The organism is Vallitalea longa, from assembly GCF_027923465.1.
In the GTDB taxonomy this organism is placed as follows: domain Bacteria; phylum Bacillota; class Clostridia; order Lachnospirales; family Vallitaleaceae; genus Vallitalea; species Vallitalea longa.
Genome location: NZ_BRLB01000002.1, coordinates 1 through 115,343 on the forward strand (window position 1 = coordinate 1; position 115,343 = coordinate 115,343).

Here is a 115,343-nt window from a genome sequence, read left to right on the forward strand (position 1 = left end):
TAGGCTATCACATGCCTCTCTCATTGTAAATGGTACGCTACGCCAAACTAGATATTAAAAAAATACAATATATCTACACTATAAAATTTTATTTGAAAATACCGGACATTTAATATTGCAATTTATATTTTATTGTTAAAACTGGAAAAATCCTTGACATTCATAGTGAATTATGGTAAAGTTTTTGAGTGGTATAGCCGCACGAAGAGGTTAAAAAGTTTCTTAGGAAACACCGTATTCGGCGAGTCTTGATAAAAGGAGGTGCCAAAATGTACGCAATTATTGAAACTGGTGGAAAACAATATAAAGTTGCTGAAGGTGATTCAATCAGAGTTGAAAAACTAGGAGCAGCAGCTGGAGAAACTGTAACATTTGACAAAGTTTTAATGGTATCTAATGACAGTGGTTTAACTGTTGGTAGCCCACTTGTAAATAACGCAACTGTAACTGCTACAGTTGAAGAAGAAGGTAAAAACAAAAAAGTTATCGTTTACAAGTACAAAGCAAAAAAAGGTTATCATAAGAAACAAGGTCATAGACAACCTTATACTCAAGTAAAAATTGATAAGATTAATGCGTAATTACGATTATGATTAATATTGATGTATTTACAAATAACAATCATATAAACGGTTTTGAATTAAGTGGTCACGCAGGTTATTCTGAGTATGGTAAAGACATAGTTTGTGCTGCAATATCAGTATTAACTATTAATACTATTAATTCAATTGAGAATTTTACTGATGATATATATGACTGTTCAAATGATGAACAAATAGGATATATTTCATTTAAGATATTAGATGAAGTAAGTAATGAATCTGATTTATTACTGAGATCAATGGTATTAGGTATAGAATCAATGATAGAAGAATATGGTAGTGATTATATTACTCTTGTTATCAAGGAGGTGTAAGTATGTTAAAAATGAACCTTCAATTCTTTGCTCATAAAAAAGGAGTTGGTTCTACTAAGAACGGTAGAGACTCTGAGTCAAAGAGATTAGGCGCTAAAAAAGCTGATGGACAAACTGTAAAAGCTGGTAATATTTTATATAGACAACGTGGAACTAAAATTCATCCAGGAGAAAATGTAGGTAGAGGTGGAGATGATACTTTATTTGCATTAGTTGATGGAGTAGTTAAGTTTGAAAGAAAAGGCAGAGACAAAAAACAAGTTTCTGTATATCCAAAAGCTCAATAATGTTAGTGAAAAGTTTCAAATGGTCTTCATTTGAAACTTTTTTTATTTAAATAAGAAAGTTCTACTTTCTATTTTCCTTGAAATCTTTTATAAAGCGTAGCCTCTTGGTTCTTACTCTTTAAACAAGTAGTTGTGTTTATTTGATTATAAGGGTATATAGATACTGTAATTAATAAATACTATAATTGTATGCTATTTAGTATTTTTAGGCTACTAATCTAAAAATGCCTTTCAAATATATTAATTTTATAATATAATACACATAGATTGAAAATATGCTAAGCTCATGATAGCTTAATAATAATCCATAAATCGTGATTATTCCTAATAGGAAGGAAGATGTAAATGATATTTGTTGACCAGGCAAAAATATATATAAAATCAGGTGACGGCGGAAACGGCTGTGTAAGTTTTAGACGTGAAAAATATGTACCTAACGGTGGTCCTGATGGAGGCGACGGTGGTAAAGGTGGAGACATTATATTCAGAGTTGATAATGATCTGAATACTTTATATGATTTTAGACATAAAAAACATTTCAAAGCTCGTAGTGGTGAACCTGGTAAAGGAAATAAAATGCATGGCAAGAACAGTGACGATCTAATAATTAATGTACCACTTGGAACCATTATTAGAGAAGCTGAGACAGGAAAAGTTATAATTGATATGGCTCATAAAGGTATGGAAGAAGTCATTTTGAAAGGTGGTCGTGGTGGTAAAGGTAACCAACATTACGCTACACCTACTATGCAGATACCCAAATATGCTCAACCAGGTAGAGCAGGTAAAGATCTTTGGATTATACTAGAATTAAAAACAATTGCAGATGTTGGTCTTGTAGGATTTCCTAATGTAGGTAAATCAACTTTCTTATCAAGAGTAACTAATGCTAGACCTAAAATAGCCAATTATCATTTTACAACACTAAACCCAAACCTAGGAGTTGTCGATATAAGTGGTGGGAAAGGTTTTGTTATTGCCGATATTCCAGGACTTATAGAAGGAGCTTCAGAAGGTGTTGGGCTGGGACATGAATTTTTGAAACATATTGAAAGAACGAAAGTTATTGTCCATATAGTAGATGTTGCTTCAACAGAAGGTCGAAATCCTGTAGAAGATATTAATAAGATAAATTATGAACTGGAAACATTTAATAAAGAATTAATTAATAGACCAATGGTAATAGCAGCTAATAAAATAGATGTAATGCAAGATGACGAGTATTTATGTGAATTGAAAGACGAATTTGAAGACAAAGGAATTAAAGTATTTCCTATATCAGCAGTAACTGGTAAGGGTGTTAAAGAATTATTATACCATATTAATGATTTATTAAGTAAATTAGATAAAGAAACCCTTATATATGAACAAGAATATTTCTTAGACGAACAAGAAGTACAGGAAGATGGTTTTACAGTTGAAATGTTAGAAGATCATACTTTCTTAGTAGAAGGTGCCAAAATAGAAAAGATGTTAGGTTATACTAACCTTGAAACTGAAAAAGGTTTTGCATTCTTTCAAAAATTCTTAAGGGAAAATGGAATAATAGAAGAGTTAGAAAGTCTTGGCATTGAAGAGGGTGATACAGTTAAAATGTATTATTTGGAATTTGACTTTTACAAATAATATTATTTTAATAATCAATAAATGGATTTATAATCAATGTTAATTAATGAAAGGAAAATATAATGGAAAAAATAACTAGTAAACAAAGAGCTTATCTGAGAAGATTGGCAAATGATTTAGACCCAATATTTCAAATAGGAAAATCTGGAGTGACTCCAGAAGTTACAAAAGCAATTTCAGATGCATTAGAAGCTAGAGAATTAATTAAGATCAATGTACTGAAGAATTGTTTATACACACCAAAAGATATTTGCTATGTCCTATCTGAAAGAACAAGGTCGGATGTTGTACAGCAGATTGGTAGAAAGATAGTACTGTATAGAGAATCTAAAGAAAATCCAAAAATCATATTACCATAATTACAGCTAACTTACGAATGATAAAAAGAAATGAGGGGTTTACATGAAAAAAATATTTAATATTATTATAATAAGCATAATGGTAATAGTAGCAATCAATTGTAATAATTTTTCTTCTATGGCTAGATCCATCTCATATAATGATGTAGATATAACTTTAGCTAAAGTTGTAGAAGTTATTAGTGGTGAAGCAATTAAAGTTATTGAAGAAAATAGTAATTCAGATAAAAGTACAAAACTAATTAAAATGATTGGTATTGATACAGATTCTTCAATGAAAGCTACTGAGTATACTTATAATCAACTTTTAGGCAAAAGAGTTATGTTACTCCCTGATTCTAATAATGATACTTTTGATAAAATAGATAGATATGAGTATAAATACGTCTATCTAGCAGCAAATAAGTCTATAAGTGAGGAGTTGCTTGAATTAGGACTAGCTAAAACTGATACCTCATTTGAAAAAGCAGAACAATATGATGATTTAGTAAAAGCTCAAAACATGGCCATAACAGAAAATAAAGGTGTTTGGGATAATTATAAAGGAAAAAAAGCATTAGTAGGTGTTAATATCAATACTGCAACTAGTGAAGAATTAATGGATATTTTAGATGATACAACTAGTGAAATGGCATATTCTATAGTTAACTATAGAAAGCATAATGAATTTAATGATATAAAGGAAATCAAATTTGTTAATTCTGATTTTACTAAAGAATGGTTTGATAAAAACCGAAACAAAATGTCAGTTGTCAGTAATATTAAAATAGCATCTTTTGAAGAATTGAGATCATTGTTTGGTAATACTAAAATTGGAAAAGAATTAGCAAACAATATTATTGACTATAGGTTGTTTAATACTCTAGACAGCATTAATGATATTAGAAAAGTTCCCAATATGTATAATAAATTTAATGATATAGAGGAATACATATCATTATACACATTAACTGATTATGAGGATAAAGATGATGTAAAAGTAATCAATCTTAATACTGCATCAGCTAGACAAATCAGGAGAACCTGTACTATCTCATCAAAGAGGTCTTATGATATAGTAAAAGAAAGAGATAAGCAAGGATATATTTTTAAGTCTTTAGGCGAATTAGAGAAAAAAGATTTATTGACTAGAGGAGAAATTTTATATTATAGTGATAACTTATCATTATTTACCAATCTAAACACTGCAAAAGAAAATGAGCTTCTATCTCTATTTGGGTGTATTGATATTAGTGATTCCAGTAAAGAAAAACTTGTTGACAAGATAATTGATAACAAACCATATGTAAGTAAAAAAGATCTTGATAAAAAAAATATAATTCCATCTAAATATTATGATATGGTAGAAACATATATATATGCTTCACAGTCTGAGTTGCCAGAGTATATTAACATTAATATTACTGACAGATATAAAGCAGCAGAATTATTCGATATAGATGGAAAAGAAGCTGATAAATATATTAAGAGTAGGAAGAAATACAAATTTAGTAAGTATATCAAATTCGATTATGAAAAATATGCTTCAGACTTTACTTTGTATACTAATATAAATACAGCATCAAAATATGAATTAGAAAATATTTATGGAAGAGTGTACAAAGACAATAAATACCAATATCTAAGACTACCAGCTGATATTATTGATGATATCATTGATTTTAGGGAAGACCAACCATTTAATTCACTAGATGAAGTATCTGAAATATTCTCTAATAATAAAAAAATGAGTTTTTATAATAATATTAAAGATTTTATAGTATTTTATTAATTATATTAAATAATGATTGAAGGGTTATTTATGAGTGAACAATTAATTGGTATAATGGGAGGTACATTTGATCCTATCCATTATGGCCATTTGATATTAGCACAATATGTCTTGGATAACATGAAATTAGATAAAATATTATTTATACCTTCTGGAGTATCTTATTTGAAATCCAATAGAAAAGTTTCAGATAAAATACATAGGCTAAATATGACTAAATTAGGAATACTAAATAACGATGAATTCGAATTATCTACTATTGAAATAGATAGAAAAGGTAACACATATACTGTCGATACAATAGATGAATTGAATGATAAATACCCTTTCAATACTTATTATTTTATAATAGGTGCGGATTCGTTATTCGACTTAGTCAAATGGAAAGATCATAAGAGATTATTCAAGATATGTAATTTTATTGTTGCTAATAGAGGTGCTACTTATACGGATATACAACTTAATGATGAAATCCATATGTTACAAACGAGATATGATGCAAATATTACATTGGTTCGTATTCCGGACATTGAAATTTCATCATCAGAAATAAGAAATAGAGTTAAAGATAAATTATCAATTAGATATTTATTACCAGAAAACGTTGAAAAATATATTGGTATTAACAAACTATATAGCAATATATAGTTTGTGTATGATAATCATGACCTTTAGAAGGGATAAGATATATGCAAAGTAATTATGATTTCACTGCAATTAGAAATGAATTGCAGAAACAATTACATAAGAATAGATATGATCATACGTTAGGAGTTGAAAAAACAGCAGTTTTATTAGCGAAGCTTCATAATGTAGATATAAATAAAGCTAGATTAGCAGCTTTACTACATGATTGCGCTAAAAATTTATCTGATAATAAAAAAATAGAAATATGTAAAAAATATAATATAGAACTAAGCTGTGAAGAATTGAATAATCTTGACTTGATTCATGCCAAAATAGGCTCTGTAGTGGCTAAATACATTTATGAAGTCAAAGATACAGATATACTTAATGCAATAACTTATCACACTACAGGGAAACCAAATATGACCAGCTTAGAAAAAATTATTTATATATCTGATTACATAGAACCTGGTAGAGATAAAGCTCCAAATCTAAAAGAAATTAGAGAAGTAGCTAATAAGGATTTAGATAAAGCTTTATTTATGATATTATCAGATACTATAGATTATTTAAGAGCTAGCAATAATTATATAGTTCCATTAACAATGGACGCTTATGAATATTATAACAATATTCTATATTATACAGGAGGCAAATAGATATGGATAAAAACACAGACAATTCTTTAGATATATTAAAAATAGCGTTGAAAGCATTAGATGACAAATTGGCAGAGGACATTAAAGTACTAGATATCAGAGATTTAACTGTTATTGCAGATTATTTTATTATAGCTCATGGTAACAATAAAAGTCATATAAAAGCTTTAATCGATAGGACAGAAGAAATATTGTCCAAAAATGGTTATGAACCTAAACAAATAGAAGGTTATAATTCTGCAAGTTGGATTCTATTAGATTATTCAAATATCATAATTCATATATTCAGCAAAGAAGATAGGTTATTCTATGATTTAGAAAGAATATGGAGTGATGGTAAAAATATAGATGTTAAGAGTTTAATTGAAGAATAAGTGTATTTTAGATAATAATTCTAAAGGCTGAGTAATATAATAATTACTCAGCTTTTTAACTTAAAATCTTCTAAAAAGTCCAACAACCTTACCAAGTACTGTAACATCCTCAACAATGATTGGATCCATTGTACTGTTTTCAGGTTGTAATCTTATATGGTCAGTTTCTTTAAAAAATCTTTTTACAGTAACTGAATCATCAATTAGTGCAACGACGATATCCTGATTTTGCGCTTGATTTTGTTGTTGTACTAATATTAAATCTCCATTAAATATCCCAGCATCAATCATACTGTTACCTTCAACATTAAGCATAAACATTTGCTTATTGGGTATAAATTCAGCTGGAATAGGAAAGTATTCTTCTATATTTTCAACAGCTAATAAAGGTTCTCCAGCAGCCACCTTACCAATTATTGGTACGCTTATAAGTTCTCTTTTGGTAGGAGCAAAGGATTCGTCAATGATTTCAATAGCTCTTGGTTTTGTTGGATCTCTTCTAATTATACCTTTTTTTTCTAGTCTTTCAAGATGCCCATGGACAGTTGATGTAGATTTCAAACCTACTGCATCACATATTTCTCTTACTGAAGGTGGATATCCTTTTGACAGTATTTCATTTTTTATAAAATTAATTATTTTAATCTGTTTTTCACTTAGATCATTACTCATAAAAATTCACCCCTATTTTTATTAATTTATCGATTATATGTATTCTTATTAATGTAGGTAGAATATCTTGTATAGATATAATTAATACATTTATTAACAATTATAGCATATAAAACTAATAATATCAAACAAATGTTCGGATTAAATAAAAATGTTTGGGAAACACATTGACACAGAACATCTGTTCGTATATAATATAATCAAACAAACGTTCGGGGTGATTAATATGAATAGAACAAGAAAAATATACGTATCAGTAGTTTGTCTATGTGCTATATTTATTTTGTCGAATTGCTTATTAGGTAAGAATTACGCTAAGGGGTTAGAAATTAAACCTAATAAGAGTTACATATCAATTATGATAGAGGAAAATGATACTTTATGGTCTATTTCAAAGAAGAATATGAGCAAAGAGTATTATACTACTAAAAATTACATAAAAGAGCTTAAAAGCATAAATAATCTAACTAGCGACATAATATACAAAGGTGAATATATAATTATACCAATAATACATGAAAATTAATCTTTCCTTAATTTTATAACCTTTGCAGCTTTCCTTCGTCGTTCATCTTCAATCTGTGCATAATGTTTTTTGGTAGTGTTTACATCTTTGTGACCCAAAACATCAGCAACTAAATAAATATCACCAGTTTCTCTATATAAATTGGTTCCATAAGTACTTCTAAGCTTATGAGGGGATATATTTTTTAAATTAGTAACAAGCTTAGAATATTTTTTAACTAGGTTCTGAACAGCTCTAACACTTAATCTTTTATTCTGTAGGGATAAGAATAAAGCATCCTCATGACCAGTGACTGGTATAACATGTTTTCTGCTATCCAAATAAGTCATCAATGCAGATTCAACTTCATCACCAAAATATATTATTACTTCATTGCCACCTTTTCTTACGATTCTAATACCATCTACATTAAAATCAATATCTGATATATTGAGTCCAACACATTCTGAAACACGGATTCCTGTACCTAGTAATAGTGTTATTAATGCTAAATCTCTATCTTTAGTTATATTATGATACTTCTTCTGTGATTCAGTTAATCTATCTCCTGATTCAACTTCATCTAGTAACTTAGCAACCTCATCAACTTCTAGTCGAGTAATATTTTTATTATGGATTTTTGGTAAATCTACTAATAGAGCGGGGTTACTGTTTATTTTCCTTTTTCTATAAAAATATGTAAAAAAAGATCTGAGGCTTGCAAGCTTCCTTGATTTTCCTCTTTCAGTATTTTTATGTTCAACAATATGACCTTTTTCATCTTCTTTTTTATAATAGCTCAAGTATTCGAGATACATTTCAATATCATCTGGTATTATATTTGTTATTTCTTCTAATTTTATTTCATTCATCTTTTTCTCTTTGAAATCTTGGTGATATTCTAAAATAAATTCAAAAAAAAGCCTAAGGTCATATGCATAAGCAATCCTAGTTTTTGATGAAGTGGTTTGTTCAATGCCCCTAAAAAATTCATAAGTAAAAGAGGGAAGTGAATACATAATTTCTCTTAAAACAATTGAATTTTTAATGTTTTGCTGTTCATGATAATCATTATTTTTTATCATTGGTTAACACCTCTTTTATTTCCAACCTTTTATATCTGAACTTTCAATAGCTCTATATAATCTCTGTATCAATCCTGGATTTTCATTATTTAGTTTGTTAAGTAGATTTTTCATATATTCACGTTTAGTATTACCATCTGCAGGACAAGGACTTTTGACTACTGGTAGATTATATTTGTTTTTGAAACCAATCAAATCTCTTTCTGATACATACATAAGTGGTCTTATTGAATATAATTTCATCCTATCAAGATATGTTACTGGAGAAAATGAATAGAATCTACCTTCGAAGAATAAAGACATCATCATTGTTTCAACAATATCTTCTTTATGATGGCCAAGAGCTATTTTGTTGCAACCTAATTCAACAGCCATTTCATTAAGTGCACCTTTGCGCATTTTTGCACATAAGGAACATGGATTTTTTTCTTTTCTCTGATTGAATATTATATCTCCGATATCTGTATCAAGAATAGTATAGTTGATTTCTAATTCATTACATAATTCTTTTACTCCAGATAAGTTAAAGTTATCAAAACCTAGGGAAACGGTAATAGCTTCAATTTCAAATTTCTTAGGATAAAATCTTTGTAGTCCTTTTAAGGCGTAGAGTAGGGCTAAACTATCTTTTCCTCCTGAGATGCCTATTGCTATTTTATCACCGTCATCTATCATATTGTAAGTATCTATAGCTTTTCTAGTATGGCTAAGTAGTTGTTGTAATTTCATTATATTAAACCTTTCTTTATTAATTTCAATGAAGTATTGAATTGTTATATTGATATATTGCAATATATTAATTCGGGAGCAAATAATATATTAATAATATTAAAATATAATTAATCATATTATAAATCTATAATCAAGTAATATCGTGATAAATTATATACTCAGTTAAATTATGATGTATTTATAAATAACATATAACTATGAATAACTTCTTTGAATTAAGTAATTAATCTAGTATTTATCATTGATAATATATTATAACATAGGTTAAATAGTAGATTCAAATATTTATATCTAAGAGGGTAGAAAACTAAATAAATGTATAGAATACTGATAGTACAGTTTATAGAAATTACTGCAATTAATTTACTAGTATCAAATCAAAAAAATATAACTAGGTACTAAATTATTCTAAATATGTGCTAAACATGTATTTGATAATATAATTATTAACAATAAATGAAATGCTATTAATGTAATAATTATTAATAAAGCAAAAGTGAAATGGACTTAAAATATCTTTAATAATTGTTAAAATTTTAACCATATATGGTTTTTTCTTGTTACTATTCGTTAAAGTTGTGTTTTGCGCATAGTTAAATTAATATAATTATATATAAATCATATTTAATTACTACTTTCATTTGAATTACCAATCACTTATTACATTCTTATATATCTATTTAATTTAATCATTAATATTTTAATATATATACTTTTATCTATATAAATACCATTATAGTTATTCAATATTAAAAATATTGATAAATGATTTTGATTTAATAGCTTATATAAATATTTACCTTAAATGTAATTATTATAAATTCACAGAAAATTATAATATTCAATACCCTACCACACAGTACATTTGACTATATAATATTAATAACTCCAACTTTTTTACTTCATTATTATATACAAAAGTAATCAAAATAAAAGGCTTTGCAAAATAAAAATAAGTTAAGTTAATATTTATAATTAAACAATGTATAATTCAACTACCATTGAGGCAATAATATTCTTATATATAATACGGAGGTCTTGCAGATGAATTTAGATTTCAATAAGAACTTAGGAAACACTGATAGAATAATTAGAGCTGCTACGGGAGTGATACTAATGACTTTAGTATTCACAAAAGTATTGAAGGGTTGGCAAGCGATATTAGCGACTATTATATCCATTTTACAATTCTTTGACGCAATATTCAGTTACTGTGTTCTATATGATATACTTGGCTGTTCTACAAGTCATCATTTCGTAAAAGAACAATAATATTTATCAAAATATAAAAACTTACTATAAACAGGTATATAATTTATAGCAAGTTTTTAATTATAATAATGAAAGATTAAAAGGCAATTAGAAAGAATTTTGTATTTCCAATTGCCTGCATATATACATAAATGGTTTTATTATCTTATTTTGCTAATTCATTCTTATATCCTTTTATCTGACGATTCAGAACTCCAAATTCACCTATAGTAAAAATACCAGCTAGACTAATGGTCAAAAAGTCACCTATTGGCAATGATAACCATACACCTGTTTCTTTCATAAATATTGGTAATATTAGTGATATTGGTATAAAAAACAATAGTTGTCTTCCCATAACCACTAATGCAGCTTTACCAGCTTTACCAAGTGCTTGGAAAAGTGTGATTGCTGTAATCATGAATCCGTATAGTACAAATACACTTAAATACATTCTGAAGCTATTGGCTCCTGATGATACCAGAGCTTTTTCTGTAATGAACCAACTTAGTATGAAATTAGGTAATAACATGAAAAGTAACCATAATACGCCTGATATTACTGTAGCGATCTTTGTAAAGGATAAAAAGGCCTCTTTTACTCTTGCAAATTGCTTAGCACCATAGTTGGCTCCAAGTACAGGCTGTAAACCTTGACCTATCCCCCACATTGGTATAAAAGCGAACATCATTATTCTTTGGGCTGAACTAAGGACAATTATACTATCATTACCCCCATATGATGACATTAACCTAAGTAATATAGCTAATTGTATAGCTGACATAAATTGCATCAACATTCCTGAAAAACCAACACTTAATATCTTAGGCATAATATCCATAGAGAGCCTAAAACTTTTTCTTCTCAATTTAATCACACTTTTTCCTGATTTGAAATAGATTATATCACCTATCAAATATAGAATTTGACTGATAACCGTAGCCATTGCAGCACCTTCTATTCCCATATTGAATACTTTGATGAAAATGGGGTCTAAGATAATATTAATGACCATACCAACAAAAACTATTGTCATGGCTGATTTCATCTTACCTTCACCACGGATAAGCATATTGAGAGCTGGTCCTACGCCAGCAACTATAAATCCTAAAGCAATTATCTTTATGTATTTTTCACCTAAAACCAAAATATCATCTCTAGCCCCAAGAAAATAAAGTATGGGGGTTGCAAAATTACAAACTACGATAGTTAGTATTACTGATAATATGGCAACACCTATAAAAACATTACCAAATAGTTTATCAATAGTTTCTTCATCTTTTTCCCCTATTGCTCTTGATAAAAGGGACATAGCTCCTGTTGCAAATAACGTAAGTATAGCTTGATTAATTAATACAACATTATAAGCCATAGTTATTGCTCCAACTCCTGACGCACTTACAAACTGACCTACAAATATTGCATCCACCATATTGTATAATCCTACGGCTAGCATTCCAATAATACCTGGTACAGCGAGTTTCATGAACAATTTGCCCATATTAAGTTCTAATAACGCTTTTCTGTTTTCACTCATAAAAACTTCCTCCTTCATTAAATAATCATCTGAGTACAAATAAAAATATTAAGTAGCAGATAAAATAATAAATATCTGCCAAATATGATGGTGACGTCAACGTCACTTATGATTTAAAATTTTTTCTAGCTAATTTTAAGCTAGTATTCTATAAATACTCATTATAAAAATCAAAAAACATTTTATGCAGATAATCTTTATTACTTTCAAAAATCCGTTTGTCTGAAAAAAGAGCATGCACTAATAACAAAGCATTTATTAGTCTACTCATAAAAAATCTATTCAATTCTTGATCTTTATCCTTGAAAAAAGATATTCTATCACCAAATAAATTTTCTAATTGTATAAAAGTCTGTTTCTCAAATTCCATATATATATCTTCCAGTTTTTTATCATATAGTATTTCATATAAAAACATGAGATATAATTTTTTCTGTGGAGATGTACTCAATACTTTATGCATAGATCTATCAGCTAATATATTACAAATATCCTCTTTACTGTGTATTTCTTCACTAATCTCTCTAAAGAATTTATTATCTACGTTATTACCATCACGCATAATAGCAATCATTATTTCTTTAGGACTAGAGAAATATCTATATACCCCACCTTTTGAAAGTGTTGTTCTAGCAATAATATCTTCCATAGTTGTATTACGATAGCCTTTTTTAATAAATACATCTAATGCAGCTTCTTTTATTTCTGTTTCTCTTTCTTCACGAGTTTTTCTTTGGAATTTTGCCATTTTCTCACTCCATGTTATACTTTTTTGATAATATTAACATATATAATTACGCTTTTCAATAAGTGAGATGCAAAACTATTAAATCATAATCATAAAACATTGTTATTAATAATGAATATCAATTTCAATTCAAAGTATATCATATATATTTATCAATGTCTATAATTTTTTTTATAATTTAATAGCACAGGATTAGTTTGCAATATTAACCCCGTGCTATCTTATTCAACTAATATATGGAATTAAATCACCGATAAATCCATTTAAATAAGTTAATATTATTTAATTGATTTATAGTATCTTTATCGATTAAAATAATCAATTAACAACTTATTGATAACATCTGCAAATTCATAATGTGCTAAATGTGATGCTTTCTCTATCTCATGATACTCTATTGCTGGAATTAACTCCTGTAATTTTTCCATGGATTCCTTAGTGTTTTTTTTGTCGTTTTCACCCCAAGTCAACAGTATAGGAATTTCATTTTCTCTTAATTTTTCATAGTATATTGTAGCATCATCTAGCGCATTACCTCTCATATTAGCTAAAATAGCTCTTTTTTTACCTTTGAAATTCATCTGTTTCTTTAGTTTATCAATAAGTTCCTGTTTTTTCTCATCTGAATATAATACATTCTTTGAAGGGTCTGTAAACATTTTATCTCCCATAACATTCATCATGTATTCGCCGATGAATCTAGTTTTTAATACATTAACCATACCTTTACCAGGGTAAGTATCAAAAAATGGTGAAAGTAAAGCTATCTTATCTACCTCTTCAGGGTGTGATGCTGCAAAATAAGTCGTTATACTGCCACCTTGAGATGTACCTATCATATAAACAGGTCCAGTTATATTTAATTTCTCTTTGAGTTCAAGAAGTTGTTTATCATATAATTCTCTGTTGTATTCGTTGAGTTTAGGTCTATCAGAATATCCATGACCATATACATCATATCTAAGGACTCTGAATCCAGCTTCGGCTAATGCATCTATATTGTAATCCCATGTAAAATATGGTGCGGCATTACCATGCACTAAGATAATGGGTTTACCATCTTCTGGTCCTTTTAATTCATAATGGATATAGCCATCTGCTAGTTCAATAAAGCTTCCCTCTAATTTTGCTCTTGTTTGTTGATTCAACGTTTCTTTTTCCAAATTACCTGTTATAAAAGGTAATATAATTACGATTAATATTATTACACTTATTATGATTAGAATCTTCTTTTTCATTTCTCTCCTCCTTTTATTAAGTACCTAAAAATACAAAAGATGGTACGTTTTTATCTTTATAATTCAAATCAATAAGTTTAGAATTAACATAAAAATATTCTTTAATTGTTTTTTCTGTCATTATGCTACTAATATCTCCATAGGTGTATTTATCCTTGCTTAATACTAAGCATTTATTTGCTATTTTCATGATATTATTAGGATAATGAGAATTAATTATAGTACTTATCCCCTTCTCTTTTGCCAATTTACTTATTGTGTGTAATACTTTAAATTGATTATAGAAATCTAAATGGGATTCTGGTTCATCTAATATCAGCAACTTCGGAAATGATGCCAAAGCCTTGGCTATAAATACCATCTGTAGCTGTCCACCACTTAGTTCATTACAATATGAATTTCTTATATGATAGATACCTAATTCATTCAAAATGCTATCTACTATATCATAATCCTCTTTTTTGGGAGATTGAAAATAATTATTGGTTCCATTTCTTCCAAATACAACTAGATCTTTTACTAAATATGAAAAGGGTAATTTCCTTGCTTGAGGTACATAACCGATATCTTTAATACGATTAGCATTAATTGTATTTTGTCCATTGAAAATACAAGTCCCACTATCCCATTTTAAAATTCCAGCAATACATTTCAATAAAGTAGTCTTACCTATTCCATTACATCCCATGATTGCAAGAATCTCTCCTTCTTTAATGGAAAAACTGATGTTTTTTAGTATTGGTTCATTTGGTTTATAAGAATAATAGCAGTTTCTTAATTTTAAAAGCATTATATTTCACCTTTCTTATATATAAATAAAAGAGCAAAGATCGGAGCACCTATTAAAGCGGTCAATATACCTATAGGAATTTCCGAGGAACTGATATTTCTTGCTAAACAATCAACAACTATCAGAAAAACCGCTCCAGCAAAACCTGATAATGGTATTAGATAACCATGATTATAGCCAATTATCTTTCTACATATATGAGGAATTACTAAGCCTATCCATCCAATAATACCTGCTACTGTAACTGTGGAAGAAACCATAACAGTACATAATATGATAATGATCCATCTAAGTCTCTTAGGATTAACCCCCATAGTAAATGCTTCATCATCACCTAAAGATAATATATTGATCTTCCATCTAAGCATAGTTAAGCCTATTAGCCCAATCAACACAGGTATTATAATAATTTTAATCTGGTCATATGAAGCATTAGAAAAGCTACCCATAAGCCAAAAAGTAATAGCTGGCAATTTTTCTTCTGTATCTGCAACGTATTTTGTTATAGATATTAAAGATGTAAATACAGAAGAAACTATTATTCCACTTAATATGATTGATAGAATCGAATGATCCTTTCTGCTTTTGGAAAATAAAAATACTAAACACATACTGACAATGCCAAAGAGAAAAGATAATAATTGTATGGTAATCAAATTGTTTGCTGTTAATATGATACCAAGTGCTGCACCAAACCCAGCACCAGATGAAACACCTAGAACATCGGGACTAACTAGTGGATTTTGTAATAATCCTTGCATACAAGTTCCTGATATAGCAATACAAGCCCCTACTAATCCAGCTAGTATGATACGTGGTATTCTTATATCCCATATTATGTAAGATGAAATTTGCAATTCATCAGGTAAATTGGTGTGATTGATTTTGGCACTGAATATCTTGATGATATCAATTACAGATACATCATATCGACCTATGAATAAAGATACAACACTTACTATTATCAATAATACAACTACTATAAAAACTACATTCTTAAAAGATACCCTATTACTATTTTTTTTTATTTTCATTGTGTCATTTTCCTTTTACTTTTTTAGGTTTCAATATATCTTCAACTATTTCATCCTTTAATTCTATTTCATATATTCTGTTATAATATCCTTTTAAGTAGGTAATGAAATCATCTCTACTCAATGAATCAGGATAAGTTTTTGAAATAAGCCATAAAGGCATTATTGGAGAATCTGCACTTGGTGCTCCCCATGAATATGTTGCTTGAGGAATGTCAAAAATAGCCTTATTCTTATATGCTTGAATCAATGACCAATCTTGATTTGTTGTTTGATTATTGATAATTGTTGTTGCAGGTATTCCTAAAAATATAAAAACAACATCAGGATTCCATTCATAAATTTGTTCCATACTTACTTCTTTGCACCCATCTATACCTTTAGCTACATTCTCTATTCCTGCTTTATTAAAAAAGTTATCTCCATATGAGTCATTCCCACTTACAGTTACTTTTCCATTGATATAACTAAAAATATAGAGCCCTTTTTTCTTAGTAAAGTTATTTTTCAATAATTCATTGGCTTTATTATTAGAGGTTTCCCACTCTTTTTCTATAGTATTTTCACTAGTGATATTAAAAGATTCTTCTAGATGTTTTTCCCATTCAATTGTCATAACTTCAGGGTCTCTATTTTTGCTAAGCATCATATCAACAGAATCTACGTCTAATTTGTCTAATTCATTCTTTTGGTTATCACCATAATAGAATATTATATCCGGTGATAATTTCAGAAGTTCTTCTGTATTAACAACAAATTCGTTATTAATAAAAGAAGTATTAATATCTTTATAACCAGGATATAATTCACTTAATACTTTCTCATTAGCTGTACTGAATGATCTTGAATTGATTCCTACTACGGTACTATTTTCTGGCGATGCACTAAGATAAATTGAAAATATAGGTGGAGAAATAATAGTGACTCTAGTATCATCTTGAACCTCTATCCCTGCTTCAACATTATCTTTATTAACTGGTGTAGATACTTTATTATCTTTATTAACCGAACACCCTGTTAATTGTATTAATACTACACTTAATATTACAATAATGGTTCTCATTCTCATTGAGCTCATAAAAAAAAACCTCCTCTATTTGTTAAAAATGATTATCTATCAAATTATTTGAGTATTTAAGAAATTTTTGAATCAATAACAATTCTTCGTTATTAAGACTATCTAGGAAGTCAAATAAAGCATTATCAAAATCATTATGATATTGCTCGTGAAATTTGTAAGCTTTTTCACCTTCTCTAGTTAAATATAATTTAGTCTTTTTCTTATTTTCTTCATCATTAACTTTTTTAATCAATGATCTTTTTTCTAATTTCAATACTGTTTTGTAGACAACAGCTCTAGTTATACCAAACCTTCTAGCCATTTCTGAGCTATAAATGCCAGGATTATCTCCAATCATTTTAATCATATGTATTTCTCCGCGATAGAATTTCATGTTTTCACTACCAAAATCCAAAACATTTGTTTTACCGTTTGCTACTTTTTCTGTCATTGAAATAAAAGATTCTAAAACTTTGTTCTTGGCATTCATTTAACTTCTCCTTTTGTTCTTTGATGCTTATTTCTGGTAAACCTTTATGCTGAGGTTTCCACTTTTGTCTTGTTTATATAATCTAAATCCCCTATCCGTCATTGAGTCTTGAATAACTTTATCAGGTAGAAGTAAGTCTAGACCATCTAAATGACTTGAAAGCCATCCTAGTACCGTTTCAGAGGGTTCTAGATAATCTTCACTGAATCCATGGGTAATTAAATATATTATACCATTTTTGTTAAGAGCATCATATAGTTTTTTAATAAAATTATCCAAATGGTCTTTAGCAAAATCTATAATACCTGAGGCAATTATTATATCATAACCATTTCCTATATCATCTTTGATGAAATCTCCTTCTTGTATGGTTATTCTTGAATTCAGGTTATTCTTAGAAACTAAATCTTCTGCGACTAATGAAACTTTAGGTCCCTCAAAAATGACACCTTTTGCATTAGGAAAGATTTTACATAATTCTATTCCCATAGCTCCTGAGCCACCACCTAGGTCTAATATCTTACTCGGTTCAGTATCTTGATATATTTTATTCATAAGAGCTATTAAGGGTTCTATTCTCCATAAATAAATTTCTGGTATACATACTTTTGCTAATTTAGCAAAATCATAGACTTTCTGTCCTTGATTATGTTCTGTAATAGTATTATCTGGTCCAAATCTTACTCTGTTTTCAATATTATCTAATGACATCATTACATTTCTAAACAGTATAGATTCACCTAAATAGGATGTACTTGCCTTAGACAAATATTTTTGTCCTTCTATTGTATTGACATATTTATCTTGGTGTTTGTCTATTAAGTGTATAGCTGCTAAAGCATTAAGTAATAATTTTAGATTTCTCATATTATAATTAGTTCTATCAGCAAGTTCTTCTATAGATATTTCTTCATCTAGATAGGAAAATATATCAAGTTGTAGAGCAGAAAAAAATAATTGAGATTCTCTATGATTACTTACCATTGTATAATATGTATTTGCTAATAAGTTTTTATTATCCATTGTTTCACTCCTTTTATGTAACCCTAGCATACATTATTATATAATTAAATACATCGTATGTCAAGCATACAATGTATTTAGTTAGTAATACATTTTTACTAATGTCTATAAAACAGATTGTTATTAAGACATCTTATTGCACTCTTCTGCACATTTCTTACATACTTGAGCACATTTTTGACAATGCTCATCTTTAAACATTTCACATTCTTTTGAACACATATCACAAATAGTGGCACATAGTTTACAATGTTCTTTTGCATGTTTTGCTTCCATAGACATATGTGCTACTGACATTTGACACATTTGAGCACATTCTATTAGCGTACTGATACAATTCTTTCTTTCTGCCACGTCAGCTTCATTTAGACATGCTTTGAAACATTCATAACAAGCTTGTGCACATTTTGAACATTCATCGATACACATTTGATATTTATCAGTGTTTGTTGTTACTATACCCATAAGCATTATACCTCCGTTTTATTTTAATACAACAATATTATTTGCAAATTTCATTACTTAATACTAATTAAATTAAATTTCATACGATTGTTTATGAACAAAAGAGGCTATGCCTCGTTCCGCAAAGCGGATTTGTCGTTAGGAAAATTTCCTTAGCGCATATGAAAATGCTTCTGGTTCATATGCTTAAAAAATAGGACTTTCGTATAAGGAAACAAAAGAGGCTATTCTTCCTTCTTCTCAAAAAAAATTCGATGAAAATAGAACTTTTTTTGTCAAAAAAATAGCCAGCCAATTAGTAAACTGGCTGGTTATCTTTGCTATTGATATATAATTATATTATCTCATTTTAGGACTATTAAATATTTTATTATATATTATTTCATATTCAAAATCTACTGTTCCTTTTTTACCTATTGGTGCAGCATACCATACTATCATGTATGTAGTACCTTTTTGGAAGAATAGATTAAGGTTAACTGAATCTTGTTCAGTTATATTGAATGGATCTATATTAAGTATGCTATATGCAGTAAGGTCGATACACTTTTGACCACCTAATGTCTTTTTATTAATAAATGTAACAGCATACTCAACTTTAATATCTAAAATTTCATCTATACTGCTAAATCCATCTAAAGAACTACAATCATTTAGATAACCTATTTCTTCAATCTCAACATTATCTATGAACCATCCTGATTCATTAGATGCTGCATCTGTCATATAACGGAATCCAACTAGGATCTCTTGTCCTGCATATGGAGTTAAATCGAATTCTTCAGTACCCCAAGCAGTATCTTGTCTTGAGAATCCAGGTAGATTATCATATATATCAGGAGCTTGAGAGTTTAATGGAAATTCATCTTGGTCTATAGTATTATCATTAGCAAGACTTGTCCAAGTTTCTCCATTATCTGTGGAAACTTGAACCATACAAGCATCCCACATTGGTTCAGCATCAACGAATGTATCAAATTTCAACATTGGATTTACTGCATCAGTTAAATCAGCACTAAATATCAATTGATTATCTATATCGTTACCATTATTTCCCCAGAGTACTTCTCCTTTATCTTCTTTTGGGTCTTCCATAGATTTCCATGGATTAGGCATGAATTCTACTCCATCAAATTTGATATTATTGATTCTTTTTGAAGTATCTAATACTTTGTAATCAGCTCCCCAAGCAGGAACTCCGTCTTTATCATATTCAAGAGCAGATTCAAAATCAACATTAATATCTATACTATCAAAATTATAGATACCATCACCAATAAAATCAGTATCGATAGCAGCCGCAATAGTGAAATTCCTAAATAAATCTTCAAAATCTATACCTGTATTAAATTCATCAAGAACATCATTAACACTTTCGATTCCATGGTTTGCATCTTTTGCTAATGATTGTGTAAAATCATGACCATATTTGTCATATATATATAATTGGAATAAATAAGCTTGACCATAATCTGCTAAAGTCTCAGGTCCAGTTGAAGCATCAACATGCTCATCCCATTCAACTAATGAATTTTCTGGATAATCCAAGAAAGCATTAACATGGCTCATAGGATGAATACCGAAACATAAATACTCAGCAAAATCAGACATACCTTCATTTAACCAAGTTTCTTCTGATGAATCATTATCATCATGAATTAAATGTTGGAATTCATGAGCTGTAGTTGGTAGCCAGTCTTCGTCTAATCTTCTATCCCAATCTTTTGCAGATATATTAATTATGTTTCTATCCATATAATCTTCATATGTAGTTGAATAAAATCCTCCCATTATTAATGGGTATGTTTGATCATAATAATTGGTATCTCTAAAATTATCTACAAGAAGGATTACTCTATCAGCTCCGTCTTCTGCAACATAATAATCTTGTGGTAGGCCTACTTGAGCTGGAAGTGTTGCATCATTTCCAGTATGAGTATCATGCATACCGAAGAAACTTGTATCAGTAGGATAAACTGTTTCGTCAAAAACGTCTCTTGCATGATCTACTTGTTGTTGATTAATGATAGGGGTTTCTCTATCATCAATATAAGATAAATCATCAGCTATCCATAGTTCAACTGTTTCTCCAAGACTTCTTAGAGTAAAAGTTTTTAGATAATATCCATTTGTTTCATCGTATGCTAAGAAATATTTAGTTCCTCCATTATAAGTGAAATTAGGATTATCAGCTTCAGCTGTTAAAGAATAAGTATTTGCAAAACGCATTTTTGATGCGAATTGTTTTAATTGCTTAGCTATTTCTAATTTATAATCATCATCTTTTTCTAGTGCTCTAATTTTAGTACCCATATCAATTATGTCTCCATATCTGTCTGTATCCCATTCATCTTGAGCAAAAACGCTGGTTGCTGTAAATGTAAATGATAAACAAAATACTAGTGATAATACTAATGATAATAATTTTTTCATAAAAAAACCTCCATTTGTTTTATTGATAATTTTCTACAATTAAACTGATAATCAGTATTGTATAAGTGTTTGTGATTAATATTTAATTTAAAATTTAATCCTTATGCATATTTATCTTTGCTTTTCTCCAACAAAATCTTTTTGAGAAATTATTTCATATTCAAAATCTACAGTTCCTTTTTTTCCTATAGGAGCCGCATACCAAACTATCATATAATTAGTTCCATGTTGGAAATATCCTTTAAGTTTAACTGAATCTTGATCAGTTATGCTAAATGGATCTATATTAAGGATTTTATATTGAACTTCATTATTGTTTCCGTGACCATGACCATGTCCATGACCATGATGACCTTTTGTTGATTCATTAATGAATGTAACAGCATATTCTACTTTAATATTTAAAATTTCATCTATACTGCTAAATCCATCTAAAGAACTACAATCATTTAGATAACCTATTTCTTCAATCTCAACATTATCTATGAACCATCCTGATTCATTAGATGCTGCATCTGTCATATAACGGAATCCAACTAAGATTTCTTGTCCTACATATGGAGTTAAATCGAATTCTTCAGTACTCCAAACAGTATCTTGTCTTGAGAATCCAGGTAGATTATCATATATATCAGGAGCTTGAGAGTTATATGGGAATTCATCTTGACCTATAGTATTGTCATTAGCAAGACTTGCCCAAGTTTCTCCATTATCTGTGGAAACTTGAACCATACAAGCATCCCACATTGGTTCAGCATCTACGAATGTATCAAATTTCAACAATGGATTTACTGCATCAGTTAAATCAGCACTAAATATCAATTGATTGTCAATACTGTTACCATTATTTCCCCAAAGTACTTCGCCTTTATCTTCTTTTGGATCTTCCATAGGTACCCATGGATTAGGCATAAACTCTACTCCATCAAATTTAATATTACAAATTCTTTCAGAATTATCTAATACTTTATAATCAGCACCCCAAGCAGGTACTCCATCTTTGTCATATGCAAGAGCTGATTCAAAATCAACATTGATATCTATACTATCAAAATTGTAGATACCATTCTCAACAATATCAGTATCTATAGCCGCTGCAATAGAAAATCTTCTAAATAATTCTTCAAAATCAATACCTGCATTAAATTCATCAAGAATATCATTAACACTTTCAATTCCATGGTTTGCATCTTTTGCTAGTGCTTGTGTAAAATCATGACCATATTTATCGTACATATATAGTTGGAATAAATAAGCTTGACCATAATCTGCTAAAGTTTCAGGTCCAGTTGGAGCATCAACGTGCTCATCCCATTCTACTAATGAATTCTCTGGATAATCCAAGAAAGCATTAACATGACTTGTTGGATGAATACCAAAACATAAATACTCTGCAAAATCAGACATACCTTCATTTAACCATGTTTCTTCTGATGAATCATTATCATCATGAATTAAATGTTGGAATTCATGAGCTGTTGTTGGTAACCAGTCTTCGTCTAATCTTCTATCCCAATCTTTAGCACATAAATTAATTATATTTCTATCCATATAATCTTCATAAGTACTTGAATAAAATCCACCTATTATTAGTGGGTATGTTTGATCATAGTAATTAGTATCTCTAAAGTTATCTACGAGAAGGATTACTCTATCAGCTCCATCTTCTGCAACATAGTAATCTTGTGGTAGACCTACTTGACCTGGAAGAGTTGCATCATTTCCAGTATGAGTATCATGCATACCAAAGAAACTTGTATCAGTAGGATAAACAGTTTCATCAAAAACGTCTCTTGCATGATCTACTTGTTGTTGATTAATGACAGGGGTTTCTCTATCATCATTATAAGATAAATCGTCAGCTATCCAAATTTCAACTGTTTCTCCAAGACTTCTTAAAGTAAAAGTTTTTAGATAATATCCATTTATTTCATCGTATGCTAGGAAATATTTAGTTCCTCCGTTATAAGTGAAATTAGGATTATCAGCTTCAGCTGTTAAAGAATAAATATTAGTAAAACTCATTTTTGAAGTGAATTGCATTAATTGATCAGCTATTTGCTGCCTATAATCTTCATCTTTCTCTAATGTTCTGAGTTTAGTACCAATGTCGATTAAGTCTCCATATCTGTCCGTATCCCACTCATCATCAGCTAAAACATTTGTCACTGGTAAAGCAAAAGATAGACAAAATACCATTGCTAACAATAAAGTTAAAACTTTTTTCATATAAAACCTCCCTGTTTTTTGTTAGATAACATATAAATTATCAATTAATATTAAATTATTAATAATATTGTTACAAGTTATCCACATCATAAGTATATAATATTTTATTAATAATTTCTACAATAATTGTCATATTCTTTTAAATTAAAACAATTATATGCTTATACTAATTATAATATTATTATAATTACAATTTAATCTTATTTTAATATTCAGAATTAAATTATTACAATATTAATTTAATTGTATAATATTACTTAAAACAATATATACTAAGTGTAATTATATACAACTCAACTTTCCTACCTTTAACTTAATTCAGATAATTAAGGTTTAAAGGTCTGGTTTACGGAATAAAAGAAAGAAGAATCACCTATATTTTAATTCTGTAAAGCCTTTCAATTAGATTACTCACATAAATTTGAAGTGGGAAAGTTGAGTAAATATCGTTTATTAATCAAAGGAGGATAAATTATGAGAAAATCAGTTCAAGAAAACAGTGAAAAAATAAAAAGAACTTTTAAGAATAATGGTAAATATGATAAGGATTTTAGCAATAACAAGAAAAGTAATGCTAACGACAAACTAGATAATAATTCTGATAGATAATAATAATATTTCTTTAACTTTAATAAGAGAATTGAATTAATTTATTATAATAAAGGGAATATATATGACAATTCAAATAAAACATCTCCTATTAAATATATAATATTTCAAATAGGAGATGTTTTGTATTTAATCTTCGCTATAACTATAGAGCTTACCATTGATTATTGTATCAGTTATGTTAGCAAAAACTTCATAACCATCATATAATGAATATCTGGCTTTTGATAAAAATTTCTTAGAATGAATTTTATATTTATCATCTATATCAACTATAACCATGTCTCCATCATATCCTTGTGCTATTCTACCCTTATTAATACTTAATATGTTAGCAGGATTAAAAGACATTTTATTTATTAATTGCTGTATTGTTAATATATTATTTTTAACTAAATAAGTATATGATAATGAAAATGCAGTTTCAAATGATGACATTCCGAAAGAAGCTACATCAAACTCTAATAACTTGGAATCGATTGTATTAGGTTTATGGTCTGAACTGATAACATCAATTGTACCATCTTTTAAACCTTCAAGTATACTATCAATATCTTCTTGAGTTCTAAGTGGAGGACTTAATTTAGCAAAAGTATTATAGTTATCGACACTTGATTCATCTAATATGAAATATCTAGGGGAGGTCTCTGCCGTAATTTTTATTCCTTTGCTTTTAGCATCCCTAATTAGTTCGACAGTTTCTTTTGATGAAACATGTGTTATATGCAGATTGATGTCATATTCTTTTGCTAATAAAATGTTTCTAGTCAAATGTAATGTCTCAGCTACTACAGGAAATCCTTTCAAACCAAGTCTAGTTGCCATATAACCTTCATTTATACCACTTTTGTTAGAAATACTAGTATCTTCACAATGTAATATTATTGGAAGCTCAAACATACTAGCATAACGAAATATTTTTTTCAATAGATTATTATCTTGTATAGGTATATCGCCATCTGATAATGCGACAATTCCAGAAAGTTGCATTTCACCATATTCTGTTAATTCTTTTCCTTCACAATTTTTGGTTAAACTACCATAAGGAAAAAGATTAGTTATAGCATCTACCTTTGATTTCGTTTTTATATACTCCACTACTGTTTTATTATCGATAACTGGTAAAGTATTAGGATTACAAGTGATACTTGTAAATCCTCCTCTAGCTGCACTTGAAGAACCAGTAATGAAACTTTCTTTATATTCATATCCTGGCTCACATATTTCACAATGCATGTCTATAAGTCCAGGAATCACGATTTTATCACTAGCATCTATCGTATAATATCCATCCATATTTATATTAGGCATTATTTCTGCAATTTTACCATCATTTATTAATATATCAGTATTCAACAATACCTCGTTGTCAGTTATTACTTTTCCATTTTTAATAAGTAAATTATACATTAAAACTCACCCCACACTTAGATAATACATGAAATAACGCCATTCTAACAGCTACTCCATTGATTTGCTGTCTATTAATTATAGAATTGTCTCCGTCAATGACTTCAGAAGATATTTCAATTCCTCTATTTATAGGCCCAGGATGCATTACTATAACATCCTTTTTAGCATACTTCAAGCGATTTACATCTAGTTTGAATAATCTCATATACTCATTTATGGAAGGTAAAAGATTATCTTCTTGCCTTTCATTCTGAATTTTTAATGTCATTATGACATCAGCATCAATAATTGCTTCGGTAATAGTGTTATGAACTTCTATATTATCACCTAAATTACTTGGAATGAGTGTTGGTGGTCCAGCTAATGTAACTTTTGCACCAAGTTTCGTAAGCCCCCAAATGTTACTTCTTGCTACTCTATTATGCATGATATCTCCAATTATAGCTACCTTCAAGCCACTGAATTTATTTTTGATTTCATATATTGATAATAGATCTACCAAAGCTTGACTAGGGTTTTCGTTTCTACCATCACCCGCATTGATTACAGACGCATTGACATATTTAGTAAGGTAATGAGGACCTCCAGAAAGTGGATGTCTTATTACTATGAAATCAGCACCTATCTGGTCAACAGATCTACCGAGGTCTTTTAATGACTCACCTCTGTAGAACTGATTTGATGTGGTAAGATTAATAACTTTAGCACTCAGATTTTGAGCAGCTAGTTCAAATGATAACTTTGAACGTGACTGCTCTTCATAATATAGCATCGCTACAGTTTTACCTTTCAATAAAGGAGTTGTTGTGAACTTATTAGACTTAATGGTATATTTCATCTTTTGTGCTGAGTTAAGTATATAATGAATCTCATCGCATGATAAGGATTTTAGATCTAAAAAATGTTTAAGATTAAGTAACATTATAATACCTCCAAGAGTGATTAATAAAATATATTGTATACCACTATAACAATTAAATCAATAGAGTTTATTAAAATTCGATTCTATGGTTGTAATAATTATCAGTTATTTCTTATAATAATCTTTTACAAATACACAGATAGATTCAAAAAACAAGTGTTTGAATTCATCTTGTTGAATTTCAGGGTCTAATTCTTGGAATTCAGGATCATCTAACATATCATATTCAAAAATCACTGGTCTCCATAGTCCTATGCCAAGTTCTTTAAAACTGTAGCTATAACCTAATTCACAATCTGTTTCATCATACTTGCCATATTCAGAAATATATTTAACCAATAACTTCGCTTCAGTCCTAAAAAGGTCTACTCCCTCAAAAAGAACGAAATGTGTATCTCTAAATGAATCAGGTACTTCAATAAAGATTACTTTATCATTGGCATATTCTATATGATACTCATCTATCCATTCTATAGATTCTTGTTTCTTGGGTGTTCCTATTATTCTATATACTTCTTGTCTATCCATTCCTATTTCTATTTCGCCTATTGATTTGCCTGGTACTACCTTTAAAATTTGCATTATGTAATCCTCCTTAATGATTAAATAATCTTCTATAGTTGATTAATGTATATATGTAGAAAATCTATTCAAAATACTAGCCATTTGAGCTCTAGTAACTTTTTCTTCTGGACGGAAAGTATTATCATTAAATCCTTTAAAGATTCCGTATCTATTCATTTTTATTATTGCTTCATATGACCAATCATCTTCGTCTATATCGGTAAAACCATTCTCTTCTGTTATTTCAGGTAAGTCTTTATCAATAATATTAGTAAGCATCTGTGCCATTTCTTGTCTGGTTATTATATTATCAGGATCAAATACATCGTTACCTTTGCCATTAATAATATTGTTATGGTATGCTGTCTCGATTTCCGTTTTTGCCCAGTGTGAATCTTTCACATCAGTAAAGTGCGATGTAGAATTTATCAAATCAATATCAAGAGCTCTTACGATAGTTACAGCAGCTTGCGCTCTTGTAAGATTATCAAATGGACCGAATTGTGTACTGGATATACCTCTCATCCAATCTTTATTATAGACTGAAAGTATATCATCCTCTGCCCAATGATTTTCTATATCATTAAAATAATCACCATTCAGCCAAGATTTATAATATTTCCAGATATCTTTATTCTCTTGTCCCAAACTCCAACTGCCAGTTCCTTTTAAATCATATTTTTCAACAAGCTTCAATTTTTCTTTTATGGTGAAGTTATCATCAAACCATATCTCATAATTTCCCTCTGTAACTGGAACACCCCAACTGTAAAGGTCTTTTTTTTCATCATCAGTTTCAACTACAAAATTTGCTTTCATGGATTTACTGGTATCATCATAGGTTACAGTTGCATCATAAAAAGCAAGTAGTAAATTAATGGTACTAGCAGGTATACCCTTGCCTATTATTCTATTCTCTTTTTCATCATTATCAATATCATTGATATTCCATATTCTTCCATAGAACGGTATACCTAACAGAATCTTATGTGATGGTATTCCTGCTTTAATAGCATATTTTATGGAATTCTCTACAAATGACATACTCGCTACTGGACCAGGGTCGCTTCCACCATAACTTTCATCATAGGTCATTATCATAAGATAATCACTATACTCGGATAATGCTTTGTAATCATACATACCCTGCCATCCTTTATCTGAGCCATATGGATTAGCTGCAACTGCTACACAGATTTCTTTATCTTCTTGAAGATTCTGTCTTAATAATTGAATGAATGCGGTAAAAGCTTCTTTACTTTCCCCATCCAAATTCTCAATGTCAACATTGATACCATCAAAATCATTATCTTCTATTATGGTAACAATCTGTTCTACAAGTTCTTCTTTCTTGTCCAGTGCTAATTCACCAGCATTTCTGTCCCAATGATTACTGAGAAATGGTGTAACTTTCATCCCTTTGTCATGAACTTCTTTTATCAATTTCCTATCAATATTATTAATTTCAAGGTCACCATTACTATTTATATCCAAATAGTTAGGTGAAACGCAATCAAGAGAATTGTCCGTGTCGTTAATATAACTTAAGTACGATTTCGGACTTCCGTAATGTAAATATGACATATTGAATCTGGAACTGGAATAAGAGGTATCTGAATTAATTAATAAAATAACTATAATTAATATTAGTTGGAATGTTGTCTTAAATGTTTTCATCGCCTGAAATAATCCTTTCTATAATTTTTAATTGAATATAAGCAGATAAAAAAATAACTCTATATGAATATTTTAACAGATTTTTAGCATATTTTGTCTATGAAATTTTATCCATATAGAAAAAATGCTAAGATTCAATTAAAATAGGCTGTTTCTTAATACATTTTATAATTACAATCTCCCAGAAGACTTCTATAGTGTTTATAACTAACACATATATCAACTAGGGTAAATATAAAATGAATTATGAAACAGCCTTATTAGAGTTTCAGATCAATAATTCTAATCTATATACCTTTTGGTAAAGCAAGATTCAATATAATACCTATTAAAGCTGCTACAGCTAATCCAGATATAGTTAATGAATCAATCAGTGGGAAACTATCAACTCCTATACCAACAACTAATACTATAGCTGATATCAATAGATTTCTACTATGAGTAAAATCAAGGTTAGAAGTAATTAGTATTCTTACCCCCACACTTGCTATCATACCGAATAATATGATACTGATACCACCCATTACCGGATCAGGTATTGTTCTGATTACTGCTCCAAATTTACCTATCATACTTAAGAAGATAGCGACTAGTGCTGCTATTCTTAATATAGCTGGATCATATACTTTAGTTACTGCTAATACTCCTGTATTTTCACTATATGTTGTATTGGCAGGTGCTCCAATGAATCCAGCGAAAACTGTTGCTACTCCATCTCCCAACATAGTTCTATGAACACCTGGATCTTCTAAGAAGTTTTTGCCTACAACAGCTCCATTAGTGGTTATATCTCCTATATGCTCAATAAATACTACTAGAGCTATAGGTGCAATTGCAATAATCCCTGTCATAGTGAACGATGGTGCTGTTAATAATTGTTCAGTTATATGAGTATCACCAATTGATAACCAATGAGCATTTCTTATTGCTTCAGTATTTAATAATCCAAAAGGAATACAAACTATATATCCAACAACTACTGATATTAATATTGGAACCATTTTGAAAAAACCTTTCGCGAATATTGAAACTACAACCATAGTAATAACAACTATACCTGCAACAATTGCATAGGTTCCATTAAATGCTCTTTCACCAGTTTCATTATTGATTATTGGAAAGAAAGCACTGTTTGTTGCTACTGAACACAATCTGAGTCCTATTACAATAATCATTGGACCTGTTACGATTGGTGGAAATAATTTTTTGATTTTATCTACTCCAATAAAATAAATTACGATAGCCATAAATATATAGATCAAACCAGCTACAATAATCCCACCCTTTACAAGAGATAGATTATGTAAATATTCGGTTCTTGGCATTTTTGAAACATCGTCAAGCTGATTTGGATTGAGAGTTATTGAAATTGCTCCAATAAATGCAATACTTGAACCTAAAAAAACGGGTACTTTACCTTTAGCACATAAATGAAATAGAAGAGTTCCGACACCAGCCGCAAATAATGCAATTGCTGGGTCAAGTCCTGTTAACATAGGTACTAAGACAGTTGCTCCAAACATTGCTAAAACATGTTGAAGACCTAAAATAAGTTTTTTACCTTTTGATATGTTCTCCATAATTAAAATTTACCTCCTATTTTGCAATCATTACAGAGTTATAAGCAATCTAGAAACCTAGATTACTATATTAATGGGTAATTATATTTTTAATATGGAAATCTTTAAATTATCTGTACAGTATCTTCACCATCACTTTCTAATAATTTAACACGAACTACTTCGTTTTTTGATGTAGGAATGTTTTTACCTATATAATCTGGTGTCAAAGGTAATTCTCTATGACCTCTGTCTATTAGTGATGCGAATTGAATCTTATTAGGTCTGCCTGCATTCATAACTGCTTCAATAGCAGATCTACACGTTCTACCGGTGTATATTACATCATCAACTAATACAACTGTTTTACCTTCTACATCAAAATCTAAAGGATTATTAATTACAGGTTGAAGACTTTTCTTTTGAAGATCATCTCTATAGAATGTTATATCTATTGTTCCGATTGGAACATCGACCTCTTCAAATAATTTGATTTTATTAGCAATCCTGTTAGCTAGAGGAATACCCCGTGTTTTGATACCTATAATAACAATATCTTCTACACCTTTGTTTTTCTCTATTATTTCATGTGAAATTCTTGTAAGTGCTCGTCCTATAGCTTTGTTGTCCATTAATACTTTCATAAGTTCACCTCAAAAATTATTTTTTATAGCTTGTAAAAAATTAAAAACCTAAATAATATTTAAATTTTTTCATTAAAAAAGGCTTCAAGATACATTCAAGAAGCCATAGTTTACATAACTATGTCACGGTCAAACCTCTTACTAGCATCTCTGTACTAATTTAAAGAAATCTTATTATTTAATTCTATAACAATCTATCACATTTTGTTACAAATGTCTACTACTTTTTTAATTGATTATTAATATACTCAAGTAAAAGTGCTTTTTCTTCTTCTGGTATGTTTTCATTTAATCGCGTTGTAGCTATGGGAAGTTCCCATTTTTCAATTTCATTTATGTCTGCTCCTGAGAAAGCAGTATAAAAATTTACATAATGTTTAAGTAGTAATGATCTTAAAACATGAAATTCTTTTATTTCATCTATAGGAATGTCCTTTTCAACTACTGAGTATTTTAATATGATTATGGTCCTTGCAACATCACATAAGCAGTTACCTTTTCTAGTAGTCATCCAATCTATTATATAATATTTATTATTATCTATTAATATATTTTCTGGATGAAAATCTCCATGACATAAATTACTACCATCTGGAAGAGATTTTGTATATGCTATTATTTTATGTTTTGTATCATTATCTATCAAATCTATATTTTTAATGCTTCTGATGAGTGATTGTTTATAATTATATAACCGTTTATTATAAGTAACTTTATGTATTGTATAATGTAGTTTTGCTAAATTTTCCCCATAAGTCTTAATACTGGACATATCATCAAAAATGTTATGTAACATGGTATTACCATTTACCTTATCATAGATTATACCAATCCTATCATTACATTTAACCATTTTATATGCTTTAGTAACTGGCAAATCATATGTAGATAAAATATTGTTAACTCGATATTCATATTTGATATATTTTTTTTTATAACCTTTTATAAATAATTTTAATATCTTATTATTATCAAGTTCATATATTTCAGCAGTACTTCCTTCACCTATTAACTTCCCTAATTCCATAGCTCCTCCCCAACTAATAACTTATTTTTTATCACTCCAATTTATTAATGCTTGAAAATATTTTATCTTAGTATCTTTATCCACACCTTCGACATAATAATTATTGGTGTTTTTGTCATATCCTTTGAACATTTCTATAGTTTGTCCATATTTACATTGTGTTAAGAAATTAATATGTAGAATTTCAGGTTGTTTATTTATGTAATAATCTTCTTTGAAACTGTCTAGAACCATTTCCACATAACGAACATTATTAACATGATGATTGAGATCAATATCACAATAACTGATATGCTTATCATATACATGCTGTTTATCTTCAATGTCAAATATCTTACTGGGAACTTCTTTTACAGCATGTTTATCTTCTAGATTTTCTATAGTACCTTTAAGGATTTTAGGTCTTTGAGGTCTCATTTTTTCCCAATCAACAATGACCCAGTTGGTTGTTACATTAGCTATTACTTTATTATCTGAATTAAATACCTGGAAATCCCTTAAGACAAATATCTTATCAAAACCTTTTGTCCATGTTGTCATTGTAACTGTATCCCCTAATTTCGGATAATCTATCATATCAATATATGCTCTTGACAATATCCAGAAGAGACCTTCTTTTGACATTTCACTGACTCCATATTTTTGACTGTGCGCGTGAGCTATTGCACTCTCTTGCATATAATTGAATACGGTACTCATCTTAATCCTGTTATTGAAATCAACTGCATAAGTTCCTAATTTATATGTTTGTTTTCCCATAATACTCATTTTTTATCTCACCCTTATAATTCAATATTGTTAATCTTATAACATACTCTATATTATATCACTAATAAATTATAATGTCTAAAAATAATATTTATAGTTATTTTAATAGTTTTTTTACTTTATTAAAGTTAGATTCCGTATATGGAGGAAATTGAACTTTAAATCTGATATTGGTTGATTTGTTAAGTATACTTTTAAAATGTGTAAATGTATTGAAGCTTTCAATTCCATGATAAGCACCCATACCAGAATTACCTACACCACCAAAAGGCAATCTGTGAGTGACAAAGTGACTGATAGTATCATTGATACAACTGCCGCCTGAGCTAGTTTCAGATAATATCTTATCTTGCATTATTTTATCTTCAGAAAAAATATATAATGCTAATGGTTTGTGTTTATCGTTTATCATATCTATAACTTCTCTTATATCTTTATACTCCATAATGGGCAGTATAGGTCCGAATAGCTCTTCTTGCATACAAGCATCTTTCCAAGTTACATCATCAATTAAAGTTGGAGCTATATATTTGTCGTTTAAATTATAGTCACCACCAAAAATAATTTTTCCTTTATCTTTTTCTATTATTTCAGCTAATCTCTTTGAATGCCTAATATTAACTATCCTAGCGAGATTGTTGGATTTTTTTATATCTTTTCCATAGAATCTTACAATTGTTTTTTTTAGTACCTTAATAAATTCTTCTTTTATATCTTCATGAAGAATTAGATAATCAGGAGCTATACAAGTTTGTCCGGCATTAAATAACTTACCCCAAACTATTCTTTCTGCAGCAATAGCTAAATTAGCCGTTTTATCAACTATACATGGACTTTTGCCACCAAGTTCCAGCGTCACAGGAACTAGATTATTACTGGCTGCTTTCATTACTATTTTTCCTATACCAACACTACCTGTAAAAAAAATATAATCAAAAGGCGAATTAATAAGTGCAGATGTCGTTTCTTTTTCTCCTTCTATAACTCTAATAAAATTGTTATCAAAATTTTGGGACAATATGGTATCTATAACTTTTGCTACAGTAGGTGTCTGTTCCGATGGTTTTACGACAACACAGTTCCCTGCTGCTATTGCTCCAATCATAGGTTCAATTAATAGATTAAAAGGGTAATTATAAGGACCAATGATTAATACTATCCCATAGGGTTCTGGCTTAATATAACTTTTAGCTCCAAATTGATGTAAAGGAGTTTTGACTTTCTTGACTTTTGACCATTTCTTAACATTTTTGATATGATATTGTATACTGCTCAAAACCACACCAACTTCAGCAGTATATGTTTCATAAGGATGTCTACCCAAGTCTTTTCGATGAGCTTCTAATATTATCTTTTCATTATCTATTATCAATTGTTTTAATTTCTTCAACTGACTTATTCTAAAATTTACATCTTTTGTTAAACCTTTACTGAAATAATTTTTAATGTCATCTAAAATATTACTTACATTCTGTATAGTCATAAAATCACCCTTTCTAGGTTAGCAATTACTTACTAACGTCTAATTATATAAAGTAAGCACCTTCACTTACTATATATATTATACCATATATTCAATTGTTTTATTACTTATTTTTCAATTCTTAAGAATAGTTATTTTTACTTATAACTCTTAAAGTACTTAGAAAAGCCTGTTCTTTTAATTCATCATTCAATACAACTTCCCCATCAATAGCCGCTCTAGCTATTTCTAAGATTGGGATATGTACAAATGCATAGTAAAAGGCTAAAGGCATATCTCTGAAAAAACCCTTTTTTATGTTTTCCACCATATAAGCAGTAAGTGATTCAAACCTAGCTTTACCCATTTCAAAAATTACATTATTCATATATGTTGAATTAGTAAATTGTAGATAGTATTTTAATCTTTTAGGATAATTCAAGAAATAATCCAGATAATTAAACCAAACTTTTTTTACTTTATTTAATTCATTATCTATACCATCAGTTCCAACAAATATCGCTTTATCTAAATCAGACTTTATTTTTAGGTATACTTCAATCAATAAATCCACTTTACTGTCAAAATATTTGTAAATAGTTGCTTCTGAGTATTGAGCTTTTTTTGCTATTTTAGAAGTTGGTATATGTGTAAGTCCATATTGGTATACAAGGTCTATCGTTGCATTTATTAATTTATCTTTCGTATTCATCAATTGTTTCCTCCTATAACAAAGACTCTTATTTATTGATAGCTTTAGATATTCTGTCTAAAGCTTCTTTCAATATTCCACGTGGACATGCAAAATTAATTCTCATGAATCCAGAACCATTAGTACCAAACCAATGACCACTATCAAGTGCGACTTTCGCTTCTTTGGATATTATATGATCTAGTTTTTTATAATCTTTCTCTATCGATCTAAAATCAAGCCAAGCAAGATAGGTGGCTTGTGGACGAACCAACTTCACTCTAGGCATATTATTCTTTAGATAATCATCTATAAATTCCACATTGTCTTCAAGATATGTCAATAATTGCTCTAACCACTCTTCACTTTCATTATATGCAGCTTTTAATGCTGCAATACTCATAGGATTTTGCCCACCGATTGCATTTTTGGTCAATATTCTTTTATAGCTGTTTCTTAATTTCTTATTACCGATTATTATATGAGAAGTTTCCAATCCAGGAACATTGAATGTTTTGCTGGGAGCGGTACATATTATAGAATTATTTGAAAATTCCTCACTTACATTAGCAAAAACTATATGTTGATTATTGCCTAGAATCAGGTCATTATGAATTTCATCTGAAATTACGATTACATCATTTTCTATACATATCTTCCCAATCTTCAGCAATTCTTCTTTAGTCCACACTCTTCCAACTGGATTATGGGGACTACATAGAATGAATAATTTTAATCTTTTATCCTTAGCTTTCTTCTCAAAGTCATCAAAATCAATAGTATATTTTTCACCATCATACAGCAATGGGTTATTAACTACTTTACAACCATTATTCTTAATAGATTCCTTAAAAGGATAATAAACAGGTGTTTGGATTATTACTTTGTCGTCAGTTTCGCAAAAGGCTTGTATCATATAATTTATTGCTGGGACAATACCAGGAGTATACACAATACTGTCTTTTGATATAGTCCAATTATGTCTTCTTTTCTGCCAATTGATTACCGCTTGATAATAATTGTCTAATCTAACACTATAACCATAAATACCATGTTTCGCTCTGTTGATTATAGCATCAACAACTGGTTTTGGAGTATTGAAATCCATATCCGCTACCCATAGTGGTAGTACATCTTCTTCACCAAAACGTTCCTTCAATATAGCTGGTTCCCATTTTAATGCATTAGTATTTTTTCTATCTATAATATCATCAAAATTATATTTCATACTGATACCCCCAATTAAATTTTCGAATAAAGAGACTATGTCTTGTTATTATATAGACTAAACAGTTAATATCTTTATACTTGACCTTATCATATTATAATAATATATTCAAGATATAACTATTAATTTATATATTTTATATGGGGGTAATAAGATTGGTCAACTAAATTGATTCCAATGTCAATTAAATGTATCACCTAGGATATTTATCAATGTATTATAATATTTATTCGGTTCTTCTATTTCTGGAAAATGGGCTGATTCCTCAAACCATATACATCTTTTTCTAGGAGCAATTAATTTATCACAATACTGTTGAACGATAATTTGAGGGGTTACATAATCATATCTTCCCATACAAAAGTACGTAGGAACTTTTATCTTTTTAATGGTTTTATTAAAATCAATGTTTTTCTTATATATATCAGTAAACAAATGTTTAATAGACACTTCTTGACCTTTCATTATAATATCAATTTCTTCTTCACTGCAATTATCAGTTAACATCTTGAAATAATTACTGTTCCTTTCTATATATCCTAATATGTTCAACCATTTTCTTTCTTTTCCTATATCTTCTATGAGATTATCATATGGAGGATTGCCTATTTCCAATAGTTCTTCTACAGCTTCAATATTATTTAACACTTTAGCTTTATTTAATATAAAATCATATGATAATTTTTCACTTTTATATGTATCTATCATTTGCCCTGATCCTATATATCCATAAAACTTATCTGGATATTTATATACAGTCATTAATCCGTAAACGGTTCCCATAGATTGAGCAGCCATAAAAATTTTGTTTTTGTTATATTCTTTTATTAAATAATCAACTACCTCTTTAGTATCTAATATAAATTGGTCAAGATTCATGGTATTTACAGCTATACTACTATTATAAGATTTACCTGCACCTCTTTGGTCCCAATTCACTACTAAAAAACTTTTTTCAATATTTTTCTGAAACTCATGTGCGATAGGACTATATGGAATACCTGGACCTCCATGTAAAAATAAAAGAATGGGATTATTAATATCACCTCTAACCATTATGTATTGCATAGTTTTGTTAATATTAATCTTTTTAGATATACTTATGTAACTTGAATAATTTGATTTCAATATATTCACTCCTTTGTGTTAAATTATATTTAACCTTATAGCATAATTATATAAGTTTAAAATTGCTGTGTCAATTATAAGTTTAATATTATTTAACTTTATATGGTAATGTATTGAAAATCAAATATTATTGTACTATAATAATTATAAGATCAATGTGGAGGTAATTATATTGGAATCTCTAGGCAGTAAAATAAAACGAATAAGAAAAGAATTACATATTACACAATCACAACTAGCAGATAAGGACATGACAAAAAGTATGATAAGTCAAATTGAAAATAATATAGCAACACCTTCCATGAAAAATTTGAAAATAATAGCTGACAGACTAAACAAACCAGTATCCTTTTTTTTGGATCAAAGCAATAGAAATGTTTTACCTTTAAACATTATAAATGATGAATTAAAAAGTATTGATATATTGATAAATAAATTGGAGTATAAAAAAGCTATAGAAAAATTGAACTTACTTCTCAAAACATATAATTTTAGTCAGTATGGTAAATTAAATGGGGATATATTATTTAAACTAAGTGAATGCTTAGGTGCATTAAACTTATTTCATGAAAGTCAAGAAAATATTGATAAAGCAATAAAAATATACGAAAACAATCAGCTATTTTCAGATGCTGCTATGGCACAAATGGAAAAGATAAATAGATATGTAAAAGAGTATGATTATAAAACATGTCTTGATATTTTAGATGTAGCTATGGATAAATATAATCAATCAATAATTAAAAATTATTTTTTTGAATTGAATTACTTATATTTAAAAGCCATGATTAATTCGAGTTTGGGTAATTTTGAGAATGCAATTATTCTTTTAAATGATGCTATAAGATTATCTAAAGAAAAACATATATATTACAATTCAGATATGATTTATCAGACATTAGCCTGTATTAATCTAATTAATAATAACAATAAGCTATTTTTATATAATATAAAAAAAGCAAAACAATTTTCTGTTTTTACTGAAGATAATTTCAGATTATCACTTATTAATATTAATTACGCTCAATATGAAAATATAAATGATAAACCTACTAAAGCACTTGAATATTTAACAGAGGTTAAAAGTGAACGTAAAGATTTACTGATCTTTTATATGATTGAAAAGGCTAAAGCAAATTATTTGTTGAAAAATTATAAGATGAGTCTAGATTTATTCAATAAAATCAATTATAAGGATACAAATACATGGTATTTACATAAACATGACTACCTTTTCATGTGGTCTGCTAAAATATACCATGGTCTTGCCTTAATGAAAATAGGGAATCTTGATGATGCATTGATAGAAATGAAAATTGGAATTTCCAAATTAGAAGTATTTGAAAATTCCATATACCATATTTTTGCATATAAAAGTATAAGTGAACTCTATAATCTAATGCATAACTATAAAGCAGCATTTAAGTATTTAAAATTAGCTAATACCATGGAATCTTTTTTGAAAGAATTACCTTTTAAGTAATTTGGATTTTATGAAAATCCAATAATATTTTTATTACCAGGAAAAATTTGTTTACCCTTGGAATTTCTTTTTTTAATTCCTATGGCTGAAATATTCTTTTTATTAATTTCATCATCCACATTAATTTGAATAGTTTTTTGCTCAGAATCAATAAACGCTACATCAACAATATGATCTGAGCTATTTAGTTTAATTAAATTAACTCCTTTAGCAGTTCTTTTCTGATTAGGAACTTCTTCAGTCTTTATAATTAATGCAAAACCATTAGCTGTAACTGTAATCAATAGTTCTTCATTATGCATACTAATAATTTTTATAATGCTATCATCATCATTCAGCTTAGTCGCTGTTATTTTTGAACGTGAACTATTGAATTCAGAAGCGTCTACCTGTTTAACTAATCCATATTTGGTTAAAAATAATAATTTATCATCAGTACATAGTTTATTGATCATGATTATATTCTTTTCGTCTATCTGCGTCAAAACACTTATAGCAGTACCTTTATCACTCAATTTAGTTTTTGGTATATTTCCGACTTTTAATTTATATAAATAACCCCTATTATCAAACAAACAAATTTTATCCTCAGTAGTAGCTTTAATTATACATGTCATCTCTAACTCGAGTTTATCTTTGTTTTTATCAAAAGTATCCATATCAATTGATTTAATATAATTTTTATCGTCCACCAATACATATACATCTTCAACTATTTTTTCGTCTGTTATGATAAGTGTTTCTAGATTTTTTAATACGGTTTTACGTTTACTAGTATATTTATCGCTTATTCTTTGTAGTTCAGATATGATTGTTTTATTTAGTACATTTTTATTGCTTAATATTTTTTCATATCTGCTAATTTTTTTCATTATTTGTTTATACTGCTTCTCTACTTCTAATTTTTCAAGGCCAACTAATTTGTATAATCTCATTTCTAAAATTATAGTTGCTTGGCGTTCAGTATAGTTGAATTTTTTGGCACGATTTTCACTTTTTTTTGTTCTGAAGTTAATATTAGTCGTATCACCAGTAATTAAACAATTTTTAACTGTTTTTGCATTCTTAGCTCCACGAATTGCTTCAATAATGATATCAATTTCATCATAAGCTTTGAGCAAACCTTCTGTTCCTTCTTTTTTATCAAGTTCTTGATCTAGTAAGTATCTATAACGTTTAGTATAAATATCTTGTTGGAATTCAACAAACTTCTGTATAGCAGATTTTAGATTGAACAGATATGGTTTTTGCTCATGTAATGCAAGCATGTTAACGCTGAAATTATCTTCTAACCTTGTTTTGCCATATAATTTATTGACTAATCTATAAGGATCAACATCTTTTTTTGTTTCTATAATAATCTCTATTTCTCCTCTTGAACTTTCATCTCGTATATCTTGTATGCCATTTAATTTTTTATTTCTCACTAGATCGACTAAATTTTCAATTAGCATGGATTTGTTCCCTATTAGAGTATATGGTATTTCTCTAATGACTATATTACTTTTACCATTATTAATTTTTTCAATATCTATTTTAGCTCTTATTTTAATTTTTCCTTTACCTGTAGAGTAAATACTTTCTAACTGGTCTTTATTTGCTATTATACCTCCTGTAGGAAAATCTGGACCTTTTATATATGTCATAAGTTCTTTGATGGTTATGTCTTCGTTATTAATATACGCTATAGTACCGTCAATAATTTCTCCTAGGTTATGTGTAGGAAAATTGGTTGACATACCAACGGCAATACCTGTCATACCGTTAACCAGTGCGTTAGGAAATTTAGCAGGCAAAATGGTTGGTTCCATAAGAGTTTCATCGAAATTAGTTTTCATTTCAACTATATCTTTATCAATATCCTCTAACAGCTCCAGAGAAATAGGTTTCAATCTAGCTTCTGTATACCTCATTGCAGCAGCACCGTCGCCATCAATAGAACCAAAGTTACCATGTCCATCTATCAGCTCTTCCTTATAAGTAAAATCTTGAGCCATTCTAACCATAGAATTATATATTGAACCATCCCCATGTGGATGATATTTACCCATAGTATCTCCAACTATACGTGCACATTTACGATATGGTTTATCAGGTGTCACATTCAAATCTTTCATTGCATATAGTGTTCTTCTTTGAACAGGCTTCAATCCATCTCTAATATCCGGTAATGCCCTTGCTGCAATTACGCTCATTGCATAATCTATATATGACTGTTTCATTTCATCTTCATAATCTGTTGTTATTATATGCTGATTTGTAAGATCCGGTAATTTAACGTTTTTTTTCATCATTAGCTTCCTTTCCCTAAGAATCTATATTGGCATTTTCAGCTTCGCTGTTAATAAATTCTCTTCTTGGCGGTACTTTCTCTCCCATTAATAGCGCTGTGGTTTCTTCAGCTTGAATTAAGTTCTCTATCTGTATTTTTTTTAGAGTTCTTGATTGAGGATTCATTGTAGTTTCCCATAGTTGTTCTGCATTCATTTCTCCTAAACCTTTGTAACGCTGGACTTCAGTATTTTTTCTTCTGATTTTTTTCAGTATTTTTTCTAATTCTCTATCATTATAGGCATATAATTCTGTTTTCGATGATTTTATTTTATATAATGGTGGCATGGCTAAGTACACTTTTCCATTAATAATCAGTTCAGGCATATGCTTATAGAAGAATGTCAATAGTAGTGTCGCTATATGAGCCCCATCTACATCACCATCAGTCATTATAATTATTTTATCATACTTCAATTTGCTTATATTAAAATCTTCACTTGACCTATTACCGAATAGACCATCACCGAATCCTGTTCCCAGTGCATTTATTATTGATACTATCTCTTTATTTTCAAGTATTTTACTGATTTTACTTCTTTCAGTATTCAGTACTTTCCCTTTTAGAGGTAGTATTGCTTGATAACGTCTATCTCTGCCTTGTTTAGCTGATCCACCAGCTGAGTCTCCTTCTACTAAAAAAAGTTCAGTTAAAATACCTTTTTTCTCATTTAGTGATAATCTGCATGATGCTAATTTTCCATTAGAAGATATTTTAGATTGATTTTTTAAAATGTTGTTTCTGGCATTTGCTTCTGTCTTTCTTATAGTATGTGATCTAACTGCACTTTCTGCAATTTTAGTTATAGTCTTTTCATTTCTATCGAAATATTGCTCTAATTGAGAATATGTTATATCTGATACAATACCCCTTACTTCCGTATTACCAAGTTTGGTTTTTGTTTGACCTTCAAATTGTGGTTCGGGTACTTTCACGGACACTATAGCTGTTAATCCGTTTCTTACATCCTTACCATCAAGGGTGCCTTTTCCTTTAAAAACCGATAATTCCTTAGCATATTTATTGACTATTCTTGTTAAAGACAATTTGAATCCCGAAACATGCATTCCTTCTTCTTGGGTATTGATGTTATTACAGAATGAAAATATATTTTCTGTAAAATCGTTGGTGAATTGAAGAGCTATCTCAACTATTACACCATCTTTATTATCAGAAATATAAATCACATCATCATGAAGTTTGGTTTTGGTAGTATTTATCTCTCTGATAAATCCAATAAGACCATCTTCTTCGTGATAAACCACTTTCTCAGGTTGAGGTAATGTATTATCTTGATAAATAGTAGTTAATCCACTATTCAAGAAAGCTATTTCTTTCATTCTTTTTTTTATGATATTAGGTTTGAATTTTATTTGGTCAAAGATTTCAACATCAGGTAAAAAAGTTATTTTCGTACCCCTTTTCCTTGTATTCCTTATAGGTATTAATGCTCCATTATCAAGCGATGTTACTGCTTTTCCACCACTTTTATATTCATCAATGTATACTTTACCACCTCTATATATTTCAACTGTGAATTTAGAAGATAATGCATTAACAACTGATGCACCAACTCCGTGTAGTCCTCCTGAATACTTATATGTATCTTGATCGAATTTTCCTCCTGCATGAAGTACAGTAAATATTATTCTTTCAGTTGTAATTCCTCTAGGATATTGTGCCTTCGGATAATCTTTTGTATTATCATGCAAATCAATAGGTATACCACTTCCATTATCTTCAATACTAACAGAATTATCTTCATTTAGTGTTATATTGATTTGATTACACATACCTGCTAAATGTTCATCTATACCATTATCTATTATTTCCCATATCAAATGATGTAATCCTCTTGTTCCAGTGTTGCCTATATACATACCTGGTCTTAATCTAACAGGTTCTAATCCTTCTAGTACCTTAATGTTTTTTCCACTGTATTCTCTAGCCACTAAAAAAACTCCTTTCAACTTTCGTACAGTAATAAATCATATAATTTAACTAAAGATAAATATATCAAAAAATCAGCTGATAATCAATTTAAATTTAATCTATACAATATGATAAATAGAATATAAAAGTTCTACCATCTCTTTATTTAACAAAGTATAACTTTTATTTATATGTAAAAAGAAATGCAGAGTTTATCCCTGCATAAATAATATACTATACATTTTTAATATTTTATTTATATATTCATTTCATTCAATTCTCTAACACTAACAACTTCATTATTGGTTGGTGCATCCAACATTTCAATTTCAGCTGTTTGTTCTTCTTGATTTACACTTTTTATCCATATAGGATTCCCATTGTAATTTACATCAATAACACCTTTTGAATCGAAAATCTCTTGAGCTCTTTCTATTTTCATACTAATCAACCTTTCATATCTTAATATGGTTATTATTAGGTTTTTACTATAAAATATACATGAAAAACTCTATATGGATATTAACAATATTAGATTAGTTCTCCATCACTATAAAAAGGGTCACAATACTTAACTATACCTTTTACATTAGATAGTGAGTCTTTTTCTAATTCCAATGCAAATAAGTATGGATTGTTACATTCCTCATCAAGACCTATATTATAATTTAACGCTTCAATGAATCCAAATTTCTTATATAATTTTGGATGACCCAATACTATGATTGAAGTATATCCTAATGATTTGGCTTTTTTTATGGATTCTGTCATTAATTTTGAGCCTATACCTTTATTTTGGTAATCCTTATGTACGGATAGAGGTGCTAAAGCTAGGGATTCATTTATATTGCCATCATTTATAATAGACATTGGTGTATACATTATATGACCTACTATTTTATTATCATACTCTGCAACTAATGAAAGTTCATTTATGTAATATGGAGAATTTCTTATATCACTAACTAAATTCCATTCATTGAAATCAGATATTTTATTTTCTTTGAAAAAAGCAGATTTTATTACATCATTAACTATTCCATATTCATCACTGTTTTCTTTTCTAATTATTACATCCACTGTTATAACCTCTTTCTCTTTTATATTAATTCTATTATACACTACTACTCTTTTACAATAAATAGTTATTATCAATAGCATTAATTAATTTATTCATTAACAATATATAGATATTAAGTAATAATATATTCAATAAAATACTTTATATTTTTTTAACTATAATAAACCAATCACGAAGTAATTGAAATAATATAACTGTTATTATATAATGGATATATACAAAAATTACATGCTAATACAGTTCTTTACAAATGTTAATAATTATTACTATTTATATAAGGAGATGATTGAAATATCAGAAAAAGAAGATTGGATCATTAAGATTAAGAATGAAGTACCTTATGTTGAGATTCCTGAAAGATTTAGAGAAGATTCAGATATCGAATCAATGCCATTAGTAGATTTTATGAAAATCATTAATCAGATGAAAGCCGACGAAACACAAAAAATAGACAGAGGATTCATGAAACATTGTTGCCTAAAAATAAAAATCAAACATTGTTGTGTTAAACCACCACCAGGAACTAAATATGGAGCAGGAAATATGTCATGGTGTTCAAATAAGTGATGAAATTATCTTATTACAATATCACATCTGAATTAAATACTAATGAACTTGTTCTTGCCAATTTACTTTCTGGAGCTATTATAACTATATCAAAAGATAGTTATACATTAATTCAAAAAAACACCGAAGATAAAATACCGATTCCCCTATTAGAAAAGTTAATAGAAGGACGTTTCCTAATCTCAGATGATTTTGATGAATTGAACTATATTCAAACAAGATTATCTTATCACAAATTTCGAACAGATATATTATCTCTAACTATTCTTCCCACACTTGATTGCAATTTTGATTGCTCATATTGTTATGAAAACAATGCTAGAACATATATGTCAAATAAAACAATAAATCAACTTATTAATTTTGTTGCTGTCAATTTAGCAGGTAAAAAACGTTTTTCAGTAGCATGGTATGGAGGTGAACCTTTACTTGCGTCTGATACTATATGGAAATTATCACAAGTATTTATTGCAATGAGTGAAAAATTAGGTATAGACTATGATGCTTGTATTATAACTAATGGTTCTTTGCTTACTGCTGAAAACATAGATAAATTAATAGAATATAAGGTTGATTCTATACAAGTTACAATTGATGGCCCTCATGATATTCATAATACTATGAGACCTTTCTCATGTAAATATTCTATGGACACTAAGTCATATGATGTAATCCTAGATAATATCTCAAGTGCATGTGAAAAAATAAATATCAACGTAAGAATTAATATTGGGAAAGATAACTATAGGCAATTAAAAAGACTATTGAATTCAACTAAATTCAATAATCTAAAGAATAAAATAAATATTTATGTTAGCCCTATAATTCCTTTTGGAGCAGGGAAAAAAGTTAATGAAACCACATTTCCAACAAAATGTTTCGATTTTCCCAGTTTTGCAGGTATTGAGACTGAGTTATATGAGATAATTCAACAAGCAGGTTTTAGTACTAATTTTGATTTTGACGGAAGTAATTGTAATTGTTGTAGAGCTATATGCCTCAATAATTATCTTGTTGATCCAGATGGCAATCTTTTAAAATGTTGGGATAGCATTGGAGAAGATTCAGGAATCGTTGGACATATAAGTAAATGCCCGAAAGAGATACCAATGTATCAAAATAAAGAATTGCTAAAATGGATTTCGTTTAATCCACTTGATAATATCAAGTGCAGGAAATGTAAATTCCTGCCCATTTGTATGGGAGGATGCCCTCATAGAATTATAAAAGATAATGTGAACGATGATTACAGATGTTCTGTCATAAAATACAACTATAAACAAATGCTGAAAAAATTGTATGTTCAATCATTAACCGCAGAAACTAACAACGAGTATGGTACATAAGATATTGCATAATTAATAAATTAATACGGTAATAAATATTAAATAGCATTATTGTGAAGGCTGTATAATTGTAATGATTCTGTTACTTTCATATTGCTCATAATACTATTAAAATATAGTATTATGAGTATTCTTTTTTTCTAGCATGAATTACACAATATTCTATCTTAGTATCTTGAACAGGAAATCCATCTATGGAAGCCGATTCTATGATTTCTCCAATAGGTGTTGGTTCAATATCAGCTAAATATGAATTACAGATATCCATATCCCATCCCGCTGTTGTAAATGTTTTAGTAGCATTTTTTCTAGTAGCATATGCTGTAGAACCGAATTTATTAAATAGATCCATATGGACTGTATCATCATTATCAATGAAAGTCATTATAGGTGTAAAATTATTTTTAGTTATTCTATACATTTCTTTTATTACTTCACCAGGTTGTTCTATATTCTGAAGTCCCATATTACTAGTTAAATTAACAATACTATTGTTTTTAAATGGAGTTTTCCTTGCATCAAAAGCAATCAAACTTAATTTATCGTATAAGCCTTTGAATATGTAATAATCTTTATTTCTCATAAGTATTGTTGGACTAAAATCAGTTGCTATAACATAATTATCTTTGTTTGCAAGTAATTTTTCAACTAGATATCCTTTACCACTGGCTATATCAACTATTGGATGATCATTTTCAATAATATCGACTATATAATTCATTTGACTGTTCCAACCATCAACATAATCTTTTGTATATATTTTTTCCATAGCTGACTGGAACATCGAAGTACTTTTCTTATAATTACTTTTACTCTCTAAATAAACAGCTTTATACCAATAATCTGCTGCACTTAATTTATCTTCTGGTGTGTTCATAAGTTTATCATATTTATCTGGATTTTCCTTAAAGTATTTATCTAATCCACTTTCAACATTTTCCCATAAATCATTTCTAGATAAAGCATCGGTTAAAAACACTGCAATCTCATTTCTAACTTCATATTCCGCACCACAGGATAAACATTTTACCTCTGCATTGATGATTCTATTATCACTCTCATCTATAATGTTCCATTCTAAATTTTTCTTACACAATGGACACACTAATAGATCCATACAATATTTATGCATTCTACCTCTCCTCTAATTTATACTCTTTATAATTAAAAAATTTATTGTCTATTGTTTTTTTGATATAATAACCGATAATAATACCTGCTAAATATGCAATTAGATCAGAAAATAAAAAACCCTGTCCTAATAATATATGTCCTATTGGTGTTCTCCTAAAATCATCTATCCATGGTCTATGATAGAGTTGAGTAAATTCAACTATATATGTAATTATCACACTTGAAACAAATATGAATAGATCAGATTTTTTATCTAGTAATATAGCTATTATATAGAATACCATCATAGCCCAAAAAACATCGCCCATGAATAAAGGAATTCCTCTTATCTCTCTAGACAATAATCCTAAAACAATAATTATAAGAGTTATTAAAATATACACTAATCTTTTTTTCATTGTTATATCTCCAATTACTAATATGATATAATGCATAACTTAGCCACACCAATAATTATTTATGTAATACTTATTTTAATTGTAATTCTATATGTAATGTATTTATTGGACTAATTACGCATTTAATATAATTATATATTTATTTGTATTTAGTGTCAATATATAGCATGTTTTAGTGTATATAATTATAAAAAAATAGCAAAAGGCAAAATCATCTATTGCGTTTCACTATTTTTATTTAATTTATATAGTATTAGTTTCAAAGTTAAAGATTCAACAAATCTAGTATTTTTTCTCCTATTTTTCTATTCTTACCTTTATAAGGATAACAATGTATATGGATAGCGGGATTGAAGTTCAATTCTATTATACTATAATTATCAGTAGCTTCGCCTGTAATATCTTTTGTCATTAAATCTACTCCTACAATAGATGCTCCTACAGCTTTGGAAGCCTTTACCGCTATTTCTTTAAGAGAATCTGAGATAACATCTGTATAATCTATACTATCCCCACCTGTGCTGATATTAGAATTCTCCCTTAGATAGACAATTCTATTTTTTTCTATTACAGAATCAAAATCAAGCTTTTGTTGAGTTAGAAACATCTTTTCAGGTATTCCCAACTTGATTTTTTCCAATGGTTTTCTATAATTTTGCCCTCTTAATATGTTTTTGTTCTTCTCCATAACCAACTGTTTTATAGAACTAGTCCCATCTCCTTTTACATTGGCAGGAACCCTTAATAACACTCCAGCAACCTTATTATCAATAACTAAAACTCTATATTCTTTACCTTCAATAAATTCTTCAATCAATATGGTATCGTCTTGTTGAAATGCCAAATCAAGTGCTGTCTTATATTCATCTTCAGTAAAACTTTCTTTGAAGATTGTAATACCTATGCCAAAATTAGTTGAATTGGGTTTTATTACTATATTTTTATTGTTATATCTATAATATTCTTTTTGTGCTAAATCAATCTTTGTAAATTCTTCACCTAAAGGTGCTTTTAGACCAGAGCTTTCAAGTATTTTTTTGGTTACTAATTTGTTTTCCATTATCAATACTGTACTGTAATTATCTTTTGAGGTTTTGGTTGCCTGTTTAACATATTCTACTTTATCTTTTGCCGATAACATGATAAAGTTATCATTTCTATCAAGAATCTCGACTTTCACACCTCTTTTTATTGCATCCAATATCAATATCTGAGTAGACAGTTCCATATCTTCATATCCTATGAAATTAAATCTTTTCGAGAGACTGTCTTTAGCATAATCAATAGCTTTTTTGATATGAAATTCTATAAAGCCTTTTTGCTTTATTTGTTCATATATAATACTAGAATAAAGATTTTTATTATCTATAACCATATCTCTGTAAGTGGCTATAATATTTTTATATGTTTCTATTGGAGGATCAATAATATTAACTACTTCTTCTATTGTATCCATTATATGAAGTGACATTGACTTAACGTCAACACGTTTTCCTTTCCAATTGATTTTAAGATTATCCATTCTTCCCTTCTCAGCTACAACTTGATTATTATTGATTGATTCATAAAATAATGATTCATTCATTTCACTATCTTCTAAGATAAGAGCAAGTATAATTAATAAGTGAATTAAATATAAATCACTAATATTTACACCTAGCTTAAAAAGAGGATTAATATCCAATAATCTTAGCTCTAAATAATCTATACCATGTTTTTCAATTGCACTCAGATTACCTTTATTACTTTTGGGACGTATCACACTATAATATTCTTTTGATCCTATTAATTTACCAGAATCAATCATTTCTCTAATACTTGTAATGTAATTTTCAAGGGAATTCAAAGGTACATAGAAATTATTGATGTTCTTATACCCACATCTACCGTTCCTGATAGATATAGTATTTTTGAATTTATCTATTTTAAGATTTTCTAAATTACAACTATCATAATACGTTTCATGTATTACAGGGCTACTACCAAACATTTTAATAATAAACCAGCTTAATCTAGTAATATTACGCATTATTTTCATGTACATTTCGTCTTTATATTCTCTATATGACAATTGAGATAAGCTGCTATTATATAATTTATTAATGAAATCATCATCTAATGAGAAATTCAAATGAATTCCTGATATCAATTGCTTTTTTCTACCATATTTATCCGCTAAATATTTTCTATACATATTTGCATTATTTTTTACGAGTTTTTCATTAGTATTATACCTTGCTAATGGGATTTCATTTTCATTTGGTAGTATAGGAGGTACACTTTCAGGCCATAAGAATTCATTATCAATTGTTACCGAAACAACATTTTGTATAGTTTCCAGGTAATTATATGCTTCATCAATAGAATTACATACGGGTGTAATCATCTCTACCTGGCTCTCTGAAAAATCCGTTGTTATATATGGATTTAGTAATTTATCTCCAAAATGTTTTGAATGTGGAGTTTTGACTAGTTCACCATTATTATTTATCCTTATATTTTCTTTTTCTATACCGAATTTACCTTTTAATAAATCATTTTCAAGATGATTATCTTTAATACACTGCACTAGTTCTCTATTTAAGTTAAGCATTATTGTACTCCTTATATGTCAGTCAAAAGTATTATTATTTGATATTCTATTATAATACTATATTATACAGATATATTGATATTTGAAAAGAATTTTTATGTAATTCCTTAAAAAATATTTTTAAACGTTGTCAGTTTACATAAATATTTTATGGTAAACTAATAATGTTACTAAAATTGTAATTTTTCAATTTCATCAAACATTCTATTTTTATTAATAATTTGTATATAATTATCAAATGTTGTACTAGTTCTACTATGACCCAGAATATCACTTACTATTCTGACTGGCACACCACTATCTAATAGATACGTTGCAAAAGTATGCCTTAAACTATGGGGTGTTATCTTTTTGTTATCATTTCTTTTAGTGTTTATTCCTGATCGCTCTAACAAATCTTTTATTATAATTGTTATTCTTCTAGTGGAAATTGGCATATCCATATTTGTTCTATATAGGGATGGAAATAAATAAACACTTGAATAAATCAATTTATTGATTTTGATATTTTCTCTTTTTACATTTTTTTCTAAACGTTCTGTAGCAGTTTTATACTTGAAATATTCAAACATAAGTTTACTGTTAAGAGGAATCCATCGAGTTTTATTTCCTTTACCAGTGACTGTCAACAATTTACTCTCAAGGTTAATATCATCCCACATAACTTTGGCGGTTTCAGAAATCCTTAAACCAGTATATAGAAATAAATTGAATATAAATCTGTTTCTAATTTTATAATAGGTATTTATATATTTTTCTTCTAATACTTCGTATTCTTTCCTAGATTCTTCACTTACTTCTTTCTCTAAAAAGATCAATAATTTAGTTATTTCATCTTTAGTTAGTATAGGTTTTTCTTTTGTAGCGTCTATTTTCAATGATTTCAATTTATGTGTAACGCTAATATGAATCAATTCTTCTTCGTTAGCAAATTTAAATAAGCCAGTTAGTGTATTTCGTTTTGCATTAATACTTCTTGTTTTGTAATTATATTTGTCATTATCAAGCTCTTCTAGAAAATTATCAACTATTGTTTTAATATTATCTTCTTCAACATATTGAGTTCCTCTATTTTCTAATACGAAATTAATAAATTGATAAAGGGTCACTTTGTAATTTTTAATTGTAGCATTAGATAATCTATTTATTTTTAGATGGTTAATATACTTGTCTATTATAATAGTCATATCTATTATATTGGGTTCTAAATCCATAATTATTTTCCCTTTCTTATAGAAATTATATACATAGTTTACATAATAATATTATGGTAAACTCGTATAGGTGTAATAGGTAGAATAATATCAATTTCAAATTACGACAGCTTTTTTGCACTGTTCATATAGTAATAAATATAAGAACTATTAACATATCGCTTAAAACAGCATATTTACTAGGGTTAAGAGCAGTTCTTAATTAATAAATATGCTAATGATTATACTAGTTCGTATATTTAACTAGTGTGAGTTCGTATATTTTGCACTTATTATACTATTTCAGTACTATAAATTTTATTATTGACATACAGGATAGTAAAATCATCATATTGGAATATACTCTACGATAATACCTTAATAAAATATTTTAACAAATACTATAATTTTTTATTCGACTATAGCTCCAAATGAAGTTGCTAATAGCATACATTGAGCTATATCTAATTTAACATTATGTAAGTCAAGTTCAGATAAATTAATACCTTCTATTAGAGCTTCTCTAAAATCACATCCTTTTAGTTTGGCTTTATGTAAAATAGTATAACTTAATATAGCTTTATTGAAATTAGTTTTTTCTAGATTGCATCCTGTAAAATCGGTTCTAGTTAAATTTACTTCACTAAAATCGATACCTTTGAAATCTTGAAATTTCAAATTGGTATATGAAAAATCACCTCTAACGATAACTACTCCTAACATATTAGCTTCATCAAAAGTCGAACCGACCATTTTACAATCAGTAAATTCTGCACCAAACAAATCAGCAAATTCAAATTTACAATTTAAAAAAGCTGAATCTTTGATGTTACATGCGTTTAATCTTGATGCCTTAAAATTACATTTTATAAATTCACAGCTTTTTATAATGGATTCTTCCATTTTAGTATTTCTGAAATTGCAATTATTGAAAGAAGATTTTTTAATGTCTTGAAATTCTATATTGCTATCTGTAAAATCACAATTTTCATATTTTGTGTCGCTTAATATTTCCATATATTTAATTTTCCTTTCATTTACTGTTATATTATTATTGTTACATATTTCTTAATTTGCTTAATATTCCAGTAAAATAATTTGGCAAAGGAGCTTCAAATTCCATATATTCTTTAGTTTTGGGATGAACAAAACCTAATACCCTTGCATGTAATACCTGTCCCTTTAATTTAAACCTATCATTTCTAGGTCCATAAACAGGATCCCCTAGCAAAGGATGATTGATACTTGTCATATGAACTCTTATTTGATGAGTCCTTCCGGTCTCCAACTTCAATTCCACATAAGTATATTGATTAATTCTTTCAAGAACTTTATAATGAGTAACTGCTTCTTTTCCATTGACAGGATTTATAGCCATTCGTTTTCTATTAACTGGATGTCGTCCTATTGGTTTGTCTATAACACCTTCGTCATTTTTGATATTGTTATAGACTATCGCATTATATTTTCTTGTGATAGAATGTTCTTTCAATTGTTCAACTATATTTTCATGGGATACATTATTTTTACATGCAATCAGGACACCAGATGTATCTTTATCTATCCGGTGAACTATACCCGGTCTCATATCACCGTTGATATTAGATAAATTGTCTTTACAATGATACATCAGTGCATTGACTAATGTTCCTGAATAATGACCAGGTGCGGGATGAACTACCATTCCTTGTGGTTTATTGATTAGAATTACATCTTCATCTTCATAAAGAATGTCCAGAGGAATATTTTCAGGTTGAATGATTAATTCTTCTGCCTCTTCTATAATTATTTTTATTATATCATTTCGTCTTAATTTATAATTGGATTTTATTGATTTATCATTTACACTAAGCTGATTTTCTTTAATTAATTTTTGTATAAACGACCTAGAATAATCCGGTAGTTTATTTGATATATATTTGTCTATCCTAAGACCTACATCATTGTTTTCAATATTGAATAAATACGAATCCATTATTTTTTACTCCTTTTCAAAAATGCGAAATCTTCATCTTTGTACTTGAAGATCATTAATGCTATCAATAATATAGCTCCAACAACTACATAACAATCAGCCATATTAAATACAGGGAAATCGATTAATTTGAAATATAACATATCTACAACATATTTCAACCTAACTCGATCAGCAAAGTTACCAATAGCTCCAGCTATAAATAAGATTAAAGTGAATTTTAATGGATAATATTTTTTATCCTTAGGCATTTTATTGAAAATATATATCATTCCAATTAAAATTACTACTGTAAAAATTATGAACAACCATTGCTGTCCTTGAAGCATCCCAAATGCACTACCTTCATTTTTGACATAAGTTAATCCAAATACATCTCCAATAATTGGAATATATTCTGTTGGTTCAATATTCATTACAGTTAAATATTTGGTATACTGATCTAGACCTACTAAGAGTATTACACTTATTAACATTAAAATCATTGCATGTCTCCTTATAAAATATATTTAATTGCTTCTATTATTCTTTCTTTTTCTATATCATTTCTGATCTCACATGTTCCTATGCCTTTTAATAATATTATATTAAGGATATCATTTTTAGTTTTTTTGTCATGAAATAATTCATTATATATTGTTTCTGGCTCTAATGTATTGATTTCTGTTGGCAAATCAAAACTTCTAATACATTTTTTAATATCCTCTAGTTGTTTGTTATCTATCTGGTTTAGCAAAAATGATAAGTACGCAGCAGATACCATACCAATAGCTACACATTCACCATGAAGTAATTTGAAATCGAATAATCTTTCGACTGCATGCCCAATTGTATGACCGAAGTTAAGAGTCGCTCTTATTCCTTTTTCTTTTTCATCTTGTGATACGATATCACTTTTTATAACACATGATCTGTAAATCAAATCCTCCAATACATCACTATCAAGCTGATTAATCAATGTACTGTTAGTTTTAATAAAATCAAAATAATCTTTATCTGCTATTAATCCATGTTTTATAATTTCTCCCATACCAGCACTTACTTCTTTCTTAGGTAATGTAGATAAAGTACTGGTATTAATATATACTAATTCAGGTTGATGGAATGAACCAATAATATTTTTGTAACCTTCAAAATCCACACCTGTTTTACCCCCGATACTACTATCTACTTGAGAAAGTAATGTAGTTGGTATTTGAATGAAATTATTACCTCTCATAAAAGTAGCTGAAGCAAATCCAACCATATCACCTGTGACTCCGCCGCCAAGTGCTATCAGATAAGAATCTCTGTCCATTTTTTCTTCAATCATTTTTTGATATATTGTATTAATAGTACCAAGATTTTTATTTATTTCACCATGAGGAATTACCTTATAAGATAATTTGCTTGTAATATCAGATAATATATTAATTACATTATCTAAATAATATTTACTGACATTGTCATCTGTAATAACACATACTTTTTTATTTTCTACGCCTACATCAATCAAATTTTGTTGCAATGATTCAAAATTGCTACTGATAACGATATTATAATCATTACTAGTAGTATTTACTTTAATTAGTTTCATATTTATGTCATTCCTTTATTTAATATTAAGCTTAATATTATTATTTTTAAAACAAGATTAAAAAACAAAAGTTCCAGAGGGTAACCTCTCAGAACTTTATTCTAGCATAAGGAAATTATTTTTACTATAGTAATAATTATATTTTTTCCTATTCATTATCTATTTGTTTCACCGATATATCATCTATATTAGTGGCGGCAGCTTCTTCGATAGTTTGTTGTTTCATTATCTCATCTATATCTATAGGTTTATTTTCTAATGTATTGCTATTTGTTAATTCAAGCTGAGCTTTTAGAAATTGTCTAATCTGAATTTTCGAAGCATCATATTGCTGTACGAGTTCTTCTTTTTTCTGACTGATTCTATATACTTCATTTCTAGCATCTTCAACTATTGTCTGAGCTTTTACTTCTGCTTCTTTTTCGATGATTTCTGCTCTTTTATGAGCATTTGACTTAGTTTCTTCAGCAGTTTTTTCTGCTAATAGCAAAGTACTTTGAAGTGTCTCTTCAATAGTCTTATAGTATTTGATTCCTTCATTTAATAAGTTAACTTTATCCTTTAATTCGATATTTTCTTTATATATTTTTTCATAATCTGATAAGATTTCATTTATTGTATTCCTTACTTCAACTTGAGAAAAACCAAATAATGTTTTCTTAAAATTCTTTGCCTCAATGTCTAAAGGTGTTAACATATTATTCCTCCTAAGTATATCTTTTTAGTTCAATGTAAATCCTATCTTTTTTGGTTCTATTACCGATTTGGTAAAATAAGAACTTACCAATACCTCTAACAGAAACTATATCACCTTCAATCAAATTATATGAAGGTGATAAAATCATTTTACTATTTACATAAACATTTTTATTCCTGATTTGTGTAACAGCTTTTCCTCTTGATAATGGAAAAGCTAATGATATCAATGAATCTAATCTAATAGAAGATACAGTTCCTTTTATATGTTGAAAACTTGGAGTCAAAATTTCATCTGGTAAAGTATGTAATATCTGTACATCAACTACCGTCTGCTTTACCTTTTCTAAACTAGTTATTATATAATCAGAAACCACCTGACTAACAAATGCAATCGCAAAATTATCTTTAACAATTATATCCCCTACTTTAGCTCTTGTAATACCCAGATTCAGTATTGCGCCTAAGAAATCACGATGTGTCAAATTATTAGAAAATTTCATATTCCTAGGACGAATTTCGAGTATGACTATAGGATATTTGATATTATTACTATCAATATAGTCTGGATAAAAAGCCAATATCTTTCTTTCACTATAATCATATCCTCCATAAAAAATATGATTAATCCCTGCTAAGTATTTTTTATTTGATTTATATATACTTTGCTCATGAATGTTCAAAAAATCTGTATACATTTCAATTTGTCTTATTGATGCAATCTTTTCTTTATCAATGATCTTGTTAAGAACTATAGCATCATCATTATTAATGTTATTTCCCATATCCATTATCCTATTTAAAATTTGCCTATCATATTTTGTAATATCCTAATTACTAAAAATGCAATCAATGGAGAAAAATCCAGAACATTTCCTTTACCACCGAAAATTGATTTTTCTATAAGTTTTCTTATTGGAGAAAGCAAGGGTTCTGTAACCATAATTATAAATTGTGCAACGGGATTATCATACGAATTTGGTATCCAAGATAATAGTACTCTAATTATTAGTAATATTTCTAAAACAAATAGAAATAAATATAAGACACTTAATACAATTTCCATAAATTTCACTCCTTATAAGTCTATAATAAGCCACTTTTCTATTCGCTTTTCCAAGGTAAAATAATCCCGTTAGACTTTAGTTCTTCTCTAAAATCACCCGCTATATCAACATTTTCAGGTGCTATAATAAATATATTATTTGTAACTCGTTGTAAGTTACCGTTTAATGTATAACATGAACCACTGATAAAATCCATTATCCTCTGTGCAATATCTCTATCCATCTTATCTAAATTAATTATCACAGGTTTTTTTGATTTAATGTGATCACATATATCTTGAGCCTCATCATAAGCTTCAGGTTGAATAACTATAACTTCCATTTGAACGTTCGCCTGAAAGTTAACTATGTTTGTCGCATTATTCTTCTTTTTTGAATTGTTCTTGATATGTTTAAAATCAGAAACATTAGATGATTCGGTTTCTTCTTCATTTTCTTCTTCGTATTCATAATCCTCATCATAATCGTCATAATCGTTTAATTTCATCATATCCATCATCTTATCAATAAACTTCGCCATTCTATATCACCTCTTATTATAATCTCTTTTGCCGAATATGCCTGTCCCAACTCTAACCATGGTTGAACCTTCCTCAATGGCAACCATATAATCATTTGTCATCCCCATTGACAAGATGTCCATATTAACATTATCGATGTTTTTCCTTTTTATGTCAACAGCTAATTGCTTAATTTCTCTAAAAATATGTCTGTTATCTTCGCTATCAGTTACATAGGGCGCTATTGTCATGAGACCCTTAATTCTTAGGTTAGATAATTTACTTACTGCAGTAATGAAATTAGTTAATTCATCTGTCATTAATCCGAATTTCGTATCTTCGTTAGCAACATTAAGTTGAATGAGTATATCCATTATTTTATCAGCTTTAATTGCTTCTGAATTAATTTTTTCAGCAAGTTTTAATGAATCTACAGAATGAATAAGACATACTTTATCAACTATATACTTAACTTTATTAGTCTGTAAATGACCAATCATATGCCATTTAACTTTGTCACCCAGTACTTCATATTTATGTCTGATTTCTTGTACTTTATTTTCACCCATATCTAGTATATTACTTCTCATAGCTTCTTCTATATATTCTACGGGTTTAGTCTTAGATACAGCTATTAACGTTATATCATCTTTATTTCTTCCTACTTTTTCAGCAGCCTGTTTAATATTATCTAGTACTTCTTGAATATTATCACTTATATGTTCCATGTGTATTTCATCCTTTCTGTAAAATAGTTAATATATCATCGCCTAATTTAATACTTAATAAATTAGTTATCCTCTAAATTATTAGAATACTATTACATCTTCTTTAATAGTAGTAGAATCTGCTATAACCCTATCGTATATTCTAATACCATATGGAGTAGTAGAATCAACTATTATATATCTATCTTCAGCATATAACTCATCAATCAATTTGAAAGATGTATATCCTTTGTTAATGACATATACTCCTTTTAAATCTTTAGTTTCAGTTATTCTATAATCTTCATTTGAAGAATTAACTATAATATCATTAAGCTGTACACCCTCTTCGCTTACTGGAATATAATAATTATCTCCTTCAGTATAGTTTAACCCGATCTTGATAAATTCTACAGTTTCTCCTCCAACATAATCTTCACCGTAGACTTTTTTAAGTATACCTTGATTATTCCCTTTTTTGGCAATACATGATTTGGGAATTTTGAGAAATTCTTTTTCTGTTATTGCAGTGGTGGGAATCTTGATTCCTTCGTATTGTTTATATACAACTTGAAAACTTATATTTCTTTGACTCAAAAGATTAAAGTATCTATCTATTTCAAGTATAACATACTCTTTATTGCCTTTTTCCATAATGTCGTATATTTTAGTTACTACATCTATATCTTTATCAATGATATTAATCGCAATAGAATCTTTATCCTGAATAAATTCAGTTAGGTTATCATCCATTTCACATGCAATATACCACTTATCGTTATTGACTATTTTAAATAAAGGTGAACCTTCTTCAACATTTTCCTGTTTATATGTATATATCTCTTCTGGAGCTTTATAATCAAATAGTGCTTTTAAATCAATTGTATCAATTTTAAAATCTTCATAACCATCTATTTTATATGAGATTACACCACTTTTAATTGATTTGACTAGACTAATATTATTATTAATCTGTGACTCTAACAATTGTTTATTTCTTAGAGTATCTAAATCCATTTGATTATTCACATATTGAGATTGATTAATAGTAGATAACGTTTCGTTCAAACTATTTTTGAAATCATAAATACTATTAAATGAATTTTCATTATAGTTCATAGTATAGGTGTATAGATCCGTCTTAATTGAATCATGTGAATTGCAATTATTAGCATAAGCTATTTTATCATTGATATAATTAAGGTTTTCTTTTATTGCACTTGTAAAATCTCCATTAGAATCCACCATACATACTATACTGTCTGTATCAATCTTATCACCTTCTGGTACATAAAAACTTGGTATACCCTTAGAACTGCTTTTTATTACTGTTTCATCTCTTAATATGATACCGTCAAAAATTTTAGATATACTATATATACTACCTTTTTCGGCCGATATATAATTTACATCATTACTAACTAAAAAAGAAATGATATTATATGCTAAATAAAAGAATATTATAAAATAAACAAACGTTCCAATCCCAAGCCCTTTATTTTTAGGTGTTTTTCTCTTGGGTTGTCTCTTACTTGTTCTAGTAGGTTGCCTCTTGTTTGTTCTAGTAGATTGCCTATTGCTGGTTCTATTAGGCTGCCTATTGTTTGTTCTATTATTTTGTATGGTTTTCCTTCTTTTTCTCTGATCCAATTTAACACCTCTTATACAAAAACTTTAATTATATATCTGTTAATAAATAATTAAGCTATTACTTAATAATACACCAATTTTTTACTATAATGCAAGTCCTATTCATATAATCAAATCTACTTATAAATTAAATTTTTTAGTCAAAGCTGAACCGTTTTTATATGTGCATAATCTGCCCTGATACGTCTCATCCTGAATCATTTTGTTTTCTATATCATCCTTTATTTTCCACCAACTTGTATTCCAATTACAAAATATAGTTTCTTCCTTAGGTGCTCTACTAACTAGACGTTGAACTGCTATATTAGAATCTGTATATTCAAGGAATTTTACAACTTTATTTACATAATCCTCTTTTGTGAAAACATCAATTCTATTATTTGCATATAATTCAGCAAGTCTAGTATTTCTTGCAATATATAAAGAATGAAGTTTTACTTGATTGATTCCCAGTACTGATAATATTTTAGCACCTTCAATAACATCTCGAATAGTGTCATAAGGAAGATTAAGAATCATATGAGTACATATGTCAAAATCATACTTCTTAATTCTTAGAACTGCATCTATAAATTCTGCTAATGAATGACCTCTGTTTATTTTATCAAGAGTTGAATAATTAACACTCTGTAAACCTAATTCTATAGTTATATTGACTCTATATTTGCTTTTGATATTATCTAGTACCTCTAGATATTTATTGTTAATACAATCTGGTCTAGTGGATATAGCTACTTCCACTATGTTGTCATCTATACTATCGATAACTGCTTTTTCAAAATCATCTACTGGTAAATATGTATTAGTGAAATTTTGAAAATAAGCTATAAATTTATTTGCATTATATTTCTTCTCGATATAAGCCATATTTTTTTTGATTTGGTCTTTAACATTTAATGTATTAGAAAGGCTCTCAAACCCTGTTCCTATTTCGCTACAGAATATACATCCATTAGTACCGACACATCCATCCCTATTGGGGCAAGTCAAATCAAGATTTATAGGTAATTTATATACTTTTTCTCCATATTTGTTTTTTAGATAGTCGGAATACTTGTAATATAGTCGTATGTCTTTTTCCATTATCTTTAGTTCCCCTCTTGTAATATTATAATTGTAAAGTCATATTCAACTTTTATTTACATAACTTTTAAATCTACGTATACTTACTATAATTAAGTTAATCAAGAACAATAATAAAGTATAAAATAAAGCACTATAACTTAAACCAATTATAAACTTTATATAATCCATTGATTCAAAATAAGGTAATGAAATTATATGTTTAGCTGATACACATAAACATAATAATATCAATATTATTTTAATATTCATCTTCCCTTTATATTGACTCATAATATCCACCTTCTTAAAGATTATAAAGTTAAATCAATTATATTATATTTGATTATCAATATTATTTCAACAGGTATAAAGAATTATCGTTAATATAATTCAAATAATATAAATATCTTTTATGAATATAACATATCTTTATTTTTGTATTTAACCAATATCAATAGGTAAAATAATTATATATGATATTCTAATTGCTATTAAATTGTAAATATGTTATACTTTCAATATCCCCCATAGGGGGTTATAATGATGTAAAGGAGGTAAGAAAATGAATAATACACATACTAATACAAAAGCTGTTATGAACAGGCTTTCAAGAGCTATAGGGCATTTACAATCTGTAAAAAAGATGGTCGAAGATGGAAGAGATTGCAGTGAAGTATTAATACAGATAGCAGCAGTAAAATCAGCAGTTAATAATGTTGGTAAAATCATATTACAAGATCATATAAATCACTGTGTAGTGGATGCTGTACAGACAGGTGACACGAAAGTACTAGATGATTTATCAACAGCTATTGATAAATTCATGAAATAGAGGTGATAAAATTGCAACGAAATTATAAGATTGCAATATTATGGGCGATATTGGCTGCAACTCTGTATTCATTCAGTTCGCCTTTTTCTAAGATACTATTAAATAAGATACCTCCTACAATGATGGCTGCATTACTATATCTAGGAGCAGGTATCGGAATGACTATATTTGGTGCATTTTCACGTACTTCAAATGCTAGAACGAATGAACTTAGCTTGACTAAAGATGAATTACCTTACATTGTTTCTATGGTCGTATTGGATATAATAGCACCTGTTTTACTGATGATAGGATTAAATACAGCAACTCCCGAAAACGTTTCTTTACTCAACAATTTCGAAATAGTAGCAACTTCTTTGATTGCACTATTAATTTTTAAAGAAACAATAACCAAGAGATTATGGCTCTCTATAGTACTTATATCTATCTCAAGTATATTATTATCCATAGAAGATATGAACAGTTTTTCTTTTTCGCTTGGTTCCATATTAGTGTTGTTAGCATGTATTTGCTGGGGATTCGAAAATAACTGCACAAGAAAACTTTCACAAAAAGATCCTCTCCAAATAGTTATAATAAAAGGATTTGGATCTGGATTAGGTTCACTAATTATTGCATTAGTAATTAAAGAGAAGGTTACTGATATTAAATATATAGCAGCAGCATTGGTTTTAGGTTTTTTTGCATATGGGTTAAGTATTTTCTTTTATGTACATGCGCAAAGAAGTCTTGGAGCAGCTAAAACTAGCGCATATTATGCTGTAGCACCTTTTATTGGGGTAGTACTTTCTTTCATTATTTTTAGACAACCACCTAAAATCAATTTCATTATTGCATTACCAATCATGATATTAGGTACATATTTAACTACAACAGATAATTTACACGCTGAAGAATAAACAAATAAAGAAAACAAATTACTTGCTTGATTTTATAATATACATAGCAATCTCATTATTCTTATAGTACAATCAATCTTTCTATTTATTAATTTACGCCAAGAATTGGATAATGGAAACTGTATGTTATCTTTGGAAGCTTGTCCCATATCCCAAAAACCGTCTTCTTGTATATTGCTCAATAACCATCTCTTGAATGTTTTTAATTTATCTCTAGAAAATGCATATCTACATAATAAGCTATATGCATTAATATATCTACTTGCTTGTAGAGAATCAAATTTATCAGGGAGGATATTAAGAGATCCATCATAAATATAATATATACCACTTTTATTATTCATTATATAATCAATAAATTTCATCTCTACTTGTTTCGGTAATAAGTCTGATAGAATGGCAACCACATAAAAATTTGTGAATCCCAACATATGTTTACCTTCAGAAACCTTATGTATATCATAATAAGCTTCTTTATAAGCAGATGGATTATATATGTCTGAAGAAAAAGCACTTATAATAATATTAGCCCAATCATTAGCAATCTCTAAAGCAAGTAGATTGTTAGGATCAATAATTCTAACCCATGTAGCAGCAATCAGGTGTGTAAACAATGTCCAATTATGTTTTTTCTCTACTCTATCTTTCAACTCAATTTCTCCAAGTAAATGTTTTTCCATATATTCTACTATTCGTTTCATTGGTTCATCAGTATGATCTAGACCTAATATTATTAACCTTCTTAATGCTTGCTCTGTTGTCATAGTGCTTTTACCATTTTGGCTCATACTATGAAATGTTCCCCAAGAACCGTCTACTAGTTGTTGCTTAATAATAGTATCTACCCATTTATTTTTCATTACTGATTCTTTTATAGCCTTTAGCTCTATGTCATCATTATCTACTTTTATTACATCTCTTAATAATAGATATTTAGGTATTGAATCTAATTCCATCTTTAATAGATCCACTGGTTTTTTCATAATATATCATTCTCCTATTATAAATTCACACTACTTAAGTATAGCATTTTTATTTTATATTTAATATATATTACGCAACTTTCTTACCTTTAATTATAATAAAGAACTATAAATTGTAAGTTTCTAAAAGCATAATCAGGTTATTGTATAATTATCATCAAAATATTATCAATTAATCATTAAGTATATATTGATTAATTCATGTATATGTTATATAATTAATATAAATAAAATATATGGTTAGGAGTGATTATTATGACAGTTAATTCCACAGACATTAAAACCAATTTCGGAAAATATCTTGAACTAGTACAACATGAAGACATAATCATAACTAGAAATAAGAAACCTGTAGCAAAACTCATAAAATATTCTAAATACAGAGATAGAGATTTGATTAGAGATGAAAATGGCGACTATACATATGATAACTCGGAAATATCTTACGATGAATTTATGGAAGTATACAAAAATACTGATGGAAGGTTTGAATATCTTAATGGTGTTGTGTATCAATTATTTCCTCCAAGTCATTTTCACCAAGAGATTGTTACATTTATAATTGGAGAATTCCATAACTACTTTAAAGATAAAAAGTGCAAGCCATATGTAAGCCCTTATGATATATATTTCAACAACTCACATACCAAAGATATCGTACAACCTGATATATTTGTAATGTGTGACCATGAAAATATTATTGGTGATAGGTACTATGGAATACCTTCATTAGTTATAGAAGTTACATCACCGGCTACAAGAAATAACGATCTAGTCAAAAAACTTAATCTATATCTAACTTCTGGTATAGATGAATATGTTATATTTGATACTAAAAATCAGAATGTTATTCAATGGAATTTCAAAAACAAGCAAGTTGAGAAATGTATCACTTTGAATAAAAGTGATATTTATAAATCCAATAAGTTCGATGGACTTGAATTGACTTTATCTCAGATTTACAATAATTAATAATATTCCTATTTCATATGCTTGAAAAATAGGATTATGATATAAGATAAAAAAAGGGCTCATAAAGCCCTTATTAATTTTAGTATATAACTTATTCACTTAATACTATGATTTTACACTACCCAAAACAAGTCCTTTAGTATAATATTTCTGTAAGAAAGGATAAATAATCAATATCGGTATAGTCGAGATGATTATCTGAGCTGCATTACTAGTCCTTCTACTGGCATTACCTAGTTCTTGTAGTTGATCAGCAGTCATGAATCTCGTATCTGGCATAGTTAATATTTGTTGTAGATAAGTCTGAAGTGGTATTCTCTCTATCTTATTTATATACATCAAACCATCGAACCACGAGTTCCAATGGAAAACGAATATAAATAGTACCAGTGTTGCTAATGCTGGTTTTGCAAGAGGTAAAAAGATTCTTGTAAGTATAGAAATATGCCCTGCCCCATCAATTAGAGCTGCTTCCTCTAGCTCTTTTGGTAATTCCCTAAAAAAATTCATTAAAATTAATATATTAAAAACAGATACCGCACTTGGAAGTATTAATGCCCAAAGTTTATTCATTATGCCCGTTGACTTAACAATTATATATGTAGGTATTATTCCACCATTAAAAAGCATCGTTATAATAAAAAACCAAACATAAATTTTTCTGGCAGGAAAACTTTTTTTATCTTTAGAAAGAGGATAAGCTACCAATATAGTACACAACAAACTAAAAGGAACACCTATAATTACACGTTTTATAGAAACTACAAGAGATCTATAAAAACTGGTTTTACCCAATATTGAAGTATATGCTTTCAATGAAAACTGCACTGGAAGTAAACCTACTAGACCACCTTCTGCCGCCTGTGTAGAACTGAAAGACAGTGATATTATATGTATTATTGGAAGTATTGTTATAAAAGTTACTAATATCAAAAATATTGTGTTAATTGTTACAAAAACTTTACGAGAAACGGAATTTCCCATCAATACATCATTATTGCTTTTTTCTTTCATTAATAATTACCCCCTTTCTAGAATATCCTATAATCACTGTATTTGTTAGCAATCCAATAAGAAACAGTTAACATTACGAATGATACCACTGATTTAAATAACCCGACTGCGGTAGCAAGTGAAAATTGACCATTATTTATACCCATTCTGTATGTGTAAGTATCAATGATATCACCTGTTGAATAAACAGAAGGTCCATATAGAACAAATATCTGATCAAAACCAGCATTCATAATATTTCCTAATCCGAGGATGGCTATAAGTACAATAATACTAGAAATCCCTGGAAGTGTAATATGTAATGTTTGCTTTAATCTACCAGCTCCATCTATGGCTGCTGCTTCATATAATGTTGGATCAATGGATGTTAACGCTGCAAGAATTATTATCGTATTGAATCCGATATCTTTCCATAAATCCGTCAGAACAAGCATATATGGAAAAATCTTTGGATCTCCGAAAAAATACTTGGGTTCAAAACCGAAATAACCTATTATTGTATTGATAATCCCTGTACGTGGCGAGAAGATTTCAAGTAATATCCCTCCCAATATGACCCATGATAAAAAATAAGGCAAAAAAGTTATTGTTTGAACTGATTTCTTGAACCAACTTTTTCTGACTTCATTAAGTAGAAGTGCAAATATTAATGGAAATATTATCTTAGCAATAATTTTCATTGTGGCAATAAAGAATGTATTCCATAAAATCGATACGAAATCAGGCATTTTGAATATGTACCTAAACATATCAAATCCAATCCATTTGCCATTAATAAGTGAGTAAAAAAAACCTTTAGTAGATGGTACATAATCTTGAAATGCTATTAATATTCCTAACATAGGACCATAGCAATAAATAACTACTAGAATTACTGGAATAAGCATCATTATATGTAACGGTAATTGTCTTTTGAATTTACTATGAGATTTGCTTGATTGAAGAGAGGATTTTTTTGTTTTCAACCTTTGTTCAGTCAATGTACTACCTCCTATTTTCAATTTACCTTATAATAAATATGCAGAGATCTTATGCTCTCTCTGCATATCATTAAATATTGGTTTGTTATTTTAGGCTATCTTGAACTTCTTTTGTTATCTTATCTCCGCCTAACTTATTCCATTCCTCAACCATCTTATCCCATTCAGATACATCAGCGTTACCAGTTATTATCTTAGTCATTGTCTCTTCTGCCATCTTCTTGTAGATAGGTAAATAAGATAGCATCGAATCCGTTGGTAATGCCCACCATACGTTTTTCTTGATCATATCAGGTTTATTAAGACCAAATGTCAAATACCACGCATGGCCTTCTTCTGGATAGTATGAATTCCACCATCTCCATAACTCTGGATCTTTTGTATCCATATATTCCATAATCTTGTCATAATTGTCTTCCATATATTTATCTATATTTGTTTTATCTTCTTTCTTTAATGCTTCAAACAATGTTTCGTTAGAAGTTCTTTCATATGCTGGGTCTTCAATATGGATAACCCAATTTCCTGCTTTTTGAGTGTCTCTGTAATCTGGATCGAATAAAGGACTCTCAGCATCTGTCATAGCAGTAACAATATTTAGCATCTTAATAATAGCTTCAGGATGATCACAATTCTTGGATATAGCAAATCCTGTATTTACTGGTTGGAAAGCAAAAATAGGAGCTTCTGAACCATCTTTAGTTGGCATATTCATAGCATACCATTCTGCCTCAGGATCATTAAGTATAGTTTTGTTTATTGCCCACATAGGAAGTCCTCTAACACCAAATACCATACCTGCTTTACCACCATTCAGGTCTTCCATAACTTTAACTCCGTCCATAGTTGGGAAATCTTTAGCAATTGCATCTTCTGCATATAGATCTTGTAGAAGTTGTAATCCCTCTTTTACTTCTGGTCTAGTTCCATCCCATACTGCATTTCCATTACTATCTTTTGAATAGAACAACATACCATCATACCAAGCACAAGGCTGAACACCATAACCGCCAAAGAAACCGTATAATCCTCCCCAGTCAACAATCATATTACTTTGCCCCATAATTGTTAAACCATATGTATCGTCTTTGTCATTTTTATTAGGATCGTCTTTAGTGAATGCTAAAGCTACATTTTTAAAATCTTCAATAGTTTTGGGAATAGGTAAACCTAGATTATCAAGCCAATCTTTCCTTATGAAAAGAGGAAAACAGTTGTTGATAAGTTCTGTTACGTTCCCAGGAATTATACATACCTTGTCATCAATTGTTACACTATCAATGGCATCTGCTCCTGCTCCAGTAAGTAACCATTTTTCATTTGTTGGTGATAGATACTGGAATAACTCACCAACATCATATATCATATCCCCTCTAACGAGTGTTGACATAGGTTGAGCTGAAATACTTCCTAATAGGTCAGGAATATCTCCTGAAGCAATACAAGTATTCAATCTATTATCATATTGACTTGCATCAGCTGACCAAGCTACTTCAACATTAATACCATACTCTTGGAATTTCTTATCCCACATTGAACCTTTAAAAGGAACTTGATTAGTTCCAGCAGTTCTTAATGCCACAGTAACTGTAACTGGCTCCTCATACTTACCTAGTGGATCATACTCTTCTTCTGATACTTTTTCTTTGCTTGTGTTATCTTTTGCTGTTGTCTTTTCTTCGGCTTCTTTCTTACAACCAGCAAATAAAGTAACCATTAAACAAGTAACAAGACATAAAGATAATACTTTAGTAAAAAACCTTCTACCCATTTTAAAACCCTCCTAGTTTTATGAATTTTATTTCTTTACAATAAAATTATAACAAGTTACCTATTAGATACACAACGAGCATATGTTTACATTAGTTACCGTTTTTTTACCTAAATGTTTTCTGGTAGTAAAATAACACTTATCCTCTATAATCTGTAGGGGTTTTACCAGTATATTTTCTAAAAGCTCTAGTAAAGGAAGGTGCAGATTCATAACCGACCGCTATGGCAATATCCTGTATTTTCTCACCTGATTTCAATAACATGTCTTTGGCTTTTAACATACGCATATCCAATATATAATCATAAAGATTAATCTTGGTATGACTTTTAAATAATCTTGATAGATATGAGGGATTAAGATTAACTAATTCCGCAAGAACAATTAATGATAAATCATTATCTAAATTCTCTAATATATATTTTTGAACAATAGCTATGGTATTATCTGACCATATATATTCATTTTTGAAATGGATATCAAATATTATCTGCGATATATTTTTCAAGTATTCAATCGCTTCTTGCCATGATCTATGATCATCTACATGGGTTAACTTATGAATATCTATAATTTCAGCTAATTGCCCTATCATATTCCATTCATTTATGTATTTCAGTAATACGCAAGAAATTCTATAATAGATTTCTAAAGCATTATTATCTTCTGTATTTTCCACTAATAATAGATTATCTACCATTCTATTTAATAATGAAAAGAAGCTTTCTTGTTGTCCTAGTTCCAGATAACCTTCAAGTTCATTTATTCTAATAAGTTGTTTGAAACTATTTATCTTGTTAACCTTATCCATGTCATTAACTATTTCATTACTACAAGAATCTGGTAAAGTCAAAATACTCTCATTGAGATTCCTAGCTCTATAACCCAATCTTCTTTTAATGATACTGTAACACTTAGGAATATCTGATATATATATTTCTGAGGTTTCATGTACAAAAGTAATTGTAATATCAAGATTTTTCCTTATGGAACATTGTATATATTCTAATAACCCACTTATCTTGACTTGATGATTTTTGATAGGTACATTTCCCTTCCTTTGCTGTAAAAGCCATATAAAATATTTTTGCTCAGAAATATAGAACACACTATTATAGCATCTGTCAAAATATTTTGAGCTTATAGACTTCAAAGAATAAATGTTTTTATCTAATTGTGATAAACTGATATCATCTGGTAGATTATCAAATATTCCCCCTATCATAAATAGAGAGTCCTTAATATTAATAGGGATTTCAAGTTCATCTAACCTTTTTTGAACGGCATCATGAGAATCACATATACCATACAAAAGGTTCTGAATATACTTATTCTGCAATAAAGGAAAAGCCTCTTTTATCTTCTTTTGGACTTTCTCCATTTCAACTATCTCTTTATAATTATGTTCTATCTCATCTATAACTTCTTTTATAGTTGAAATTATCTTATCTGTAGGTTCTAGTTTAGTTAGGTATCTTACGTCCCTATTTTGTATAGACTCATAAACATAATCAAATTCCAAAACCCCACTTAGAAATATTACTTTACATTTTGGCCATTTTTCTTTTATTTTTTCATACATCTGCAAACCATTCATCTTAGGCATTTTAATATCTGATAGAACAATATCAATCCTAGTCTTATTGAGACATTCAAGTGCCTCTGTTGCGTTATATGACGTATAAACTTCTAAAGGAAGTTTAGATTTCACTTCAAATATTCTTCTGAAATACTCAGCCACATCAATTTCATCATCCACTATAAGTAATCTATACATCACCTATCACCTCCATTTTCAATAGGAATTCTAATAGTTACTTTTAAGCCACCGTATTTACTACGTGACAAAATCAAACCAAATTTATCAGAATATATGAGTCTTAATCTTTTATGAATATTTATCATACCTGTTACCTCTACATCAGTTCTGCTGAGGTTTGATATCATTTGATTGATCTTATGATCTCCGATTTCTCCATTATCAGATATAATGATATCAATATAATTGTTTGAAACTTCATAAGCCATCTCCAAGATACCGCCATCTTCCATATTCTCCAATGTATGTTCAAATGCGTTCTCCAATATTGGTTGTAATATAATCTTAGGCACTAAGATATTCTCATACTCTTTGGGTAAATCATCTATTTTTACTGTTAATCTATTAGAAAAACGAGCATGTTGAATTTTTGTATATGTGACTGCGTGTTCTACTTCATTCTTTAATGGTACAATTTCTTTCTTATTCCTTGTTATAAACATAAAAAATGAACCTAGTTCACTACAGAATTCAGAAGCGAATTCAATATCTTCTGCTTCTATTCTGTTTTTTAACATTATGAAGCTATTATATAGAAAATGAGGATTAATCTGTGCTTGCAGTTGTTTCAACTCAGATTTCTGGACTAGAATTTTTTGTTTATATACCTGTTCAATCAGATTATGTAGTTTATAACTCATTTTGTTAAAACTATCATAGATATACTTGAATTCATCTTTCCTATGATGTTCTATGGTAACAACTGATTCTATATGCTCAATTTTATCAAAAGCCTTAACAAGCTTTCTTAATGGTTCATGTATAGTGTTATATAATGATTTTGAAAATAAGATTATGAAAATAATAGCCACTACAGCAAAAAGCCATATGATAATACTATATATATTGAGATCTCCAAAAGCTACTTTTTCAGGTATATACCTAACTAATCTAATATCTTCTACACCAGTATCCGAATATACAATTATATATTTCGTACCATTAATTTTTTCATTCAATGTAAATGTATCCCTTACATAATTAGTATTCAGTTTTATTTTTCTACCTTTATTTCTATCGATAAGTTCTTTTACCTTATTTTGAGTGTCTTCATTCCCATTACTACCTATTATCATTTTTCTGCTTTCACTGCATATGAATCCATTACTTTCACTATATATGCTCATATTTCTTAAAAACTTCTTTATATTTGCTGAATTTATAGTAGCGTATATTAAAAAATTAGGTTTAAGTTCTCTTTTATAATAGATTTGAGGATGTTCAGATATCAGAAGGATCTCATTGTTATAATAAATAATTTGTTTATTCTCCATGTCCTTGTAGTTCTTTACAAGTTCCATTGATTCTGGCATAATCTCTCCTATAGTATTAGTTCCTATAGCTTTATCAATCGCTGGTACTATTACCTTTATTTCATCAATCAATTGACTACTTGTCTTGATAGCAGAAATTTTATCCCTTACATTCAATACTATTAGTGATTCTTCATAATCGTTATAATCTCCAATGCCAAAACTTAATTTAGTCAGATCCCAATCATTAGTTAGTTCATACTGTAGTGTTATGATTCTTTTTAGCTCATTATTTAAGTTATACGAGAAATTCTGATTAGTTACACATACATTTTGAATAATCTCATCCCGTACTTTGTTAATTCCCCAAAAATAAACACTATAACCTATTAGAAACAATATAATGATTACAAAGAAAAACGCTGTACATAGTTTAATGAAAATTGAATTTCTAAAATGAATTTTCCCCATAGCAACTCGCTTCCTTAATATTCAAATTAAATGAATTATATTTTCCCCATTAACTCCATAATATCCTGCTCTTTACTTGTCAATAATAATTTCAATCGTTTGATTTCATTATTTAGTTCTTGCATATCATTAATATCATTAGGTTCATTCTTAATTATTGTGGGTAATGTACTATCATCTTCATCAGTCCTATTTACATATCTATCATCATATATAAATGGCATATAAGGCTTAATAGAATTAATTGTTATTTCATCACTTGATAGACCATTCACATATGCTTTTACCTTAATGCTTCCTGGTCTTGTCGTAGACCTTATCAATGCTGTGGCAACTCCGAATTGAGTTTTCATTGGATTGGCATAATTAACTTCATTACCTATTACATTACCTTCACCTTCAATAGTAAAATGTACATATTCGCTTGACAGAACCTTTTTTATACCTTTATTATCAACAAGTACAGCTCTCACTGGAACAAAATCACTTCCATCCGCAATAAGGTCTATACCTTGGTCATCTATTTCAAGTTTTACTCCAGTTAATCGTTCTGGATATTTTTTAACCCTTCTACAAACTACTTTAGAATCTACTATGCCTTCTACAACCATTTCTAGATTATTAGTTATATCTCTATATTTAGTTGCTATTACATTAAAATCAAATACATCTCTAAATACAATAGGAGGATGAGGCATCCATTTGAAATCATCTATTGGTTCAGCAATTCCATAATCTTTACCTGCCCAATATAATCTTACCGAATCACAATTAGTAATAATGTATACATCTCTACCAGAAATTTGAGTTAATTCATGAGCTATAAAAATCATAGGTCCAGTTTTAATACCATCCAAATGAAAATCAGCATCGTATTGACTTTTATATAGGTAATATGAATATCTGGGTATTCTATATACATCCAATAGCCCTCCTAAAAACGGATCAGGATGATAACCTCTTTGATGATCTATGCCGCACCATAAACTGCCACCTATCCGTGTTGGTTTTGTTTTATATAGTTCATCTAATTGTCTAGCACGTTTTAAGAGTTGATTAATTAATGCTTGTTCACCCCAACATGTATTTACTCTAGTTGCTGCATTTTGTGATATCCAATTGTCTACTTCTCCTCCATCACCATATTCTCTTTGATATGTACATTTAACATTTTCTTGTTTTCCACCAGTAAAATAAAAATCCAAGTCAGCTTTTTTACCCAAATCCATATCACCAGCAGTTAAAGTGCTTGTATATGGTAATTCTTCATGTACTATTTCATGCATTTCTTTAATTACTGAAACAGGATGATTTAGAGTTTCATTAAGTACTATTTCATAATAAAGTACAGAAGGTCTGTTTCTATCTCGTCGCACCATATTTTTGGTATCCTCTTTCACTCTTTGACCGAATATAGGATTATTTTCATTATAGAATTGCCACCCGGGATTAGGAACACTCACTAATAATCCTAATTCATCACAAGCATCCATAAAGGCAGGTGAAAGTGGATAGTGTGCAGCTCTTACGATATTAGAACCTCCTCCACGTATTAACATAGCATCTCTTCTTTGTCCTGAATCAGGTAGAGCATTACCAACATATACATAGTCTTGATGCCTGTTCACACCACTCAACTTATATCCTATTGGTTTATTATTTATATATAGACCTTTTAAATTACACATTTCTAGTGTTCTTATTCCAAATCTTGTCCTCAAATCATCTACTATAATATCATTTTCAATAATTTGAGTTTCAATAAAATGTAAATATGGGTCATTTGGGTACCAGAGATGAGGATTTTCAATAGTAATTTGTTGAGTGAATATTTGTCCTTGTCCACTTTTTAATGTAACATCTTGTGATTTTGTTAAAAGAATATTTAAGTCAGAATCTTCTAGAATAGTTTTTAATGAAAATTTTCGGTCATATGAATCAGTATTAATAATGTGGTTTTTTACCTCAATAATTGCTTCTTTATCGTTAATGTTTAGTGTATTTATTAAAACACCTGAACCGGAACCATTATTATCTTCAATATTATTAGTTACATAGACTTTGTCTGTCTCAATCAAATATACATTTCTATAAATACCTCCCAAATATGTAAAATCTAGATTATCTTGTGATTTACCTGGAGGATAAGAATCATCATCGCTATTATCAGCTTTTATGGTTATAACATTATCTTTCTGGTAATTGACCATATGTGTGATATCAATTATAAATGGTAAGTATCCACCATAATGCTTAGTCATTAATGTTCCATTCAAATACACTTCACATTTTCCCATTACTGCATCAAAATAAATAAAATGTCTCTTATTTCTATTTTCAACATCAAGTGTAAAATGCTTTCTATACCATACGACTCCTTGATGATTTCTCATCCCACTAGCATTCTCACTTGTTAATTCTATGCCATGAGGCAAATGAACTATATTGAAATTACTATCATCGTAATCATACTTATAAGCATTTTCAATATCTCCTTTATGAAACAACCAACCGATATTAAAATTATAAACGATTCTATTGCTGTTTTTTACAGCATAAAATCCTCCTGTGGAATTTTTAGCTAAACACATTAAAAACCCTCCATACTATTTTTTTATATTGATTTATTTATAACTTTAACGCATATGAAATAATTCAAATGTCATATGCGTTAATGAAACTTACCTATAATAAAGATATTATCTACTTATTGTAATTTCCTTTACTTATGATTTACCAGCATCATATGGTTCTATAATGATTCCTTCATTTTTTTCTAGTGACAATATTATTGTATTGTCAATGAGTTGAACATTATTTTTTATATTCACTAATCCATTATCTGTTATTCTACAAATAGTAACACTTTCAACATTTTCAAAACTATCAGGCATATCCCATTTTCTGTTTTTATAACCTTCTTTACTGTAAGCAATTATTTCTTTAGTATCTTTCCATAGGACTTCAATAAATACATCACCATTAACTTTAATTGGTTTATCATTTATTGTAATTATTCTATCTTGTTCGTATACACATATATTCTTATCATAATAAGCGATTCTATTAGGTTTTACACCTTCTACATATATTCTGTTACAATTATTTAAGAAATACCATGGTAACGTATCTAAACAGAATACTTCTAAAAATTTGACCTGCCATCCTGACTTGATTTTAGTTAGATCATCATTATTAATCAATAATCCTTCTCCATGCATACTCTCGCCAAATAGAATTGCCAATTTTTCATCATATTCTGTTAGATCTCTGTTAATTCTTCCCCCTGTTAAAAGATTTGCTGGTCTCTTAAGATAATCTTCAAGATTTTGATTAATATGCCACACCATAGGAACTAATCCTATTAAATCATCTATTTCATTTTCTCTATATATGAATTCACTAGTTACATCGATTCCTCTACTTCTCCAATACCTGATTATTTTCCTTCTATAGCTTTGTTCTTCACTAATTGTTATATCATGTCCCTTACTTTCTCTTGCAAAGAATGCATCAATATGTATAGTTCCTGCTTTTCTGATAGGTAACATATTTATTAAATCATCAATACGCTTTGTGGCATAACCACTTTCCCATTCATTTTTGTAACATACTTGATATGAGTCTTTATGATTCCATGTACCGATTTTTAATAATGAACCATTTTCTTCTTTGGATATCAGGTCCTTTTGCACATAAGTATCCCATAAAGGACTATCTTTATATGCATCTGTCATATTAATATGTAAACTTACTGTCGTATGATATTTTAATGCTTCTTCCATCAGCCATTTAAGGCTATCCTCAGCAGTTTTGTCTTCCGTTCTTTTTAAATCTTCATTAACTTGAGACCATGATGGATATTTATCATCATGACCTTGAAACTGCCATCCTACCAAATAAACAATTTTGTCAATTTCTCTTGTAAGGTTATCTATCTTTTCAATTATATCGAGTGCTTGTTGAAAATTGCAGGCTACTATACTATTACCTTTATTATCGGGAATAGAACAGAATAGTTTCAAACATAATGTCTTAGAATAATCATGGATATATGGTTTTTCAGGCTCCTTTGTTATAGTCCAATCATAAAAATCACCAGATATGTTTCTCCATCCATTATTGTTACTCATTAAATATCTCCTCCTATAAAATTTCTATTAAATTTTAATCTTTTACTACTCTAATAATGTATTTTTGTCCCCCAATACCCTGCCAAGTCAAGTAATCATCATTCTTATGAACTATTACATTTTTATTGCTACAAGTTACTATAACATTTTTATTAATCTTCAATTTACAGCATCTATCCTTATCAGGTATAATTTCAGCTTTTAGCAATTCATTATTGTACCACCATAGATTTACCGAATAACCGCCTCTTGCTCTAAGACCAGTAATAGAACCAATTGACCATTTCTTTGGTAAAGCCGGTAAAAGTTCTATGTAACCCAAATGACTTTGTAATAACATTTCCATTACACCAGCTGTTAAACCGAAATTACTATCTATCTGAAAAACACCCTTTTTACTGAAAGGTAATGGTGACAATTTATGTTTCCCGAACAGATTTTCGTAAGTACATGTTTTAATTAGATAATTGATATTATCATAGGCTTTTTCGCCATCGTGCAATCTTGCATATAAATTAATTTTCCATGCAATACTCCATCCTGTCCAACCATTTCCATTTCTAACACGTCTTTTTATAGATTTTTCACATGCTCTAATAATTTTTTTATCTTTGAAGTAATCTATCCTTTTACCTGGATATAATCCTATTAAGTGAGATAAGTGTCTATGGCTTATATGTACTTCCCTAAAGTCCCTGCTCCACTCCTGTAATTGACCATATCTACCGATTTTATATGGAAATAATCTCTCTTTTGCTATTTTTACATGTTCTATGAAATCATCGTTAATTCCTAATTTAGAAGCAGCTGTCAGTAAGTTAGTAAATACCTGCCAAATAATACTAATATCCATTGTACTGGCAATACTGGTTTTACACTTATGAAATCTATAATAAAATTGATTTTCTGGTGAAGTTGAAGGAGAAGTAACTAAATATCCATTTTCATCTTTTATTAGCCAATCCAAACAAAATTCAGCAGATTCTTTCATAATAGGAAATGCAATATCTTTTAAGAAATTTTTATCTTGTGTAAATTCATAGTGCTCCCATAAATCATAAGTCAACCAAGGTCCACCCATAGGCCAAAATGCATAATTAGCAGAACCCTTAACCTGCACAGATTGTCTCCATATATCTGAATTATGATTACTAGTCCATCCTCTACAAGAAAAACCTTTTGCAACCTCCTTTCCTGTTACCGATAATTCTTGTATCATATTCAATAATGGTTCATGACATTCAGCAAGATTACATGATAATACAGGCCAGTAATTCATTTCTGTATTGATGTTCAATGTATAGTTACTACACCATGGAGGCATATTGTTATCATTCCATATCCCTTGTAAAGTAGATGGTTGGGACTTTCCTCTTGAACTGGATATCATCAAATATCTTCCATAATTAAAAAGGAGAACATGCAAATTAATATCCTCTAATCCCTTTTGTATTCTTTTAATTCTCTCTCTTGTTGTCAACTCATCCATTGTAGCAGTATATAATCTAAATTCTACTCTATCATATAAATTTCTATAATCTGCTATATGTTCATTTATAACATCATCATACTTCTTATTCACTACTTCATTTATTAATCCATCAGTAATATTAGAAGGATTTTTTATTAAAGTATTCGGATTTTTATTAAAGCTAATAAAATTAGTAGCCATTGCGATATATATAACAACATTATCAGCATTGATGACTTGTAAGCCTTCCGTACTATTTGATTTTATTTTACTGACCTGTCCGCCAGTCTGTTCTATGTATACTTTTCCTTCAAACTCAATAGATTCATTATTATCATTATCATAGATTATAGGATTATCACTTATATCATATATAGGATCTTGATGTATAGGAGAAAACCCATTAATAATCAGTGTTTTATCAGATTCTACTCTTTTTGTACTATTAAGTTCACTAGATACGAATACATCAAAATTAATTGAGTTTTTTTGGTTACAATCCATTTTGAATACTATTACATTATCTTTGTAAGAAGCGAATAATTGTCTTTTAAAAGTTTTAGTACCTTCATTGTAAGAAATATTTACTGTTGCATTCTGCAAATCAAGAGTTCTTTTATAGTTCTGTACACTTTCCATTCTTCTATAATTCATATGCAATTCACAAAAAGGAAGATATGTCTGATTCCAATGTCCTAATAAATTCTTTTCAATATATTTATCAGCTTTATTATACTTTTGTTGGTATAACAGTTTCCTTGCTGTATCAAGTTTATTTTTCCAATGAAAATCCTTATCTTCATTCAGTACTTTACCAGACCATAAAGTTTCTTCATTTAGTTGAATTACTTCATTAACAGGATTACCATATATCATAGCACCTATAGATCCATTGCCTATTGGATAAGCTTCAATCCACTCCTTTGCAGGTTCATCTGACCATATAGTATTATTTAACATTTTAATTCACCCCAAAACTAAACGTTATTATAATTATTTAGAAATATTACAGTTAAATAAAAGACATTCCACAGTAAATCTTGTTTTTGTAAAATTTCAACTTATTATAGATAAGATTTTCTACTTACAAGAAAGTGTTATGTCTTTTAATTATTATTGTAGATGGGTTTTTTGCAATAATATACTCAAAAGTAAAATTAATACTTATAAAACCCAAATTTTATTTAATAAAACATACTAAAATTAAATTATAATTTATATATTTTATCTATGTGATACTTTTCTTATAATAACATCAAGTTCATATTTTTGTCAATAATAGATAATTTATTAATGAAATATATATTATTTTGTTATTAAATGCACTATAATCAATAAAATGTACTTACTTTCAATACAGTAGTATAGTTAGTATTTTTATTGTCTGGTATTTAAATTACAATATTATAACGAGTTTGGTATTATTTCAGTAAATCCGTATTATATTGGTATTCAAATGAAAAACAACTCGCTAATTCTTTTTATTTATCAGCGAGTTATTTTATAATATGAATTTATATACTATCAAATACACTTGAGTTATCTTCTAATAATTTATTTTTAGCTTCAACCAAATTAGTAATAGGTGCTTTACAAGTATTATTTTCACATATATAAACAGTATTTTTATCATTAATTTTTATTTTATCTTTCATATTGGAATTAAACTCAATGATCTCTTCACTACCATCATTCATCAATATAGTAAAATAGCTATTGAAATGTTTATTTATTTCCTTAATGAACAATTTTATTTCTAAGTCATCCTTGTTTCCACAGATAACAATATCTTTACCACTTTTTGTATTCTCCATAATCACTAATAACAGAAATGTATAATATCTAGGATAGCTTTTTATCTTATTGGAAAATACTTTTATAATCTTATTGGCTTTTTCTTCATATGATAAGTCCCCCGTTAATCTACTTAATTTAACAAGGCAGTAAGCAGCTACAGAATTTCCTGATGGTATAGCTCCATCATATATTTCTTTTGGACGTAATATCAATTTTTCACTTTCGATACTATTTAGATAGAATCCTCCACTTTTATTGTCCCAGAAATTATTAATCATATATTCGTTAAGTGTTATAGCTGTTTTTAGATAAGAAATATTGAAAGTGGATTCGTATAATTGTATCAATCCCCATATCATGAACGCATAATCATTCAGAATACCTTCATTCATGGACTGTCCATCTCTATATCTTATATATAATCCCCCATCTGGTTTCATTAATTTGTCTATAATGAAATCTGCAGCTTTTATCGCATATTGAATATATTGATTATTGTCCAGGTATCTACCTGCATTTGCTAAAGCGGCTATTATAAGACCATTCCAAGATGTTAATATCTTATCATCTTTATGCGGTCTGATTCTTTTGTTCCTATAATCAAATATTTTTTGTTTACACTCTTTTATTAATTCTGCATTCTCTGATAAACTAGATAAATCCTTATCAATCAGATTCAATATGTTTTTGTTTTCGAAATTTCCTTCTTCTGTTATATTATATATACGACAGAATCTCTCACCTTTATCCCTTCCCAATACATCAATAATTTCTTCTTTAGTAAATACATAGAATTTTCCTTCTTCTCCTTCAGAATCTGCATCTTCAGCAGAATAAAAACCACCGTTATCATCTAACATATCTCTAGTTAAGTAATTGATAATATCTTCAACAATATTCTTATAATGTTCTTCCTGTGTATACATATACCCCTGGGTATAAGCCATTATAAGTAATGCATTATCATACAGCATTTTTTCAAAATGTGGAACCAACCATTCTCTATCCGTTGAATATCTTGAAAATCCTCCTCCAATATGATCATACATTCCACCTTTGTACATTCCGTCCAGTGTTTTGGTACACATATTAAGTGCATGTTCATCATGATAAGCTATATATCTCTTAAATAGGAAAAATAGGTTATGTGGTGTGGGAAATTTTGGAGGTTCGTTGAATCCTCCATACCTTAAGTCGAAGTTCTCCATCAATTCATGAATGGCAAGATCAATTGTAGTTTGATCTATGTTTACTTCTGTTTCTTCATTAGTTAGATTTACATGTTCAACTATTTCGTTACTTTTATTGATTAATTCTTGTTTATTGGTTGACCATAATCGTATGATATTATTTAGAATATCTTTTAGTCCCACTCTCTGATACATAGATTCTTTTGGAAAATATGTTCCTGCATAAAATGGTCGTTGCCTTGGTGTCATAAATATACTCAATGGCCATCCACCACTACCTGTGAGTTTTTGACAGACATCCATATATACCGAATCTATATCAGGTCTTTCTTCTCTGTCCACTTTTATGGAAATGAAATTTTCATTTAGGATATCAGCTATTTCTTCATCTTCAAAAGATTCTCTTTCCATTACATGACACCAATGGCAAGTAGAATATCCAATAGATAGAAATATAGGCTTATCTTCATTTTTAGCCTTTTCAAAAGCCTCATCACACCAGCTATACCAGTTTACAGGATTATAAGCATGTTGCAAGAGATAAGGACTTTTTTCATTTATTAATCTATTGTTTCTTTTATTAACTGACATGTTGGCATCACCTTCCTTTCATAAAATCATGTTGTTATTATATCCATTTCAAACAGTTTTATAGCATTAATATATTATCAATTATAAAATATCTTGCATGTCTCTATACTTTTTTGGTGTAACACCATATATTTTTTTGAATATACCAGCAAAATGTCCAGCGTTGTTATACCCTACTTCTTTTGCGATGTTTTGTATACTATAATTGGAATCTTGTAAGAGAATTAATGCTTGATTCATTCTAAGTGATTTCAAGTATTCATATACAGTCGTACCATATGTTTTTTTAAAAGCTAATTGAAAACGAGTTGTACTCATATTTGCCATCTTGGATAGTTCTGCAATGGAAGGATACTTGGATAGATTTTTATTCATATACTCTATAACCTTTTTTAATGACCTTACATCCTTATTACTTAGTTTTACATGAATAGGTTCAGTTTTAATTGCCTTCTCATAGTTATATGTAGCGAGGGCTAATAATTCTAGTATCTTACCTTCTAGGTATATATTCATAGAAGAACCTTTTGCTCTGGAGCTTTTTATCTGCTGGAATATAAAATTAAGTTCTGGTTGATTAGAACTCCTAGATAAGAATCTTACTGCATTTTTAGCTCCTTGGTAACTATCTCCATACCTTTTCTGTAGAAAATCATCATAATATTCTTTTGATACTATGACTTTTGTAAAACGTACCGGTTCTTTCTTTTTGCAATAAACATATATTTTTTTACTATTGTTGATATAACAGCATATCCCCTTTTTAACAGGCTTTACTTTTTGATTACCTACTTTAAAAGAACTGGAGCTAGTCTCAAATTGGCTTATCTCAACATAACTTTGAGTAATTTCAGATACTTTTTCAAAATTGTCTTTTGGTGTATAGTCTGCAATAATTACCATAAACATATCATTAAATGATAAAAGCCTCAAACTCCCTTCACCATATTCTGGTTCCATTCTATAAAAGTGATCTCCCTCTTGGGAATATTCGTACACCATTGTAAATGGATACTGCTCAGTTAAAACAGAATAGTATTCATGTATTGTCTCTATCATCTAATTTTACCTCCTGGAAGTATATAATATCATTCTATCATAAATTTATGTCATACAACACCTTAATTATATCATAATATTACCATCTTTCTATCATGATAGCAACTCCCAATCATTGATTTTTAGGGTTTCTCTTCAATCTATTTGAAATCAGATTAATTAAATAATAGTATATTGTAATTACTATAAAAAAAGCTATAATATAGAACATCAATAGATTATGATAATAACTCTCAATTACGAAAGGAGCCGAAAAATGAATAAAAAACAATCTTTATTAAATAATTTGTTTTCTTTATTAAAAGGCGAACGCATTAAACTTTTTGCAGGATTAATACTTGCGATAATATGTTCTGCATTATCATTTGTTCCATATCTGGCAATATACAAAATAATATATGAATATAGTCAAAGTGGATTTAATTTTTCATTTATCATATATTGGGCAATCATCAGTATTGTTTCCGTCATATTAAAATCTTTGCTATTATCAATTGCCAGCCTTTGTACCCATTTATCAGCATTTAACACAATGCATAAATTAAGAATCAAGGTAATCAGGTATATGTCAAAGTTGAATTTAGGTTTTTTTAATGATAACTCTCAAGGTGAAATTAAAACCGCTCTATTTGATGATATTGGAAGATTAGAAAATTTTATAGGTCATAATCTTATTGAATTAGCACAATCCTTTGTTGTACCAATCATATTATTTATCATACTGCTCATTATCCAACCCATAATGGCAATATGCATATTGATACCAGCTGTTCTAGGAATTTTTATCCCAATGAAAATTATGAAAGGGTATCCAGAACTAACAACAGAATTCGCTAATACCATATCTTCTGTTAATACATCAGTCAATGAAATGGTATCAGGCATGCCGGTACTTAAAATGTACCATCTATCTGCAAAACATTTCAAAAAATATACTAATTCATTATCACTATATACAACTTGTCTCAAAAAAATGGCACATAAATCTTGCGCTCCTATAGCAGTTACTGTTGTTATACTCGATTCTGCTATTTTATTTACATTGCCTATAGGTGGATTTTTGTACATTAATAAAATGCTTTCACTTGGTAATTATCTTCTTTTTATATTGTTATCAATGTGTTTCTTTAGCGCTTTCTTCAATCTTATAAATATAAGAATGGGAATTATGGAGTTAAAAAGTGGACTGACCCATGTTCAAAAAATACTTAACCTAGAGCCTATATCCGAAGGAACTATAATACTTAAAAAGAAAGATAGTTATAATGTCAACTTTAATAACGTATCTTTTTCTTACTCTGATACATCGGTACTTAAGGATGTTAACCTTAACATACCAGCTGGTAGCTTTACAGCATTTGTAGGTGCATCAGGCGCAGGCAAAACCACAGCTGCGCAATTGATTGGAAGATACTTTGATGTTAATCAAGGTGAGATAAGAATTAATGATGTTAATATAAAAGATTTGACTACACATTCCCTGATGGATACTACTGCTTTTGTATTCCAAGATATATTCATAATGGATGATACTATATTTGAAAATATCGCAATGGGTAGTAATGCTGATTCTTCCAGAGTTATAGAAGCCGCCAAAGGAGCTATGATTCATGATTTTATTATGAGTCTACCCAAAGGATATAAGACTCGATTAGGAGATTCTGAAGGAATAAAACTTTCTGGAGGTCAAAAGCAACGAATCGTTATAGCACGTGCTATTCTAAAAGACTCCTCAATAGTTATTTTTGATGAAGCTACTTCATTCTCAGATATAGAGAATGAACATAAAATTCAACTTGCTCTATCTAATCTATTGAAAGGCAAGACAACAATAATGATAGCTCATAGACTTCACACAATAGTTAATGCTGATAACATTGTTGTATTTAATGAAGGTAAGATTGCCCAACAAGGCACACATAATGATTTAGTAAATTCTAGAGGAATCTATAGTACTATGTGGAATGCTTATATACACTCATCAGAAAAGGAGGCTGTCTAGATGTTAAAAACAATAAGTTGGCTGTTAAAAGACAATAAGAAAAAGCTTTATCTTCCTATCTTTCTAACTATCATAGATGCTATAGGCAGTATGGCATTATATTTCATTTTGTACTTGACAGTTGTAGAATTACTTAATGATACTCTAACTGAATCTAAAATCATAATATACACAGTAATATGTGCTGCAAGCGTAGTCTATCGAATTATTATATACCGCAAAGGTTATTTATTATGTTTTACAAGAGGTTTTGATGTTGCTCATGACGTTCGTGTTAATCTAGGTGAACATATATGTGATCTTAACCTGGGATATTTTAATAAAAACAGTATAGGGCATTTGATGAATACTCTTACTAATGATATCGCTAGTTTTGAAGGGGTTCTATCCCACGCTTTACCTTTTTGCATAAAAACAATCACATTGGTTGTTCTAATTATCATAGGTACATTTTTCATTAACTGGCAACTAGCCTTATCACAATGTTTAGTAATATTGATTTCTTTCCCTATACTCCATTGGAGTAATCGACTAGTTAAAAAATATGGAAAAGAAAAGCGCAGTCTCGGTTCACGTATGATTTCAGTTGTAATTGAGTATATAAAAGGATTCAAAGTATTCAAGTCTCATAATTTGACAGATACACACTTTGAACGCTTGATTGATACTCTAGAAGATACAAGAAAATTAAGTATAAAGACAGAATATAAGATGGCAATACCTAATTGTATGTATGTAATCATCGTTAGTTTTTTGACTCCATTAATAATATTATTAGGTAGTTATATGGTATCAGGAAATGAACTGACAGCTGAATCCTTTGTTGCATTCATGATAATGAGTCTAGCCCTTTCAGCTCTCCTTATATCTTTTGAACACTATTATATAATGTTAAATGATTTGAAGCTTGCAACTAGTAATCTAAAGACTACATTTAATTATAAACCTCTTTCATTTACAGATAGCGATTTTACATTAGATAATTATAAAGTATCTTTTAGAAATGTAGATTTCTCATATGAATCTGGAAAAGAAGTGCTTCATAATATTAACTTTGATGCAAAAGAAAAAAGCATAACCGCTCTAGTAGGACCATCAGGAGCAGGAAAATCAACCATAGCTAATCTTATAGCACGTTTTTGGGATCCTACAAAAGGTTCAATAGAAATTGGTGACAGGGATATAAAAGATCTTAATCCAGACCAACTTCTCCGTTATATCAGTGCAGTTTTCCAAGAAAATATATTACTTAATGATACAATCCTTAATAATATCAAAATCGGTAGACCTGACGCTACATACAATGAAATCATTGAAGCAGCTAAACTCGCTAACTGTCATAGTTTTATCACTAAGTTACCAGATAGCTATGATACTATGGTAGCTCAAGGTGGAGCTTCTCTATCAGGTGGAGAGAAACAGCGTATAGCTATTGCAAGAGCTATTATTAAAAATGCACCGATCCTGTTATTAGACGAATCAACCGCTTCCCTTGATCCAGATAATGAAGCCAAAATCAACAATGCCTTAGACAGGTTGATGAACGATAAAACTGTCTTTGTTATAGCTCATAGACTAAATACAATACGCAACGCTCATCAGATAATCCTATTGAATGATGGAAAAGTTGAAGAAATAGGCAATCATAAATATCTTATGAAACAGAAAGGCCATTACTACAGAATGGTTAAAGAACAAGAAGCCGCAAGTGAATGGATTGTGAAAGGGGATGCTATATATGAGTAATAAAAATAATAGAATTCATCTAATGAGTGAAGGTAATATTACTGAATCTTTATTCAAACTGGGTATACCAATGGTTGTCAGTATGCTTGTTATTGCATTATACAACGTAGTTGACACTTATTTTGTATCAGAACTTGGCATAAGTCAAGTAGGGGCTGTCACAGTAGCCTTTCCAATATCTTTGATTTTCTCAGGTATTGGACTTACTTTTGGAACAGGGGGAGGTTCATATATATCTAGGCTACTTGGCTCCAAAGATACGAAAAAAGCTAATGAAGTAGCATCAACTGCATTATTTAGCGCTTTAATAATAGGCATAATAATAGTTATTTCAATTTTTATTTTCTTAGGTCCCGTACTGTTATTTATGGGAGCTACAGAAACAATATTACCTTTTGCCAAGAGTTATGCATCAATATTCATAATCAGTATGCTATTCAGCACTGTCAATGTTGCTACCGGTAACCTAGCCGTTGCCCAAGGTGCTGCTAATATTTCATTGACTGCAATGATTAGTGGTTCCGTCCTTAATATGATCCTAGACCCATTATTTATATATACATTTAATCTAGGTGTTGAAGGAGCCGCATTAGCTACTTTACTTTCTCAGATAGTGACATCACTTATTTATATAAAATTCTTCGTAAGCGGTAAAAGCTTCTTGAAAATTTCATTATCCAATTTTACCCCTAGAAAAAATACTTATATACAGATAATTAAGATAGGTATTTCAATGCTGCTTTTACAACTTCTATGCAGCTTATCCATGAGCTTAATATCTAGAGCAGCTAAAGCTTATGACGACCAAGCTATTGCTGCAATAGGAATTGTTCTTAGAATAATCACTCTCGGTACTAATGTGGTTTTTGGATTCATGAAAGGTTTTCAACCTATTGCAGGATATAATTATGGTGCTAAGAATTTTGGCAGATTGAAAGATGCTACAAAAACTACTATAAAATGGACAACGATATTTTGCATTACATGGACTGCCATCACTTTTATATTTGCAAAACCCATTATATCAATATTCAGTACAGATGCAGAGGTTATACGTATTGGTGTAAAAGCGTTGAGAGCTAATACAATAATGTTCTTCACTTTTGGATTCCAGTTCACATATTCAACATTGTATTTAGCTATTGGTAGAGCTGTATCCGGCGGAATACTTAATATCGGAAGGCAAGGTGTATTCTTCATACCAGTAATATTGATTATGCCATCTTTACTGGGTCTTAATGGAATTATATATTCTCAGGCTGTAGCAGATATTCTGACAAGTGTAGTTACTGTTGTTTTTGCTATTAAGATAGAGAGGGAGTTTCATCAGATTGTTAGTGAAGATAAAGTTGAGTTGAAGACTAGGGTTGTTTGATAAAATGGTTCTAGGGTTGTATGTTGGATTTGGTGAATAGTTTTATCTTACATTCTAATGATTATGATTTTAGTATTCAAAGAATATGAAATGAATCTATAAAAATACAACTTTTCATCAATATCCAGCACCATTCTATAATTTCCGAACTAAGGTCTATACTCGCTCAAGAGCGCCACAGAAAAACAGATACCCTATATAGTGATATGAACAATTTTTACAGGTTGTTGTTACATCTTAAACAGATAAAACAACAAATGTAACGAGAGTGATTATCACTATATAGGGTATTACTATCATTGCGTTGTCCCAATTGATAATACCTACTTCAAACTAATATTTGCAACATTTGGTAGATCAGGATGTCCGAAAAACTTGTAATCGTCTATTACATCTTTATTAAATACGGTTAGACTCTTAACATTGGTTAGTGGAATAATTGCACCGTTTTTATTAATCTCTTTTAAGACGAAGTCATATGTTTCCTGTATCTTATTTTCATCAGTCATACAAGTAAGATTATTAAGTATCTCGCTGGCATTATCTATATGCTTCAATCCCTGAGCCAACAGATTATCTCTTAATGGTTCAGGATTAACCCTAGTCATGAATAAATAAGGATCGTATGGAATTGGATTGGTAACCTGCATTGCCATAGTGAAATCTCCACTTGCTATAACGCCAAATTGAGCCATCATTTCCATACCTTTCACCTTAACATCTATACCAATTCCTTTTAAATAATGAGCCACAGAAAGACTCAAATCCTCTATCATAGCCATACCACTAATATAGACTATTTCCCCTTCTAATCTCACTCCATCTTTTTCTCTGAATCCATCCCCATCTGTATCAATCCATCCAGCATCTTCAAGAATATTATTTGCTTTGTCTTGATTATAATCATATTGTTCTACAGAAACATCACAATATGGAAGGGATTTATCCAACACTCCCTCAGCTTTTTCTTCTATACCATAGAATAAATTCTTACTGATCTCATCTTTATTAATTGCATGATTAATTGCTAAACGAACAGACTTTTCTTCAAATGGTTCTTTTGAAAGATTGAATCCCATTAGCCTTGTCTGTACTATCGCATCTGATACTTTAGCTTTATAATCATCATTACTTGATAGTTCGTTAAAAGAATCATAAGAAATGTTAGGTGAACCTATTATTGCATCTATTTCACCACTTCTTAGAGCTAGTATTTTCGCATCATTATCTGGAATGACCTTAACACGGAAGCTATCTACATCTGGTTGTTTTCTATTATATTCTTCATTTCTTATGAATACATAAGTCTCACCATCTTTTTGTCCATCATACATATATGGTCCTGTACCCAATGTCTTTGTCTTAGTTATATCGCTTAGAGTACCATCTTCATTATATGCATTTGGTGACATCATACCCATAGGTAATAGCAATGTGAAATCTTGTAAAGCTCCGTAGTATGGTGACATTAGATTAACTTCAACTGTATATTCATCTACTGCTTTGATTTCTTTTATTAGTGTTGTTGTAGCACCATAAGCACCATTAAAATCACCTAACATTTTAGGGATATTATCTAAATTAAGTTTAACAACCTCTGCATTGAAATCTTCTCCATCTGAGAACTTAATGTCTTTTTTCAAATGGAAAGTATACGTAAGACCATCATGGGAAATTTCCCAAGTATCAGCTAATCCTGGTACAATTTCTCCATCTTCATACTGTACTAAAGTTTCATAGAAATTACACAAATAATTCAAGGGACCATAATTATTGCCAATATTGTTAGGTGACAGTACAGTGAAAAAACCTGTATCAAAGTTCCAGCTTTCACACAAAGTAATATCTTTTTTACTGTTATTAGAAGTTTCCTTGGTTGATGTGCATCCCGCTATTAATGTGATACATAAGATGATACTTAAAATAGTAGTACTCATTTTCTTTAATAATTTCATTTTTTCCCTCCTGATGTTTTTATCTAAAAATCCCTCTATACTTCATTCATCTTAAGTCAATTGGGATTTTATTAGTATTTTTGAGTATTCATGCCTAAAATCTTTGTATGATTTTAAATTTGATACATGTTCAATTATATTCCCATCTTTCATTACTAAAATATCTCTAGACATATAGATTGCAACATCTATGTCATGGGTTATAAAAAGATATGTACTCTTATACTCCCTTTGTAATCTTAATAATAAATCCAAAACTTTTTTTCTGACTATTACATCCAATCCGCTGACAGATTCATCAAAAACTATGAATTGGGGTGATACACTCATAGCTCTAGCTATACAAACTCTTTTTTGCTGTCCTCCACTTAATTCATTTGGATAAGAATATAAAACTTTACTGGGAAGCTCAACTTTCTCAATCATATTTTCTATATATTTTTTTTCATCATTTCTAGCAATATCTGTTAAATTTCTTATGGATTCTGCTATTATGTCGTATACTTTCTGCCTAGGATCCAGAGCGCTTGAAGCATTTTGTAGTACCATCTGTACATTAGCTCTCATCCTGCGTAATTGTTTTTTGCTTAAACCATTTAATTCTCTGTTATTAATATAGATTTCTCCTTTTGTAGGCTTTTCTATATATGTAAGTAATCTCGACAATGTACTTTTTCCGCTGCCACTTTCACCTATAAGAGAATATATATGATTATGTTTAAAAGTAAAATTGATATTTTTTAATACTTCAAGTGTACTATTATCTTTTATATGATATTGTTTTGATATATTCTTGATATTAATCATGCTAGTTCTCCAATCAAATTAGTTGTTTCTATTAAATTAGTTGCTTCTATCAATTTTCTTGTATACCCATGCTTAGGATTATTAAATATATCATATGTATTTCCACTTTCAATGATTTCACCTTTTTTTAATACTATGATATCGTCAGCTAAGGCAGATATAACTCTAAAATCATGAGTGATGACCATCATGGTAATACCTCTTCCTTTTAGTTTTTTGAATTCTTCCAAAATCTTTGTTTTATTAAAAGCATCAATTGCTGTAGTAACTTCATCAGCAATGATTAATCTACTTTCAAGCATAATAGTTAGAGCAATCATTATTCGTTGTAACATGCCTCCACTTAGTGTAAAAGGATAATTATCCATTATTTCTTCTTCTCTGCCAATATTCATTTTTCTCAGAGTACCAATAGCTTTATGGTATGCTTCTTTTTTTGTTATATTAAAATGGACTCTCAATGTTTCTATTAATTGAGAACCAATTTTACTCATAGGATCAAAGGCAGTCATAGGATTTTGCAATATAAGTGATAATTTCCTACCTCTAATCTTACCCATGTCTTTTCTGGAGATATTATAGATATCTTGACCATCAAATAGCACCTGACCGGTTATATGAAATTTCTTAGTGTTCAATAGCCTCATAATTGATTTTGATATCATAGTTTTGCCACTTCCGCTTTCGCCAATTATTCCTAGTATTCTATTTGTCTTAACATTAAAATTAATATTTCTTACAATAGATGTATCATCTTGCAATGATATGTTCAATTCTTTAACTTCTAATATATTATTATTCATGATTACACCTCTTCTGGCGTTACTATGTCTCTAAGCGCCTCTCCAAAAAGATTAAAACCAGCAGCAGTAAATAGAATACTAAAACCTGGGTAAAATATCAGTTTAGGTTTAGAAACAAAAGATTTAGCACTACTAAGCATTGAACCCCACTCTGGAATATCAGAACCAATTCCAATACCTAGAAATGAATATCCAGATACCATTAGAATTAGAGCAGCTATACTCGTACTAAAATAAACAATCATAACGGGTAATACATTGGGTAATATATGATTTAATATTATTTTTAGATTACTACAACCAGCAATTTTTGCAGCTATAACATAATCCTTAGCTTTTTCCATGAGAACGTAACTTCTGATTACCTTTACATGCCAAACCCACATGGATAATACAACGGAAATAATTATATTGAAAATTCCTTCTCCCATTAGACCTGCTAGGGATAAAACAACAACAATGGGAGGAAAAGCCATAAAAATATTGCATATGACTGAAAAAATTCTATCAAGTAGTCCTCCTAGATATGCAGTGAATGTACCAAGTATCATACTTATAGTTGCTAAAATCAATAGTGTTGGAAATGCAATCCCTAATGAATATCTAGCTCCATATACTAGTCTAGAAAACAAACATCTGCCTAATTGATCTGTACCTAGAGGATACTTGCCACTAGAAGGAGCAAATTTCATTACTGTATTAATTTCATTTGGATCATTAGGTGCAATTAACGGAGCTAGTATTCCTAATGAAACAACTATTATTATCATAGTCATGCCGATCATAGCCTGCCTATTATTTATTATCTTCTTAGCCATAATTCTCTACCTTTCTGCTATTTTTCATATGGGGATTTAATATAATGTTGATAACCTCAGCAATAAGATTACAAATAACAAAAATCATTGCGATAATAAGTACACACCCGTTTATAGCAGGTAAATCCCTACCTAATATTGCATTCACAAAATAATTTCCTAGCCCCGGCCATGAGAATACACTCTCTACAATGGCACTTCCTCCAATCATAAATCCTATATTCTGAAAAAATAATGTTACCGTTGGTGGCAATGCATTTTTTAGCACATGTCTTGTAATTATTTTTTTCATTGGTATACCTCTTGCTGTTGCATATAGAACATAATCTTTACTAAGGTTACTCAATATAGTTGCCCTCAGAACTCTAACACAAGATGAGATTATTGGTACCGCTAGAGTTATGGACGGCAGAATTATACTTCGTATTCCTCCATAATCAACTACTTTAAAAATCGGAAATGTTATTGCAAACAAAGTAAGCAGCAAAAATCCTAACCAAAAACTAGGAAGAGAGATACCCAAAATAGTAATTACTCTAATAATATGGTCAGCTATACTATCTTTTTTAACAGCAGTTAATACACTTAACAAGACAGTAAATAAAACTATCCATATAAAAGCCATTCCTACTATAGTTAGTGTTGCTATTAATTTATCAGTTATATCTTTTAGAACAGGATTTTGTGTTACTAATGAAGTGCCAAAATTTCCTTTTAGACATTTTTTAAACCAATGCATATATTGCATATACATTGGCTTGTCATAACCCATTTTATGCCTTATTTCATTAATCTGCTCTTCTGAAGGATTCACGATACTTCTTCTGGTAAATGCCTCAGCAGGGTCAATAGAAGATATATTGGAAAAACTGAAAGATAGAATACTTACACCAATTAATATAATAATTAATTCTAAAAATCTTTTAATCATATGTTTCACCCTTCTTGTTATAATGTAATGCTTTTAGTATTGATCATTATTATATTGATAATGATAGTCATTATACAAGCCTAAAGGGTTATTTGCAAGAGAATGAAATGTTATCTTTATTAGAATTCATGAATCTAGAAAAACCTGTATCTATAACCAATACAGGTTTTTTCATGCATATAGAAATTAACAATATATTGATATATTTATGTCATATGATGACAGAAAAATGTGTTCTCATTGTTTAGTAATAGTATTTAAACCAATTAAATTGTGCTTTTCTGAATTTATCCATAGAGAAATATATGAAATGATTAAAAATGCTTAGGAATAGCTGTTTTTATTGAATGAATACAATGAAAATTTCAGAGTAGTTAGTTACCACTCTGATAATTGTAGAATTCTATAATTACTTTTGGTGATAAAATCTTCAATACCTATTTCCAGTGGCTCTATCAACTCTTCTTTTATCCACGTAATCCATAATGTATCATTTGTAGCTTTGGCTTTCGTTAGAGCTTGTTCTATATAATATATTAATACATTTCTATCCACTTTTTGTAATGTTTCAACTACCTTAAGTGCTCCTGGCCAATTCATATCTTGCAACCACCTCAATAATCCTGGAATGATTGATTCAATTCTAGGATATCCGATTTTACTTATTACTATAGCTGCATTGTACCAATAACGTTTATCGTACCTAGGTTGCAATAATAGATATAATTTATCATCATCTAGATTAACTAGTCTCTCCATGGCATTTTCTGTTTCTTCTGGTGTCGCATTCCAATCAAGATCATCTATGAGTCTATTAGCTTCTGACTTATTCATAATCAATTACTCCCATCATTAATACTTTTTCTAGTATTATCTATACATAGTTCTTTTTTAAAATTTTACTATAAACATGTGAATTTTCCTTGTTCTCAATAACAATCAGTTTGTTCTCGTCTATCATTTTAATTATACGCAAAGCATACCAACCGTCACCAACACCCAACTCATAATTTCCCAGAATCTTACCAATCAGTCGAGCCATAAGAAACTCATCATCTGGGATATTTTTTAATAATATATGGTCGTAAAAATCTTCTGGAACAGAAATCAGCTTTCCATTGACAATAGCTCTTAATGGAGAATTTTCCTTGACCAAGTTACACCATTCACTACTTAACAGTCTTTTTTCCATCTGTGACAATTGTCTTTCTAGTGGTAAGAATCCATAAAACTTTCCTGGCTCTATTTGACCCCAATCACTATAAGTAACTATTTGATTATCTGTCACATTATAAAATGGTAATGAAACAACACTTATTTCACAATCAATATCTCTTAATGCATTACAAACGAAGTAAAAACCACAGGTTGAATAAGGAGTGTTGCTTGTCCACATTCGTATTGGAATTCCACTTTTTGCGGCGGACATAAGTTTTTCCATATCTTGACGTTGATTGGTAAAAAAACGTTCCTGTTCGTTATTATCAGTATAGAATTCTTCTTCTAATGGCTGAAAAATATTCCTGCGTTCAATACCATTTAATTCACCAGATATATCACCAATATCCAAATTGAATCCTATACAAACTACATCTTCCGAACTTCCTCCAATAGCTTTGCCTTCAAAATGTTTTTTTCTTTCTACTTTTTTTGGCTTTTCTCCTATATATATGATAGGTCCACTTATATTACTAGTTTCTTTATAGTTTTTTGCTATTTTCATACTACCTTTTGTACTACTGCTAAACACAACTTCAAGCATAATTTGCCTCCTAACATATCTTACCCATGTGTATTAATTTCACTAACTGATGTATAATATCCTAATGACTAAGAAATCCATTAAACAAATAACCAATTTCTTATGAATACATTCATAGATACTGTCTAACTAAATATGATATTCATGATTTCTATTTCATTATATCTTTTTTACGTGTACCCTCATTTTCTTTATTAACTAATATATTACTACTTAATTTAATGAATTTCCAGTCATTTGGATATTTTTAATTTTCTTCGTTAAATTTTCTATCGTTAATTGAATAATATAATTCTTAGCTTTCTATAATCTTAACGATTCCGCTTGAACCATCTACCATCAATAAGTCCCCATCTTTTATAATTGTAGTTGCTCCATCAACACCAGTTACACAAGGTATACCATATTCTCTTGCAATTATCGCTCCATGTTGGAGTGGTCCGCCTATTTCCATAACTACAGCCGAAGCATTGATGAATATTGGTGTCCAAGTGGGTTCTGTTGCCTTAGCTACTAAGATCTCACCCTTGTTCAGTGGTTTTTCAAAAGGTGTGAGAAGCACTTTTGCCTTGCCTTTGATTACACCAGGTGAAACTGGATCCCCAACAAGGTCTCCTTCCTCACTTTCTCTTATGTATCTGAATATTTTACCTCTTGAATCTATGATAGTAGGCCACTCTTTAACATTCTTGGTTAATTCTCTTTTCTTCTTATTGGTATTAATGATATTTTTCATATTATAGTTCTTATCTCTCTGTGCTTTTCCTATATGAGAGGATGCAAGCATGAATATATCATCTACTGTCTCTAATCTGCCTTCTTTTACAAATTCTTTTGCCAATTTTAGAACCAACTGTCTTAACTTATCATTGGCATAGACATACATATACTTGGGATGTTCACGTATACCCAATAATTTATAAGCATTCAAATAGCCGTTGAATTTCTTTTCTTTTCCTATTTTCTTAGCTAGTGCTTTCAATTTTGCAATAGCTTTTTCTTTTTTTTCTATTGAATGTTGCATAGCATTATCATTGATGTTAATCAACTTCAACTGATTATAGAATATTTCCAGATTTTCATATGGCCTTACAGCTGCCATATCTATTTCACCAACACATCTACATCCATATTTTTTCATATGCTCATCGTATGCCGATAGAAAAGCATCTGAGAATTCTCTCTTCTTAATTTTCTTACTGAATGCAGTACCTGAAGTTATGTTCCTGAATTCATCAAATGATGCCAAGTTAACTAAGCTATAACCCATTTCACTTGTAGGATTACCGGGAAGGTCGATACTTAAGGCTATGATTTCATTGTCAACATTCATATTATGAAACATTTTCCTAATATTTGATTCAGCACTAAGCACACCTGCCAATCCCATAGCTTTTGTCATTATTCTATTGAAAATCAGCATTGTTTCATTCACTATATCATCAAAATATTTATCTGATGATGTTATCTTGTCTATATCCATGAAAGCAGTATCAGCCATTTGAAAATATGAATCCATAAGTCCATCAGGATCTTTTCTCGCTTTCATGATATCAGGTATCGCTCTATAAGCTAATTTGGCAATCAATAGAATAGTATTCTTAACACCTTTTGGTTTCTTGTCAAGATGGTACCCTTTACTGAAGTCAAAAGAATTAAGAATCTCTCTAGTAGGTACATCATAACTTCCTATGGTTTTCTTTACCTTCTTATAACCGAATGCTTTCTCGGAATTGGTCAAATCAATATATTGTCGTCCTGCAACAGCATAGAATATACCATCTTTGCCTTCTGGCATGATTCCAGCTTTTACATTTACAACCATTTTAGCGAATATTTCATTTCCTAATTCTGATAAAGAATATTGAAACCCCTGTGTCAATTTTATCTGATCTAGATACAAGTGTTTTGTTTCACCTGGTTTGGTTCTATATTCTTCATATAACGGAAAATAAGTTGTAATAGGTCTTGATTGCAACAGATGTAATTTTCCTTTTTCATATGCCCATTCTGTATCTATAGGAATACCATAATAAGTTTCACACTTTTTAATCAATTCAGTAAGTTCTATAATCTGATCATCACTTAGAGAACTGTCTTCAGGATTTTTATTGGGTATTTCTATGGTTCCACCATTTTTATGTAGATAGAGAGCTATCTTCTTGTTATTGATTTTTTTCTTGATTATTTTATTTGCAACACTATCGACAATATATGTGTCTGGAGTTACTGTTCCAGATACAATAGTCTCACCAAGACCGAAAGCTGCATTAATCATGACTTCATCATAACAATTGTTGTTAGGATTAAGAGAAAAACCGACACCGCTGACCTCTGATACGATTTGCCTTTGAACAATGATAGCAATACAGGTATATCGTAGATCTATGTCATTTTGCTTTTTGTACTCCATAACCCTGAAGTCAAAGCAGGATGAGAAAGCTTTTGCAATATAAGTTTCTAGTGTTTTTCTTGTGACACCTAGAAAAGTCTCATACATTCCTGCGAAACTAGTGCCTTTAAGGTCCTCTTCTGGTGAAGAAGAACGTACTGCATATATATTTTCTTTTCCAAGTCCAATCATTTGTTTTTCAAGCTCTTCCTTCATAGAAGGAGTCAGTTTCAGCTTAGCTGCTTTTGTTTTGACAGCATCACAGTTTTCCATTGTTACATCTGTCAGAAGTTTTTTCCATTCCTCTAAAGCTTTGATTTCTCTTAGCCAAGGAGATAAGAAGTCTACGGATAGAACAAGTCCTTCTGGTACAGGTAATCCTGCACCATATGTCTCTATTAATGCTTTTCCTTTACCACCTACTTGCGATAATGATGGTTTTTGCTTAACACTAAATAAATATATCATTGTATACCCTCCCTATCAATTTTGGTAGTGTAAAGTTTAACACTACACTATTTGTTTTAATTCTTTATTTATAAGGGATTTCACCGTTTTTTTGCAATAAAATAACAATGACCCCCTATTTTCAGTTATAATTGAAGTTCCAACACACCAAAAATTTCTGAAAGGATGTCATTGCTATGCCTTCAATTATAACTTATTTACTTAATATAATTCAATACCAAAATCAACAAATTTCTTGGTTACTTCTTTTTATCTCCAAATTTATCCCTCTTAAGCAATGGGCTTTTGATGATGCTCATTCACCTAAGTATCAGAAATTCAAGACAGATAAACTACCTATTATTAAACGCTTTGTTAAACAAGATTGGCAATTTTTGACTGAATATTATCTCCTTCGTTATGGTAAACCTTTAAAACCTGTTAGGACTCAAAAAGGTAAAATCCGTAATGTTCCTAACCATACCATATGCCCTTTATGTGGTGCTCCTCATCAATATATTTACGATAATAATGGTGGTAAGGGCCAGTTTAAATGTAAAGTTTGCCAAAAAACTTTTGTTACCGGTGAACAAGTTTCTTCTCCTCTTGTTCTTAAATGTCCTTATTGTAATCATTCTCTTGTTGCAAAAAAGGATAGGAAACATTTTACTGTACATAAGTGTATTAATAATAAGTGCTCTTACTATATATCCAATGTGCGTAAATTACCTAATGACGTAAAACATTCTGATCGCTATAAGTATAAACTGCGCTATATCTACCGTGAATTCTCTGTAGATTTTTTTGCTATGGATTTGGATTCTCTTCCTAAAAATGCTTCTTCTTTTAAATTCCGTAGTAAAAGTGCTCATATCATGGGACTTTGTTTGTCTTATCATGTAAACCTTGGACTATCTTTAAGAAAAACTGCTCAGGCTTTAAAAGACATTCATTGTATTGATATCTTTCATACTATGGTTGCTAATTATGCTCATTCCGCTGCTACTCTTATTAAACCTTTTGTTGATAATTATGATTACAATCATTCCTCTACTATGATAGCCGATGAAACTTATATCAAAGTCCGTGGTATCAAAGGTTATATTTGGTTCATTATGGACGCCGTTTCTCGTTCTATCCTTGGTTACAGGGTATCTGATAATCGTGGCGTCGGCCCTTGTATCCTTGCTATGCGTATGGCTTTTCGCAACCTCAAAAAGCTTCCTGATAAATTCCGTTTTATTGCTGATGGCTATAGTGCTTATCCTTTAGCTTCCCAACAATTCGCTCTCCTTGAGAAAGATCCTCTTAAGTTTGATATCACTCAGGTAATAGGTCTTTCCAATGATGATGAATTTCAAAAAAATTTCGCCCATTCAAGCAGATTGTAGAACGCCTTAACCGAACTTTTAAAGCTTCTTATCGTGTCACCAATGGTTACGATAATTATGATGGTGCTAATTATGCCTTGTCTTTATGGGTAGCTTATTACAATTTCCTACGTCCCCATAAAGTTACTTGCTATAAAAAGCCTTTGAATAGGGTTAATTTGCTTTCCAAAGCTGATAACATGCCTGGTAAATGGCAACTCCTTATATACCTTGGTCAAAAAACCATTCTTCATTTACAAGAGCAACAATCTAAAGAATCTATCTGTTCTTAGATTTTGAACCAGAGGCACTGATGCAGCCATCCCGCAGGGACATGCCCTTGATAGCATCATTAAACAATGCTACAATGCCATGATTACGACGGGATAGGTCTATCTGTTCTTGAGTTCTTCACCGTCGGCAACCTTTTTAAGCATTGTTTAATGGTGCTGTCAAGGGTGGCGTAAGTTACCAAGAGCCATTTTTGTTACCCCTTTTTTCTTTTAAGTCTTACTTATTTTTTTGTTTCTGTTTTTCATAGGCTACTTTACACTACCTCAATTTTTATAGAATGATGTTCTGATGAAATCCAGATATATATCAATTTCTTTCATCAATACTTCTTTATTGATGGATGTTTCTTCTATAAAAACTCTTTCCATATAATCTGTATAAATTTGTTTTACCACAAATCTTGTTACATTAATCATCTTATCTATATCTACACCTGATTTGACATTACAAAAATCCAAGTTGTAATTATAGAATTTCTCTCTGAACTTAGGTATTTCACCTTCTACTTCATATGAATATTTTGCAATCTTCTTTTTATCTATCTTGTCATGGAATTCAAATAGATACGGATAATTTTCTATTATCTCCAATTTCAGTATGATTACATTTCTTATCCTATACAAGAAGTCTGTATTATTCCAATCTATCTTTTTCTCTAATTCGTTCATTACTATTTTTATTGAATAATAAATCAGGAAATCATATAATTCTTCTTTGTCTTTGAAATAGTGATAAAGCAAACCTCTGGATACACCAGCATTTTTTACAATCTGGTTAGTTGATGACTTCTCATAAGATTGTTTGCTGAATTCTTCGAATCCATGGTTTATTATTCTTTGTACTCTCTCATTACTTAAGTCAATATGTTTGAATCTGTCAATCATTTGACTTCACTCCTATCTCTCTAATCGCTACCGATTAAGTTCTTGCTGTAGACCGACAACTGTTGTCTATTCAATCATACACCTACCGACAGAAGCTGTCAACCAAATATATTCTAATTTAATTATTGATTAATATTGTAAAAAAGCAAAATCTCTTATATTAGTAGAGACTTTGCTTTTATTATATTATATTTATCAATCTTATATGCAGTGACTACAGTAGTTATCTTTGATACACTGTTTAATTCACACTGGATTATTCTGTTATGACAAGTTTAGGTATATTCAACTGTTTTTCTTTACTGAATGCATAGAAAGTATTGTCTTGTTTATTAACACCTTGAAGCATTAGCGTTACTATTTTATCACCATTCAACTCTGATGAGACAAAAGAAGTAACATCAAAGCTATAATACGTAGAAGTAGAATCAATATTTGCAGAACTTTCTATATTAGCATTAGGAGTTGGTCTATTATTCCACGTAATGGTATTTTCATCCCAAGAATCATCTTCAACACCAAAAGCATTAATCTTGATTACTTTGGATGATTCTGAATTTTTTCCATATATCTTAAGTGTTGCTTTTGATACACTATCAATACTGCTTAGATCAAATTGCAAATAACTATTTCTTGTATTAGCAGTTTTGGGAGAATGTTTTGTACGTAAAAGAGTACTATCTCCATAGTTAGTATCAGAATATTTACCTCTACGGACATAAGCATCTTTTATAGCATCAAGTTCTACTTCTGTATTCTCTGATGTTTGATCATCTTCATTATTTTCTTCCTCTTCAGGATTTTCAATGTCTTCCGTATTATCTTCATCTTGTGGATTCTCAACATCTTGAGGATTTTTCAACTTAATATTAAAAGCTTTTCCCATTGCACCTTTTACATCTGCCTCTAAGATGATATATGGATTTAACTGAACAACTGTTATCTTATCATCTTTTGATATAACTGAATCAGCTGTTTTGTCCATTGTAAAGGTTATCTTATTAGTATTACGTTTGGTTGGATCAGATATATACATATCCAGTTCACTGGAATCCTCTTTATAGATAATAGAACTCTTGTGACTACTCATTATTCCAGTTATTTTTGAATTATTGTTATGCAGATAGTTGATTCCCGTTACATTCAATTTGGTTTCTTTTACTGCATGAACATTGTTGTTGGCACTTATTATTTCAATATCAGGATTATCAGCATAAACGGCAGTAGCTTCTTTTGACTTGTTAGGAAGCAATACATATGCATAGTTTTCATTTGTTGGATTTTTTCCATGATCTAACCATACATTGAAATAAGACCTTGAATATACTGGTACGGTTACAAATAAATTTGGCTTATATTTATCTCTTTCTTTACTGTGACCATTGAATAATAGATTCTCCTTTGCATCAGACTCCAATATTATACTTATATGAGTTTCTCCTTTTTTTAACTGGTCCTTAGCAAATTTGCTTACATCCCATTCATAATATTTTAATTCATTATTAACCGTTATACTGTCTAGAATATCACTTGTTTTTTCTGGTGCATTGTTCCAAGTGATTGAATTTTCGTCCCAACTATTGTCTGTAGTACCATATACTTTTATTGTGATGGGCTCATTGTTTTGACTATTGCGTCCATATATTCTTAATTTTAAGTTAGCTGCATCTGCAATACCTGTCAAATCAAATTTTAGTATAGAAAAACGAGAATATGATGGTGTCTTACTGTCTTTTACTCTTAATGACTTTTCTTGTCCATAATTAGTATCTGCATTAACACCATCATTTACAAATGCATCTTCAATCGGGCATAATACTTCCTTGCTGATTGATTTCACGTATTTATTGATATCTTTCCAACTACCTTGCCTCTCTTCTTTTAATAAATTTACAGTAGATGAATCAGGGAAATAATAACCTATGTCAGAATCAGGAACATTTCCTTGAAGATGTACCCAATCAACGTTACTTTCAGTTTTTTTATTCTTATTTGATAGTGAGATAATATCACCGTTCACAGTAACATCATTGCTTCTATCAAGCTTGATTCTTCTGTTTTCAACGATTGTCTCAATTGTCCTATTATCTGAACTTGTTATTCCAGATCCTAGAGCTACTATTTCATCATCAAACATAAACCATGATTTGAACCCTTTTAATGAAGTACCGATATCATTTATTTCCATACCGGCTACAGTATATTTACTATCGTAGGTTGTTCCTCCCACCCAAGTTGATGATGATTTCTTGTCATGATTTTTTTTATTAGATAATCTACGTGTATCTACAGTTGTACCTGGCATTCTATATGGATTGATAGTTGGCCAGTAGTTATCAGTATAGTGGGTTAAGTCATTGTTATAAAGATACGTCGTACCATTGTGCGTATACCAGCCATGTAAGTTTTCTTCTAGGATTACTTCATAGTTTTCAATATTAGAAGAATGCATACTAAGACCAAGAGCGAAATCAGACTGTCTATGTACTATCTGATTCATCATGTTATATGAATGGCTCATATTCAATAAGCCTCTTGATGCAGTACTACTGTCAAGAAGATCTTTGATAAGTGTTAATTGATAGATATTAGCCGAACTTCTTATATCTCCATTTGAATTTGATTCTATCCAATATTTAACCATAGATTCAATTCTTTCTTTGTCATCAACTGGTGCAGTCTGAGCTATTTCAAGGAAAGCTCTAGCAAGTGATAATCCTGCAGATCGATCTGTACTGCTGAATTTGGAAATGTTTCTACCACGGGTCATGTCTATCATTATACCTTTGTATATTAATGGTTCATATGTATCATATATCCAGTCATATATATTATCCATATTAGGATTATCTATTTCCCAAGGTGAATCAGTCAATAAGTTAGTAATGGATGGTATCAAACCCATAAGTACCAATCCATAGCCCCCACTATATGAATTAGCATAATGCGCTATGTAAGAACCATCTTCATAGAACCCCCCATCACCAAAAGTCCCATTTCTTTTACTGGGATATTTTGTCCAGTAAGTAAATACTCGTGGTAATTTTTTTCTAACATCATTGAGAGGTTCAGCAATTTCTTTGTTAGCTCCAGCAAGAGTCTTTACTATAGATTTCCAGATGAGGTTTCCTCCTGCCATTGGCGATCTTCCTCCATTACCTCCATATTCTACCATAGGGTTATAATGAAGTATAGTATCCATGTAGTTATCTATTTGGTCAGATGAGAAATCATCATACATCAATATAACTATATCATTAATACTCTTTGGTGAAGCTATTTGAAAATCAAACCAGTTACCAAAGCATGGTGGTTTTGGAACAATGCTAGGATTGTACCAATTCTCATAGACCCAGTCCATAGCAGATATGATATCATCTCTTAACTCAGTATTATTTTTTAGACTTGAACCATCTAGCTTATAGGCTAAAGCCATTTTTCTCAACCTACTATAGGTATTAGAAAAATAAGGTGTACTTTTAGGGATATACGTATAACCTTTTTCATTCCATATAGCCTTACGGTCAGTAGATGTATCCATACTTTTCCAATAAGTCAAAGCTGTTGATTCAGCTTTATGAATAAAGTCTTGAACATAAGTATTATCCAGCGTTTCTTGACTGAGCGTTCCTCCCGTAAGGTAGTCATACCATTTACTTCTTAGCACTTCATATTCATTGGTAGTTTCAGCATTTACTTTTAGAACATTGGTTAGTGAAGCTGCAACAAGTATCAATATCAATAGAAATACACTCCCATTGAATTGAAATAATTTGTAAAAAGCTTCTTTTTTCATTATGTCTCCTCCTTCTAGAAAATATTATATTAAATCATAATTGATATGATTTTTAAGAGATGGCCGAATCAAAACAATCCCTACAGACTTATTAGACATTTCTTCTATAGTCAGTTGGTTTACAAGCATAATGTTTTTCGAATATCTTGCTGAAATGCTTATTAGAAGATAAATAATCAGATACCAATTGATGTAAAGTATATATTTTTTCTGTTTCGTTTGGATATTGATATAGAATGAATCCTATTTGATAGGTACGACAAGTATTCTATTATTGCTTATTTATTAGAATTTTCTATTTCAGTTATAACTGTTTTAAGGCTTTTCTGTAATTCTACCTCATCAATGGGTTTAAGTATATACGACTTAACTCCTAACTCAATAGCACTTTTTGCATATGAGAGCTGTAGATATTCTTAAGAAAAGCATGGGTGAAACTTTGTAGCTAAAAAGGAAATGATTAATAGATTAGAAAAGTGTTACGATAAGAATGAGAATTGTATATTGTTTTATGATATACCACCTAAATTAATATGATGATAAATATTATCTAGGTGGTTTTATCTTTAACCGAATATGTGCATATGATAGCCTCAGATATTTTGTGTTTTCTAAATATCCTTTATCTTTTAAGACTAAAGCCCTGTTTCACTTAGAATAACCTTGAATTTACTGCCTTCACCTATACTACTATCTACAGAAATAGTTCCACCATGGATTTCAATTATTTTCTTGGTGATAGGCAATCCCAGACCTGTACCTGTAGTATTTCTTGATTTATCGGCTTTATAGAATCTTAAGAATATCTTGTCTTGTTCTTCTTTCGTCATACCTATTCCATTATCAATAACTTCTACACTGATTACATCCGTTTTCTTCAGAATTATCTTTAGAACACCACTCTCCTTGGTGTATTTTATGGCATTCTGAATAAGATTAATCCATACTTGATACATTAGGTCCTTGTTACCAGTAAAATCCACTTCCTCAAGTTCCAAGTCAAGTTCTATATTTTTCTTCTCCCACTGATTCTGCATTAATAATATAACATCACGAATCTGTTCCGTTAATGAGAACCTGTCGTTTTTATATCTGATTACTCCATTCTCTAGCTTAGATAACATTAATAAGTTAGAAGAAAGATTAGAGAGTCTTTCACTTTCTGAAATAATTATCCCTATATAATTTTGCTTCTCCACTTCAGTGGTGCTTTTCTTCCTTAATAGTTTTGCATATCCCATTAAAGATGTTATGGGAGTCTTGAACTCATGGGACACATTACTGACAAAATCCTTATGGAGATATTCGTTCAATGAAAGTTGTTCAACCATCAAATTAAAATTTTTGGACATATGTGATATTTCATCATTTCCCCTTACCTTGATTCTTACATTGAAATTACCTTTCGCTACTTCTTTAGAAGCATCTGATATTTTCTTTATTGGTTTGACAACGAATCCCACAGCGAATATTATAAGTATTACACCAATCATCATAGGAACAATGAATGTACTCCTCTGGATAAGTCGAAATTTATTGACTAAGCTATTACTTATATCAAGCGTAATGTAAATGTATTGATTATCCAGCTTGAAAACAACTAACTCATTATAATCTATATGTGGTCTGCTAAGACTAATTATATCTCCGTTTTCAAGCTTTGTCATCTCGTCTTTTGTAAGGGTATTGATAAGATTATCACTTTTATTATATACAGAGATATCCATGTCATAAGTATCTAGGTATTCACGTGCTCTTTCTACTGGAATATCTTGTTCTTCCACGAGTATCTTAATATTTTCCGCTTTTTCTGTCATTGCTTTATTTACATAATGTTTGATATCATCTATTTGTGTTAGGGTTATATATATGACAGAGGCTAGAATAGATGTTATAAAAGCTCCTACGAAAAAAACAACGAATTTAGTATAGATTGAATGAAAAATCTTTTCTGTCATTATAGTTTTACCGCCTTATACCCTAATCCCCGTATGGTTACAAGATTGAAGTCTTTATTATCAGAGAACTTCTCTCTTAATCTCTTTATATGGACATCTATAGTACGATGGTCACTGTCCACTTCATATCCCCATATTTCATCCATAAGTTGCTGTCTCGTAAATATTCTATTAGGTTGAGACAGCATCTTATAGATAAGCCTAAATTCTTTTTGAGGCAACTCCAATACCTCTTCTCCAATAGTTACTGTCAAACTATTATAATCAAAAATCGTGTTTCCAACTATTAATCTCTTATCACTGGCAATCTTGGCTCTCCTAAGTAATGCTTCAACTCTTATGAGCATTTCATCCATATCAATGGGTTTAACCATGTAATCATCAGCACCCGCTCTGAATCCTGTTTTCTTGTCATCAATAGTTTCCTTAGCTGTAACCATAAGGATGGGAAGCTCGTAACCCGCTTCCCTTAACTCCTTAGAAAATAAAATCCCATCAAGCTTAGGCATCATTATATCAGTTATCAATAAATCTATATGAGCAGTATCCAATATGTTGAGTCCTTCCTCACCATTACTGCTTTCATATACATTATAATTTTCTTTTTTCAGATATTCACACATAAGTTGCCTGATATTTCTATCATCTTCACATACTAATATATTAAACATGACATTCACCATCCTCTAGTATGTCATCATAGTTGATTCTATACGCTTCTTAATGCATCAATAGGATTCAATCTACTTGCATTCTTCGCAGGAGTAAATCCAAAGATAACGCCTACCCCAACAGAGAATCCAACTGCAAGTAAAAGTGTGGAAACTGATAGTGAGAACGTAACTCCAATGGCTAGACAACCTAGGAACGCTATTGCAATACCTGTTAATAGGCCTATGATACCTCCAACCAGAGATAAGAATATCGATTCAATCAAAAACTGTTGTTGTATCCTTCTCGGGTCCGCTCCCAGTGCTTTTCTGATACCTATTTCTGTTGTTCTCTCAGTTACAGAAACCAACATCATGTTCATTATACCTATTCCTCCGACAATTAGAGAAATGGAAGCAATACCTACAAGCATCAGGGACATCATACCTGTCATCTCTGAAACAGTATCCAGTATATTTTGCATATTGGTTACAACAAAAGCATCTTCATGGTTATTAAATAGTGTCTTCAGATAGTTCTCTGTATCTGATGTAGTAGTTTGTGATAAGTCTCCATCATTAACAAATATATCAACCGAATTTATATTCTTAACACCCATTAGACTCATAGCAGTTGTATATGGAATAATTATTGAGTCATCATTACTGTTCATAGAATAATTGTCTGATTCTTTTAACGTACCTACTACAGAATATCTAACACCATTAATTATGATGTCTTTACCTATTGGACTCTCAGTCTTAAATAATTCGTATACGACATTTTGTCCAATTAAACAGATTCTATTCTTGGAATCAACATCTAAAATATTTATAGGTCTTCCACTTTCCAATAGATCATCTGTTTCATCAAAATATACTTGATTTTTACCTTGGATTGTAATATCTTCTAATACTTCTTTATTGTAGACAATATCCGTTTTTACACTTATGGTTGGGGCTACCCCTTCAATGTTATCTATATCACCTATTGCTCTAACATCTTTATCTGAAAGTCCTTGTTTTAGTGGTGTTCCACTAATCCTGACATTTATTTTATTAGCACCCATATCAGAAACTGTTGAAGTAACATTATCTGTTACCCCGTTCACAATAGTAATGAGAGTAATGATTGAAGCTACTCCAATGATTATTCCTAATATCGTCAGAAATGATCGCATTTTATTGTGGATTATATTTTGCCAAGACATGATTATACTCTCTTTAAGCACCTTGGATCACCTCTCTTAATTCTCCATCTAGAATCTTTACTATTCTATTACTGTTCTTGGCTAAACCATAATCATGTGTAATCATTATTATGGTCTTACCTTCTTTATTGATCTCTTGAAAGAGTTCCATTATCTGATATCCGGTTTTTTGGTCCAATGCACCGGTTGGTTCATCAGCTAATATCAATGTTGGCTCAGTAACTAAAGCTCTAGCAATCGCAACACGTTGCTGTTGTCCCCCAGAAAGTTGATTCGGTCTATTATATAGTTTATCGGAGAGACCCAAATGAACAAGCATATCCTTTGCTCTTTCTTTACGCTGTTTTTCTGGCATACCTGAATATATGAGTGGCAATTCAACATTTTGCAGAGCATTGAGTCTAGGCAGTAGTTGGAATTGTTGAAATATGAATCCGATTTCTTTATTTCTTATCTGAGAAAGCTGAGATTCATTATAATCTTCAATTACATTTTGATTCAAAATATATTCGCCACTGTTAGGCTTGTCTAATAGTCCTATAATATTTATTAGAGTAGATTTACCAGAACCTGATGGACCTAATATAGATAGAAACTCACCTTCATTCACTGAGAGATTAATATTTTTTAGTATAACTTGTTCTTCTTCTCCCATTTGGTATTTTTTTACTATGTTTTTCATTTTCAGTATTTCCATTTGCTGTCACCTACCTTCCAGACATTGGAGGAATCATTCCTCTTCCCCCACTATTGCTTGATGTGTTTGTAGTATCCTGATAATATATAGTCTGATCTTCGTTAACTCCTTCTTTTATCTCTACCATGTTACCATCATTGATGCCTACTTCTACTGCTTGATTGATAATGTCACCATTTTCATCCTTTATATTTACAAAAGGTTTCTCATCTTCATCAAATTGCAATGATTCTATAGGGATTATTAGAGCATCACTGACACTTTCATTTAATATTCTTGCTTCAGCAGACATTCCTATCTTTACTTCTTCATTCTTGGGAAGATCAACAGAAGCAGTAAAATATGCGATACCATTCTGTACAATAGCTATTTCAGAAACATCTGTTACGATTCCTGTTATTTCTTGGTCAATCGCACCTATTGTTATTTCTACTTCTTTGCCATCTGTTATTGAAGCAATATCATATTCATCTACTTTCAAAGTTACTTCAAGATTATCAAGGTCTACTATGTCACACAGTTTTGTACCAGACATCGCAGTTTCATCTTCGTCAATATATATTTTAGTAACTGTTCCGGATATCTTGGCTTCTATTTCATCTCCTTGTGATGTCTTGAAAATAACATCATCCTTTTCTACTTTATCTCCTTCTGATACATATATATCAGATATCTGTATTATTTTTTCAGCAAATATGTTTTGTGTGTTTTTGCTTTCTACATTTCCTGAAAAAGCATAGTAGGTTTCAATGTCACCTCTACCAACAGTATCTTCTTGATATATATTGCCTCTGTTACCAGTCAATATTGGAACTGTAATCAATATTAACAATATAGCTACTAATATAATTCCTATTATTAAGCTCTTTTTATTTTTCTTTTTATTATTCATCATTATTTATGCCTCCTATTAATTTATGAGGATATTGTATATTCTCTATGTGAACTTAATATGAACTGATAGAAATTAATTATTTTACGTTTTACTATATTAATAAAATATAAGAGTTTTGAGTTGAAATTTATATTAAAGTACAAAGAGGCTACGCCTCATAAAAGATTTCAAGGAAAATAGAAAGTAGAACTTTCCTATATTATAAAAAAAATACCGATCAAGGTAAAACACCCTGAGCGGCATATATTCTATAAACAAGTACATAAAAACAAGCTTAACAATATAAACAATAATAAGTAGTCTAACAACATATAACAAAATATGTAATATATGTTATTGGATTGTTAACTGTTATTCATATTTTCCAATTCTCTAATTTGTTTCACAATCCAATCCAAATCATCCTTAATATCTTTGACAATATTTCTTAATATGATTCCCATAACTAGCGAGAATAATGAACATACAACAAAAATTAAATAAGACATTCATACTCTCCTTCTATTTGATAAGTTGTTGACTGTTGATGTTACTGCTTAATCTCCATGTACTCTTCATAACCTTTTCTTCTGAGTTCACAAGCTGGACACTTTCCACATCCATCACCTATAACTCCATTGTAACATGTCAAAGTTTCATTTTTTATAACATCCAATACTCCCAGTTCATCAGCTAACTTCCATGTTTCCATTTTATCTATCCACATCAAAGGTGTATGAATTACGAATTCATAATCCATGGCTAGGTTAAGCGTAACATTGGTTGATTTGATGAATACATCTCTACAATCTGGATATCCGCTATAGTCACTTTGAGAGACACCAGTTACTATATGCTTGATTCCATTTGTCTTGGCATATATTGCTCCAAAAGTTAAGAACAATAGATTTCTTCCTTCAACAAATGTGTTTGGAACTCCTTCTTCTGGAGCTTTTTCATCAACCTCCATATCTTCTCTTGTAAGTGAATTCGGTGCTAGCTGATTCAATAATTCCATGTCCAGTATTGTGTGTTTTACATCATATTTTTTACATATGTCAGCTGCACATTCTAATTCCAAGCTATGCCTTTGCTTATAGTCAAAGGATATAGCTTCAACTCTATCAAATCTTTCCTTAGCCCAAAATAAACATGTAGTACTGTCTTGTCCACCACTAAATATTACAACGCAACTTTTCATCTCATATACCTCCATTTATATCATTTTCATTAATCTATCTAAATATTTTTCATTGTTCTTGAATTTACCTCTTGATGTTATCGTTACAGTTTTCGCTCCCGGCTTCTTTATACCTCTTGAAGTCATGCATCCATGCTCCGCTTCAATAACAACAGCAACATCTTGTGTATCAACTATCTTCTGTAGAATATACGCTATATCTGAGCCTATTCTTTCTTGTAGCTGTAGTCTTCTTGACACCATATCCGCTATCCTACATATCTTGCTTAAACCTATGACTTTTCCATTAGGAATATAAGCTACTGCTATGTTCATGTTATACATAAGTGTCAGATGATGCTCACAGTGGCTAAAAACCTCTATGTCTTTAACAAGTACTATGTCATTATCACTGCTTTCAATGAAATCTTCTTCATCAAATGTCTTGTCGTACATCTTAGCTATATCATCATTGGAATATTTAATACCATCAAAGACTTCCTCAAACATTCTTGCAACTCTTTTTGGTGTATCTTTCAATCCTTGTCTATTAGGATTTTCTCCAATTGCTTGTAATATTCCAAAAACATGTTTCTCTATTGCTTGCTTGTCTACTGCCATATCTACACACCTCTCTCATCTGGTGACCAAATAACTTTGTGAAGCTGCACTTGCAGATTGGTTTCATTCATTTTGTTTTCTTTCATGAAATTAACTATTTCCTCAAGATCAATACTTCCAAATGCAGAACTGAAATAGACATTCGTCATATCTGTCAAATCATATTTATCTATGATTTCTTTTCCTCTTATTAAATCTTTTTCACCTGAAACCACAAATTTGACAACATCATTTTTAGTCAAATACTTGAAATTGTCTACTTCCATATGATCTTCCATAGCACTATAAGGTAACTTATAATCCATTGTAAAACATATTCTCTGTCTATCCATGTCAGTGAATTTTTCTAGAGATATGCCTCCATTAGTCTCAATCTCTATATTCAAACTATTATCTTCAGAAAGAATATCCAGCAACTCTCTCATATCTTCTTGGAGTAATGGTTCTCCTCCTGTAAGTGTTACATTATTTATCCCAGTATGTTTTATGTAATCATAGATCTCTTCTGCACTCATCTGCTGTGTATAAGCTTCTGCATCTCTTGCCCAATCTGTATCACAATAACTACAATCCAGATTACAGCCAGAAAATCTAATGAATACAGCTAATTGCCCACATGATTTACCTTCACCATTTATACTTATAAATTTCTCTGCTATATTAAACATATCAATCCCTCTATTCATAATAAAATGCACAGTTATTAGGAGTTTCGTATACTACAACCTTTTCAAGCTCATAGCCTTTTTCTCTGATAATATCATAGAAATATTTGCTGAAACTTTCTGCTGTAGGTCTGAATTCGACTTCAATGATTCTAAAACCTTCATCCAACAAACATTCTTTTGTCTTAGGATTCAAGCTATTAACTTCAATTATTAAACTGTGGTCATAGTAGTCTATAATGTTTTTCACATCTTTTTTCAGATCTTTGAAATCTATTATCATTGCCCGTTGTTGTCCGTCATCTATCAACTCTTTACTTGTTATATATACTTCAACCTTCCATCTATGCCCATGGATATTGGCACATTTTCCTTCGTATCCTTTTAAGAAATGTGCACTGTCAAAACTATGCTCTATCTTTAGACCATACATATTTATCTCTCCTTCAGAAACTTGTGTGCATAATAGCAGCATCCTATAGCTCCATTAAATTGGTTTTCTTGTAAAACTGTTACTTTCTCATAATCTTTCTGTAAATATTTAATTAATGCTTGATTGTTAGAAGCTCCCCCTGACATAAGTAGCACAGAATCATTAAACTTCTTCAGCATTGGTAGTATTCTTTTATATAATGAATAGTTCACACCAGCACATAATCTTTTCATATCGATTCCCTCAGCAATCTTGCCTATAAGTTCAGATTCGGAAAATACGGCACAGGTTGAATTCAGTCTGACTGGTTCTTCATAGTATTTTCCCATTTCATCTAGGGATATTTCTAAGACATTAGCCATGTTTTCAAGATATCTTCCACAGGATGCGGCACATTTGTCATTCAACTCCAGGTCTATAACTATTTTTTTCTCTACCTTGACTGCCTTAACATCTTGTCCTCCTACATCCAGTAAAATAAAATCACTTAGATTAGTCTGATACAATGCTCCATAGACATGAGCTTTGATTTCATTAATGGGTTTAAACTCTTCCAAGTCAGTATTATTTCTTCCATAGCCTGTAGATACAGCTTTATCAAAATCAGCACATTTGATTTTCTTCAAATCAACAACTATTTTCCCATTATTATACTTACAATAGTTTTTATAAAATGAGATGGTACTGATTATTTCCTTATATATGATTTCTGAATTCTGCATAACTGCTATTTTAACTGCTCTACTACCTAAATCTATACCAAGAAGCTTCATCCTCTTACCCCTTTCATATCAGAGAGCATATCTAGAAATGCTTCTAATCTAAGCTTAGTCCTTGCATCTAAAACATTACTTTTATCTCCTTCAATGTTAAGTACTGGAATATCAATCTCTTTGCTTATTATTATGTGTTCAATAGCTTTATGGCAGAATGCTTGTGTATAGTGGATTACTGCATCAATACTTCTGTTTTTTATCTGTTCTTTTATTACCTTAAGCCTAAACCAAACATCATATGGATAAGTATAATCTAAGTATTGCTCATATATGTTGTTGGCTGAATCAGCTCTTGGAAATGCAAATTCTCTCTGAACCTCATTGTAAACAATTCTGGCATCTAGTGATTCTACATAATCATATAAATCACCTGTCATAGGTGGTACTCCAATATAAGCTAATCTCAATTTCTGATTAAACGGTTCTCTATGTTTAATTTCCTTAATCTTATTTTCCAATTCTGTTTTATACTTTTTATGATCCTTATTGAAGTCACTACAACTGATTTGATATAGATGATTCTCAAAACCTGATGCCTTGTTGTCTATGTATGTCAACTTGTCTATGTTATTTGCTAATGCTCTAATACCATTTAGTCTAAGACGGTATTTCTCAACTGTGTCAATATCTACCTGAAATAGTTTAATTAGTTTATCTATTTCCTTTTTTACCATATTCAGTTTTCTATCTGTGGGATAGGAGAAAGGATATATCTTAATACCTCTTTGCTGAAAAACCTCTACCAGAGCTTTTGTATTAGAACAATCCCCTTCCATTACTCCAACAACTTCTTTTATATGGTTATCAATACAAGCACCATATATACCTTTTATCCAAGCACAAGAACTCTTGGGAAATCCATCTTTTTCAGCCATGTCAATTAATGCACTGTAATTTTCATTGGTTATGAATTCATTGTTCAGATCTACTATTTCACAGTTAGCGGATAATAATACTTCACTTGGAATCGTAGTTGTTACTCCTATTCTTCTCATAATTATTCTCCTTAAAATCTAGATGATTTTTAGGCACAAAAAAAGGGCTAACAGCCCATATTTTACAATCCTACATTTTTATATAACAAATAACAGGAACAATTAAGTCATTTTCATATTCCAAAAAGACATATTGTACCATGTAGGTTACGGCCTAGTTTTATTTACAGACAGGAGGTTCACGAACTGTCTTATTCTTTTTACAGTTATGAAGTATATCATATTTGGTGTGGGAGTTCAATGTTAATTTTATTAAAATTTTATTTTTCTGTAAATATGTAGTTTGGTTACAGAAGTGGTAATGTTTGTTATCATAGAAAAGAATAATTATAGTCCTATCCATATAGTTATAATTTTATAAAGTAATAACCTAACTTATATTCAGTGATATAATTTTTTTATAAAATTATTTTAGATTGTTGCAAAAGCTATTAGAAATATCCAAAATCTATGAGTAGTTTTCTACTATCTTAGATACCCTTTTTCATTTTTATCAGTAATTATTACAAATGATGTCATCTATTAATTCAATTATTTATATAGAATTCTTATTTATTAAATAAAGCTACAGAATTATTAAGACTGAGATGGCCCCGTGAAATTAGACTCTATATTTTTAATCTATTTATTTAAAAATATGGTATAACTATTTACCAAAAAAGTGGATTCATTCTTTTTTATGTATACTTATAAATTTAACTCATTAAGCAAAGCTTGAAGTTTTTTCAGTTCATCATCAGAAAGAGTTATTCCTTTACCCATCTTTTCATGTTCTGGGTCCCAATCTCTTAAATCATACTTGGGTTCTCTTCCATTCCAACTGATTAAATTCAATTCTTTCGTCCATCCTTTATTATTCTCAGACAAGACACCTATCATTTCTTCTATTTCATATTTTATATTTGACATTATTATACCTCCTGTATTTTATTTTATCTATTAGGTTAATTATTATAATTTATCCTCATTGTTGGATACGCTAATTCAATATCTGTTTCATTACCTAAAGCATGAAGGATATCTTCCCATATATCATTTACAGTATTTCTTCTTTGACGTGGCACACACAAGTATCTTATCGTTAATTGTACACCACTTTCTATAACATCTGTATATACAATTGGTGTTAGATTCTTATAATGAATCATATATTGTTTTTTCGCTTGTTCTACCATTTTAGCTGCTTTTTCTGATAAATGCAATGAATGTTTATTACCTATATCAGTTAATATGTTTTTGGCCTTTTCCCAATCACTCTCAAAAGTAATGAGTACCTTAATTTCATTCCATATATATTTGAACCCTTTATCGTAGTTGATTATTCCATGTATAAATATAAAGTGATTTGGAATAATTACAACACGTCCTGTACTTTGCTCACCACTTTCATAAGAAGATATCTCCATTAAGCTGAATTGAAACATTCTAATATCTATGACATCTCCCTTTTGTTCATTAATACTAATCCTATCACCTGCTTTAATAGGTTTTTTTATGATTATGAAAAGCCAAGCTGCCATATTAATAAACAAATCTTTTAATGCTATTGCAAGACCCGCGGACACAAGACCCAAATACGTTGTTAAACTCGTTATATCATCTGACCAAAGAAATATACATACTATAACAAATGCCGTACTAAAAAAATAATATACCCTTTTTCTAGCTATATAATATTTATTATTTTCATTATTAGTTGAATAAATAATACGATTAATCAGTCGAATAATTAGCATAATAAGTACAAATGTTATTATGGTCCATAAAA

General features: G+C 29.6%; 102 protein-coding genes, 1 pseudogene and 1 other annotated feature (1 of these 104 running past the window's edge). Of the genes and pseudogenes, 23 read left to right on the top strand and 80 right to left on the bottom strand.

From position 1 onward, the window contains the following. Positions 1 to 185: 185 nt before the first annotated feature. Positions 186 to 259, top strand: a sequence feature (ribosomal protein L21 leader region). 10 nt (positions 260 to 269) lie between these two features. The 9 genes from rplU to rsfS all read left to right on the top strand — a co-directional run bounded on the left by rplU (position 270) and on the right by rsfS (position 6,619). Next, entirely contained in the window at positions 270 to 581 is a 312-nt protein-coding gene (rplU, locus tag QMG30_RS06165) for a 50S ribosomal protein L21 (protein ID WP_281813455.1), read from the top strand. Between the two features lie 8 nt (positions 582 to 589). Further along, a complete protein-coding gene (locus QMG30_RS06170) occupies positions 590 to 916 on the top strand; it encodes a ribosomal-processing cysteine protease Prp (RefSeq protein WP_281813457.1) in 327 nt (108 codons plus the stop codon). Positions 917 to 918: 2 nt separating this feature from the next. Next, positions 919 to 1,203 carry a 50S ribosomal protein L27 gene (gene rpmA, locus QMG30_RS06175; RefSeq protein ID WP_281813459.1) on the top strand — a complete coding sequence of 95 codons (285 nt, stop codon included), beginning with the start codon at positions 919 to 921 and terminating at the stop codon, positions 1,201 to 1,203. 348 nt (positions 1,204 to 1,551) lie between these two features. Beyond that, positions 1,552 to 2,829 carry a GTPase ObgE gene (gene obgE / locus QMG30_RS06180; RefSeq protein ID WP_281814262.1) on the top strand — a complete coding sequence of 426 codons (1,278 nt, stop codon included), beginning with the start codon at positions 1,552 to 1,554 and terminating at the stop codon, positions 2,827 to 2,829. A gap of 71 nt (positions 2,830 to 2,900) precedes the next feature. Then, positions 2,901 to 3,188 (top strand): ribosome assembly RNA-binding protein YhbY, encoded by a 288-nt coding sequence (gene yhbY / locus QMG30_RS06185; protein WP_281814263.1) that lies wholly within the window; start codon positions 2,901 to 2,903, stop codon positions 3,186 to 3,188. A 43-nt stretch (positions 3,189 to 3,231) separates the two neighbouring features. Then, positions 3,232 to 4,959: a helix-hairpin-helix domain-containing protein gene (locus QMG30_RS06190; protein WP_281813461.1), complete on the top strand. Its 1,728-nt coding sequence runs from the start codon at positions 3,232 to 3,234 to the stop codon at positions 4,957 to 4,959. Between the two features lie 30 nt (positions 4,960 to 4,989). Further along, positions 4,990 to 5,607: a nicotinate-nucleotide adenylyltransferase gene (gene nadD / locus QMG30_RS06195; RefSeq protein ID WP_281813463.1), complete on the top strand. Its 618-nt coding sequence runs from the start codon at positions 4,990 to 4,992 to the stop codon at positions 5,605 to 5,607. 41 nt (positions 5,608 to 5,648) lie between these two features. Then, positions 5,649 to 6,245 carry a bis(5'-nucleosyl)-tetraphosphatase (symmetrical) YqeK gene (gene yqeK, locus QMG30_RS06200; RefSeq protein WP_281813466.1) on the top strand — a complete coding sequence of 199 codons (597 nt, stop codon included), beginning with the start codon at positions 5,649 to 5,651 and terminating at the stop codon, positions 6,243 to 6,245. Positions 6,246 to 6,247: 2 nt separating this feature from the next. Next, complete coding sequence (rsfS, locus tag QMG30_RS06205) at positions 6,248 to 6,619, top strand: ribosome silencing factor (protein WP_281813468.1); 372 nt, start codon at positions 6,248 to 6,250, stop codon at positions 6,617 to 6,619. Positions 6,620 to 6,679: 60 nt separating this feature from the next. On the opposite strand, the gene lexA is transcribed toward rsfS, so the two are convergent. Then, positions 6,680 to 7,291 (bottom strand): transcriptional repressor LexA, encoded by a 612-nt coding sequence (gene lexA, locus QMG30_RS06210; protein WP_281813470.1) that lies wholly within the window; start codon positions 7,289 to 7,291, stop codon positions 6,680 to 6,682. A gap of 226 nt (positions 7,292 to 7,517) precedes the next feature. Between lexA and QMG30_RS06215 the strand changes: the two genes are divergently transcribed. After that, complete coding sequence (locus QMG30_RS06215) at positions 7,518 to 7,817, top strand: LysM peptidoglycan-binding domain-containing protein (protein ID WP_281813472.1); 300 nt, start codon at positions 7,518 to 7,520, stop codon at positions 7,815 to 7,817. Here the strand turns inward: QMG30_RS06215 and QMG30_RS06220 are convergent. Together QMG30_RS06220 and QMG30_RS06225 are read right to left on the bottom strand one after the other, a co-directional pair. Continuing rightward, positions 7,814 to 8,878, bottom strand: coding sequence for a tyrosine-type recombinase/integrase (locus QMG30_RS06220; RefSeq protein ID WP_281814264.1), 1,065 nt, complete (start codon positions 8,876 to 8,878; stop codon positions 7,814 to 7,816). The two genes, QMG30_RS06215 and QMG30_RS06220, sit on opposite strands and share 4 nt — an antisense overlap. Before the next feature lie 18 nt (positions 8,879 to 8,896). Next, positions 8,897 to 9,610: a tRNA 2-thiocytidine biosynthesis TtcA family protein gene (locus tag QMG30_RS06225; RefSeq protein WP_281813474.1), complete on the bottom strand. Its 714-nt coding sequence runs from the start codon at positions 9,608 to 9,610 to the stop codon at positions 8,897 to 8,899. A 1,047-nt stretch (positions 9,611 to 10,657) separates the two neighbouring features. On the opposite strand from QMG30_RS06225, the gene QMG30_RS06230 reads away from it, so the two are divergent. After that, positions 10,658 to 10,885: a YgaP family membrane protein gene (locus QMG30_RS06230; protein WP_281813476.1), complete on the top strand. Its 228-nt coding sequence runs from the start codon at positions 10,658 to 10,660 to the stop codon at positions 10,883 to 10,885. 145 nt (positions 10,886 to 11,030) lie between these two features. Here the strand turns inward: QMG30_RS06230 and QMG30_RS06235 are convergent, their stop codons facing one another. From QMG30_RS06235 to QMG30_RS06285, 11 genes are all read right to left on the bottom strand, one after another. Then, positions 11,031 to 12,401, bottom strand: a complete 1,371-nt coding sequence (locus QMG30_RS06235; RefSeq protein WP_281813478.1) for an MATE family efflux transporter — start codon at positions 12,399 to 12,401, stop codon at positions 11,031 to 11,033. 148 nt (positions 12,402 to 12,549) lie between these two features. Beyond that, on the bottom strand, positions 12,550 to 13,149 hold the full coding sequence (locus tag QMG30_RS06240) for a TetR/AcrR family transcriptional regulator (RefSeq protein WP_281813481.1): 600 nt from the start codon (positions 13,147 to 13,149) through the stop codon (positions 12,550 to 12,552). A 302-nt stretch (positions 13,150 to 13,451) separates the two neighbouring features. Then, positions 13,452 to 14,387, bottom strand: a complete 936-nt coding sequence (locus QMG30_RS06245) for an alpha/beta fold hydrolase (RefSeq protein WP_281813483.1) — start codon at positions 14,385 to 14,387, stop codon at positions 13,452 to 13,454. 16 nt (positions 14,388 to 14,403) lie between these two features. Continuing rightward, on the bottom strand, positions 14,404 to 15,177 hold the full coding sequence (locus QMG30_RS06250; protein WP_281813485.1) for an ABC transporter ATP-binding protein: 774 nt from the start codon (positions 15,175 to 15,177) through the stop codon (positions 14,404 to 14,406). After that, positions 15,177 to 16,211: a FecCD family ABC transporter permease gene (locus QMG30_RS06255; RefSeq protein WP_281813488.1), complete on the bottom strand. Its 1,035-nt coding sequence runs from the start codon at positions 16,209 to 16,211 to the stop codon at positions 15,177 to 15,179. Before QMG30_RS06255 ends, QMG30_RS06250 begins: the two co-directional genes overlap by 1 nt. 4 nt (positions 16,212 to 16,215) lie before the next feature. Then, positions 16,216 to 17,289: an ABC transporter substrate-binding protein gene (locus QMG30_RS06260; RefSeq protein WP_281813490.1), complete on the bottom strand. Its 1,074-nt coding sequence runs from the start codon at positions 17,287 to 17,289 to the stop codon at positions 16,216 to 16,218. Positions 17,290 to 17,311: 22 nt separating this feature from the next. Next, positions 17,312 to 17,761 carry a MarR family winged helix-turn-helix transcriptional regulator gene (locus QMG30_RS06265; protein ID WP_281813492.1) on the bottom strand — a complete coding sequence of 150 codons (450 nt, stop codon included), beginning with the start codon at positions 17,759 to 17,761 and terminating at the stop codon, positions 17,312 to 17,314. 27 nt (positions 17,762 to 17,788) lie between these two features. After that, a complete protein-coding gene (locus QMG30_RS06270; RefSeq protein ID WP_281813494.1) occupies positions 17,789 to 18,784 on the bottom strand; it encodes a methyltransferase in 996 nt (331 codons plus the stop codon). Between the two features lie 123 nt (positions 18,785 to 18,907). Continuing rightward, positions 18,908 to 19,249 carry a four-helix bundle copper-binding protein gene (locus QMG30_RS06275; RefSeq protein WP_281813497.1) on the bottom strand — a complete coding sequence of 114 codons (342 nt, stop codon included), beginning with the start codon at positions 19,247 to 19,249 and terminating at the stop codon, positions 18,908 to 18,910. Between the two features lie 339 nt (positions 19,250 to 19,588). Next, on the bottom strand, positions 19,589 to 21,682 hold the full coding sequence (locus QMG30_RS06280) for a choice-of-anchor J domain-containing protein (protein ID WP_281813500.1): 2,094 nt from the start codon (positions 21,680 to 21,682) through the stop codon (positions 19,589 to 19,591). Positions 21,683 to 21,793: 111 nt separating this feature from the next. After that, a complete protein-coding gene (locus QMG30_RS06285) occupies positions 21,794 to 23,911 on the bottom strand; it encodes a choice-of-anchor J domain-containing protein (RefSeq protein ID WP_281813504.1) in 2,118 nt (705 codons plus the stop codon). Positions 23,912 to 24,385: 474 nt separating this feature from the next. Here QMG30_RS06285 and QMG30_RS06290 point away from each other — a divergent pair, with 474 nt between their 5' ends. Next, entirely contained in the window at positions 24,386 to 24,520 is a 135-nt protein-coding gene (locus QMG30_RS06290; RefSeq protein WP_281813506.1) for a hypothetical protein, read from the top strand. A gap of 129 nt (positions 24,521 to 24,649) precedes the next feature. On the opposite strand, the gene QMG30_RS06295 is transcribed toward QMG30_RS06290, so the two are convergent. The 12 genes from QMG30_RS06295 to QMG30_RS06350 form a co-directional block, all read right to left on the bottom strand. Continuing rightward, entirely contained in the window at positions 24,650 to 25,930 is a 1,281-nt protein-coding gene (locus QMG30_RS06295; protein WP_281813508.1) for a dihydroorotase, read from the bottom strand. Next, positions 25,923 to 26,855, bottom strand: a complete 933-nt coding sequence (locus tag QMG30_RS06300; protein ID WP_281813511.1) for an aspartate carbamoyltransferase catalytic subunit — start codon at positions 26,853 to 26,855, stop codon at positions 25,923 to 25,925. The genes QMG30_RS06295 and QMG30_RS06300 overlap by 8 nt, the downstream gene beginning before the upstream one ends. Positions 26,856 to 26,960: 105 nt before the next feature. After that, positions 26,961 to 27,437, bottom strand: a complete 477-nt coding sequence (locus tag QMG30_RS06305; RefSeq protein WP_281813513.1) for a hypothetical protein — start codon at positions 27,435 to 27,437, stop codon at positions 26,961 to 26,963. A 42-nt stretch (positions 27,438 to 27,479) separates the two neighbouring features. Further along, complete coding sequence (locus tag QMG30_RS06310; protein ID WP_281813515.1) at positions 27,480 to 29,096, bottom strand: S-layer homology domain-containing protein; 1,617 nt, start codon at positions 29,094 to 29,096, stop codon at positions 27,480 to 27,482. 287 nt (positions 29,097 to 29,383) lie between these two features. After that, a complete protein-coding gene (locus QMG30_RS06315) occupies positions 29,384 to 30,676 on the bottom strand; it encodes a uracil-xanthine permease family protein (RefSeq protein WP_281813519.1) in 1,293 nt (430 codons plus the stop codon). 104 nt (positions 30,677 to 30,780) lie between these two features. Then, positions 30,781 to 31,299 (bottom strand): bifunctional pyr operon transcriptional regulator/uracil phosphoribosyltransferase PyrR, encoded by a 519-nt coding sequence (pyrR, locus tag QMG30_RS06320; RefSeq protein ID WP_281813521.1) that lies wholly within the window; start codon positions 31,297 to 31,299, stop codon positions 30,781 to 30,783. Positions 31,300 to 31,519: 220 nt separating this feature from the next. Beyond that, entirely contained in the window at positions 31,520 to 32,326 is an 807-nt protein-coding gene (locus tag QMG30_RS06325) for a phosphotransferase (protein WP_281813523.1), read from the bottom strand. Between the two features lie 21 nt (positions 32,327 to 32,347). Then, complete coding sequence (locus QMG30_RS06330; protein ID WP_281813525.1) at positions 32,348 to 33,094, bottom strand: acyl-[acyl-carrier-protein] thioesterase; 747 nt, start codon at positions 33,092 to 33,094, stop codon at positions 32,348 to 32,350. Between the two features lie 97 nt (positions 33,095 to 33,191). Further along, positions 33,192 to 34,577 (bottom strand): aldehyde dehydrogenase, encoded by a 1,386-nt coding sequence (locus tag QMG30_RS06335; protein ID WP_281813527.1) that lies wholly within the window; start codon positions 34,575 to 34,577, stop codon positions 33,192 to 33,194. 121 nt (positions 34,578 to 34,698) lie between these two features. Beyond that, on the bottom strand, positions 34,699 to 35,268 hold the full coding sequence (locus tag QMG30_RS06340) for a TetR/AcrR family transcriptional regulator (protein ID WP_281813529.1): 570 nt from the start codon (positions 35,266 to 35,268) through the stop codon (positions 34,699 to 34,701). Positions 35,269 to 35,296: 28 nt separating this feature from the next. Next, a complete protein-coding gene (locus QMG30_RS06345; RefSeq protein WP_281813531.1) occupies positions 35,297 to 36,475 on the bottom strand; it encodes a MalY/PatB family protein in 1,179 nt (392 codons plus the stop codon). 180 nt (positions 36,476 to 36,655) lie between these two features. Then, on the bottom strand, positions 36,656 to 37,603 hold the full coding sequence (locus QMG30_RS06350) for an alpha/beta fold hydrolase (protein ID WP_281813533.1): 948 nt from the start codon (positions 37,601 to 37,603) through the stop codon (positions 36,656 to 36,658). Between the two features lie 172 nt (positions 37,604 to 37,775). Here QMG30_RS06350 and QMG30_RS06355 point away from each other — a divergent pair, with 172 nt between their 5' ends. After that, the gene (locus QMG30_RS06355; RefSeq protein WP_281813535.1) at positions 37,776 to 39,086 is read left to right on the top strand and encodes a helix-turn-helix domain-containing protein; all 1,311 of its coding nucleotides are present in this window, start codon (positions 37,776 to 37,778) and stop codon (positions 39,084 to 39,086) included. Between the two features lie 8 nt (positions 39,087 to 39,094). Here the strand turns inward: QMG30_RS06355 and QMG30_RS06360 are convergent, their stop codons facing one another. The 4 genes from QMG30_RS06360 to QMG30_RS06375 all read right to left on the bottom strand — a co-directional run bounded on the left by QMG30_RS06360 (position 39,095) and on the right by QMG30_RS06375 (position 44,430). Beyond that, complete coding sequence (locus QMG30_RS06360; RefSeq protein WP_281813537.1) at positions 39,095 to 41,377, bottom strand: DNA gyrase/topoisomerase IV subunit A; 2,283 nt, start codon at positions 41,375 to 41,377, stop codon at positions 39,095 to 39,097. 16 nt (positions 41,378 to 41,393) lie between these two features. Next, positions 41,394 to 43,370 (bottom strand): DNA gyrase/topoisomerase IV subunit B, encoded by a 1,977-nt coding sequence (locus tag QMG30_RS06365; RefSeq protein ID WP_281813539.1) that lies wholly within the window; start codon positions 43,368 to 43,370, stop codon positions 41,394 to 41,396. A 236-nt stretch (positions 43,371 to 43,606) separates the two neighbouring features. Beyond that, on the bottom strand, positions 43,607 to 43,792 hold the full coding sequence (locus tag QMG30_RS06370; RefSeq protein WP_281813541.1) for an H-type small acid-soluble spore protein: 186 nt from the start codon (positions 43,790 to 43,792) through the stop codon (positions 43,607 to 43,609). 89 nt (positions 43,793 to 43,881) lie between these two features. Further along, positions 43,882 to 44,430 carry a GNAT family N-acetyltransferase gene (locus QMG30_RS06375; protein ID WP_281813544.1) on the bottom strand — a complete coding sequence of 183 codons (549 nt, stop codon included), beginning with the start codon at positions 44,428 to 44,430 and terminating at the stop codon, positions 43,882 to 43,884. A 283-nt stretch (positions 44,431 to 44,713) separates the two neighbouring features. On the opposite strand from QMG30_RS06375, the gene QMG30_RS06380 reads away from it, so the two are divergent. Beyond that, positions 44,714 to 44,998, top strand: a complete 285-nt coding sequence (locus QMG30_RS06380) for a hypothetical protein (RefSeq protein ID WP_281813546.1) — start codon at positions 44,714 to 44,716, stop codon at positions 44,996 to 44,998. Then, on the top strand, positions 44,998 to 46,344 hold the full coding sequence (locus QMG30_RS06385; protein ID WP_281814265.1) for a radical SAM/SPASM domain-containing protein: 1,347 nt from the start codon (positions 44,998 to 45,000) through the stop codon (positions 46,342 to 46,344). The genes QMG30_RS06380 and QMG30_RS06385 overlap by 1 nt, the downstream gene beginning before the upstream one ends. Before the next feature lie 121 nt (positions 46,345 to 46,465). Here QMG30_RS06385 and QMG30_RS06390 read toward each other — a convergent pair whose 3' ends face one another. The 15 genes from QMG30_RS06390 to mnmL all read right to left on the bottom strand — a co-directional run bounded on the left by QMG30_RS06390 (position 46,466) and on the right by mnmL (position 60,916). Continuing rightward, complete coding sequence (locus tag QMG30_RS06390; RefSeq protein ID WP_281813548.1) at positions 46,466 to 47,476, bottom strand: methyltransferase domain-containing protein; 1,011 nt, start codon at positions 47,474 to 47,476, stop codon at positions 46,466 to 46,468. Position 47,477: 1 nt separating this feature from the next. Then, positions 47,478 to 47,876, bottom strand: coding sequence for a ribosomal maturation YjgA family protein (locus QMG30_RS06395; protein ID WP_281813550.1), 399 nt, complete (start codon positions 47,874 to 47,876; stop codon positions 47,478 to 47,480). Positions 47,877 to 48,141: 265 nt separating this feature from the next. Continuing rightward, complete coding sequence (gshAB, locus tag QMG30_RS06400) at positions 48,142 to 50,469, bottom strand: bifunctional glutamate--cysteine ligase GshA/glutathione synthetase GshB (RefSeq protein WP_281813552.1); 2,328 nt, start codon at positions 50,467 to 50,469, stop codon at positions 48,142 to 48,144. A gap of 170 nt (positions 50,470 to 50,639) precedes the next feature. After that, positions 50,640 to 51,683, bottom strand: a complete 1,044-nt coding sequence (locus QMG30_RS06405; protein WP_281813554.1) for a tyrosine-type recombinase/integrase — start codon at positions 51,681 to 51,683, stop codon at positions 50,640 to 50,642. Between the two features lie 390 nt (positions 51,684 to 52,073). Next, the gene (locus QMG30_RS06410) at positions 52,074 to 52,679 is read right to left on the bottom strand and encodes a pentapeptide repeat-containing protein (protein WP_281813556.1); all 606 of its coding nucleotides are present in this window, start codon (positions 52,677 to 52,679) and stop codon (positions 52,074 to 52,076) included. 40 nt (positions 52,680 to 52,719) lie between these two features. Further along, positions 52,720 to 53,637, bottom strand: coding sequence for an RluA family pseudouridine synthase (locus QMG30_RS06415; protein WP_281813558.1), 918 nt, complete (start codon positions 53,635 to 53,637; stop codon positions 52,720 to 52,722). Next, complete coding sequence (gene lspA / locus QMG30_RS06420) at positions 53,637 to 54,122, bottom strand: signal peptidase II (RefSeq protein ID WP_281813560.1); 486 nt, start codon at positions 54,120 to 54,122, stop codon at positions 53,637 to 53,639. The genes QMG30_RS06415 and lspA overlap by 1 nt, the downstream gene beginning before the upstream one ends. A gap of 11 nt (positions 54,123 to 54,133) precedes the next feature. Beyond that, positions 54,134 to 55,213 carry a 3-dehydroquinate synthase gene (aroB, locus tag QMG30_RS06425; protein ID WP_281813562.1) on the bottom strand — a complete coding sequence of 360 codons (1,080 nt, stop codon included), beginning with the start codon at positions 55,211 to 55,213 and terminating at the stop codon, positions 54,134 to 54,136. 148 nt (positions 55,214 to 55,361) lie between these two features. Next, positions 55,362 to 55,910 (bottom strand): DivIVA domain-containing protein, encoded by a 549-nt coding sequence (locus tag QMG30_RS06430; RefSeq protein ID WP_281813564.1) that lies wholly within the window; start codon positions 55,908 to 55,910, stop codon positions 55,362 to 55,364. A 10-nt stretch (positions 55,911 to 55,920) separates the two neighbouring features. Then, the gene (locus tag QMG30_RS06435; RefSeq protein WP_281813567.1) at positions 55,921 to 56,694 is read right to left on the bottom strand and encodes a YlmH family RNA-binding protein; all 774 of its coding nucleotides are present in this window, start codon (positions 56,692 to 56,694) and stop codon (positions 55,921 to 55,923) included. Positions 56,695 to 56,708: 14 nt separating this feature from the next. Then, entirely contained in the window at positions 56,709 to 56,975 is a 267-nt protein-coding gene (locus tag QMG30_RS06440) for a YggT family protein (protein ID WP_281813569.1), read from the bottom strand. A 38-nt stretch (positions 56,976 to 57,013) separates the two neighbouring features. Then, the gene (locus tag QMG30_RS06445; protein WP_281813571.1) at positions 57,014 to 57,496 is read right to left on the bottom strand and encodes a cell division protein SepF; all 483 of its coding nucleotides are present in this window, start codon (positions 57,494 to 57,496) and stop codon (positions 57,014 to 57,016) included. 6 nt (positions 57,497 to 57,502) lie between these two features. Continuing rightward, complete coding sequence (locus tag QMG30_RS06450) at positions 57,503 to 58,204, bottom strand: YggS family pyridoxal phosphate-dependent enzyme (RefSeq protein ID WP_281813574.1); 702 nt, start codon at positions 58,202 to 58,204, stop codon at positions 57,503 to 57,505. 81 nt (positions 58,205 to 58,285) lie between these two features. Beyond that, positions 58,286 to 59,833 (bottom strand): biotin/lipoyl attachment domain-containing protein, encoded by a 1,548-nt coding sequence (locus QMG30_RS06455; RefSeq protein ID WP_281813576.1) that lies wholly within the window; start codon positions 59,831 to 59,833, stop codon positions 58,286 to 58,288. A gap of 120 nt (positions 59,834 to 59,953) precedes the next feature. Continuing rightward, positions 59,954 to 60,916, bottom strand: coding sequence for a tRNA modification radical SAM protein MnmL/YtqA (mnmL, locus tag QMG30_RS06460; protein WP_281813578.1), 963 nt, complete (start codon positions 60,914 to 60,916; stop codon positions 59,954 to 59,956). Between the two features lie 544 nt (positions 60,917 to 61,460). Between mnmL and QMG30_RS06465 the strand changes: the two genes are divergently transcribed. Continuing rightward, positions 61,461 to 61,730 (top strand): metal-sensing transcriptional repressor, encoded by a 270-nt coding sequence (locus QMG30_RS06465; protein ID WP_281813581.1) that lies wholly within the window; start codon positions 61,461 to 61,463, stop codon positions 61,728 to 61,730. Positions 61,731 to 61,732: 2 nt separating this feature from the next. Beyond that, positions 61,733 to 62,629, top strand: a complete 897-nt coding sequence (locus tag QMG30_RS06470; protein ID WP_334305031.1) for a DMT family transporter — start codon at positions 61,733 to 61,735, stop codon at positions 62,627 to 62,629. Positions 62,630 to 62,661: 32 nt separating this feature from the next. Here the strand turns inward: QMG30_RS06470 and QMG30_RS06475 are convergent, their stop codons facing one another. Next, the gene (locus QMG30_RS06475) at positions 62,662 to 63,612 is read right to left on the bottom strand and encodes a hypothetical protein (RefSeq protein WP_281813587.1); all 951 of its coding nucleotides are present in this window, start codon (positions 63,610 to 63,612) and stop codon (positions 62,662 to 62,664) included. 255 nt (positions 63,613 to 63,867) lie between these two features. Between QMG30_RS06475 and QMG30_RS06480 the strand changes: the two genes are divergently transcribed. Further along, on the top strand, positions 63,868 to 64,584 hold the full coding sequence (locus tag QMG30_RS06480) for a type II toxin-antitoxin system Phd/YefM family antitoxin (RefSeq protein WP_281813589.1): 717 nt from the start codon (positions 63,868 to 63,870) through the stop codon (positions 64,582 to 64,584). A 105-nt stretch (positions 64,585 to 64,689) separates the two neighbouring features. Here the strand turns inward: QMG30_RS06480 and QMG30_RS06485 are convergent, their stop codons facing one another. From QMG30_RS06485 to QMG30_RS06530, 10 genes are all read right to left on the bottom strand, one after another. Next, positions 64,690 to 65,598, bottom strand: a complete 909-nt coding sequence (locus QMG30_RS06485; RefSeq protein ID WP_281813591.1) for a carbohydrate ABC transporter permease — start codon at positions 65,596 to 65,598, stop codon at positions 64,690 to 64,692. Positions 65,599 to 65,615: 17 nt separating this feature from the next. After that, positions 65,616 to 66,578, bottom strand: coding sequence for an ABC transporter permease (locus QMG30_RS06490; protein WP_330680686.1), 963 nt, complete (start codon positions 66,576 to 66,578; stop codon positions 65,616 to 65,618). Between the two features lie 85 nt (positions 66,579 to 66,663). After that, positions 66,664 to 68,349, bottom strand: a complete 1,686-nt coding sequence (locus QMG30_RS06495; RefSeq protein ID WP_281813594.1) for a type 2 periplasmic-binding domain-containing protein — start codon at positions 68,347 to 68,349, stop codon at positions 66,664 to 66,666. A gap of 139 nt (positions 68,350 to 68,488) precedes the next feature. After that, entirely contained in the window at positions 68,489 to 70,126 is a 1,638-nt protein-coding gene (locus QMG30_RS06500) for a response regulator transcription factor (RefSeq protein WP_281814267.1), read from the bottom strand. Continuing rightward, entirely contained in the window at positions 70,126 to 71,892 is a 1,767-nt protein-coding gene (locus tag QMG30_RS06505) for a sensor histidine kinase (RefSeq protein ID WP_281813596.1), read from the bottom strand. Before QMG30_RS06505 ends, QMG30_RS06500 begins: the two co-directional genes overlap by 1 nt. 35 nt (positions 71,893 to 71,927) lie before the next feature. Then, entirely contained in the window at positions 71,928 to 74,483 is a 2,556-nt protein-coding gene (locus tag QMG30_RS06510; protein ID WP_281813599.1) for a glycoside hydrolase family 2 protein, read from the bottom strand. 135 nt (positions 74,484 to 74,618) lie between these two features. Next, complete coding sequence (locus tag QMG30_RS06515) at positions 74,619 to 76,025, bottom strand: endo-alpha-N-acetylgalactosaminidase family protein (protein WP_281813601.1); 1,407 nt, start codon at positions 76,023 to 76,025, stop codon at positions 74,619 to 74,621. 34 nt (positions 76,026 to 76,059) lie between these two features. Further along, on the bottom strand, positions 76,060 to 78,456 hold the full coding sequence (locus QMG30_RS06520) for a glycoside hydrolase family 95 protein (RefSeq protein ID WP_281813603.1): 2,397 nt from the start codon (positions 78,454 to 78,456) through the stop codon (positions 76,060 to 76,062). A gap of 554 nt (positions 78,457 to 79,010) precedes the next feature. Beyond that, complete coding sequence (locus tag QMG30_RS06525) at positions 79,011 to 81,074, bottom strand: thioredoxin domain-containing protein (protein ID WP_281813605.1); 2,064 nt, start codon at positions 81,072 to 81,074, stop codon at positions 79,011 to 79,013. A gap of 81 nt (positions 81,075 to 81,155) precedes the next feature. Beyond that, the gene (locus QMG30_RS06530) at positions 81,156 to 82,133 is read right to left on the bottom strand and encodes an AraC family transcriptional regulator (RefSeq protein WP_281813607.1); all 978 of its coding nucleotides are present in this window, start codon (positions 82,131 to 82,133) and stop codon (positions 81,156 to 81,158) included. 256 nt (positions 82,134 to 82,389) lie between these two features. Here QMG30_RS06530 and QMG30_RS06535 point away from each other — a divergent pair, with 256 nt between their 5' ends. From QMG30_RS06535 to QMG30_RS06545, 3 genes are read left to right on the top strand one after another with little or no spacing between them, the layout of a single operon-like run. Then, entirely contained in the window at positions 82,390 to 84,135 is a 1,746-nt protein-coding gene (locus tag QMG30_RS06535) for an ABC transporter ATP-binding protein (protein ID WP_281813609.1), read from the top strand. After that, complete coding sequence (locus QMG30_RS06540; RefSeq protein ID WP_281813611.1) at positions 84,136 to 85,881, top strand: ABC transporter ATP-binding protein; 1,746 nt, start codon at positions 84,136 to 84,138, stop codon at positions 85,879 to 85,881. Further along, on the top strand, positions 85,874 to 87,256 hold the full coding sequence (locus QMG30_RS06545) for an MATE family efflux transporter (RefSeq protein ID WP_281813613.1): 1,383 nt from the start codon (positions 85,874 to 85,876) through the stop codon (positions 87,254 to 87,256). Before QMG30_RS06540 ends, QMG30_RS06545 begins: the two co-directional genes overlap by 8 nt. A gap of 323 nt (positions 87,257 to 87,579) precedes the next feature. On the opposite strand, the gene QMG30_RS06550 is transcribed toward QMG30_RS06545, so the two are convergent. The 5 genes from QMG30_RS06550 to QMG30_RS06570 are packed head-to-tail and all read right to left on the bottom strand — an operon-like array spanning position 87,580 to position 92,570. Continuing rightward, positions 87,580 to 89,211, bottom strand: a complete 1,632-nt coding sequence (locus QMG30_RS06550) for an ABC transporter substrate-binding protein (RefSeq protein ID WP_281813615.1) — start codon at positions 89,209 to 89,211, stop codon at positions 87,580 to 87,582. Between the two features lie 51 nt (positions 89,212 to 89,262). After that, complete coding sequence (locus tag QMG30_RS06555; RefSeq protein WP_281813617.1) at positions 89,263 to 90,018, bottom strand: ABC transporter ATP-binding protein; 756 nt, start codon at positions 90,016 to 90,018, stop codon at positions 89,263 to 89,265. Next, positions 90,015 to 90,821 (bottom strand): ABC transporter ATP-binding protein, encoded by an 807-nt coding sequence (locus tag QMG30_RS06560; protein WP_281813619.1) that lies wholly within the window; start codon positions 90,819 to 90,821, stop codon positions 90,015 to 90,017. The genes QMG30_RS06555 and QMG30_RS06560 overlap by 4 nt, the downstream gene beginning before the upstream one ends. A 2-nt stretch (positions 90,822 to 90,823) precedes the next feature. Next, the gene (locus QMG30_RS06565) at positions 90,824 to 91,639 is read right to left on the bottom strand and encodes an ABC transporter permease (RefSeq protein ID WP_281813622.1); all 816 of its coding nucleotides are present in this window, start codon (positions 91,637 to 91,639) and stop codon (positions 90,824 to 90,826) included. Next, positions 91,632 to 92,570: an ABC transporter permease gene (locus QMG30_RS06570; protein ID WP_281813623.1), complete on the bottom strand. Its 939-nt coding sequence runs from the start codon at positions 92,568 to 92,570 to the stop codon at positions 91,632 to 91,634. The genes QMG30_RS06565 and QMG30_RS06570 overlap by 8 nt, the downstream gene beginning before the upstream one ends. A gap of 107 nt (positions 92,571 to 92,677) precedes the next feature. Here QMG30_RS06570 and QMG30_RS06575 point away from each other — a divergent pair, with 107 nt between their 5' ends. Next, positions 92,678 to 92,818 (top strand): hypothetical protein, encoded by a 141-nt coding sequence (locus tag QMG30_RS06575; RefSeq protein WP_281813625.1) that lies wholly within the window; start codon positions 92,678 to 92,680, stop codon positions 92,816 to 92,818. 130 nt (positions 92,819 to 92,948) lie between these two features. Here the strand turns inward: QMG30_RS06575 and QMG30_RS06580 are convergent, their stop codons facing one another. The 3 genes from QMG30_RS06580 to QMG30_RS06590 form a co-directional block, all read right to left on the bottom strand. Beyond that, the gene (locus QMG30_RS06580; RefSeq protein ID WP_281813627.1) at positions 92,949 to 93,404 is read right to left on the bottom strand and encodes a DUF5071 domain-containing protein; all 456 of its coding nucleotides are present in this window, start codon (positions 93,402 to 93,404) and stop codon (positions 92,949 to 92,951) included. Between the two features lie 40 nt (positions 93,405 to 93,444). Next, positions 93,445 to 94,332 carry a DUF3658 domain-containing protein gene (locus QMG30_RS06585; protein WP_281813630.1) on the bottom strand — a complete coding sequence of 296 codons (888 nt, stop codon included), beginning with the start codon at positions 94,330 to 94,332 and terminating at the stop codon, positions 93,445 to 93,447. Positions 94,333 to 94,627: 295 nt separating this feature from the next. Then, a complete protein-coding gene (locus QMG30_RS06590) occupies positions 94,628 to 97,192 on the bottom strand; it encodes a PEP/pyruvate-binding domain-containing protein (RefSeq protein ID WP_281813633.1) in 2,565 nt (854 codons plus the stop codon). Between the two features lie 176 nt (positions 97,193 to 97,368). Between QMG30_RS06590 and QMG30_RS06595 the strand changes: the two are divergent. After that, positions 97,369 to 98,834, top strand: a pseudogene (locus QMG30_RS06595) (IS6 family transposase). Positions 98,835 to 99,098: 264 nt separating this feature from the next. Here the strand turns inward: QMG30_RS06595 and QMG30_RS06600 are convergent. The 16 genes from QMG30_RS06600 to QMG30_RS06675 all read right to left on the bottom strand — a co-directional run. Beyond that, on the bottom strand, positions 99,099 to 99,719 hold the full coding sequence (locus QMG30_RS06600) for a TetR/AcrR family transcriptional regulator (protein ID WP_281813636.1): 621 nt from the start codon (positions 99,717 to 99,719) through the stop codon (positions 99,099 to 99,101). Positions 99,720 to 99,975: 256 nt separating this feature from the next. Then, a complete protein-coding gene (locus QMG30_RS06605) occupies positions 99,976 to 103,515 on the bottom strand; it encodes a CBM96 family carbohydrate-binding protein (protein ID WP_281813639.1) in 3,540 nt (1,179 codons plus the stop codon). A gap of 635 nt (positions 103,516 to 104,150) precedes the next feature. Further along, positions 104,151 to 105,473, bottom strand: a complete 1,323-nt coding sequence (locus QMG30_RS06610; RefSeq protein ID WP_281813642.1) for a sensor histidine kinase — start codon at positions 105,471 to 105,473, stop codon at positions 104,151 to 104,153. Further along, on the bottom strand, positions 105,473 to 106,144 hold the full coding sequence (locus QMG30_RS06615) for a response regulator transcription factor (protein ID WP_281813645.1): 672 nt from the start codon (positions 106,142 to 106,144) through the stop codon (positions 105,473 to 105,475). Before QMG30_RS06615 ends, QMG30_RS06610 begins: the two co-directional genes overlap by 1 nt. Before the next feature lie 38 nt (positions 106,145 to 106,182). Continuing rightward, entirely contained in the window at positions 106,183 to 107,334 is a 1,152-nt protein-coding gene (locus QMG30_RS06620) for an ABC transporter permease (protein ID WP_330680689.1), read from the bottom strand. Positions 107,335 to 107,347: 13 nt separating this feature from the next. Continuing rightward, complete coding sequence (locus QMG30_RS06625) at positions 107,348 to 108,031, bottom strand: ABC transporter ATP-binding protein (RefSeq protein WP_281813653.1); 684 nt, start codon at positions 108,029 to 108,031, stop codon at positions 107,348 to 107,350. A 10-nt stretch (positions 108,032 to 108,041) separates the two neighbouring features. Then, entirely contained in the window at positions 108,042 to 108,926 is an 885-nt protein-coding gene (locus QMG30_RS06630; RefSeq protein ID WP_281813656.1) for an efflux RND transporter periplasmic adaptor subunit, read from the bottom strand. Between the two features lie 344 nt (positions 108,927 to 109,270). Beyond that, positions 109,271 to 109,414, bottom strand: a complete 144-nt coding sequence (locus tag QMG30_RS06635; protein WP_281813659.1) for a hypothetical protein — start codon at positions 109,412 to 109,414, stop codon at positions 109,271 to 109,273. A gap of 41 nt (positions 109,415 to 109,455) precedes the next feature. Then, positions 109,456 to 110,106 (bottom strand): 7-cyano-7-deazaguanine synthase QueC, encoded by a 651-nt coding sequence (gene queC / locus QMG30_RS06640; RefSeq protein ID WP_281813662.1) that lies wholly within the window; start codon positions 110,104 to 110,106, stop codon positions 109,456 to 109,458. Between the two features lie 15 nt (positions 110,107 to 110,121). Then, positions 110,122 to 110,706 (bottom strand): GTP cyclohydrolase I FolE, encoded by a 585-nt coding sequence (gene folE, locus QMG30_RS06645; protein WP_281813665.1) that lies wholly within the window; start codon positions 110,704 to 110,706, stop codon positions 110,122 to 110,124. Positions 110,707 to 110,708: 2 nt separating this feature from the next. After that, a complete protein-coding gene (gene queE, locus QMG30_RS06650) occupies positions 110,709 to 111,374 on the bottom strand; it encodes a putative 7-carboxy-7-deazaguanine synthase QueE (RefSeq protein ID WP_281813667.1) in 666 nt (221 codons plus the stop codon). A gap of 10 nt (positions 111,375 to 111,384) precedes the next feature. Next, on the bottom strand, positions 111,385 to 111,804 hold the full coding sequence (queD, locus tag QMG30_RS06655; protein ID WP_281813669.1) for a 6-carboxytetrahydropterin synthase QueD: 420 nt from the start codon (positions 111,802 to 111,804) through the stop codon (positions 111,385 to 111,387). Positions 111,805 to 111,806: 2 nt separating this feature from the next. After that, positions 111,807 to 112,577, bottom strand: coding sequence for an acyl-CoA dehydratase activase (locus tag QMG30_RS06660; RefSeq protein WP_281813672.1), 771 nt, complete (start codon positions 112,575 to 112,577; stop codon positions 111,807 to 111,809). Further along, entirely contained in the window at positions 112,574 to 113,575 is a 1,002-nt protein-coding gene (locus QMG30_RS06665) for a 2-hydroxyacyl-CoA dehydratase family protein (protein ID WP_281813675.1), read from the bottom strand. The genes QMG30_RS06660 and QMG30_RS06665 overlap by 4 nt, the downstream gene beginning before the upstream one ends. A gap of 687 nt (positions 113,576 to 114,262) precedes the next feature. Then, a complete protein-coding gene (locus QMG30_RS06670; protein WP_281813678.1) occupies positions 114,263 to 114,484 on the bottom strand; it encodes a YdbC family protein in 222 nt (73 codons plus the stop codon). Between the two features lie 35 nt (positions 114,485 to 114,519). Continuing rightward, positions 114,520 to 115,343: the 3' portion of a mechanosensitive ion channel family protein gene (locus QMG30_RS06675; RefSeq protein WP_281813681.1), read on the bottom strand. Its footprint extends 49 nt past the window's final position; only the last 824 of its 873 coding nucleotides appear in the window; its start codon lies beyond the right edge, outside the window — the gene reads right to left on this strand; the stop codon is at positions 114,520 to 114,522.

Excerpts from the sequence above, each read along its gene's own strand:
- queC (WP_281813662.1), bottom strand. The coding sequence starts at position 110,106 with ATGAAAAGTTGCGTTGTAATATTTAGTGGTGGACAAGACAGTACTACA.
- QMG30_RS06330 (WP_281813525.1), bottom strand. The coding sequence starts at position 33,094 with ATGAGTATTATGGGAAAACAAACATATAAATTAGGAACTTATGCAGTT.
- QMG30_RS06450 (WP_281813574.1), bottom strand. The coding sequence starts at position 58,204 with ATGGAACATATAAGTGATAATATTCAAGAAGTACTAGATAATATTAAA.
- queE (WP_281813667.1), bottom strand. The coding sequence starts at position 111,374 with ATGTTTAATATAGCAGAGAAATTTATAAGTATAAATGGTGAAGGTAAA.
- QMG30_RS06440 (WP_281813569.1), bottom strand. The coding sequence starts at position 56,975 with ATGGAAATTGTATTAAGTGTCTTATATTTATTTCTATTTGTTTTAGAA.
- QMG30_RS06435 (WP_281813567.1), bottom strand. The coding sequence starts at position 56,694 with ATGGGAAATAACATTAATAATGATGATGCTATAGTTCTTAACAAGATC.
- QMG30_RS06415 (WP_281813558.1), bottom strand. The coding sequence starts at position 53,637 with ATGGATTCGTATTTATTCAATATTGAAAACAATGATGTAGGTCTTAGG.
- QMG30_RS06580 (WP_281813627.1), bottom strand. The coding sequence starts at position 93,404 with ATGAATAAGTCAGAAGCTAATAGACTCATAGATGATCTTGATTGGAAT.
- QMG30_RS06525 (WP_281813605.1), bottom strand. The coding sequence starts at position 81,074 with ATGTCAGTTAATAAAAGAAACAATAGATTAATAAATGAAAAAAGTCCT.
- nadD (WP_281813463.1), top strand. The coding sequence starts at position 4,990 with ATGAGTGAACAATTAATTGGTATAATGGGAGGTACATTTGATCCTATC.
- QMG30_RS06255 (WP_281813488.1), bottom strand. The coding sequence starts at position 16,211 with ATGAAAATAAAAAAAAATAGTAATAGGGTATCTTTTAAGAATGTAGTT.
- QMG30_RS06615 (WP_281813645.1), bottom strand. The coding sequence starts at position 106,144 with ATGTTTAATATATTAGTATGTGAAGATGATAGAAATATCAGGCAACTT.
- QMG30_RS06590 (WP_281813633.1), bottom strand. The coding sequence starts at position 97,192 with ATGATATATTTATTTAGTGTTAAGCAAAAACCATCATTATCGCAAGTA.
- QMG30_RS06245 (WP_281813483.1), bottom strand. The coding sequence starts at position 14,387 with ATGAAAAAGAAGATTCTAATCATAATAAGTGTAATAATATTAATCGTA.
- QMG30_RS06540 (WP_281813611.1), top strand. The coding sequence starts at position 84,136 with ATGTTAAAAACAATAAGTTGGCTGTTAAAAGACAATAAGAAAAAGCTT.
- rsfS (WP_281813468.1), top strand. The coding sequence starts at position 6,248 with ATGGATAAAAACACAGACAATTCTTTAGATATATTAAAAATAGCGTTG.
- QMG30_RS06360 (WP_281813537.1), bottom strand. The coding sequence starts at position 41,377 with ATGAAAAAAAACGTTAAATTACCGGATCTTACAAATCAGCATATAATA.
- QMG30_RS06475 (WP_281813587.1), bottom strand. The coding sequence starts at position 63,612 with ATGAAAAAACCAGTGGATCTATTAAAGATGGAATTAGATTCAATACCT.
- queD (WP_281813669.1), bottom strand. The coding sequence starts at position 111,804 with ATGTATGGTCTAAAGATAGAGCATAGTTTTGACAGTGCACATTTCTTA.
- QMG30_RS06620 (WP_330680689.1), bottom strand. The coding sequence starts at position 107,334 with ATGTCTTGGCAAAATATAATCCACAATAAAATGCGATCATTTCTGACG.
- QMG30_RS06395 (WP_281813550.1), bottom strand. The coding sequence starts at position 47,876 with ATGAAAAAAAGATTAGTGTATATTTTAATAACTCTTATAATTATTGTT.
- QMG30_RS06250 (WP_281813485.1), bottom strand. The coding sequence starts at position 15,177 with ATGCTTTTAAAATTAAGAAACTGCTATTATTCTTATAAACCAAATGAA.
- QMG30_RS06600 (WP_281813636.1), bottom strand. The coding sequence starts at position 99,719 with ATGATTGACAGATTCAAACATATTGACTTAAGTAATGAGAGAGTACAA.
- QMG30_RS06660 (WP_281813672.1), bottom strand. The coding sequence starts at position 112,577 with ATGAAGCTTCTTGGTATAGATTTAGGTAGTAGAGCAGTTAAAATAGCA.
- QMG30_RS06215 (WP_281813472.1), top strand. The coding sequence starts at position 7,518 with ATGAATAGAACAAGAAAAATATACGTATCAGTAGTTTGTCTATGTGCT.
- QMG30_RS06610 (WP_281813642.1), bottom strand. The coding sequence starts at position 105,473 with ATGACAGAAAAGATTTTTCATTCAATCTATACTAAATTCGTTGTTTTT.
- QMG30_RS06290 (WP_281813506.1), top strand. The coding sequence starts at position 24,386 with ATGAGAAAATCAGTTCAAGAAAACAGTGAAAAAATAAAAAGAACTTTT.
- QMG30_RS06515 (WP_281813601.1), bottom strand. The coding sequence starts at position 76,025 with ATGAGTAACAATAATGGATGGAGAAACATATCTGGTGATTTTTATGAT.
- QMG30_RS06530 (WP_281813607.1), bottom strand. The coding sequence starts at position 82,133 with ATGATAGAGACAATACATGAATACTATTCTGTTTTAACTGAGCAGTAT.
- QMG30_RS06635 (WP_281813659.1), bottom strand. The coding sequence starts at position 109,414 with ATGTCTTATTTAATTTTTGTTGTATGTTCATTATTCTCGCTAGTTATG.
- rplU (WP_281813455.1), top strand. The coding sequence starts at position 270 with ATGTACGCAATTATTGAAACTGGTGGAAAACAATATAAAGTTGCTGAA.
- QMG30_RS06430 (WP_281813564.1), bottom strand. The coding sequence starts at position 55,910 with ATGTTAACACCTTTAGACATTGAGGCAAAGAATTTTAAGAAAACATTA.
- aroB (WP_281813562.1), bottom strand. The coding sequence starts at position 55,213 with ATGAAACTAATTAAAGTAAATACTACTAGTAATGATTATAATATCGTT.
- QMG30_RS06305 (WP_281813513.1), bottom strand. The coding sequence starts at position 27,437 with ATGCAAATTTTAAAGGTAGTACCAGGCAAATCAATAGGCGAAATAGAA.
- QMG30_RS06545 (WP_281813613.1), top strand. The coding sequence starts at position 85,874 with ATGAGTAATAAAAATAATAGAATTCATCTAATGAGTGAAGGTAATATT.
- QMG30_RS06325 (WP_281813523.1), bottom strand. The coding sequence starts at position 32,326 with ATGGAATTAGGGAAGTTAATAGGTGAAGGAAGTACTGCTGAAATATAT.
- QMG30_RS06665 (WP_281813675.1), bottom strand. The coding sequence starts at position 113,575 with ATGAGAAGAATAGGAGTAACAACTACGATTCCAAGTGAAGTATTATTA.
- QMG30_RS06520 (WP_281813603.1), bottom strand. The coding sequence starts at position 78,456 with ATGTTAAATAATACTATATGGTCAGATGAACCTGCAAAGGAGTGGATT.
- pyrR (WP_281813521.1), bottom strand. The coding sequence starts at position 31,299 with ATGAAAGTATTAATGGACAACAAAGCTATAGGACGAGCACTTACAAGA.
- QMG30_RS06495 (WP_281813594.1), bottom strand. The coding sequence starts at position 68,349 with ATGGGTAGAAGGTTTTTTACTAAAGTATTATCTTTATGTCTTGTTACT.
- QMG30_RS06585 (WP_281813630.1), bottom strand. The coding sequence starts at position 94,332 with ATGCTTGAAGTTGTGTTTAGCAGTAGTACAAAAGGTAGTATGAAAATA.
- QMG30_RS06270 (WP_281813494.1), bottom strand. The coding sequence starts at position 18,784 with ATGGATAATAAAAACTTATTAGCAAATACATATTATACAATGGTAAGT.
- lexA (WP_281813470.1), bottom strand. The coding sequence starts at position 7,291 with ATGAGTAATGATCTAAGTGAAAAACAGATTAAAATAATTAATTTTATA.
- QMG30_RS06285 (WP_281813504.1), bottom strand. The coding sequence starts at position 23,911 with ATGAAAAAAGTTTTAACTTTATTGTTAGCAATGGTATTTTGTCTATCT.
- QMG30_RS06265 (WP_281813492.1), bottom strand. The coding sequence starts at position 17,761 with ATGAATGCCAAGAACAAAGTTTTAGAATCTTTTATTTCAATGACAGAA.
- QMG30_RS06340 (WP_281813529.1), bottom strand. The coding sequence starts at position 35,268 with ATGAATACGAAAGATAAATTAATAAATGCAACGATAGACCTTGTATAC.
- QMG30_RS06385 (WP_281814265.1), top strand. The coding sequence starts at position 44,998 with ATGAAATTATCTTATTACAATATCACATCTGAATTAAATACTAATGAA.
- QMG30_RS06445 (WP_281813571.1), bottom strand. The coding sequence starts at position 57,496 with ATGGCGAAGTTTATTGATAAGATGATGGATATGATGAAATTAAACGAT.
- QMG30_RS06405 (WP_281813554.1), bottom strand. The coding sequence starts at position 51,683 with ATGGATTTAGAACCCAATATAATAGATATGACTATTATAATAGACAAG.
- mnmL (WP_281813578.1), bottom strand. The coding sequence starts at position 60,916 with ATGGAAAAAGACATACGACTATATTACAAGTATTCCGACTATCTAAAA.
- QMG30_RS06295 (WP_281813508.1), bottom strand. The coding sequence starts at position 25,930 with ATGTATAATTTACTTATTAAAAATGGAAAAGTAATAACTGACAACGAG.
- QMG30_RS06485 (WP_281813591.1), bottom strand. The coding sequence starts at position 65,598 with ATGAAAGAAAAAAGCAATAATGATGTATTGATGGGAAATTCCGTTTCT.
- QMG30_RS06505 (WP_281813596.1), bottom strand. The coding sequence starts at position 71,892 with ATGGGGAAAATTCATTTTAGAAATTCAATTTTCATTAAACTATGTACA.
- QMG30_RS06555 (WP_281813617.1), bottom strand. The coding sequence starts at position 90,018 with ATGATTAATATCAAGAATATATCAAAACAATATCATATAAAAGATAAT.
- QMG30_RS06230 (WP_281813476.1), top strand. The coding sequence starts at position 10,658 with ATGAATTTAGATTTCAATAAGAACTTAGGAAACACTGATAGAATAATT.
- QMG30_RS06605 (WP_281813639.1), bottom strand. The coding sequence starts at position 103,515 with ATGAAAAAAGAAGCTTTTTACAAATTATTTCAATTCAATGGGAGTGTA.
- QMG30_RS06225 (WP_281813474.1), bottom strand. The coding sequence starts at position 9,610 with ATGAAATTACAACAACTACTTAGCCATACTAGAAAAGCTATAGATACT.
- rpmA (WP_281813459.1), top strand. The coding sequence starts at position 919 with ATGTTAAAAATGAACCTTCAATTCTTTGCTCATAAAAAAGGAGTTGGT.
- QMG30_RS06510 (WP_281813599.1), bottom strand. The coding sequence starts at position 74,483 with ATGTGTTTAGCTAAAAATTCCACAGGAGGATTTTATGCTGTAAAAAAC.
- QMG30_RS06300 (WP_281813511.1), bottom strand. The coding sequence starts at position 26,855 with ATGTTACTTAATCTTAAACATTTTTTAGATCTAAAATCCTTATCATGC.
- QMG30_RS06310 (WP_281813515.1), bottom strand. The coding sequence starts at position 29,096 with ATGAAAACATTTAAGACAACATTCCAACTAATATTAATTATAGTTATT.
- QMG30_RS06335 (WP_281813527.1), bottom strand. The coding sequence starts at position 34,577 with ATGACTATACAGAATGTAAGTAATATTTTAGATGACATTAAAAATTAT.
- QMG30_RS06315 (WP_281813519.1), bottom strand. The coding sequence starts at position 30,676 with ATGGAGAACATATCAAAAGGTAAAAAACTTATTTTAGGTCTTCAACAT.
- QMG30_RS06575 (WP_281813625.1), top strand. The coding sequence starts at position 92,678 with ATGTTATCTTTATTAGAATTCATGAATCTAGAAAAACCTGTATCTATA.
- QMG30_RS06500 (WP_281814267.1), bottom strand. The coding sequence starts at position 70,126 with ATGTATAGATTACTTATAGTGGATGATGAAATTGATGTGGCTGAGTAT.
- QMG30_RS06390 (WP_281813548.1), bottom strand. The coding sequence starts at position 47,476 with ATGCATAAATATTGTATGGATCTATTAGTGTGTCCATTGTGTAAGAAA.
- QMG30_RS06370 (WP_281813541.1), bottom strand. The coding sequence starts at position 43,792 with ATGAAAATAGAAAGAGCTCAAGAGATTTTCGATTCAAAAGGTGTTATT.
- QMG30_RS06560 (WP_281813619.1), bottom strand. The coding sequence starts at position 90,821 with ATGAATAATAATATATTAGAAGTTAAAGAATTGAACATATCATTGCAA.
- QMG30_RS06275 (WP_281813497.1), bottom strand. The coding sequence starts at position 19,249 with ATGGGTATAGTAACAACAAACACTGATAAATATCAAATGTGTATCGAT.
- QMG30_RS06535 (WP_281813609.1), top strand. The coding sequence starts at position 82,390 with ATGAATAAAAAACAATCTTTATTAAATAATTTGTTTTCTTTATTAAAA.
- lspA (WP_281813560.1), bottom strand. The coding sequence starts at position 54,122 with ATGATTTTAATGTTAATAAGTGTAATACTCTTAGTAGGTCTAGATCAG.
- gshAB (WP_281813552.1), bottom strand. The coding sequence starts at position 50,469 with ATGCTTAACTTAAATAGAGAACTAGTGCAGTGTATTAAAGATAATCAT.
- QMG30_RS06170 (WP_281813457.1), top strand. The coding sequence starts at position 590 with ATGATTAATATTGATGTATTTACAAATAACAATCATATAAACGGTTTT.
- QMG30_RS06565 (WP_281813622.1), bottom strand. The coding sequence starts at position 91,639 with ATGGCTAAGAAGATAATAAATAATAGGCAGGCTATGATCGGCATGACT.
- QMG30_RS06345 (WP_281813531.1), bottom strand. The coding sequence starts at position 36,475 with ATGAAATATAATTTTGATGATATTATAGATAGAAAAAATACTAATGCA.
- QMG30_RS06410 (WP_281813556.1), bottom strand. The coding sequence starts at position 52,679 with ATGGAAATATTAAGCGACACAAAATATGAAAATTGTGATTTTACAGAT.
- QMG30_RS06550 (WP_281813615.1), bottom strand. The coding sequence starts at position 89,211 with ATGAAATTATTAAAGAAAATGAGTACTACTATTTTAAGTATCATCTTA.
- QMG30_RS06625 (WP_281813653.1), bottom strand. The coding sequence starts at position 108,031 with ATGGAAATACTGAAAATGAAAAACATAGTAAAAAAATACCAAATGGGA.
- folE (WP_281813665.1), bottom strand. The coding sequence starts at position 110,706 with ATGGCAGTAGACAAGCAAGCAATAGAGAAACATGTTTTTGGAATATTA.
- QMG30_RS06280 (WP_281813500.1), bottom strand. The coding sequence starts at position 21,682 with ATGAAAAAATTATTATCATTAGTATTATCACTAGTATTTTGTTTATCA.
- QMG30_RS06630 (WP_281813656.1), bottom strand. The coding sequence starts at position 108,926 with ATGATGAATAATAAAAAGAAAAATAAAAAGAGCTTAATAATAGGAATT.
- QMG30_RS06190 (WP_281813461.1), top strand. The coding sequence starts at position 3,232 with ATGAAAAAAATATTTAATATTATTATAATAAGCATAATGGTAATAGTA.
- QMG30_RS06380 (WP_281813546.1), top strand. The coding sequence starts at position 44,714 with ATGATTGAAATATCAGAAAAAGAAGATTGGATCATTAAGATTAAGAAT.
- QMG30_RS06670 (WP_281813678.1), bottom strand. The coding sequence starts at position 114,484 with ATGTCAAATATAAAATATGAAATAGAAGAAATGATAGGTGTCTTGTCT.
- QMG30_RS06480 (WP_281813589.1), top strand. The coding sequence starts at position 63,868 with ATGACAGTTAATTCCACAGACATTAAAACCAATTTCGGAAAATATCTT.
- QMG30_RS06235 (WP_281813478.1), bottom strand. The coding sequence starts at position 12,401 with ATGAGTGAAAACAGAAAAGCGTTATTAGAACTTAATATGGGCAAATTG.
- QMG30_RS06465 (WP_281813581.1), top strand. The coding sequence starts at position 61,461 with ATGAATAATACACATACTAATACAAAAGCTGTTATGAACAGGCTTTCA.
- yqeK (WP_281813466.1), top strand. The coding sequence starts at position 5,649 with ATGCAAAGTAATTATGATTTCACTGCAATTAGAAATGAATTGCAGAAA.
- QMG30_RS06240 (WP_281813481.1), bottom strand. The coding sequence starts at position 13,149 with ATGGCAAAATTCCAAAGAAAAACTCGTGAAGAAAGAGAAACAGAAATA.
- QMG30_RS06570 (WP_281813623.1), bottom strand. The coding sequence starts at position 92,570 with ATGATTAAAAGATTTTTAGAATTAATTATTATATTAATTGGTGTAAGT.
- QMG30_RS06260 (WP_281813490.1), bottom strand. The coding sequence starts at position 17,289 with ATGAGCTCAATGAGAATGAGAACCATTATTGTAATATTAAGTGTAGTA.